The sequence below is a fragment of the Chitinophaga sp. 05T412 genome, assembly GCF_056396465.1.
Map to the genome: position 1 here is coordinate 115,344 of NZ_JBFTLN010000002.1, position 115,343 is coordinate 230,686.

Sequence of the window (115,343 nt, forward strand, 5' to 3'; positions counted from 1 at the left end):
TCCTTCAACGGCAATTTCTTCCAACGTTTCCAGACAGTCGGATACGAAAGCCGGACATACAATCAGCAACTTCTTCTTTCCTTCTGCAGGCAACGTTTCCAGCAAACCAGCCGTATATGGCTTCAGCCACTCTTCACGTCCCAGGCGCGACTGGAAAGAGATCCCCCATTTTTCACGGGGCAATCCCAGCTGTTCCGCTACCAGTTCAGTAGTCACCGTGATCTGATGACGATAACAGAAAGGAGAGGCAGCTGATTTCACATGACAACAATCAGCTACTTTCATACAATGCGCCCCGGTAGGATCTGCTTTACGCATATGCCTTTCCGGTAAGCCATGGTAGCTGAATAATACGTAATCATACTCCTGCTGGAGATATGGACGCATACTTTCACTCAATGCATTGATATAATCCGGCTCATCATAAAATGGCGGAATAGTAGATAACTTAAATTTATATTTCTTCTTACGGTAAATTTCCTGTGCATACTCCACTGCCGTTTCATAAGAAGACATGGCATAATGTGGATATAATGGCAACAACACGACTTCCTTCAAATCCGGATTTTGCTTCAGCAGGTTGCTGAAAGCTACTTCCGGGCTGGGATTACCATAACGCATGGCTATTTCCACGGGTATCTCCATATCATTCTGCACTGCCATCTGTAATTGTTTCGTCAATGCTACCAATGGAGACCCTTCTTCCCACCAGATAGAAGCATAGGCCTTCGCAGATTGTTCAGCGCGTTTCGGTACAATGATACCTTCTATCAATATCTTCCGGAATAACCATGGATAGTCGATCACACGCTTGTCCATCAGGAACTCTATCAGATAACGCTTTACATCCGGTACTGCCGTAGAATCAGGCGATCCAAGATTCATCAATATTATTCCAACATCAGATTTAGCTACCATTTCCTTTTATAAATTGGGGCAAAGCTAAGGAAAAAGCCGAAAGCAGAAAGCAGAAAGCAAAAAGCTATTGTTACGGATAACAAATTACAATATCCGCACTGGTCTTCGCTTCCATGGCTTTTTGCTTTCTGCTTTCTGCTTTCGGCTTCTTCCCTCCCCTTGTCATCCTATTGTAAAGATTAAAAACTGATAAAAATCATTTTTTCGTCGTACTGATTACCAGTAGTAGAAATGACACACTAATGACAGCCTAAACCCACTTGTTTGGAACGTATGAAAGTACTTTTGCAACCGGAAGCTTATACAATAACATGCAGGTCAGTCATTCAAAAGAAATAGCAAATTTTCATATCGTTGGCATCAACTATAAGAAAACAGACGCTGCTATCAGGGGATTATACGCCATCAATCCGGCACAATATGAACAACTCCTGGAGCATGCCAGGACGGTGCAACTAGACGATCTCTTTGTACTATCCACTTGTAACAGAACAGAAGTATATGGATTTGCTGCGAATCCCGGGCAGCTGATAGACTTGCTATGCAAGGAATCTAACGGTGACAGAAGCCAGCTCGAAGAATTAGCCTATGTCAAATCAGGAGAAGAAGCCGTCAGGCACTTATACCAGGTTGGCACCGGCCTCGATTCCCAGATCCTCGGCGATTATGAAATCATCGGCCAGATACGCAACGCCACCAAATTCGCCAAAACACAACAGTGTTTGGGCAGCTTCCTTGAAAGACTGGTGAACAGCGTATTACAGGTTTCCAAACTCATTAAAACAGAAACAGGACTCAGCAAAGGCACCGTGTCTGTGGCTTTCGCCACCGTCAGAATGCTCGAACGCATCTGCCCTGATATAAAAGATAAAAAAATTGTGTTGTTAGGTGTGGGCAAAATAGGCCGCAATACCTGCAAAAACATGATTGAATACCTGGGTGTAAAAGAAATCACCCTCATTAACCGCACCATGCAGGTAGCGGCAGATTTCGCCGATCAACACGGACTGAAATATGCTCCCTACGAAAACATGGTCAGCGAAATGCAGGCAGCTGATGTAATACTGGTAGCCTCCAATGCGCCACACCCAACCGTATTAACACATCACCTGTATCAGTCCTCTCCCAAACTCATCGTAGATCTCTCTATTCCATTTAACGTAGAAGCTGCCGTGGGCGACCTGCCGCATATTACCCTCGTAAACGTGGATGAATTGTCGAAGGTACAGGACGAAACCCTGCAAAACAGACTGGGCGAAGTGCCTAAGGCCATTGCCATCATTGACGAATACATGGAGGAATTCCTCTACTGGTATAAAATGCGCAAACATGCGGTAGTACTGAAAGCAGTAAAAGATAAACTGCATGAAATACATACCCGCGAAATACAACAACAGAAAAACGGAGGCCACTACAACATAGAAGATATAGAACTGGTATCCTCCCGCATTATACAGAAAATGATTAATCTCATGGCAGGTAAAGTACGCAAGGAAACGGATAAAAGTGACCAGTACATTGCTATGATCAACGATATTTTTGAGACCGGCGTTAACCAGGAATAAACCAATGGATAAAGTTATCAGGATAGGCACCAGAGAAAGCCAGCTGGCCTTATGGCAGGCAAACCAGGTAAATGATTTACTCACCGCACAAGGTTACCGCACCGAACTGGTGCCCATTAAAAGTGAAGGTGATATTGACCTCGTTACTCCCCTATACGAAATAGGCGTACAAGGTATCTTCACCAAAAGCCTGGACCTGGCGTTGCTCAATAACCGCATCGACATTGCTGTTCACTCCTTCAAAGACGTTCCTACACAATTACCGCTGCAAATTGTACATGGCGCCATCCTCAAACGTGGACCGGTAAAAGATTTGCTTGTATATAAAAACAATACTGATTTCCTGGAACAGGCGGACTATATCGCTAACATTGCCACCAGCAGCGTACGCCGCAAAGCGCAATGGCTCCGGAAATATCCACAGCATCAGCTACATAATCTCCGCGGCAACGTAAATACCCGCCTGCAAAAACTGGCGAATGAAAACTGGGACGGCGCCATCTTTGCTGTAGCCGGACTGGAAAGGATCAATGTACGCCCTGCTAATTCCCTTGACCTCGACTGGATGTTGCCAGCTCCTGCACAAGGCGCAGTAGTAGCCGTTTGCCGGGAAGATGATACTTTCTGCCGCGAGGCCTGCGCTGCATTTAACGATGCTCCCACCGCACTCGCCACACATATTGAACGCGAATTTTTACGTACCCTGATGGGCGGTTGCACCACCCCCATCAGTGCCTACGCTTACATAAAAGATAATACCGTACATTTCAGCGGGGAACTCTGCAGCCTCGATGGCAGCAGCTTCTTCAGCACTTCCAGAGAAGTCCCCCTTGATCAGGTACAACACCTGGGACAGGCTGCAGCGGAAGATATCATGGCGCAAGGCGGCGCCGAAATTGTAGCACAGATCAGAAATGTCAAATGATAAACACCGCATATTATGCACCAGACCACTGGCTGCCAGCTCTATTGCGGTAGCAGCCGAAAGTGGTTTGAGCATTGAGGTAAAAGACTTTATACAAATAAAGCCATTACTCAATGAGGCCCTTGTAGGCGAACATAATATGATGCAGGTATTTACACAGGACGCCGTACATGTATTCACCAGCGCTAATGCGGTAAAAACCCTGGCAGATTATTACTTCCATCAGGGCAGCACTTACTTCGTTATCAGCAATGCACAGGTTTGTTGCATTGCCGGTAACACCCGGAAACTGGTAGAAAAAGCATTCACCGACTGCCAGATACTGACAGAAGCCAGTTATGGCAAAGACCTGGCAACCGCTATTATTCAACGTGGAGATATCAAAGCCGTTAATTTTTTCTGTGGCAATCAACGCAGAGATGAATTACCAAACATGCTCAAAGCAGCCGGCATTATAGTCACAGAATATGTGATCTACGAAAATATCCCCACACCGGAAGTAACAGCAACAGATTATGACGGAATATTCTTTTTCAGCCCAAGCGCAGTCAAAAGCTATTTTTCCGCCAATACAATATCTCCCGAAACCGTATGCTTCGCTATTGGCCGTACCACGGCCACAGCGTTACAAGAGCATACTGACAACAGGATTATCATGAGCACCAGCACTTACGAAGAAAGCATGGTGCAAACAGCTATATTTTATTTTAACAACATTAACTGCTACGAATGAGCGCATTGAAGAACGACTTATTGCTGAAGGCCCTTAAAGGTGAAACCGTTTCCCGCACGCCCGTATGGATGATGCGTCAGGCTGGTCGCTATCTCCCGGACTATATTAAACTGCGTGATAAATACTCCTTTTTTGAGCGCTGCGAAAATCCGGAACTGGCCACAGAAATAACCGTGATGCCGGTGGATCAGGTGGGTGTAGATGCTGCCATTATTTTTTCTGATATCCTCGTAGTTCCACAAGCCATGGGCATGGAAGTACAACTGATAGAAAAAGTAGGCCCCTTACTCCCTGCTCCCATCAAATCTGCACAAGACCTGCAGCGTTTATGCGTTCCCGATGTACAGGAAAGATTACATTACGTATTTGACGCCCTGAAGCTCACCAAAAAAACACTGGATGGCCGTGTGCCCCTGATTGGCTTTGGTGGTGCTCCATGGACACTCCTCTGCTACATGGTACAAGGTAAAGGCTCCAAAACATTTGATGAAGCAAAAGCCTTCTGCTATCAGCAACCAGCCATCGCACACCAGCTGCTGCAAATGATTACTGATACCACCATTGCCTACCTGAAAGCACAGGTAGCTGCAGGCGCTGATACCGTACAGGTATTCGACTCCTGGGGTGGATTACTCAGTCCGCAGGATTTCGAAGTATTCTCTTTACAATATATCCGCCAGATCGTAGCAGCCACGAAAGACGTGTGCCCTACGATTGTATTCGCCAAAGGCGCCTGGTTTGCACTGGAAGACATGGCCGCTACCGGCGCTCATGGTCTGGGCATCGACTGGTGCATTAAACCGCATTTAGCGCGTCAGTTTGCCGGCGAAAACATCACCCTGCAGGGTAACTTCGATCCGGCTAAATTGCTGGCGCCGATCCCTGAAATTGAAAAGGCAGTAAAAGAAATGCTGAAAGGCTTTGGCAGACAACGTTACATCGCCAACCTCGGACATGGCATCTTACCGAATGTACCGGTAGATCACGCGAAAGCATTTGTGGAAACAGTTAAAGCACACGGATAAATACAGCTGTTAGCTATTAGCCGTTAGCTATTAGCTAAAAAATTAAACAACAAAACACACTAAACGCTAATCGCTAAATGCTAAAAGCTCAATTCATCACCTTCATCCACGGCCTGCAGGATCAAATCTGCGCCGCACTGGAAAAAGCAGATGGGAAAGCTACTTTCCGGGAAGACCGCTGGGAACGCCCCGGCGGCGGTGGTGGCAAATCACGTGTGATTGCCAACGGTAACGTATTTGAAAAAGGCGGCGTCAGCACCTCCATCGTGCATGGCGATTTGCCCGAAGTAATGGCACAACAATTTGGCGTTACCAACAGCAAATTTATGGCCTGCGGTATCTCCCTGGTCATCCACCCGCTGAATCCTTTTGTGCCTACTGTACACGCCAATTTCCGCTATTTCGAATTATATGAACAAGATGGAACGCTGAAAGACAGCTGGTTTGGTGGCGGCGCTGACCTCACCCCTTACTACCTGGAGGAAAAAGATGGTATTCATTTCCACCAGACTTTCAAAAATGCCTGCGATCCGTTCGGAACAGATCTCTATCCGAAATATAAAAAACACTGCGATGAATATTTTGTGAATAAACATCGCGACAATGAAGCCCGCGGCATAGGCGGTATATTCTACGACTACCTGCGCCCGGATGCCAATATCACTGCGGAAGAAAGACTGGCCTTCTCCAAAGCCAATGGAAACGCTTTCCTGGACGCCTATCTGCCTATCGTGGAAAAAACCAAACAACTGCCTTATACCGAAGCACACAGAAGCTGGCAGGCGTATAGACGTGGCCGTTATGTGGAGTTCAATCTTATCCACGACAGAGGCACCCTGTTTGGCTTAAAAACCAATGGACGTACAGAATCTATCCTGATGAGCCTACCGCCGGTAGCCCGCTGGGAATATGACTTCCATACCGTACCCGGTAGTCCGGAAGCACAGCTGCAGGAATTCCTGAAGCCACGCGACTGGATTAAGCCCACTATATAAAAACGATTAAATTTTTATAAAGATGATCAGAAGAAACAGAATTCTAAGAGTATCTCCCGCCATTCGCGCAATGGTAGCGGAAACAATAGTAAGGCCCAGCGATTTTATTGCACCGCTATTTATTACCGAAGGAGAAAATGTGAAGGAAGAGATCAGCTCTATGCCAGGTTATTTCAGGTATTCACTGGACCTTACTATTAAGGAAGCCAAAGAACTCTGGAGCCTGGGTATTAAAAGTGTGTTGCTGTTTGTAAAAGCACTGGATAGTGTGAAAGATAACAAAGGAACGGAAGCTGTTAACCCAGACGGATTAATGCAACGCGCCATCCGTGGCATCAAAGATGCCATTCCTGATATGGTAGTGATGACCGATGTTGCCCTGGACCCTTATTCTTCCTATGGTCATGATGGTATTGTAGAAGGCACTGAAATTGTGAACGATCGTACCGTGGAAGTACTGGCACGGATGAGCCTCAGCCATGCACAGGCCGGCGCTGACTTTGTCGCCCCCAGCGATATGATGGACGGCCGCATTCTCGCCATCCGCAACATCCTGGAAGAAAATGGTTTCGATAAAACAGGTATCATGGCTTACAGCGCCAAATATGCATCCTGTTTCTATGGCCCCTTCCGCGATGCACTCGATTCTGCTCCCGGATTCGGCGATAAAAAAACCTACCAGATGGACTACGCCAATTCCCGCGAAGCCATCAAGGAAACACTGATGGACATTGAAGAAGGCGCTGACATCGTTATGGTAAAACCAGCGATGGCCTACCTCGATATCATGCGCATCATTAAAGATCGTACTACCGTTCCCGTTAGTGCTTATCATGTGAGCGGAGAATATGCGATGATTAAAGCAGCAGCAGAAAGAGGCTGGCTCGATGAAAACAAAGCCATCCTGGAAACAATGACCAGCATGAAACGCGCAGGTGCTGACCTGATTGCCACCTACTTCGCAAAGGACGCGGTGCGACTGCTCAATGCATAATTTCCTATCTTGCAGAAAATATAAATCTCCAACAGATGTACAGCAAAAGTGAAATGTTATTCGGGAAAGCAAAGCAGGTAATTCCCGGCGGTGTTAATTCTCCCGTAAGAGCATTTAAAAGTGTAGGCGGCACACCCGTTTTTATGGAACGCGCAAAGGGCGCCTACATGTACGATGTAGATGGCAACAAATATATCGACTACATCAACTCCTGGGGACCAATGATCCTTGGCCATGCTTATGAGCCAGTGATTAAAGCCATCCAGGAATATGCTACCTACTCCACCTCTTTTGGTGCACCCACTGAACTGGAGATTAAAATTGCGGAACTGATCGTATCCATGGTACCTAACATCGACATGGTACGTATGGTGAATTCCGGTACAGAAGCCTGTATGACAGCCCTCAGGCTGGCAAGAGGTTACACCGGCCGTAACAAATTCATTAAATTTGAAGGCTGCTACCATGGTCACGCAGATGCGTTCCTGGTAAGCGCCGGCAGCGGCGTAGCTACGCTGGGCATTCAATCTGTTCCCGGTGTAACCGCTACCGTAGCAGAAGATACCCTCACAGCTCCCTACAATAACTTACCGGCAGTAGAACAACTGGTAGCTGAACATGGTGCTGAAATTGCCGCCATTATCATTGAACCCGTAGCGGGTAACATGGGCTGCATCCTGCCTCAGCCAGGCTTCCTGGAAGGACTGCGCAAAATCTGTGATGCCAACAACATCCTCCTCATATTTGATGAAGTAATGACTGGCTTCAGGTTGGCTCGTGGTGGTGCACAGGAATTACTGGGCATCAAAGCGGACCTCGTTACTTTCGGAAAAATTATTGGCGCCGGTATGCCGGTAGGTGCGGTAGCAGGCCCGAAAGAAATCATGGAAAACCTGGCCCCCGCCGGTAAAGTATACCAGGCAGGCACTTTGAGTGGTAACCCGATTGCCATGATTGCCGGATACACGCTGTTGCAAACACTCAACGATAATCCGATTATCTATCAACAACTGTCAGAAAAAGCCGATTACCTGGTAAACGGATTAAAAGAAGCCTTTGGTGCAGCAGGCATCGTACACAGCATTAACCAGATGGGATCTATGCTGAGTGCGCATTTCACTGAATATCCTATCGTGGATTTCTCTGCTGCCTCTGCTGCCAACAATGAATTATTTAAACGCTTCTTCCATGCTATGCTGGAACGTGGAGTATATCTGCCACCTTCTGCTTTTGAAAGCTGGTTCATGAGTAACGCACTCACTACTGAAGATCTCGACGCTACCATCGCCGCAGCTAAATCAGCGATGCAAGCCATCAAATAGTTAACAATTCAATCCTGTGCTGAGTGGAAACGGCTGTCTCTTTAAGAGACGGCCGTTTATTTTTATGCTTACCGGTCATCCAAAAATGTTTCCTTTACAATAAACTAACCAACAAATAAATTTAAAACGATTATTTTCGTGGTTGAATGAGCGAGCGCTTACACATATTAAAAAGATGGACAACCGTTTGTTTCCTGCTGTGCTTACAGCTGGTAACCGGCAGCATGCCTGTGTTTTCAGCACATCGCCATTTAATGCTGCGCGATATTGTTATCCAACAATCGCAGCAAAATCAGTTAGAAAATCTCATTTCTAAACTTCCGGTTCAACTGGAAGCTGATGATGACGGTACTGATGTATGGCAAATAACCAAACACCGGCGCAAAACCCGTTGGTATCTTTCCGCTACCGCGCCACAGGTAAGTACCGCCACCCGTATCGTATACCTCGACGCAGAAAATACTGCTCGCAGCATATATATTCCTGTTAATAAAACCGGAGAATACGAACGTCAGAAGTCCTTTCTGCCGGCGTACTACTCATTCCTCTTCCGGTTTACCCCCTTCTGAATACACCACCTTTTCTATTTTCATTTGTAATTTTTTTTAGGGAGATGCCTACCTTTTCTGCTACCATAGCGGAATTGCATCTTACTGTGTTGTATTCACATATTCCGGGAAAACCGGGATCAATATTTTATTGCTATGCGTCAATATACAGGGATCATTACATCGCTGATCGCCCTTTTTATGGCTGGTTGTGCCACCAAAGGAGAAAGTACTAATAAAGAAGACTTAAAAACACTGCCGGTTACTGTACTGGTGACCAAAGATACCATCCTGCACCGCTCCTATGTTACAGATATACAGGCGGTGCAAAACGTGGAAATACGTGCACGGGTAAACGGTTTCCTCGATAAAATATACATCGATGAAGGCCAGGAAGTAAAAAAAGGACAACTACTTTTTGGTATCAGTGATGCAGAATACCGTGCAGAACTAGCCAAAGCAAAAGCAGTACTGAGCAGCATGATCGCAGAAAGCAAAGCGGCCGCCCTGGAACTGGATCGGGTCACTATGCTGGTAGATAAAAAAGTAGTAGCCGCCTCCGAACTGGAAGTAGCCAAAGCCAAACTGGCAGCGGCGCAGGCTAAAATCGAGGAAGCCCGCTCCGCGGCAGACAATGCCGAAATGCGCCTGTCGTACACCAGCATCCGCGCTCCTTTCGACGGTATTATCGACCGTATTCCACTGAAAAAAGGAAGCCTCATCAGTGAAGGTTCCCTCCTTACTACGGTATCGGATACACGGGAAATATATGCCTACTTCAACGTATCAGAAACAGAATACCTTCAATACAATAAAGCACTGGCAAAAGGCGATAACAGCTATCGCCAGGTAGCACTTATACTGGCAGATGGCTCCGATTACCATCATGTAGGCCACATAGAAACCATAGAAGGCGAATTTGAAGAAAACACTGGTTCCATTGCCTTCCGGGCACGCTTCCCTAATCCATCTAAACTCCTGAAACATGGCGCCAGCGGTAAAGTACGGCTCACCACCGAAATGGATAGCGCCGTGATTATTCCGCAAAAAGCAGTATTCGAAATGCAGGACAAAAACTACGTATTCGTAGTTGATGCGGCAAACAAAGTGAAGATGAAAAACTTTGTTCCGGCTGCTCGCTTTGCACATTTCTACATCGTGAAATCCGGCTTACAAGCCGGCGAACGAATTGTTTGTGAAGGCGTACGCAACATCCGCGACGGCATTGAAATTGCCCCGCGCAGCCTGCCCATGGATAGTTTACTGACTTTATAATCACGTGCTTTTTAGCTGAAACCAAGGAACCAATGTTTGACACTTTTATAAAACGACCGGTGCTATCACTGGTCATATCGCTTATTATCACACTGGTAGGCTTATTGGCCCTGTTCACCCTGCCAGTTACACAATTCCCGGATATTGTGCCGCCCTCCGTAACGGTAACGGCTAAATATACCGGCGCCAACGCGGAAGTATCGGCCAAAGCCGTATCTACCCCGCTGGAAAGGGCTATCAACGGTGTACCCGGCATGACGTATATGTCGTCCGTATCCAGTAACGATGGTATCACCGTGATCCAGGTATTTTTCCAGGTAGGAACAGATCCCGATCAGGCTGCCGTAAACGTACAAAACAGGGTAGCCACCATTATTGATGAATTACCGGAAGAAGTAATTAAAGCCGGTGTGACAACAGAAAAAGAAGTAAACAGCATGCTACTCTACCTCAATATCATGAGTGAAGACACCACGCTGAATGAACAATTCATCTACAACTTTGCAGACATCAACGTACTGCAGGAACTGAAACGTATTGACGGCGTTGGGCGCGCAGAAATCATGGGCGCCAAGGAATACGCCATGCGCGTATGGCTGAAACCCGATCGTATGCTGGCTTACAACGTTTCCGCCGATGAAGTGATACAGTCCATCCGCAAACAAAATATTGAAGCCGCCCCCGGTAAAACCGGCGAAAGCTCCGATAAAAATCCGCTGATGCTACAGTACGTATTACGATACACCGGCAAATTTTTTGAACCGGAACAATACCAGCAAATTGTTCTCCGCGCCGGACAAGACGGGTCCGTACTCCACCTCAAAGACGTAGCCGATGTAGAGTTTGGCTCCCTCACCTATAGCATGGTATCGAAAACAGATGGCAAACCTTCTGCCTCTATCATGCTCAAACAACGCCCCGGTTCCAATGCCCGCGAAGTAATTAACAACGTGAAGGCCAAGATGGAAGAAATGAAAAATACTTCCTTCCCACCTGGCATGACTTTTAACTTTAACTACGACGTATCCCGCTTCCTCGATGCCTCTATTCATGAAGTAGTACGCACGCTGTTTGAAGCATTCCTGCTGGTATTCATCGTAGTATTTATATTCCTGCAGGATTTCCGCTCTACCATCATCCCTGCACTGGCTGTACCCGTCGCCTTGATTGGTACCCTCGCATTTATGCAGATGATGGGCTTCTCCATTAACTTGCTCACCCTCTTTGCCCTGGTACTGGCTATCGGTATTGTGGTAGATAATGCCATTGTAGTGGTGGAAGCGGTACACGTAAAAATGAGTGAAGAACATCTTCCTCCCATGGAAGCCACGCTGGCAGCCATGAAAGAGATCAGCGGCGCGCTGGTAGCCATCACGCTGGTCATGTCGGCGGTATTTATTCCGGTGGCATTTTTATCCGGCCCCGTAGGCGTATTCTACCGGCAGTTTTCACTCACGTTGGCCATCTCTATTGTTATTTCCGGTATCAACGCAGTAACGTTAACGCCTGCACTCTGTGCCATCATGCTGAAAGATACGCATGGTAAACCGCGCAAAAAGAGCCTACTGCAGCGGTTCTTCAACAGCTTCAACAAAGGCTACAACGCTACTGAAAATAAATACGCTAAACTGATCAGTTTCATCGCTGGTAGAAGATTGATAACACTGGCTTGTCTGGTATTTTTCTTCGCTGCTACCTGGGGCATCAGCGCCATCCTGCCTTCCGGCTTCATTCCTACAGAAGATCAGGGAATGATTTATGTGAACGTTACCACACCTCCCGGCGCTACCGTAGAGCGTACCGAAGAAGTGCTGGATCAGATACAGGTCATCGCCGCCAAACTGGGTGAAGTAGAATCCGTGTCTACACTGGCCGGCTACAGCCTTGTTAATGAAGTAGCGGGCGCCTCCTATGGCATGGGCATGGTAAACCTCAAAACCTGGGATCAGCGCAAAGCTTCTGTGCAGGATATCATCGAACAATTACAAAAACTCACCGCCGGCATTGCCGATGCCAGTATTGAATTTTTCCCGCCGCCCACCGTTCCCGGATTTGGTAACTCCAGTGGATTTGAATTGCGATTGCTGGATAAAAGCGGTAGTGGCGACTTACGCCAAACGGCTCAAATCACCAATCAATTCATTGATGCATTAAAAAGAAGACCAGAAATAGGAAGTGCTTTCACCAGCTTTGATGCCGAGTTTCCGCAATACCTCATTCACGTGGATCAGGCCATGGCGGCCAAAAAGGGCGTAAGCATAGAAAATGCGATGAGCAACCTGCAAACCTTAATGGGAAGCTTCTATGCATCTAACTTTATCCGCTTCGGACAAATGTATAAAGTAATGGTGCAGGCAGATCCGCACTACCGCACCAAACCCGATGACCTGCTACGCCTCTATGTAAAAAACGACCGGGGCGAAATGGTATCTTACTCCGACTTCGTAAAACTGGAACGCGTATACGGACCGGAACAATTGACCCGCTACAATATGTACACCGCCGCCATGATCAATGGTGACGCCAAACCGGGCTTCAGCAGCAGCCAGGCCATTGCAGCCGTACAGGAAGTAGCCGCCAAAGAACTACCCAGGGGCTATAGCTATGAGTGGAGTGGTATGACGAGAGAACAGATTCTTTCCGGCAACCAGGCGATTTATATTTTCATGATTGTTCTGGTTTTTGTGTACCTGTTGCTGGCAGCACAATACGAAAGTTTCCTGTTGCCGTTGCCGGTACTGTTGTCGTTGCCTGCAGGTATTTTCGGTGCATTCCTTTCCCTCAAATTACTGGGGCTGGAAAACAACATCTATGCGCAGGTAGCCCTCGTGATGCTGATCGGATTGCTGGGTAAAAATGCGATCCTCATCGTAGAGTTTGCGATCCTGAAAAATAAACATGGCGCTACCGTTTTGGCGGCGGCCAGGGAAGGCGCGGTTTCCCGCTTGCGTCCTATTCTCATGACCTCCTTTGCTTTTATTGCAGGATTGATTCCGCTTTGTATCGCCTCCGGTGCAGGCGCCATGGGCAACCGTTCMATTGGTACAGCCGCCGCGGGTGGTATGTTGATCGGTACCATTTTCGGGGTAATCATTATTCCCGGATTGTATGTACTGTTTGCTTCCATGATCCCTCAAAAAAAGGTCTCACTTAAAGATTACACCAATGAATAAACGTATTTATCAATATACATTATACGCATGCCTCGCCACTACAGCCATGGCGTGCAGTACCCAAAAGGAAGTGCAGCTACCGGAACGTATTACCGTTCCCGTTAGCTCCACTTCTGGTGGAGACACCCTTTCACTTCAACACTTTTCACAGGTATTCAGTGATCCGCATTTACGGGCGCTGATTGATACCGCACTGCATCGGAACTTCGACCTGTTGTCTGCCGCACAGCGGGTTACTACCGCGCAAGCCAATCTGATGATGGCAAAAAATGCGTGGTTGCCCACGCTCAACGTGGCCTTATCTGCCGGCGTAGATAAATATGCAGACTATACCCTTAACGGTGTAGGTAATTTCGATACCAATTTGTCGCCCAATATCAGCAAAGACCAGCGCATTCCGGGCCCTACCCCTGAATACTTCGCGGGACTGAGAAGCAGTTGGGAAATAGACCTCTGGGGCAAACTAAAAAGTCAGCGTCAGGCAGCGTATGCCCGCTTCCTGGGCAGCCAGCAGGGACGTCGCCTGCTCACCACGCAAATAGTGGCGGGAGTTTCCGGCCTCTACTATGAACTGGTGGCGATGGACAATGAACTGGCCATCATACAACGCAACATCAAACTGCAGGAAACAGCTGTTGCCACCGTGCATATTCAAAAAGACGGGGGACGCGCCACAGAGCTGGCGGTACAACAGTTTACGGCACAGCTGCTGAGTACACAGGCATTGGAATTTGGGGTAAAGCAGGAAATCGCCGCGCTGGAGAATCAACTCAATGCCTTACTGGGACGCCTGCCACAAGCCATTACACGCACTCATCCCAAAGCGTTGCAAACATTACCTGGTGCTATTCAGCAGGGCATCCCCGGACAGCTGTTGTTGCAACGCCCGGATGTACAACAGGCAGAACTGGCGTTACAGGCAGCTAAAGCCGACGTAAAAGCAGCAAGGGCGGCTTTCCTCCCTTCCTTCACCATTACGCCTTATGCGGGGTTCAATGCGTTTAAAGCAGGATTGCTGTTTCAATCACCCGGGTCAATAGCCTGGGGAGCTGCAGGAAGCCTGATGGCGCCTGTCTTCAATAAAAAACAGATAAAGGCACAATATAACATCAGCACTGCCAGTGCGTTTACAGCCTTCTATGATTATCAGCAGGCCATCGTAAATGGGTACCAGGAAATTGCGTCTGCACTGAATAAGGTGGATAACCAGCAACAGGCATTTGCGTTGAAAAATAAAGAAGTATTGGTATTGCAGGACGCCGTATCCACGGCTAACGTATTATTCACTACGGGATATGCCAACTATCTGGAAGTAATTACCGCACAAAAGAATGTACTGGAAGCTGAATTGGCATTAGTCACTACGCGCCGGAATGTGTACCAGGGAATGGTATCTCTGTACCGCGCACTGGGAGGGGGTTAATGCAGCAGATGTTGTCTTATCCAGGATTATACTGATTACACTGATTTTTGTTTTTTGGAAGATTTTTGATTTTTTTGGAAGATTTGAGCAAATTTATCTCACTATATCTTCCAAAATCAAAAAAATAAAAATCAGTGTAATCAGTATAATCCTGAACAAGACAATCACTCGCTTATTTCTTCTTATGGGAAAATATCCAGCTCATTAACCCCGGTTCTACAAAAACATTATCCCAGCTATTATGGCCTACGCCAGGATATTCTGTATATTTTTCTTCTGCTCCCAGGGCCTTCAGTTTCACATCATAGGCACGGGAAGCTTCGGTAGGTACTACTTTATCCTCTCCTCCATGGAAAATCCATACCGGCACTTTCTTCGCAAAGCGACGGGCTTCCGCCACATTACCGGCGCCACAGATAGGAAACGCTGCTGCAAATGTTTTAGGTCGGGTGCTGATCATATAAAAAGTTCCCATACCACCCAGCGATAAACCACCAATGTATACCCGTTTGGTATCCACTTTTCCGCTGGCCAACAAGCTATCCAGTAAGGAATTCAGCAAGGCAGTGGGTGGCGTAGGGCCTTCATTGAGGGGAAAATCGCGGCGGATAACTTTACCACTGGTGTCGCGGTCAAATTTCATGGGCGCCCAGATCTGATCCGGCGGACATTGCGGGAAAAGGACAAAAGCCGGGTAATTAGCGCGGATACTATCACGCAGGAACATATCGCCGCCATGCAGCAGCTGTGCGTTATTATCCGTGCCTCTTTCACCAGATCCATGCAGGAAAACAATCAGCGGATATTTTTTATTGGCGTCATAGTTTGCCGGTAACAGCAAACGATAGCGAAGCACATCACCTTTACGGCTAAACGTTTGATAAGTATACTGTGGAAGATCCTGTGCAGCCGCCACCATACCGGTCAGGAGCAGGCAGCCCAGGAGAAAGCTTTTCAGATAACGCATATTAGAATTTTGTAACTAATATACTACCGGAAAATCAGTATTTCAGTGTGAAGTGTTGTTTGATTTTAAAATCTTTCCTGAAAAATACCAACCCAATGAAAAACAGGTCAATGGTCATGGTCACCTGCGGGTGATCCTGAATGGTATGCCAGGCGGCTTCCATATCGGGTGTCCAGTGGATATCGTCAAATACAAAAACGGAATACTCATCTGCAAACTGCAGGCACTGTTCAAAATATGCCAGCGTTGGCTCCTTACGGTGGTTCCCGTCTATATATACCCAGTCGGGCAACTGCATTTTCTTTAATACATCTGGCAGCACCGTATCAAAGTTGCCGGTGATTTGCTCGATGTTCTTAATATGCAGGGCTTCAAAATTTTTAGCGGCGCGGGCAGCAATGTTAGGACAACCTTCAATAGTGTAAATGTGGGCATGTGGTGCCGCTTTAGCCATATAAGCCGTAGAAAGCCCCATAGAAGTCCCCAATTCAAGGATTCTGCCCGGTTGCAGGTATTGTATCAGCCGGTAGAATAACTGCCCGAATTTAGGCTGTTTGGCCGCATAACGGGTAATATCCCGGACACGGCGCTCATTACCGGCTGATATCAGGGAACCAGCACCCAGGTCGGTCACCTGGAGGGTTTCCTCACTATTCAGTAGTTGTTTGCGCAACTGTTCTATCTCCCTGAAAGCAGCATGCTGCTTTTTATCCAGTAATACATCTTCTATGAGTGCAAATACAAAAGGTGAATGCACGTCATGCCGATTGTCTGAAGTAAAATAATACTTCAAATACTTCCCCGCTAAATTATACTGTTGCGCTAAACCCACTGACTATCTTAATTTTAGTAAATCTTTCCTTTCATCAAACCCCACATATGCAAACGATGCTGCAGGGATACCCTTAATACACCCAGGCCATAAATGGCGCTGCGCTTGAAGTTGATACTGGAGGCCTCATCAAAATACTTAGTAGGACAAGTTACCTCTGCAATATCATATCCTTTCATAAATATCTGCGAAATCATCTCGTTATCGAACACAAAATCGTCATTATCAGCCATATAGTTGATATTACGCAACACTTCGGCAGAAAAAGTCCGGTAGCCGGTATGGTATTCACTCAGCTTCTGGCCAATCAGAATGTTCTGTGTCAATGTTAAGCAACGGTTAAATATGTACTTATACATCGGCATTCCACCCTTCAGTGCGCCTTTACCCAATATCCTGGAGCCAAATACCACCGGATACACATCATTGGCAATAATACTGCACATCGCCATAATCAGCTTAGGCGTGTACTGATAGTCGGGATGCAGCATCACTACGATATCTGCTCCCAGTTCCAGCGCCTTGTTGTAACAGGATTTCTGGTTCCCGCCATATCCCTTGTTGTTGTCATGACGGATCAGGTGTTTAATACCCAGTTGTCGCCCTACTTCCAGGGTTTCATCCTTACTGGCATCGTCCACCAGTACTACGTCATCAACTATTTCAAATGGAATTTCCCGGAATGTTTTTTCCAGCGTAAGCGCTGCGTTGTAGGCTGGTAATACAACCACAATCTTTTTGTTATTCAGCATGAAAGTGGATCAAATTTGGACGCAAAGGTAAGTCACCTGCCGATAATTCAAAATATATCATTGAAAACCATTATTTCACCACCTATCATGATTTAATTTTAACTGTTATTAATTATTTATCTTTGCCTGATGATGTTTTTGGCATCATATTTTCTTAAATTTTTGTTAACAAAAAGCAAAAACAACATGTTAAAACACCTACCAACGGAAATGAAGCATGCTAAACGCTTGACACACAAGCCCGATGAGTCATTACCGTTAGTACCTCTGGCCCTAAGATGCTTTGCTACAGGATGGATTAAGTTTATATCAGCACCTCTTGTTTTACTTTTTACTCTCCAGACTGCCTATGCACAGGACCCGGAACTGAAAGGAACCATCTCCCCTGTCATCAAAACCCAGGATACCACTATTCGTAAATTACTGGAAGAAGTGCAGCGGATTACAGATAATGACAAGCAGAATTCCAATGCTATACAAGCGCTGTTGCAGGGTAAGGACTTCGATAATATGACCAAATATGACCTGATCAAAAATAATATTATCAATGCCAGCGAAACCTACTATCTGCTGAACAAAAAAATAATAGATCTCAAGTCACGTACTACTACCAACAACCTGGATGTGTTCATTACTTCCCTCAACAACCCGGAAAGTAAAGCACTCGGATTTTCATTGAGTGACCGCATCGTGGAACTGGTAGAGAAAATCATACTCAAGAATAAAGGAGATAAAAGCGAGAAGAATTCTAAAATTGTTGAATCTACCAAGTCGATTATCAACAGTCCTATCTTCCAAAGCTTTACCTCTCTTACACCACCGCTGGCCATCGCCAATTCTGTGATGAACTTCCTGCATAGTGTGAGCGTAAATAACAAACAGATTAATCAGAAGTCGTTACAGGATTTCGAAAAAGAGCTCAACAAATATGTGGTATACTACACCGCATTAAATGATGCCAACCAGAAATTCGAATACGGCCTCAACTTCAACAAAGATCAGCTTAGCCTGCTGCAGGACAATTTGTTTGATCACCTGTCGTTCACCGCTACTTCCATGAAGTTTCCGGCGCCGCAAAAGGGCAACCAGAGCCTGAGCCAAACCATGAACGAATACTTCATTGACTTCAGGAAGGAAAAAGTGGTAGACTACTTCAATAAACTGGAAGAAAAATATTCCAAAGGCAAACGGATTGATTACGAATCCCTGCTTCGCGAAAACTCTTCCCTGAAAGAAGTAAACAATCAGCTGGAAGACCTCGTATTACAAACCAAACGATTCGAAAATCTGTACAACGAGTATTTCACCCTGCTGGATTCTTACTATACCAAAGTAAATAGTTCGCTGAAAATTGCACAGGACAACGGTTTGGCAGATAAAAGCATTATTGATACCAAACAAGGAGAATTCAGGAACCTGAAAACGGAAGCAGTAGGCGAAATACAAGCGTCTATCAACATCCGCGAACTGTATACCAATACCGAGAAAATCAAGTACAGATACAGAATATTCTAGGCGCCGAAAGCGCTGCTACGAGAAGCGAAAACGTAAAAGTGCTAAGGCTCTTTTACGTTTTCGCTTTTTGCTTTAAGCTTTCCTATAGATTTTATTGATACCTTTGCCTCATCAATTAGAGGAACATGACAACAGTTCAATTGGAGTATATTGTTGCGGTAGATACTTACAGAAGTTTTATCATGGCAGCGGAGAAGTGCTTTGTAACACAGCCAACACTCAGCATGCAGATACAAAAACTGGAGGATGAATTAGGTATTAAATTGTTTGATCGTAGCAAATTACCCGTAGTCCCTACGGAAATTGGCGTGTCTGTAGTAGCACAGGCGAGGATTATCATCAAGGAAAATGCACGTATCCGCGAAATCATTGCCGACCAGAAAAAAGAAGTACAGGGTAACCTGAAAGTAGGTATTATCMCTACCCTGGCACCTTACCTGCTTCCCCGCATTCTCACGGGATTTATGAAAAAATACCCGAAGGTAAGACTGGAAATCTGGGAGTATCCTACTGAACAGATTATGCAGCAGCTGAAACAGGAGCTGCTGGATTGCGGTTTGCTGGCCACTCCCCTTCATAATCCACACCTGGAAGAACATCCGCTGTTCTATGAGTCGTTTGTGGTATACACTTCCAAAAGCAGTCCCTTATTCGAGAAAAAAATAGTGAAGGCAGAAGAACTGGATATTAAAGATGTGTGGTTACTGAACGAAGGGCATTGCATGCGCAACCAGGTGCTGAATATCTGTAAGGATAAATTCACCATGGGAGATAACAAAAACCTGGAATACAATACCGGTAGTGTGGAAACGCTGAAAAGAATGGTAGACCTCAACGACGGCTATACTATTTTGCCTGAGCTGTCTTTACAGGACCTGACTACCCGCCAGTTGAATATGGTGCGCTATTTTAAGGCACCTGAACCGGTAAGGGAAATCAGCCTGGTTACCCATCGCCACTTCATTAAACAGGCGTTGATAGAGGCCTTTAAGAAGGAAATACTGTTGCATGTACCAGAGAAAATGAAGGCGCAGAAAAATAAGAAAGTTATAGAAATATTGGACGAGCATAAAGCGTAAAGCTGAAAGCATAAAGCTATTGAGGCGAATGATCAAAGCGAATTAATATCCGCAATGGTCATTCGCCTCAATAGCTTTATGCTTTCAGCTTTACGCTTTAGCCGGTGTATAATACTTCATTGCTTCCGGCATCAGTTGCTGCAGTTTTTGTACGCGGGTAGCATCGCTTGGGTGTGTACTCAAAAATTCAGGTGGCTTTTGTCCCTGGCTCATATTCGCCATACGGGTCCAGAAAGGAATAGACTCCTGTGGATTGTATCCGGCCATAGCCATGAATATTACGCCCAGGTGATCGGCTTCCAGCTCATTACCGCGGGAAAATGCCAGCATGCCTATATTACCGCCAACTCCAAAAGCCTGATTGAACAGGTTTACCGCAGTTGGGTTTTTGTTTAAGGCTACGGCGCCTGCTACTTGTATACCCTGTACTACCAATCCCTGACTCATACGCTCGTTCCCATGACGGGCAATAGCGTGCGCTATTTCGTGGCCCATTACGCAGGCAAGTGCAGTTTCATTCTGTGTAACCGGCAACAGACCAGTGTATACTACTACTTTACCACCAGGCATACACCAGGCGTTTACTTCTTTATTATCAACGAGATTGAATTCCCATTTGTAGTTGGCTACTTCACTTCCCGCATTGTTTTGGGTCATATACCTGGTAACAGCGGCAGCGATACGTTGTCCCACTCTTTTCACCATTTCAGCGTCTTTGCTGGTGGTTTGAGCGACTACTTTGTTGGAAGATAAAAATGATTGATATTCCTGCAGTGCCATTGACTGCATTGTGCTTTCCGGCAGGAGGTTCAATTGACTACGACCAGTGATGGGGACACGTGTACATGCCGCTAAAGCAAGGCTGGCAGTAAAGAACAAAACATACTTTTTCATGGGAGCATTCATTTAAAATTGCGTTAAACGCAAAAAGCAAAAAGCATGCACAAATTGTTGGCCATGGCTTTTTGCTTTTTACGTTTACTCTGTAACTATCAACTAGTTCTTATCTTTCTTATTCTTAAACAACGGTACTTTACTTTCCACTCCTTTCAACAACCGTGTAATATTTTTCTGGTGGGTTAATACCACCATCAGCGCTACTGCTATTGCAAAGATGCGATAAAATATCTCCGGTTCATTAAAAATGTACAAAATCAATATCGGGAAGGCGATACTGGCAATGATAGAACTCAGTGATACATATCTTGTTAAAAACAGGATCATTAAGAAAACACCTACACAGCATAACGCTACTAATGGCTGAATAGCCAGTACCAGACCAAACAAAGTGGCAATACCTTTACCACCTTTAAAATTTGCCCAAATAGGGAAAATATGGCCAACTACGGCTGCCAGACCAAGTCCTATCTGAAGATTCACCAGCTGTGTGAGGTTCGCCGGATCATGGTAATAAGGAGCCAGATAAGCTAAACGCACGGCTAACACACCTTTCAGCATGTCTACCACCATTACAAATGTACCGGCCTTAGGACCCAGTACCCTAAAAGTATTAGTAGCACCGGCATTGCCGCTACCATACTCCCTGATATCCATACCAAAAACGCCTTTACTTACCCAGACAGCTGTGGGAACAGATCCAATCAGATAAGCACAAATAAGCAATAAAATTTCTATCATCACTACAAGTTAGGAATGCTAAGATAACAAATTCTGTGTTAAAATAGTGACAATATTAGAAAAGATTGTAACACAAAAGTTGGATTATCAACACTTTTTATATGTAACTTTTAATCTATTATGATACAGGGACTGCAAATTGCAGGGCTAGCCAGTTATCCTTTTCTATTTTGCGCTCTTTTCTGAAACCCTGGGCCTCTGCCGCAGCTACAATAACGGTTTCATCAGTTGGTAAAATGCCACTCAACAATAATTTGCCTCCAGGTACAATCAGGCTGTGCATATCCCCCATAAACCGCAATAAGATGTTACAGTTGATATTCGCCAGCAATATATCATATTTTTCGGTAATAGCATCAAGTTGGTCCGCCTGCCAAACTTTTACTTTGTGCATCTGGTTGGCAGTGATGTTTTCTTCGGTGTTGTTCACCGCCCATTCATCATAGTCAATAGCATCTACAGTAGCGGCTCCCATCATCTCGGCCAAAATAGCTAAAATACCGGTACCCGTCCCAAAGTCKAATACTTTCTTCCCCGGAAAATTAATGTCCTGCATCAGCTTGATCATAGACGCAGTGGTGGCATGATGCCCTGTACCAAAGGCCATTTTGGGCGTAATCACTATTTCATAAGCAGGCGCTGGTGTAAACGGCGGATGAAAATCAGCACGGATACCACAAAAATCGTCTACCTGTACTGGCTCAAAATTGCTTTCCCACACCGCATTCCAGTTCACCGGCAAAATCGTTTCCTTCGTATAGGTGACCCCGTGCCCTCCCAGGATTTCCTGCAAGGCCGCCTCCTCAAAGTCAGCTTCCGGAATATAGGCAATCAAATGATCGGTCTGCTCTTCAAACCCTTCATAATTCAACTCCGATAACTGCGCAATCAACAGGTCGAACTGCTCCGCACCTGTACGCATTGTAATAGCAATATAAGACATAGCTCACAAAGGTAAGCAGAAAGCAGAAAGCAAAAAGCAGAAAGCTATTGCAGCGAATGACAATTGCGGATATATTTCGCTTTGATCAACCACTACAATAGCTTTCTGCTTTTTGCTTTCTGCTTTCTGCTTCTTATATTTGATTAATAAATAATATAAAATATCCTATGAAAGCACTATTCCTCCTGCTGGCCGGCGTGGTATTATCCCTGTCCGGTATGGCCCAGGTGATTAAAGTTCGCCAACCGCTGGAACCCATCGCCGACTCTATTATGTATCAGACCGAGAATGTAATATTGATTTTTGACCGCAGCCATCTCCGTGACTATATGGCTACCATGGATACCACACTCCGGAATGCCAGGTACAGTAATAAAGTATTCAACAGTGTACAGCTTTCCCGCCTCAATGCCATTGATATGGGTAATCACTTTCTGAAGGCCTATTGTTACCTGGAAGACAGCACCAACAAAGACTTCAACTACAGTACCGGCAAAATGAATATGCTATGGGCAGAAGATGGCGGCATTATGTTGCCCTATGTAGAAGAAATACTGCCTGACCTGCTCGCGGCCGGCTCACTGAGAGTAATTGACCGCATGACAAAGGCAGTGCAGCCCATCTACAAAATGATTGCAGAACCTATTCAGGGTAGTAACTACCGTGTATTCCGCATGAATAGTGGCAAAGAGATTTTCAGAGAAAGTACTTTCCGGGTAGAACAATTGACTAAGAGATAGCATAAAGCAAAAAAAAGAAAGCAGCCACCAAAGTGACTGCTTTCTTTTTTATTTAATTTCAGTTATCTGCTAGCTATAACAGTGCTTATTCAGCATCGAAAGTTGGCTCCTGTGGCTTGTCGTTACCGGAATTGTAATTTCCGCCACCACGGTTACCATCACGGTTGAAATCACGTCTGTCGCCTCTGTCGCCACCACCGCGTCTGTCATCACCGCCACGTCTGTCGTCACGGGGACCACGTCTGTCGCCACCACCACGTCTGTCGTCACGGAAATCACGTTCGCCACGCTCTTCACGTTCTGGTCTTTCCACATAACCTTCTGGTTTAGGCATCAGCACTTTGCGGCTCAGCTTAAACTTACCAGTTTTAGGATCGGTACCAGTCAGTTTCACTTTTACTTTCTCACCTTCTGTCAGTACACCTTCCATAGTTTCCAGGCGTTTCCAGGAAACTTCAGAGATGTGGAGCAAACCTTGTTTACCAGGCATGAACTCAACAAAAGCACCATAAGGCATGATGGATTTTACTACAGACTCATATACTTCCCCTACTTCAGGTACTGCAATGATGCCTTTAACCCATGCTACTGCTTTATCGAGACTTTCTTTCTGTGCAGAGAAGATGCTTACTTCACCGGTTTCACCCACTTCTTCGATGTTGATGGTAGTACCGGTTTCGCGTTGAATTTCCTGAATGATTTTACCACCGGGTCCGATTACAGCGCCGATAAATTCACGGTCGATGATAATTTTCTCCATGCGTGGTGCATGTGGTTTAGGTTCAGGACGGGCAGCAGGGAATGCTTCGTACATAGCTTCCACAATGTGTAAGCGACCTTTCTTAGCCTGAGCCAGTGCAGAGCGCATTACATCCATGCTTAAACCATCTACTTTAATGTCCATCTGGATACCAACAATACCATCGCGGGTACCAGTTACTTTAAAGTCCATATCACCCAGGTGATCTTCATCGCCCAGGATGTCGGTTAATACCGCCCATTTACCATCGGAAGCGCGGGAGATCAGACCCATTGCCACACCGGAAACGTGTTTAGGCAAAGGTACCCCTGCGTCCATCAGTGCCAGTGAACCAGCACATACGGTAGCCATGGAGGAAGAACCATTTGATTCGAGGATATCAGATACTACACGCACGGTGTAAGCGTAGTCGCTGCCTGGCATCATTTGCTTCAGGGAGCGCATCGCCAGGTTACCGTGTCCAACTTCACGACGGCCGGGACCGCGCATCATTTTCACTTCACCCGTAGAGAACGGAGGGAAATTGTAATGCAGGATGAATTTGGAGTAGTTAGAAACAGCTGCCGATTCGATCAGCAGTTCATCTTCCGGAGTACCCAGGGTAACAGTAGTCAGGGACTGTGTTTCACCACGGGTAAACAGGGCAGAACCGTGCGGAGAAGGCAGGATATCTGTTTCCATTGCCAGCGGACGAACCTGATCCAGTGCACGACCATCCAGACGAACGGATTCATCCAGGATCATGTTACGGATCACTTCTTTTTCCAGATCATGCAGGTATTCTTTTACCAGCGGTTGATCTTCTTCCGGCAATTCGCCCAGGTGTTCTTTCAGCTCAACGCCAATAGCTGCGAATGCATCACTGCGATCGTGCTTAGCGGAAGCAGATTTAGCTACCTGGTAAATTTTATCTTTAGCAAAAGCTTCTACTTTCGCTTTCAGTTCTTCGTTCTGGTGAGGTTGTGCGTATTCACGTTTGCCTTTCACACCTTTCAAATCACGCAGTTCTTCCTGCGCTTTTACCTGTACTTTGATGGCAGCGTGTGCAGCCTCAATAGCGTTGATCAGGTCTTCTTCCTGGCATTCTTTACTTTCACCTTCCACCATCATGATGTTCTTATCGGTAGCACCGATAATGAAGTCCATGTCAGCTTTCGCCAGTTCAGTACGGTTAGGGTTGATCACGAGTTTACCATCGATACGTGCAACACGTACTTCAGAAATAATTTCCTGGATGGGAACGTCGGAAACAGCCAATGCAGCTGAAGCAGCCAAACATGCGAGTGCATCTGGCATTACTTCAGGATCGGAAGATATCAGGGTAACAAGTACCTGTACTTCACATAAATAGTTGTCGGGGAACAGGGGGCGCAATGCGCGATCAATCAAACGGGAGATCAATACCTCAGAATCAGACAACCGGCCTTCACGCTTGAAAAAGGAACCGGGTATGCGGCCGGCAGACGCGAATTTTTCCTGATAATCAACTGTAAGGGGGAAGAATGACTGGCCTGGTTTGGGTTCTTTATTTGCTACCACAGTGGCCAGCAAAATTGCATTCCCTAAACGCACCGTAACCGCACCATCAGCCTGACGGGCCAACTTACCGGTTTCGATGGTCACCATACGACCGTCTCCTATATCGAACTTCACTGAAATAGGTGTCAGATTCATAATAAAGTGAGGATTAAAAATAAAGTTATCCTTTTTTGATCCCTAAGGAATAACAAAAGGTATACATACAAAAAAACTATTCCCAACCTAAAAAGTTGGGAATAGCGCTATAAATAAGTCGTGGTTATTTTCTGATACCTAACTTCTCGATGAGGGCACGATAGCCTGTGAGGTTGGTTTTAGATAAATAAGAGAGCAAACGCTTTCTCTGGCCAACCATTTTCATCAAACCGCGGTGGGTAGAAAAGTCCTTTTTGTTTTGTTTCAGGTGACCGGAAATGCTGTTGATACGCTCAGTCAGCAGAGCAATTTGTGCTTCCGAAGAGCCTGTATTTTTTTCGCTTCCACCAAATTCCTTAAAAATATTGRCTTTCTTTTCAACAGTTAAGTAAGACATCTTTAAAAATAATAAGTAATAATAATGTTTTTTGTCGCTATTTTTCCGGTGCAAAGGTAATTTAAAAAATAGGAATTACCAATTAACCCGAAATTAATAATAAATGAGTGATAATGAATATTTGTAACCTTTTCTCCTTCAACAACTCCTAAGAAGAAAAATTCACAGCAGCATTATCTGTTACATGCCCATTTTCAGTACGCAGTACTCTCGACGGGAATTTTTGTAATACAATATAATCATGTGTGGCCATTACTATGGCTGTTCCCTCCCGGCAAATACGGAATAATAACTGCATAATACCATCGGAAGTTTCCGGATCAAGATTACCCGTAGGCTCATCTGCCAGAATCAGCTTAGGCGAATTGAGCATGGCACGCGCTATATCTATACGCTGCTGCTCTCCACCTGAAAGCTCATAAGGCATTTTAAAACCCTTGGTACCTAATCCAACCTTCTCCAGTACATCGGCAATCTTAGTCTCCATTTCCTTCGGATCTTGCCAGCCAGTAGCCCGTAAAGCGAATTTTAAGTTATCGTGCACATTGCGGTCTGTCAATAACTGAAAATCCTGGAATACCACACCCAGATTTCGGCGAAGATACGGCACTTTTTTCCAATCCATCTTCTTCAAGTCGAAACCAACTACCTGCCCCGTACCATCATTTAATGGCAAATCACCATACAAAGTCTTTAGCAGACTGGATTTTCCTGTACCAGTCTTACCAATGAGATAAACAAATTCTCCCTTATTCACAGTGATATTCACATCTGATAAAATCAATGAATGCCCCTGGTATATGCTCGCGTTGGTTAATTGTATGATAGGTTGTTCAGGCGTCATGTCCTTGCTGTTTTTACATCTGTTGCGGGCAAAAATAACTAATTAAAAAATAACTCGTTGTGTTAATATGTCAAATATTCTCCGCAGGTATCCATCTCATAAAAACTAAAAAAATAGTTGTTAAACTAAATATTTAGTTTTAACTTAGAATTACAAACACCACTAGTTATGAAACAGCTTACCAAAGCCGAAGAGCAGATTATGCAGGCACTATGGGAAACAGGTCCCGCCTTCGTAAAAGATATAATTGAAGTAATGCCGGAACCCAAACCCCATTACAACACGGTATCTACCCTGATCAAAATCCTGATCGAAAAAGGATTTGCAGACTTCAAGGCCTATGGTAAATCACACCAATACTTTGCACTGGTCACCAAAGACGCCTATAGCCATAAAACCGTGAACAACATCGTAAAAGGATATTTTGATGGCTCTTTCAGTAATATGGTGTCTTTTTTTGTGAAAGAAAAGGAATTAAGCATCTCTGAATTAGAGAAACTGGTACAAAATATTAAAGACGCACAAAAACCCAAATCATGACAGTGCTGCTCACCTACCTCGCCAAAGTGATTGTATGCTCCGCTGTATTGTATGCATATTATTATATAGCGTTGCGTAATAACCGCTTCCACCAATGGAACCGCTATTACCTGGTACTGATCACCATCGTATCGCTGCTCACACCACTGCTGCAGATACCTTTGCCCGGCCCCGAAACACCGGAGCCCTCCACCGTACTTACTTATACTACCCGCATCATTACCCTGCGGGAATCAGTGATACCACCCGCCAATCCAGTCATCAACTCCGCCATGCTGATGAACACCGGATATATGCTGGTCATTGCATTACTAATTACCCGTATCCTGGTAAGCCTCGTGAAKATTAAAAAACTGATCAAACGCAGCCAGGTACAGCAGGTACCTCCCTACCACTTCGTGGAAAACAACGATATTAAAGCTCCCTTTTCTTTCTTTACCTATATATTCTGGGGCTCCAACACCTCGCTCAACAGCCCTGAAGGCCAACAAATCCTGAAACACGAGTTGGTACACCTGCAGGAAAAACACAGCACCGATAAGCTTTTTATGGAAATAGTGACAGCAATCTGCTGGATCAATCCCTTCTTTCACCTGATCAAACGGGAACTTGCCCTGGTACACGAATTCCTGGCCGATAAAAAAGCAGCCGGAGAAGAAGTAGCAGGCTACGCCCAAACCATTCTGCAGATGGCCTTTCAAAGCAAGCAATTCAGTTTTACGAACGATTTTTTCCATCCGCCAATAAAACGAAGAATCCTTATGCTGACACATTTTTACACGCCCCGGTTCAGTTACCTCAGACGTATACTGGTTCTGCCGCTGGCCGCATTCATTTTCTGTTCACTCGCTTTTGTGGCCGACAAGCACCCATCCGCCATTCGGGTGCTTGCCTCCACCAACAAGCATGAACCAGCAACACCGGAAGTTGCAGCTACCATACCACTGGGCGATACCACGCCTGTCAAAAAGGCCAAACCAGTTAACACCTCCAATGAAATATTCACGTTCGTAGAACAACCTCCGGTGTTCAAAGGTGGTGAAGACTCGCTGGCGAAGTTCCTGTCACACTACATCCGGTATCCCAAAACTGCCTACGAGAAAAATACTGCGGGAACAGTTTTCGTTCAGTTTGTAGTTGACAAAGATGGTACTATCAAAGACGTGAAAACAATAGGCGCCAAAAAAGGCAATGGCCTGGAAGAAGAAGCCATACGCGTGGTAAAGAGCATGCCTAAATGGACACCTGGTCGCCAAAACGGTAGAAACGTGGCCGTGCAGTTCAATTTACCTATACGTTTTCAACTGGAACCAGCCAAGGTACAATTCACGCTGCCCAATAGCAAGGAAGAAATATTCACCTTCGTAGATCAACCACCTACTTTCCCAGGCGGAGAAGAAGCACTGGCTAAATATCTCTCCCACAACATTCGCTACCCAAGAGCCGCCCAGGAACATAATACAAAGGGAACTGTGTTTGTACAATACGTTATCAACAATGATGGTACCGTCAACGACGTTAAAACAGTAGGTGCTCAAAAAGGTAACGGCCTGGAAGAAGAAGCTATCAGAGTAGTGAAAGAGATGCCCAGATGGACTCCAGGTAAACAGAATGGACGTGTAGTGGCCGTGCAATTTAATTTACCCATAAGATTTACAATTCAGGAATAATATTATAAGAACAAGCAACACTAAAAACAACAATCAATATGTCCCGGTTTCTACCGGGACTTTTTTATGGAATTACGTGCGGTATTCATCTATATAAAAAAGCAGTCCCCGTTAAAAGAGACTGCTTCTATTAAATGATTTATTGATTAATACACAAATGTACCTGCAGGCGCTATCACCGTTACTTTCTTCTCTGGTGCTGCTTCTACTCTACCAATAATTTGTGCATCGATATTAAAGCTTTTAGAAATAGCAATGATATCATCTGCAATTTCAGCAGGTACATACAGTTCCATTCTATGGCCCATGTTAAACACCTGGTACATTTCTTTCCATGGTGTACCGGATTGTTCCTGGATCAGTTTGAACAATGGAGGAACCGGGAACAGGTTATCTTTAATTACATGTAACTGCTCAATAAAATGCAGCACTTTGGTTTGTGCACCACCGCTGCAATGCACCATACCATGTATTTGCGGACGGAATTGCTCCAGCACTTTTTTAATCACCGGCGCGTAAGTACGGGTGGGAGATAATACCAACTTACCGGCATCTACTGCACCAAATCCTTCGATATCAATTTTATCAGTCAACGATTTTTTACCGCTGAACACCAGTTCAAAAGGAATATTCGGATCAAAGCTTTCCGGGAATTTTTCGGCCAACGCTTTGTTAAATACATCATGACGGGCGCTGGTCAAACCATTGCTACCCATACCGCCGTTGTATTCAGATTCGTAGGTGGCTTGTCCGTAAGAGGCCAATCCTACTACTACATCACCCGCCTGAATACGATCGTTAGAAATCACGTCGGATTTTTTCATGCGGCAGGTAACGGTAGAATCTACGATGATGGTACGCACCAGGTCACCCACATCAGCGGTTTCACCACCGGTAGAATAGATACTGATACCATGGCTGCGCAATTCCGCCAGAATTTCTTCTGTACCATTGATGATAGCAGCAATTACTTCGCCTGGCAACAGCTGTTTGTTACGGCCAATAGTGGACGATAACAGGATATTATCGGTGGCGCCTACGCAAAGCAGGTCGTCCATGTTCATGATAATCGCATCCTGGGCAATGCCTCTCCAGACACCCAGGTCACCGGTTTCTTTCCAATAAATGTAAGCCAGGGAGGATTTGGTACCAGCACCATCTGCGTGCATAATATTGCAATATTCCTCGTCGCCCCCTAAAATATCAGGGACTATTTTGCAGAATGCTTTAGGGAAAAGTCCCTTATCAATATTCTTAATGGCATTATGCACATCTTCCTTACCTGCTGAAACACCGCGCTTGGCGTAAATATTATTATCCACCGGGAAATAAATAAGTATGTAAATAAAAAATAAACTGAATAAAGATGCTCTTCAGGCTGCAAAAGTAACAGATTCCACGCAGAATGCCCGCCGAATGTGTTAGATTTGCACGGCGTTTTTGATAGTATTGAATTTTATGCAGGTTCACAGGGACTTAGACCACTTACCGGAATTTCGAAATGCTGTTATTACCATTGGCACTTTCGACGGCGTACATGCCGGCCATCGCTTCATTATCCAGCAACTGGAGCAGGCCGCCCGTGACTGTAACGGCGAAACCGTTATTGTTACTTTTGACCCGCATCCCCGGGAGGTATTGTTACCCAGCCCGAATAATATCCGGTTGCTCACCACTTTACCAGAAAAGATCGCCCTGCTGGAGCGCGCTGGTATTGATCACCTCGTGGTAGTACCCTTTACTAAATCGTTTTCTGAAATGCCTGCCCGCAGCTACCTGGAAGATTTTCTGGTGGCCCGTTTCCGTCCTCATACCATCATCATTGGCTATGACCACCGTTTTGGTCACAACCGGGAAGGCGGACTGGAGCTGCTGGAAGCAGAGCAACAACAATATGGCTTTACCCTGATTGAAATTCCGCAGCAGGTAGTACACGACCTCACTGTAAGCTCTACCAAAATCCGTAAAAGCCTGCAGGAAGGCCACATTAGCCTCGCCAACGAATTACTGAATTACACCTATTTCATGACCGGCACTGTGGTACATGGTGATAAGATGGGCCGTCAGCTGGGTTATCCCACCGCCAATCTTCACCTGAACGATGAAAGAAAGCTGATTCCTGCGGAAGGCATTTATGCGGTTCGTGTAGGGTTAAGCGGCCATAGCACGCTATTGCCGGCAGTGATGAGCATCGGCTTCCGTCCTACTTTTAACGGTACGGACCTTCGACTGGAAGTGCATCTTTTTGATTTTAATGAAGACTTGTACGGACAGGAACTAACAGTATACTTCGAATCATATATCCGCTCCAACCTGAAGTTTGATAACATTGATGCACTGATTGTGCAGATGGATAAGGATTCCGCGCAATCAAGAGAAATATTGGCGGGATTGGGTTAAAATTCTTCTCCCAGCAATTCTATTTTCTCTCTTTCTGGTTTCAACAAACGGCCACCAATAACCATTAAATAAATCCCGGCAGCCAATAGTAACACCACACCTGCCCAATAACCCAGTATACTGCCTTGATTATATGCGGCGTTGATATTGTCATCCAGTCGGGGTCTTGTCAGTACGCTGACTGTATCCAAAACTATCAGGATAAACCCTGTAACGATGCATAAAACAGCCAATAATTTCCGATTTAAGGGCGATAATGGCTTTTTACGGGCCAGTACTTTTGACTGCCTAACGCGCATGAACAAACGATAACCCCATCGCCCGAGTAAAAAAACAGATCCGAAAAGAACAACAAACGCGAATAGTCCTGCTATCAATTCTGGAATTCCCGCTAATTCTGTAAAGTAACCAGTGGTAATAACACTTATCCCACTTAGTGTAAAAATAAGGGCTGCGAGCATACACAAAAAGGCCAGGATAATCTTCAATACAGCATACAAACGTTGCATACGGATGATTTCAATGTTTGAAAAATCTAATGATGGTTGACTTAAAACTCTTCTCCAAACAATTCCACGGGCTGTTGTTTCTTTTGGGGCCGTTTCATTAAACGAATACCACCCCATAGGAATAAAATGATTATCACAATGTTGATGACCAGTTTTACAACTTCCTCTTTATGTGTAGGCAGAAGAATCCGGATCGGATTCACCGCTAGTTCATTTAACAACAATATCAATATAAAAATACTACCCAAAAAGAAGCATAAACATGCCAGTAGTACTTTGTACAGTTTTCTACCTTCCAATGACATAACAAGCAGTAATTAAATTATCTAGTAATAATTTCTCCTCCTTCACGCCAATGCCCTGATTGTGCAGATGGATAAGGATTCGGCGCAGGCAAGGGAAATATTGTCAAAAGAGATCTAGATCTGTTGTGCTGGTAATGCAGCTGTCTCTTTCACCGGTCTGCATAATTTATATCCACTTCTTAACAGTAACGCACTGCCAACAAGCATTACTGCCAGGGTACTCCAGAACTGTACCAGCAGATTATCACCTGGTTTCAGATGCTTGACTGCTACAGCAGGATCTTTGTCTATAGTTCCTAAAAATCCAATCATCAGCAAAGCGCCTGATATCAGGTATATGGCTGCCCATAATTTTCTGCCTATTGGCGATAGTGGCTTTTTACGTTTCAGATCTCCGGATGCCCTTACACGCATAAACAAACGGTAGCCAAACCGACACATGATGTAGGCCAGCCAGAAAAGGCCCAGTAACACCAGGCCGGCAAGCGTTTTTTCGCCTATCCCATGGAATTCTTTAAGATTGTTTGTGTAAAACATGAGATGAAAGATACTGATCACCAGGAACACCCCTGTTGTTACAGAAAAAAAGGAGATAATACACTTCAGTACAGCATAGAGTCTTTGCATGATAAATATTTATAATGCAATGATAGTATTTTAATTCATCACCTTGTACATCAATTCTTTCATGAGTTCTCCATCTTCTACCCCACTATCGTTAATGCCTATACTCCGTAGGTTATATTGATGTAACAGCAGGATCGCTTTTTCAGTGCCCTCCGGACCGTATTGTCTGGCAGCATTCATGTAGTCTTTTACAAAGAAGGGATGCACGCCCAGTGCGGCTGCTACTTCTTTCTCTGCGCCTTTTACGCTGAAGATGAGATTTACTTTCGCGAAGAAATTATAGAGGGCGGGCAGCGTCATTTGTATAGGAGCCGCTTTAGGGTTGGCGGCAAAGTAAGCGATGATCTTGAATACTTTGGCCGTGTTTTTTTGTCCAACGGCATTCTGCAATTCAAATACGTTGTATTCTTTACTGATACCCACATATTTCTCGATATCGCTTTCATCGATTTTCTTCTGGGCTGGCAAGTTTACGAGCAGCTTATCTATTTCGTTGGCGATACGGGAAAGGTCGTTGCCGATATGATCTACGAGCAGGATGGCCGCTTTTTGTGAGATGGCCAGTCCGCGGCTGCTCACATAAGATTCTGCCCAGGCAGGCAGTTGGTTATCATATAATTTTTTGGTAGACAGGAGTACGCCTTTGTCCTTAATGAGCTTCGCCATTTTGCTCCTGCCATCAATTTTGCCTTGTTTATGTGCTACCACAAATACAGTAGAAGACAGGGGGTTGTCGATATAGGCTTCCAGTTTAAGCAGGTCGCGCATGGCCTGTGCTTCTTTGAGCAGTACCACTTGTCGTTCTGCGAACATAGGATATCGGCGGCAGGCGTTGATAACGGTGCTCCAGTCGGTATCTTTCCCGTAAAGGACAGTGAGATTAAATCCTTTCTCGGCTTCTGGCAACAGTTCATGTTCGGCATAGCTGGTTACCTGGTCAATAAAAAAGTCTTCCTCACCTTCCAGCCAGTATAGCGACTTAAATTTCTGTTGTTTCCAATCCCTGATGATATCCTGATAATCCATGTATTAACTTTTAGCTATTGGCAGCTACTATTTTACAATAACGATGTCTTCCTGTTTAAGCACTGGCAGTCGTTTAAATTTCAGCATGAGCTGTGCAACTGCGAGTACATCTTTCTGGCAATAGGCGGCGATGCGTTCGAGATCTTTCTGTTCCCAGTATACGCTGGCTACCATGCTGCCGTCGATGTCGTCTTTAGGCGTTTCAATGCCCATTACGGCGGTCAGGAGTTTCAGGGAAATATAGTGTTTAAAGTCCCCGAAGCGCCACAGATGCAGGGTATCGAGCATGGGAACTTCCCAGGGTTTGAATCCGTGCAACTGTAATGGCTGGGGCAAAGATAATTGATGGATAACAGACCTCCTGCAAATAAAAGGAATATCAAATTCTTTGATATTATGTCCGGCGAACTGAAAGCGGGGGTGTTTCGCATAGAATTTATTAATTAATTCTAAAAAACCGCTGAGTACAACTGATTCATCATCATTATAAAACGATTTCAGCCGTAAAGTATGGCGATTATTTTCCAGGCTGAAGAAGCCTACGGAAATGCAGACAATTTTCCCGAATTCAGCGTAGATGCCGGCCCTGTCCGCGTATGTAGCATCCTCATTTCCGGAAACTGGCGCAGTTTTTGCAATTTTGTCACGCCAGAGCTGTTGCATATCATCAGATAATTGTTCCAACGCAGGAGCAGCCGGGGTTGTCTCTATGTCCAGCAGTAATAATTGATCTAACGCAATATTTGGAAGCACGATTGAAAAACTGTTTTATATCTATTTATAAAATATGAATAATATAACTACTTTTGAATGACGATTTTTAACCATATAACAATTAAACATAAAACTMACAACTATGACGGAGAACACATTTAATACCCCTGCGCCGGGATCACCCGGACCAGAAAAACCACGTAGCCGCAATGGTCTAATTTACGGTATTTTAATCGCAGCATTAGCTGGTACGTGGATATATATGTTATACGATAAAAACAAAACCAGCGACCAACTCGTACAAAAGAACACGCAGATAGATTCTATCTCTTCTTCACGTGACGCTTTACAACAAGAATATAATGCAGCCAATGCCCGTTTGGATGATCTGATTTCACAGAACACCCGCATGGATAGTCTTGTTAAAACAAAAGATAAGGAAATACAGGATATGAAAGCCAGGATCTCCAGCATCCTGAGCAACAAAAATGCTACACAGGCGCAACTGGCAGAAGCCCGTCGTTTGATTGAGCAACTGAAATCCAATATCGAAGGTTATCAGCAAACCATCGAGCGACTGGAAGGTGAGAAGATTGTATTGGCTGGTGAAAGAGATGTGGCGCGCAAAGAACGCGACTCTGTATCAACTGTAAAAGACAGCCTGAATAAGAAAGTGGACCTCGGATCTGTATTGCATGCCTCCAATATTAAGCTGCAGGCTATCCGTGTTAAGCACAATGGCAAAGAAGTTGAAACCAGCAAAGCAAAACGCGCGGATATGATGCGGGTAACCTTTGACCTGGACGACAACCGCATTGCTCCTTCCGGCGACAAAGAAATCTTTGTGGCGATCACTGCTCCGGATGGTGCTCCACTGGCTGTAGAAGCACTGGGTTCTGGTCGTTTCACACTGGAAGATGGTACAGAGAAATTATACACTGCCAAGAAAACCGTTGCCTATGTAACTGGTCAGAAACAAACTGTCCCTATGGATTGGAAACAAAATTCCGATTTCAAACCAGGTGACTACTCTGTTGAGATCTACCACAATGGTTACAAAATTGGCCAGGGTAAAGTGACCCTGAAGAAAGGTGGATTGTTTTAATAGTTATCAATAATTAGCTGTTAGCTAACAGCATAAAGCGAATGACCGGAGTTAGGATTCATATCTACTCCGGTCATTTGCTTTTTATAATATTTGCTTGAAATTTCCGTTTTACAGCTTCAGACCCTCATTTTTACGCTTTCTATCTTCTTTCCCTGATATTTTTTTCGCTTATCTAATTTGTTAATGATTAGTTATTGACAAAAAGATATATATAAAAATAAAATTAAATTAACGTTCTTTGCTAGCATAATTAAAGATAGCCGGAGGCCACTGTGTTCCCAGACCAATGCTTGAGAAGAAGAATGTGACAGGCAATTTATAATGCCCAATTAAAACCCGCTTTTACAGTTATGAAAACTGATTTCAGCCACTTATGGCATACTGAAGTCGCCGGTTTTGTATTGCTGTAAAAAAGGTAACAAAGTAATAGATTCTTCCCTCAAACCATCGTCTATTGGCGCAGCCTTTTGTTATTAATGGATTAGATAAGAAGCCCAATTAAAACTGAAGCATGGAAGACATGAGTAAAATAGTGTACGTTGTAGATGATGATGAAATTTTTCATTTCATTATCAAAAAAATGTTGGGGCAGCAAAGCAATGACCTGGTAGTTACCTCTTTCCTTTGCGCAGAAGAGGCGCTGGAGAAACTCTCAAGCATTCCACAGCCTACATTGCCCTCTCTTATTATTCTTGATATGAATATGCAACGGATGAACGGATGGGATTTTATTGAAGCGTACAGAGGATTAAAAACATCGCTCAAAAACGCCATCCCGATTATTATGTGTTCCTCCTCTGTAGATGTAAGGGATATGCAAAAAGTGCAGCATACACCGGAGCTGATGGCTTATATCACGAAGCCATTGGATAAAAATAAGCTCAAAGTAATTGAGGAATATTTGTAGGAGCGGAAAGGATAAAGCATAAAGCAAAAAGCTATTAAAGCGATTGACCAGAGCGGATCAGTAATTAAATACCCGCTCTGGTCAATCGCTTTAATAGCTTTTTGCTTTATACTTTGGCTTTTATGCTAATACAGCATTACCATACATTTCTTCACGCAATGCTTTCACACGCTCATCTGCCAGGTATTCATCAAAACTCATCAGTCGATCGATAATACCTTTAGGTGTTATTTCAATGATACGATTAGCTACTGATTGCATAAAGGTATGGTCATGTGTAGTAAACAGCACCACGCCTTTATAGTTAATCATGCTTTCGTTGAAAGACTGGATAGATTCCAGATCCAGGTGGTTGGTAGGCTCATCAAGTACCAGTACGTTAGGGTCCTGCAGCATCATGCGGCTGGTCATGCAACGTACTTTTTCTCCTCCGCTCAATACGGAAGTTTTCTTCATGATTTCATCTCCACCAAATAACATCTTACCCAGGAAACCACGCAGGAATGGCTCATCTACATCTGTAACATGCGCAGGCACATACTGACGTAACCAGTCCATCAGGTTCAGGTCTTTGTTGGTAAAGAAATTGGCGTTATCATTGGGCAGGTAAGCGCTGGTAACAGTGGTACCCCACTCAAATTTACCGCTGTCCGCCTGAGCTTCGTTGTTGATCACTTCGAAGAAAGTAGTGAGCGCCAGGTGGTCTTTAGACAGGAATGCAATCTTATCGTTTTTATTCACAGAGAAGGTTACATCTGTAAAGAGCTTGCGGCCATCTACCAGTTTTTCCAGTTTTTCTACGTTCAGGATCTGGTTACCTACTTCACGCTGTTGCTTGAAGATGATACCCGGATATTTACGGTTGGAAGGCTGGATATCTTCCACCACCAGTTTCTCCAAAGCTTTCTTACGGGAAGTAGCCTGTTTACTTTTGGAGGCGTTGGCACTGAATCGGGCGATAAAGTCCAGGAGGTCTTTACGCTTATCTTCCATTTTCTTGTTCTTATCGGCAATCTGACGGGCCATCAACTGAGATGATTCGTACCAGAAAGTATAGTTACCACTGAAGATCTGGATCTTGGCGCGATCCACATCAGCCACATGCGTACATACGGCATCCAGGAAGTGACGGTCATGCGATACTACAATCACGATGTTTTCATAATCAGCCAGGAAGTTTTCCAACCAGCCAATGGTTTCCACATCCAGATCATTCGTAGGCTCATCCAGTAACAGGATGTCCGGGTTACCAAACAGGGCCTGTGCCAGCAAAACACGCACCTTCAGGCTACCAGCAATATCCTTCATCAGGGTGCTTTGCAGCTCCTCTTTTACACCCAGATCGCTCAACAGTACCCCTGCATCGCTTTCTGCGGTATAACCGCCCATTTCACCATATTCTGCTTCCAGTTCGCCTGCACGCATACCATCTTCTTCGGTAAAATCTTCCTTAGCATAAATAGCATCTCTTTCGGCTGCTATCTGCCAAAGCTTCTTATTACCCATTAATACGGCATTCAGTACGGTAACCTCATCAAATCCAAAGTGATTCTGCGAGAGTACGCTCATGCGCTCACCCGGAGTGATTTCCACAGTACCTTTATTCGGTTCTATTTCACCGGACAATATCTTCAGAAAAGTAGACTTCCCTGCTCCATTGGCCCCAATCACACCATAACAGTTCCCTTTTGTGAAATTGAGGTTTACTTCGTCAAACAATACTCTCTTTCCAAAAGAGAGCGTTACGTTTTTAACACTGATCATGCTGGCTATGTAAATTTTGAAGCCGCAAAGATACAGATTTTATGCGTGCTTTCCAAGCAGACAGCGATCTTCATATAAGTATTAAAAAATATACTTAATCATCTTTTTAATACTTATTTATATATTTTTCATCTACCAACTAATCCTGATGCACGATTTGCCTCCCCACCCATACCTCTGCCGGAAACCAGATTCCCGGTCTTTCATTATTTCATCACATCCCGGCTTGATATGTATAACCTTTCTTGCCGTATCTTTAGCGCATAAAAATTAATACGCGATGACAGCATACAACCAGATATTCGAGAATAACCGGCAATGGATCGCTTCCAAATTAGCTACAGATCAGGAGTTCTTTGATAAAATGGCGGACTCGCAAAGCCCAGACTACCTTTATATTGGTTGTAGCGACAGCCGGGTACCCACCAACGAAATCATGGGCCTGGAAGCAGGTGAAGTATTTGTACACCGCAACATCGCGAACCTGGTACCTAATACCGACCTCAATGTCATGAGTGTGATCAATTACGCGGTAGTGCATCTGAAAGTAAAACACATTATTGTTTGCGGACACTACAACTGCGGTGGCGTGAAAGCCGCCATGCAGGCGCAAGACCTCGGTATCCTGAATCCATGGTTACGTAACATCCGCGATGTTTATCGTCTTCACATGGACGAACTCAATGCGATTTCAGATGAGCATGAACGTTATAACCGTCTGGTAGAGCTGAACACGCAGGAGCAATGTATCAATGTGATTAAAACAGCAGCGGTACAGAAAATGTATGTAGCTAACGGCTTCCCTACCGTACATGGCTGGGTATATGATCTGAAAAACGGCGTACTGAAAGATCTTCAAATAGATTTTGAAGGCGTACTGCACGAAATACAAAAAATTTATGACCTCACAGGTTCCGGCCTGATGCAAAAAGAAGGTGAATAACAATGGGTCCTATTGGCGTATTTGACTCCGGCTACGGCGGCTTAACCGTACTCAAGGAAATTATAAACGAGCTTCCGGAATACGACTATATTTATCTGGGAGACAATGCCCGTGCGCCCTATGGTAATCGTGGCTTTGATACCATTCACGCCTATACGCTGGAATGTGTACAAAAGCTATTTGACCTGGGTTGCCCGCTGGTGATCATTGCCTGCAACACCGCTTCTGCCAAGGCGCTCCGCACCATTCAACAAAAGGATTTACCACGCATTGCACCGGATAACCGTGTGTTGGGCGTTATACGTCCTACGTCAGAAATGGTAGGCACCCTTACGCAAACCGGAGAAGTAGGTATCCTGGCCACCAATGGCACGGTATCTTCCGAGTCTTATCCATTGGAAATTCATAAATTTTTTCCTCATGTAAAAACCTATCAGCTGGCCTGCCCGATGTGGGTACCGCTGATAGAAAATAATGAACATGAAAGTGACGGCGCCGACTACTTTGTAAAAGAATACCTGGATAAAATATTGTCGTTGTCTACTGACATCGATACACTGGTATTAGGTTGTACACACTATCCGCTATTGCTGAAAAAAATCAAACAGTATTTACCCGGAGGCATTAACTTATTGTCGCAGGGTAAAATCGTGGCGCATAGCCTGAAAGATTATCTCAAGCGTCATCCGGAAATGGTTAGCCGCCTGAGTAAGCAGCAGCAGCAACAGTTTTACACCACAGATGATCCGGCTATTTTTGATAAAATGGCGGAGATATTTTTTGGTAAAACAGTGAGTTCAAAAAAGATGCAAACTAAATAATAGGTTTTTGCTACATAAAACAAAGGCCGTCACGCATAACGTGACGGCCTTTGTTTTATGTAATTTTTTGTTCGTTTATTTTCCTTCCAGCTTCAGCAAAAATGCATATTCCAATGCTACCAGCTTCAATGATTTGAATCGTCCGGAAGCACCACCATGGCCGCCATCCATATTGGTTTGCAGCAATAGTAAGTTGTGATCCGTTTTTAATTCTCTCAATTTCGCCACCCATTTTGCCGGCTCAAAGTATTGCACCTGCGAATCATGCAAACCTGTAGTGACCAGCATATTCGGATAAGCTTTTGCCGTTACATTGTCGTAAGGTGAATAAGACTTCATATAGTCATAGGCATCCTTATTCTTAGGATTGCCCCATTCATCAAATTCACTGGTTGTTAACGGAATGCTTTCATCCAGCATGGTGGTAACTACATCTACAAACGGCACCTGCGCAATAATGCCATGAAACAGCTGCGGCGCCATATTAGCTACGGCACCTACCAGCAATCCACCAGCGCTGCCGCCCATTGCATATAGATGTGCAGAATCCGTATAATGAGATGCTACCAGGAAATTTCCACAGGAGATGAAATCGGTGAAGGTGTTTTTCTTCTTCATCATTTTTCCATCTTCATACCACTGCCGCCCCATTTCCTGTCCTCCGCGTATATGTGCGATGGCAAATGCAAAGCCACGATCCAGCAGACTTAGCATATTAGAACGGAAAGTACAGTTACTACTGATACCGTAAGAACCGTATCCATAGAGCAACAGCGGACCTTTCCCATTTTTCTCAAACGTTTTCTTATACACGATGGAAATGGGAATTTTTGTACCATCTGATGCGGTAGCAAACAATCGTTCTGATGTATAATCTTTTGGATCGTAGCCACCCAGCACTTCCTGTTGCCGCTTCAATTCACTTTTGCCTGTTTCCAGGTTGTAGTCGTATACGGAGTTAGGTGTGATCAGGGAAGTATAATTATAGCGCAACTCTCTACTATCCATTTCCGGATTCACGCTAACAGACGCATCGTAGGCTGGTTCTGAGAAAGGCAGGTATTTATCTGAATGGGTTTTATCATTGATCACCCGTATCATGGTCAGGCCACCTTTGCGTTCTTCCAGTACTGTGAAATCTTTAAACAGCGTTAGTCCTTCCAGCAATACATCCGGGCGGTTAGGAATCAGCTCTTTCCAATTCTGCCGAGAAGTCTTATCCAGTGAGGATTCCATCAAACGGAAGTTGAGTGCCTCCCAGTTGGTTAGGATATAAAATTTATCATCGCGGTGATCAACGAAATACAGCATGTTTTTTTCACGGGGCTGAAATACCCGGAATGCCTCATCAGGCTTTGTTGCATCGATGATACGGCTTTCGGAAGACAAAGTGCTTCCACTATTGATAACGATGTATTTGCCGGATTTTGTTTTGGAGAGGTCTACATCAAAAGTTTCATCTGTTTCATGAAACACTTCTTTGTCAGTGGGCGTACCTAATGTATGCCGCAACACACGGTCAGATCGCAGGGTAACTGTATCTTTACGTGTATAGAACAGGGTTTTGTTATCTCCGGCCCAAACGCTGGTGCCGTCTGTTTGACGGATAACGTCTGTCAGCGTTTCGTTTGTTTCCAGATTTTTAATGTGGATCACGTACTGTCTGCGACTTACCGTATCTAAACCGTAGGCCATTAACGTAGCATCCGGGCTGATAGTTACGCCAGTTACGTTACAATATTCATGTCCGGCAGCGAGGTCGTTTACATTGAGGGTCACCTGTTCGGCCGCTTCCAGGCTTCCTTTCTTACGACAGTAAACGGGGTATTCTTTACCTTCTTCAAAACGGGTATAATAATAGTAGCCATTTTTCAGATAGGGCACGCTCATATCGGTTTCTTTGATGCGTGATTTCATTTCATCAAAGAGTTTTTCCTGCAACTTTTTCTCCGGCGACATGATCGTGTCTACATACGCATTCTCTGCGTTGAGCCATGCCAGCACCTTCGGGTTTTCGCGGTCGTTCATCCAGTAATAGTTGTCGATGCGCTTATCACCATGGATACTGAATTCTTTGGCTATCTTTTCTGCAACAGGAGGTTTAATATCTGCCTGATCATTCATAGTATGCTTCTTTTCATTACAAGACAAAAGGACCGTTCCCAAAAGCAAAAATATATTACCCTGGAAGTTCTTTAACATAGGGAATAGTTTTAAATAGTATGGTAAAATGCAAACAGGTCTACAAATTACGAATTCTCTTTACACTATTTTCATGTTTACCGGGTCCCAGTTTATCAGTTTCTTGCTAAAATAGCTTTCGTTGGTCAACAATGCCGGACCAGCTGCGCGTAAGCCAAATATGGCATCTTCCACTACCGCTTTACCGGTACGCATAGATTCGAAGAAGTTGGCGAAGTGTTCTACCCTATCATCGTATCCTTTGGGCGCTGCATAAGCGCTGGAAGTTTCGATGGTGTTTCTTTTATCTGCCGGGTATTTGGCGTTATACTGCGCTACATAAGCGGCCTGTTGTGCTTTGGTAAAGGTGTTGAAGGTATCCCATCCACCGTAACCAGGCGCCTCGGGCAGTTTATGTTTCTTGATTTTAAAATCATTCCAACCCATTTCCAGCACTCCGTCGGTGCCAATGAGCCGGGTGTACTCGCCCCCACCGCTACCATCGGCGAAGTTAACGCGGAGGGTCATCTGGAAGGCAGGGTGTTGCTTTGTTTCCGGATAATCGAAAATAGCGACAACCGTATCGGGCACATCGCGGCCGTCTTTCCATTGCACCAGGTTACCGCTGGCGTAGATGGAAGTAGGGCCCAGGGAGCCGGTGATGAAATGCAGACCGGTAATCAAATGCACAAAGAGATCGCCGGGAATGCCGGTGCCATATGCCTGATAATTGCGCCAGCGGAAAAAGCGTACCGGGTCAAAAGGTAGTTTGGCGGTATCTTTCAGGAAGGTATCAAAGTCGATTGTAGCGGGAGAAGCATCTAAAGGAATAGAGTACTGCCAGGCGCCTAATGCACTGTGGCGATCCATCCTTGCCTCTACCACGTTTAGTTGTCCTATTTCGCCTGCCTGGTAGCGTTTACGGGCTTCTGCGAGCGCCACGCTGCTAACGCGCTGACTGCCTACCTGGAAAACGGCTTTGGTGCGTTGTTGTGCGGCAATCACCTTATGGCCTTCTTCAATCTGTTGTACCATGGGCTTTTCGCAGTATACCGCCTTACCAGCTTCCATGGCGTCAATAGCAATGGTGTCATGCCAGTGATCAGGAGTAGCTACAATGATAGCGTCTATATCTTTTCTTTTCAGCAGTTCGCGGTAATCGCGGGTGGTGTATATTTTAGGACCGTATACTTCTTTTACGCGGGCCAGGTGACCATCATACAAATCGGCGGCGCCCACCAATTCAACACCAGGCACTTTGAGGGCCGCGTCTACGTCGCCAAATCCCATAATACCCATTCCCACGCAGGCGATGCGTATTTTATCATTTGGAGAGATTCTTTTTTCCGGCTGCAGCAGTTGTACCTGTTCCGGTGTCTTTGCCATAGCCGCTAACTGGCCGATTCCCAGCAGTGCGGCKGTGCTACCAACGTGTTTTATAAATTTCCTACGAGATTCAGACATATGGTTTTATTTTAAAAGGGATTCATCGATCCCACATATTAGTTAAAAATTTTAAAAAGATAAATTTCAAAGGATAAGCGGAAAGTGCCAATAAAAAAAAGCCTTCCCGTTACCGGAAAGGCTTTTATAAAGAATAATACGACGACTATTATTTTTCGGAAGAAAAACCAGCGCCAATAAACTCGCGGTTGAGGCGGGCGATATTGGTGAGGGAAATTTCTTTAGGGCATTCTGCTTCGCAGGCKCCGGTGTTGGTACAGCTACCAAAACCTTCCTTATCCATTTGTGCCACCATGTTGAGTGCACGGGATTGTTTTTCAGGATGGCCTTGTGGTAACAGTGCCAGCTGAGATACTTTAGCAGAAACGAACAGCATAGCAGAAGAGTTTTTACAAGCTGCCACGCAGGCACCGCAACCGATACAGGCAGCAGCAGCAAATGCGAGATCAGCTTTGGTTTTATCTACCGGAATGCAGTTAGCATCCTGTGCGTTACCCGTATTCACGGAGATATAACCACCTGCTTCAATAATGCGGTCGAATGCGGATCTGTCTACTGTCAGATCTTTTACTACCGGGAAAGCACCGGCTCTCCAAGGTTCTACGGTAATAGTATCACCGTCTTTGAAAGCGCGCATGTGCAGCTGGCAGGTAGTAGTACCATCCCATGGACCGTGTGCACGGCCATTGATGTGCATGGAACACATACCACAGATACCTTCGCGGCAATCGTGATCAAAAGCGACTGGTTCTTTTCCTTCGTTGATCAGCTCTTCGTTCACCACGTCAAACATTTCCAGGAACGACATTTCAGAGGAAATGTTTTTAGCCTGTAAAGTTTCAAATCTACCCTGATCGTTTTTGTTTTTCTGCCTCCACACTTTTAATGTGAGGTTCATGTTATAATGTTCCATATACCTTGGACAATTATTTGATTTATAATCCTGGTCAGCTGTTACGCAGCCGGCCAATAACCATTATTTGTAGCTACGTTGTGTAGGTTTACATTCTTCGAATACCAGTGGTTCTTTGTGCAGTTCATACTTGCCTTCGCCTTTGTATTCCCATGCAGCCACATAGCTGAAGTTTGCGTCGTCACGTTGTGCTTCACCATCTTCTGTTTGTGATTCTTCACGGAAGTGACCACCGCAGGATTCGCGACGATTGAGTGCATCCATACACATTAATTCTCCCAGTTCCAGGAAGTCGGCCACACGACCGGCTTTTTCCAGTTCAGGGTTAAACTCGTTGGCTTCGCCTGGTACACGTACGTTGCTCCAGAATTCCGCACGCAGTGCTTTGATTTCTTCGATGGCTTCCAGCAATCCTTTTTCGTTACGCGCCATACCGCATTTCTCCCACATGATTTTTCCCAGTCTTTTATGGAAGAAATCAACAGATTTGGTGCCTTTGGTAGCGAAGAATTTGTTGATGGTATCTCTTACGTTCTTCTCTGCTTCCACGAAAGCAGGATGATCTGTAGGAATAGCTTTGGTACGGATTTCATCCGCCAGGTAGTTACCTACAGTGTAAGGAATAACGAAATAACCATCTGCCAGCCCTTGCATCAGTGCAGATGCACCTAAGCGGTTTGCACCGTGATCAGAGAAGTTAGCTTCTCCCAGAGAATATAATCCGGGAACGGTAGTACCGAGTTCATAATCTACCCAAAGGCCACCCATGGTATAGTGTACTGCAGGGTAGATACGCATTGGCTGTTCGTAAGGATTTTCACCGGTGATTTTGGCGTACATGTCGAACAGGTTACCATATTTCTCCGCTACTACTTCTTTACCCAGCTTAATGATTTCTTCTTTGGATACGTTGCCCATCTGACGTTTACCCACTTCCACTTTACCATAGCGTTCAATGGCAGCGGCGAAGTCGAGGAATACCGCCTGTTTGGAAGTACCTACGCCATAACCGGCATCACATCTTTCTTTTGCTGCACGGGACGCCACGTCACGGGGAACGAGGTTACCGAATGCAGGATATCTTCTTTCCAGGTAATAATCCCTTTCTTCTTCAGGAATATCGCTGGCTTTGCGGGTATCGTTTTGTTTCTTAGGTACCCAGATACGACCATCATTACGCAGTGATTCTGACATCAGGGTCAGCTTCGACTGGTGATCGCCGGAAACCGGGATACAGGTAGGGTGAATTTGTGTGTAGCAAGGGTTAGCGAAGTAAGCACCGTTTTTGGTAGCTTTCCAGGCTGCAGTTACGTTAGACCCCATTGCGTTGGTAGACAGGAAGAACACGTTACCATAACCACCACTGCAGATCAATACTGCATGGCCGAAATGACGCTCCAGTTCACCAGTGATGAGGTCACGGGCAATGATACCACGTGCTTTACCATCAATTTTCACGATGTCGAGCATTTCGTGGCGATTGTACATCGTCACGTTGCCCAATGCTACCTGGCGTTCCAGTGCGGAGTAAGCGCCAAGGAGCAACTGCTGACCGGTTTGGCCGGCAGCATAAAAAGTACGTTGTACCTGTGTACCACCGAAAGAGCGATTACTTAACAGTCCACCGTATTCACGTGCAAAAGGAACACCTTGTGCTACGCACTGATCTATAATATTACCACTCACTTCTGCTAAACGGTGTACGTTAGCTTCCCGTGCGCGGTAGTCACCACCTTTTACTGTGTCGTAGAACAAACGGAAAACGGAGTCACCATCGTTCTGATAATTCTTGGCCGCGTTGATACCACCCTGAGCAGCGATACTGTGTGCACGGCGCGGACTATCCTGAAAGCAGAATGCTTTTACTTTATATCCCAACTCGCCTAATGAAGCCGCTGCGGAAGCACCAGCCAAACCAGTACCAATGATAATCACTTCCAGATTGCGCTTATTGGCAGGGTTTACCAATTTACAATGTCCTTTGTAGTCTTCCCATTTGGAATTTAATGGTCCGGCAGGAATTTTTGCGTCAAACATATATCCTTACTTTACAGAATTATTTGAAATAGATGAGAACAGGAATGATGGCAAAACCAACAGGGATTGCTATTCCAAACAGCCAGACACCGATAAAGCTCAGTAAGCCGTTGTATTTCTTGTGATTTAAACCAAAGGTCTGGCAGGCACTTTTGAAGCCGTGGATCAGGTGGAAAGATAAACCGATCATACCTACAACATACAATGCAACCAACCAACCATGTTTGAAGGTGTCGTAAGATAAGGCATACAGATCCTTTAATGGTTCAACGCTTCCTTCGTAAGTGCGGGTAGGCATATTGCCGTAGTGGAATTGTCCCCAGAAATTAACGAGGTGGATAACGATGAAGATAAGGAGAATGCTTCCCATGATCGCCATCTGACGGCTGAACCAGGAAGATGTTTGATTACCCGCGTTCACGGCGTACTTCACCGGACGGGCAGCTCTGTTGCTGAATGTGAGCTGTAACGCAATAAATGCATGCAGTATGATCACAATTTTGAGCCCCCAGGCAATAAACTGAATCAGGCTGTTATGTCCCATGAACGCGGCATACGCGTTAAAGGCTTTACCCTCGTCGTTGTACAATAACTGGAAATTTCCCGCCAGATGTACGATTACGAAACTGCAAAGAAACAAGCCGGTAGCACCTACCAATAACTTCTTACCGATAGAGGTATTAAAGAACTGTGACCACTTCATAAGTAAAATTCTAAGCTTCCTAGTATAAAAAGATGATTGAAATGTCGGGCAAATTTAACGCAGGAAAAATAAAAAAAAATGATATTTATCAGGTTTTCATATGTATAAATATCTGACAAAATATATTATTAGCTGAAAATCAGGTTATTTAGAATGAATATCTTTCATTTTTTACTGAAAATTTAATATCATTCTAAGCGCTTCAGCATAATGTTATCCACCATGTTAAACAGATGCATAGGCTGATATGTTCGCCATTTATCATCTTCTAATAAATGTACATAATGATGTAACCTTGCTTTTTCGAACTCTTCCCGGGTTTGTATGGGCATATTCAGACTTACAATCCAGCCTCCGTCATCGCGGATATCTTCCCACCATTCTTCATAATAACAATCATCTGAAGAATGAAAATTCATCACATTTTCCGTAATAAGGATAAATTTCGTGATGCCTTGTGCAATCAGCGTATCGATGATATTGCGCTTCAGGGTCATGATATCATTGTCGATGGCATCATTCCATTCTCCCAATAATTCTATGATGGTGAAGTTGAACTGGTAATCCGTATACAGGATTTTCATGTACAGGTTGCGCGCACCAAATTCATCCCATTGTGGATGGATATAATAATTATATACGGAGTTGGAGTATTCAAATTCGCTGTACTCTCGTCCATAGAAAGGAGAATACTCATCTTCTTCTGCAGCGTACAAATGACGCCAGTTGTAATATGGCTCTATGTTATGCATACGTTGTTTATCAAGGACCAAAGGTCAGGTTAAATCATTTTTTTGCAAAATCATCCACCGCTTTTTTTACGCTGCCCGCTTTCAGCAGCAGCTCCTGTGCCTGTTGATAGTCGGTGAGTGATAACTGTTCCATCAGCATTTTCACGCCGCGGTCTACCAGTTTTTCGTTGCTGAGTTGCATGTTCACCATCTTATTATCTTCTACTCTACCCAGCTGAATCATCACAGCGGTGGACAGCATGTTCAATACCAGCTTCTGTGCAGTACCGCTTTTCAGGCGGGTGCTTCCTGTCACAAATTCCGGCCCTACCACTACTTCTACAGGGAAATCCGCGGCAGCAGATACCGGCGTATCCGGATTACAACTGATACTACCGGTAACAATACCATGGCGGCGACATTCGTCCAATGCGCCAATTACATAAGGCGTGGTACCGCTGGCAGCAATACCTACTACCACATCTTTATCGGTAATATTATATGCCTGTAAATCCACCCAGCCTTGTTGGCGGTCATCCTCCGCAAACTCCACGGCCTTGCGGATGGCCGAGTCGCCACCGGCGATTAATCCTACTACCAGGCCTTGTGGCACACCGAAAGTAGGCGGACATTCAGACGCATCTACCACGCCCAAACGACCGCTGGTACCAGCGCCCAGGTAAAACAGGCGTCCACCGGCCAACATTTTGTCGGCCACGGCAGTGACCAGTTTTTCTATTTGCGGAATTGCTTTTGCTACGGCCAACGGAACCGTCTGGTCTTCCTGGTTCATATTTACCAGCAGCTCATTTACACTCATTTTCTCCAGATGACGATAGTGAGATGTTTGTTCCGTTACTCTTATAAATGACATACTTTATTTTGTTGAAAATGATTAACGATGATACTCTACCAGGCCTTCCATAGGGGTGCGCAGCACTTTTCCCATGGGCAGCTCATACAACTCGCACAGCTCCTGGAGGATGTCGCGGAAATGCCAGGCAATGCCACCGGTAAAGTGCAGTGAAGTAGTCCAGCTCTCGCGGTATTTATAAATATGGTTAAAGAAGAAATCGTTCAGTCCATCTTCCAGGATGTTCTGGATCATGAAGTGTTCGCGGTTTTCTGAAAGGAACGTGGCAAATCCGGCCAGATAGCGGTTCGCTAACGGTTTGCGGTATACGTTTTCCAGTATTTCATCTTTGTTGGTATGGTACTTATATTCAAAGCGCGCCAACAGGTCTTCATCAAAGCTCTGATAGAGGTAATACTGCAGCACTTTCCGGCCCAGATAGGCCCCACTGCCCTCGTCGCCCAGTACGTAGCCCAGGCCAGGGTTATTTTTTACTATCTTCTCTCCATCATAATAACAGGAATTGGAGCCGGTACCTAAAATACTGGCAACGCCGGGCTCATGACCGCATAAGGAACGCGCCGCTCCCATCAGATCGTGCTGGACATCAGCCGCTGCATCTGGCCATACTGCTTTTATAGCATCGGACACCAGCTGAATGTTTTTAGGTTGCGACAAGCCGGTTCCGTAAAAATACACGGCATCCACATGGCTGCCGGCCGGCAACTGAGGCGCCAGTTCTGTATCCAGGATGGCTTTTATCTGTTCCAATGTTTGAAAAAAGGGACTTACGCCCTGTGTTTTCAACGTTAGTGGCTGATCTGCGCCGAGCACGCCCCATTCTGTCTTGGTAGATCCGCTGTCTGCTATCAACTTTATTCCAGCACCCATATCCGGTTATTTATGAAATTAAAGAATCCTAAAAGTTTGCACCTGATTTATGCTATTTTTGTCACAATTTAAACAAAAGGGTATCATATAAACAAATAGCCCCTTTGAACTTTAAATGATGATGATACATGTATGCGGCAGTTTGCTTTCCGCCAGGTGCCAATATTACATGGATAAAGATTGGTCATATAAATTAGCGGGATAATAATCTGATTATGTCTAACAGGAAGTTGAATGTTTTTTTACCTCTTCTCTTTGCAGTTGTATTAGCCCTGGGCATGTTCCTTGGTCACAAAATGCCGGGATCGAACAATGGAGGCGCCACTGTATTTTTTAACAAACCTAACCGGGGGCCCTTACAGGAAGTAATGGACCTGATCAAAGCTAAATATGTAGATTCTCTCAATACCGATGATTTACAACAGGAAGCTATCGAGGGTATCCTCGCTCATCTGGACCCGCACTCCATCTATATACCACCAGCAGAACTGCAACGGGTCAATGAAGATATGGAAGGCAATTTTCAGGGCATTGGCGTAGAATTCAACATCACCGCCGATACCGTGAATGTGATCAGCGTACTGAGTGGCGGCCMTTCTGAAAGCGCAGGCCTCCAAACCGGTGATAAAATTCTGAAAGTAAACGATAGCCTCATTGCCGGCAACAATATTACACCGGATAAAATCCGCAAATTACTGCGCGGTCCGGCGGGTTCCGTAGTGAACACGCTTATATTAAGACAACAAAAAGAGCTGAAAGTTCCCATCACCAGAGGCGTAATTCCTTTATACAGCGTAGATGCCAGCTACATGGCCGCTCCCGGAGTAGGCTATATCAAAATCAGCAAGTTTTCTGCTACCACCTACGATGAGTTTATGAAAGCCATCCGTGGACTGGAAAAACAAGGCATGAAGAAACTGGTGATCGACCTCAGACAAAATCCCGGCGGTTACCTCGATGCTGCTACCCGTATCGCAGATGAGCTGCTGGAAGATCAGAAACTGATTGTATACACCAAAGGTAAAGACTTCCCAAGAACCGACTATAAAACCAAACGCCCCGGCATGTTCGAAAGAGGCGCACTGGCTATCCTCACGGATGAAGGTTCAGCTTCTGCCAGCGAAATCCTCGCCGGCGCCGTACAGGACTGGGATCGCGGTACTATCATTGGTCGTCGTACCTTCGGTAAAGGCCTGGTACAGGAACAATATGACCTCGACAATGGCGGTGCATTACGCCTGACCGTTGCCCGTTATTATATTCCTTCCGGCAGAAGTATTCAGAAACCTTACGGTAAAGGCCTGGACTATGATGATGATATTGCAGAGCGCTACCATCATGGAGAAATGGTGAATAAAGACAGTATCAAAGTCACTGATACCGTTCCTTATAAAACAGCTGCCGGCCGTCGTGTATATGGTGGTGGCGGTATTACACCGGATATCTTCATGCCTTTTGATACTTCCCGCTTCACACCTACCCTCACGGCAATTTATACACGTAGTACTTTCAGCAACTTTGCCTACCAGTATTACACCAGCCACAAAGAAGTGTTTGGGCCTTACAAAGATCCTGCAACATTTGCCAAAAACTTCCAGACAACACCTGCGCTGATGGACGACTTTAAAGCCTATGCGAAGAAAGACAGCGTGCCTGGCCTGGATCATCTGAATCCAAAGGATGAAATGGAAATACGCAATCGCCTCAAAGCGATGCTGGCTCGTCAGCTGTTCAGAACAGAAGGCTACTATGAAGCCATCAATGCGGAAGATCCTGTAGTGAAGAAAGCACTGGAAGTAGTAGAGAAAGAGAAGAATTAAAGCACTTTGGGAAGACAGCATTCAAGTCATGCTGCCGGTTGCCACGATTATTATTTCAATGTTTTGATTAGTATTATAAATAGTTTGGGGAGATGAGAACAACGTTGTTGTTTCCATCTCCCCAAACTATTTCAGGAGCATAAAAAAAGCGAAAGGAGATGTAGTGTACATCTCCTTTCGCTTTTTATCTTTAAACTGATAGTTACTATTGATTTTTACGCTGCATCTTAGGTAATGACTGTACAATGAGGTCGTTCATTACATTCACCGCTTCATCGAGGTAAATATCTTTGGTTCTGATCTTCAGCCAGTCTTTATTACGGGCAATTTTAGAAGAATCGCCTCCAAATTTCTCCATATCAGATTTGATATTAATGATGTTCAGTTCTTTCACTTTATCGTTTACTGCATCATATTTTTTCAGGGCAGCGGTATTGGATTTTTGCTCTGACTTATACGTTTGCAGGTTCAGCGAATAAGTTTCCTGTTTTTCCAGTTTTTTCAGGGTGCTCAGATTTTCGTTGAGCAACTTGAAAGCCGGGCTGGCCGCCATTCTTTTCTCGCTGTTTCTTTTCAGTGACTCTGTGTTTACCGGATTATACCATGCATTAAAAGGAGCGCGTGGAATTTCATCATATGCCAGGGCATCTGAATCTTTACGTTCTGCTACTTCATAATAAGGATCTGGTAATACGATATCAGAAGCCACGCCTTTCAGCTGAGTAGAACCGCCGTTAGCGCGATAGAATTTCTGTTGGGTCAGTTTCAGGGCGCCGAGGCTACCACCATCTTTCACCGGATAGAAGTCGTCCAGGTTGAAGAGGCGCTGAACAGTACCTTTACCGAAAGTTTGGGTGCTACCGATGATCACGGCACGTTTGTAATCCTGCATAGCTGCAGCCATGATTTCAGATGCGGAGGCGCTGTATTCATTTACCATGATCGCCAGCGGACCTTCGTACTGTACATTTTTATCACGATCACGTAATACAACTGCTTCGCCGCCTCTGGAGCGAACCTGTACTACAGGACCTTCCGGAATAAACAGGCCAGCCATTTGTACTACATCCTGCAGGGAACCACCACCGTTAAAGCGGAGATCCAGGATAATACCTTCTACTTTTTCTGCTTTCAGTTTTGCTACTTCTTTTGCTACGTCTTCTGCGCTGCGGGCGCCGTTACGGTCGTTGAAGTCGGCATAAAACTCAGGCAGGTAGATGTAACCGATTTTATGTTGTCCGTTGATAATAGCGGATTTTGCGAAAGTTTCTTCTGTTACAATTTCATCCCGGATGATGGTGATATCTTTTGTAGTACCATCAACGCTTCTTACGGTGAGTTTAACAGGCGTACCTTTTTTACCACGAATCAGTTTCACGGCGTCTTCTACCGGGTATCCGGTAATGTCTACCGATTCGGCGTTGCCTTGTGCTACTTTCTGGATAACATCGTTCGCTTTTAACTGGCCTTGTTTCCAGCTGGGGCTACCGGTTACGATGCTTACCACGCGGATTTTATCGCCTTCTTCCTTCAGTTGTGCACCGATACCAAAGAATTTACCGGCCATTTGTTCTTCGAACGCACGTTTTTCATCAGGCGGGAAGTAGTCGGTATGTGGGTCCATAGTAGTGGTAATGGCATTTACATACAGGTTGAAGCGATCGTTATCATTTTGTCTGTTTTTCAGACGTTCAAAATAGCGATCATACAGTTGTTTTACTTTTACGCGGGCTTCTGCTTCGAGTTCGGTGTCAGTTTTCACTTTCACGCTGTCTTTCCCTTTATCTTTCTCGCGCATTTCCTGCAGGTCGGTCAGTTTTTCCAGCGTGCGGTATTTCAACACTTTGCGCCAGGCTTCTTTCCTTGCATTTTCGTCTGCCGGGTAGTCAACTTTATCGGGATCGAGGGTTACTTTCTCATCCACGGTGAAGTCAAACGGTTTAGCCAGAATTTCCGGATAAATGGTAGCGGCTTCTGCTACCCGTTGTTTGATGAGGGTGTTGATACTGCGGAAGCAGTCGATCGGTGCTCCTTTCAGTTCATCATCAATGTGGGTGGATAAGGGCATTAATTTGTCCACATCAGTTTTCAGGAAAAATTTCTTTTCCGTGTCCAGGCTGCGCAGGTATTTATTAAAAACTTCGGTGGAGAATTTGTCGTCGATGGCTTTCGGCTGGTAATGTCCTTCTTTCAGCATTTGTCCCACCAGGTTCATGATCACCTCATAACGACCCGGAGGGTCTTCGTTATGGCCCAGCTTATTAAAAGCTAACACGCCTGCGGAGATGCTCAGCAGCACTACCGGTATAATCACTTTCAGTCTCATATGTATCTCAATTGAACGTAAACGTTATCAAATCAAATATAAAATAAAATCACCCTTTGGGGGTGTAATTTATTCCTTTTAACAAAAAATTGGGCCAAACGGGTGCTGGGAGAGATATGCGGCGGAAAATAAATGTATTTCCGCTACCCTGCGCGTTTGTACGGTACCCGTTATATAACGGTCAAAACAGTTAGAATGTTGGCCAGACTACTCTTTCACCAGTTTGTAGACGGCTCCATGGAAGCCATCATTTCCGGAGGTGCTGGTGAGGGCATATAGTTCCCCTTGTTCATCTTCTCCCCAGCTGAGTAGCTGCATATTCCCGTTGGGAAGGCCTGATAACTGCAGCGGCGTGCGTTCCCATTGATTTCCTTTTGATTCCAGTACAAAAGCTTTTCCATTGTAATCTCCGAAAACGTACAACCCTTGCAGGGAAGGAATAGCGGCGCCACGATACACATAGCCACCGGTGATACTTATCCCCAGATCGTGGTTGTATTCGTGGATAGGTGCAATGAACTGTGACTTATCGGTACCGGCAGGAACGTTATAGTCGTGATACCCTTCCAGTACGCGCCAGCCATAATTCCCTCCCTTGACGATGATATCCACTTCTTCATACTTATCTTGTCCTACATCTCCTGCAAAAAGGAGCTTACTTTTCCGGTCGAAAGAAAAGCGCCATGGGTTGCGGAGGCCATAGGCCCATATTTCCGGGCGTGCATCGGGATGGTTGACAAAAGGATTATCTGTGGGGATGGAGTAAGGTGTACCATCGACATTTATTCTTAATATTTTACCCAGCAGGGAGCGCAGGTCCTGACCGTTGCCGGTGGTGCCATGTTTATCTCCTCCTCCACCGCCGTCACCCAGTCCGATGTAGAGATAACCATCGGGGCCAAATTGCAGCTGGCCGCCATTGTGATTGGATTCGGGTTCATCTATCTCCAGTAATATGCGGCGGGAGGCCGGATCAGCGATGTTGGGATTGCCGGCGGCTGCGGTAAACTCCACCAGGCGACTGGTATGGTTAAATCCTTTTTTAGTGGTAGGCGCGCTATAGTACACATAAAATTTATGGTTGCTCCGGAACTCAGGATGGAAGGCCATTCCCAGCAGTCCTCTTTCATCATAACCGGGATTTATACTCACCATATCCTGGCTGACATCCAGGAAAGGGGTGGGCACCGTTTTGTTTTGCTGCACGATCCACACTTTCCCTTCTTTCTGACAAAAAAATAACCTGCCGGAACCATCACCAGGTACTGCCATGTTTACGGGAGATAAGAACCTATCTGTTACCAGCTGTAGCTTCGCTTTACGGACCGGGGCTGCTGGTTCCTGTTTGGCGTCGCTACCTGTACAGGCGGCCAACAGCAAGAGTGCGGGCAATAAATATTTCATGATGCTGCAGTATTGATGCAGACTAAAGATAGCTATTAGCTTTTAGCTATTTTGTATCTTCGCACAAAACTCATCAGGTTGGACACAACGGCACCGAAAAAGAACGACCCATACGCTTCGCTACGCTTTCCGGAATTCAATTATTACCTTATAATCCGCTTTGCGCTTGTATTTGCGCTGGCCATGCAGTTTGCGATTATTGAGTGGAAAGTATATGAAATTTCCAAAGATCCTTTCTCATTGGGATTAATTGGTTTGTCGGAGGTTATTCCGGCGGTATTATTGTCGCCATTTGCAGGGCATTTGGTGGACAAGAGAGAGAAACGGGGCATGTTGCTCAAATGTGTGATTGCCTATATTTTTATCAGTTCGGGATTATTTCTACTTACCTGGGATCAGGCAGTGGCGGGCATTTCCAAACATTGGGTATTGAACCTGATTTATCTGCTGGTATTCCTGGGGGGTATTGTGAGGGCGTTTACCAGTCCATCCAATTTTACATTAATGTCTTTGCTGGTACCACGTGAATTATACGCCAACGCCTCTACGTGGAGTAGTTCGGCGTGGCAGGTAGGCGGGGTGCTGGGTCCTGCTTTGGGAGGTTTATTTATTCACTGGTTCGGGGTCCACTGGTCCATGTTGATTGTGGTATTCATATTTCTGGCGCCTTTATATAGTTTGTTGAACATCAAGCCCAAGCCTATCTACTACAAATCGAGGGGCGAAAGTTTTGTGACGGGATTAACTGAGGGGATGCGGTTTGTATGGAAAACCAAGGTGGTATTGAATGCGATGGCACTGGATATGTTTGCAGTGTTGTTTGGCGGCGCCGTAGCTATGTTACCGGCATTTGCCACTGATGTGCTGCATGTGGGGTCATTGGGCTATGGCCTATTGCGGTCTGCTCCGGCGGTAGGCGCTTTGATCACCATGTTTATACTGGCACATAAACCGTTGGTGCATAAACCCGGCATTAAGCTACTGGCGGCGATTTTTGGCTTCGGACTCACGATTATATGCTTTGGTTTATCTACTCATTTTTATCTGTCCATCTTTGTTTTGCTGATCAGTGGAGCATTGGACGGTATTAGCGTGATTATACGTCAAACGATTCTGCAACTGAAAACGCCGGACGATATGCGTGGCCGGGTGGCGGCAGTGAGCTCTATGTTTGTAGGTTCTTCCAATGAGCTGGGGGCGTTTGAGAGCGGCTTTATGGCCAGGGCTATTGGTTTGGTGCCTTCTGTAGTATTTGGGGGCTGTGTGACATTGGGCGTGGTGATTACCACTTATGTGATTTCGCCAGCCATGCGGAAATTGGATTTGAAGCCATAGCGAAAATCATAAAGCTATTGAGGCGAATGACCTTTGCGGATATTAATTCGCTTAGATCATTCGCCTCAATAGTTTTATGATTTCTGTTTTTTTATAATTTCATGGCTTCTTTCAAGCGTTCCAGCACATAGTACACTGCGGGGCAGGTGGTACTGTTTTCGTAGGTGATAGTTGGGCGTTTGAAGAAGTCGTAGCTATCTGTGTAGGGATAGTTGGCGCAGTCGCCGGGGCGGGCATCATAGATGCTGCAGTAGTTATCGGCGCCAAGGAATGGGCAGGGCGTGAATTTCAGCACATAGTCCTCATCTTTATCGATACGGAGGTAGGTGTCTTTGAAGTCGCCTTCTTTCATGCCCAGGTGTTTGGATATGCGCCGGATATCGGGACCGGTAAAGCGGGGGCTGATAGTTTTACAGCAGTTGCCACATTCGAGGCAGTCGATTTTACTGAATGCTTCGTCATGCAGTTCTGGTAACAGTTTCTCTACCCCTTTACCACGGCGGGTTTGTAGTTTGGCGAGGAACTGTTTGTTTGCCTTTTGCTTATCCTGGGCTTTTTGTTGCCAGTCTTCTAATATTTTGCTCATTTGCTGCAAAGATAGGTATTTCGTACTTGGACAAAAGTATGACATATACGGCTCTTCTCTATTCCTCATTTATCACTGTTTTACCCCGCCAGCATTGATTGTTTGGCTGTTCTTTAAAATCTGCATAGCTTTGCGCATTCTATTTCAAATTACCTGCTTACATCATGAATCTTTTTGATATTCAACAAAATGAATTCGTGCACCGTCATATAGGGCCGAATGAAGCGGAGACCAACCAGATGCTCGAAACCATTGGGGCCTCCAACCTGGACCAGCTGATTAGCAAAACCGTTCCGGGCACGATCCGCATGCAACAGCCGTTGGCTATTCCTGCTGCGATGAGTGAAAGTGATTACCTCCGCCACCTGAAGGACGTTTCACTGAAAAACAAGGTTTACCGTAATTATATCGGACAAGGTTACTTCGATACCATTACACCGAGTGTTATTCTGCGCAACGTATTTGAGAATCCAGGATGGTATACCCAGTACACGCCTTACCAGGCGGAGATTTCTCAGGGACGTCTGGAAAGCCTGCTGAACTACCAGACCATGGTAGCTGACCTGACAGGTTTGCCAATTGCCAACGCCTCCCTGCTGGATGAAGCGACTGCTGCGGCAGAAGCGATGACCATGTTCTTCAATGCGTTGAATAAAGATCATGACCATGTAACCAGACCTAAATTCTTTGTGGACAATAACGTATATCCACAAACGGTGGACGTTATTTACACCCGTGCTACACCGCTGCATATTGAGGTAGTAGTGGGTGACTACAAAACTGCCACTTTCGATGAATCTTACTTTGGTGCGCTGATCCAGTACCCTGATAACGTAGGTGCTGCTGCTGATTACCGTACTTTCATAGACAACGTACATGCGGTAGGTGCATTTGTAGGTATGGCAACAGACCTGCTGGCACTGACCCTGCTGACCTCTCCGGGTGAAATGGGCGCTGATGCTGCCTTTGGCTCTGCGCAACGCTTTGGCGTTCCGTTGGGCTTTGGTGGTCCACACGCTGCTTTCTTCTCTGTAAAAGATGAGTTCAAACGTTCTATCCCAGGCCGTATCATTGGTGTGAGCATTGACGCCAATGGTGGTCGTGCACTGCGTATGGCGCTGCAAACACGTGAGCAGCATATCAAACGTGAAAAAGCTACTTCCAATATCTGTACTGCACAAGCATTGCTGGCTAACATGGCCGCCATGTACGCAGTATACCATGGTCCGGAAGGCCTGAAAAATATTGCTACCCGCGTTGCCCTGCTGACCAACACCCTGGCCGGCAAGCTGAAAGCGAAAGGACTGAAACTGGCAGCTGATACCTTCTTTGACACCATCGTGGTGGAAAATGTGGATATTAAAGCTGCCGCCGAAGCTGCAGGTATTAACTTCCGCTATTTCGCCAATGGTAACGTGGGTATCTCCCTGGATGAAACCGTTACGCTGACAGATATCAATGATATCCTGCACGTATTCGGCGCAGGTAACACCGATGCAGTGGAAGTATCTAACGGTACTACCGGTATTGCAGCGGATTTACAGCGTACTTCTCCTTACCTGCAAAACATCGTGTTTAACAGTCATCACAGTGAATCACTGATGATGCGTTATCTGAAGATGCTGGAAAATAAGGATTTATCGCTCAACACTTCCATGATCTCCCTGGGTTCCTGCACCATGAAACTGAATGCAGCTACCGAGATGATTCCATTAAGCTGGGCACACTGGAGCAAAATGCATCCTTTTGCACCTAAAAACCAGGTAGGTGGCTATTTACAGATGGCTGGCGAACTGAGTGAATACCTGAGCAAAATTACTGGTTTTGATTCCTGCAGCCTGCAACCTAACAGTGGCGCTCAGGGCGAATATGCCGGCTTGCTGGTGATTCGTGAATACCAGAAAAGCATTGGCCAGGATCACCGTAACATCATACTGATCCCTATCAGTGCGCACGGTACCAACCCTGCATCTGCTGTAATGGCGGGTTACAAGGTAGTGATTGTAAAAGCACTGGAAAACGGTTATATCGATGTAGAAGATCTGAAAGCTAAGGCTGCTACTTATAGCAAAGACCTGGCTGGTATCATGATCACCTACCCATCTACATACGGAGTGTATGAAGAAAGTGTGAAAGAGATCTGTGCTACCATCCACGAACATGGCGGACAGGTATATATGGACGGCGCCAACATGAACGCACAGGTAGGCTTAACCGCACCTGGTTTGATTGGAGCAGACGTATGTCACCTGAACCTGCACAAAACCTTCGCTATTCCTCACGGTGGCGGTGGTCCCGGCATGGGCCCTATCTGCGTAGCCAAACACCTGACACCATTCCTGCCAGGCCACGTTGCGCTGAATGATGGCAAACCATCGAACGCTGTATCTGCAGCACCATTCGGTTCTGCCAGCATCCTGCTCATCTCTTACGCTTACATCCGTATGCTCGGATTCAATGGCGTAAAAGCTGCTTCTGAATTCGCCATCCTGAATGCCAACTACATGAAGGCAAGACTGGAAAAAGCATATGATATTCTGTACACCGGTGTTAACGGCACTTGCGCACACGAATTCATTGTAGACCTCCGTCCGTTTAAAGCATCTGGCGGTATTGAAGCGGAAGATGTAGCAAAACGTTTGATGGACTACGGTTTCCATGCTCCTACCATGAGCTTCCCGGTACCAGGCACTATCATGATTGAGCCTACCGAGAGTGAAGATAAAGGTGAACTGGATCGTTTCTGCGATGCGTTACTGGCTATCCGTGCTGAAATTGCAGCAGTAGAACAAGGCGCTGTAGATAAACAAAACAACGTACTGAAAAATGCGCCACATACCCAGGCGGTGATCACTGCTGACGAATGGACCCGTCCATACAGCCGCCAGCAGGCAGCATTCCCACTGGAATATGTGAAAGCAAATAAATTCTGGCCTTCTGTAAGCCGTATCAACAATACGTTCGGTGACAGAAATCTGATTTGTACCTGCGAACCCGCAAGTGCATATGAGGAGGCAACAGTGTAAGCAGTTATAAGGCATAAAAAAAAAAGCGGAGCGCATGTTATATGCGCTCCGCTTTTTTTATAGGTAGATGATGATATTATTTAACGACTGGGGGCCAGTATTCCTTCCAATACTTCCAGTTTACCATCGATCGGTTGTGTGATATCGAGGCCCAGTAGTTTTGCTACTAACGGGTACACATGTACGTTTTCGAAAGTGGCGATGCGGGCATTGGCTTTGAAAGCGGGTCCCCAGGCCATGAATATAGCATTCATGTGGGTGAGGTTATTATCGTAGCCATGATGTCCGGGGTGCATTTTTTTACCGTTGGTATTGAAAGCGTAGTTGGCTTCTGCGAGCAGGATAATGTCACCGATGCGGTTATATACATCTTCCTGGCCATAATGCCATCTTTCCGGCGTTTCATTTTTCAGGTAAGCGGTATAATGATTTTCGTGTGTTTTGAGGTAGTCATAAGCGGCTTTAATTTCTGTTTCATTTTTACCGTATAACATTACCTTTTCCATACCGGGCATTATTTTCAGCGGCTGTAGTTCAGGCGCATCAGGGATTTTGAGGACATTTACCGTATCTACGGCGAGCATACCATGATCAGATACCACGATGAAATTTACGGGCAGGTGCAGTTGATTTACGGCGGCCACCATTTTGCCGATGGCAGCATCTACAAATTGTACGGCACTGCGTACACTGTCGGAATCCGGACCGTATTTATGTCCCATGTGATCTACTTCCGGGAAGTAGAAAGTGATGAGGTGAGGTCGTTGGTCTTCCGGCAGCTGCAGCCAGTTTGCCACTTGTTGAATGCGCTGATCAATGCCTGTTTTTTCCTGATATTTAAAAGAATAGGTGGGTCTTATATTTTGTATGGCGCTTTCGGAGCCTACCCAGAAGTAGCTGGCACTGAGCATTTGTTGTTTCTCCGCGAGTACCCATAATGGTACACCATTGTACCAGGTGCCATCTTCTACGGCATCGCGGTTACCTACTTTGTATATGGCGTCGCGTTTGCGGTCGTAAAAGAGATTATCTACCAGGCCATGGTGGGCAGGATATAAGCCAGTGGCGAGTGAGTAGTGGTTAGGAAAAGTAAGCGAGGGGAAAGATGGTTGCATAGCGGTAGCGCGTACCCCAGCTCCGGATAACTGCAGCAGTTGAGTGGCGTTATATTTTTCTGCGTAATCATAGCGAAATCCATCGATGGAAATCATGATAACATAAGGCCTGGTTTGCTGTGTGGCGCTGTTTTTCCGTCCTTCTACAATTAGTTGGGCCGTGTCCTGTGCGTAGTTGTTGATACTGATCAAAAGCAGGGCGGCGGCGAATAAAAAAATCCTTTTCACGATTGTTGTTTTATGATACAATGGGGTAGAAAAACAGATGACGGGTTATAATAAGTTGGGCAAATTAGCTAACTATTTTCACTCTGCGCGACATAAATAAATTATGAATACGTTAATAAGTACGGAGAAATAAACGCTCGCGGAGGTATCCATCTCCCTAAATATGTAATAATATTTTAACACATATTATCCCAAAACTGCCACAAACAAGCAAAATGATAATCACTGAACAAAAATTTATATATATAATATTAATTAATTAATTGTTTATCTTTATATTAGCCTACTGAAAAACCATACAATAACTATGTCCGACTACACCTTTATTACTACTGAAGAACACTTTTTACTACAGGATGCGCTGAAGAGAAACAAGCAACAGTTGACCAAATTTGCCCTTATTGGTTTTGGGTTATTGCTGGTAGCAGCCATCATCCCGCAAATCTATTTGTATACACACAACACAATGGGTGATGCAGATGATTCGCTCCTGTCGTTCAAGAACCTTTGGTTCTGGATATGGTTGTTATCTTTTGTGATAGCGCTCGTATTTGCCCTGATTAAAGTAACAGACATCCGTTACTGGGCGATTAAAAAGGACCTTACTTCATTACAGAAAGGTACCCTGCAGGCGCCTATGGAAGCGGTTTACCTGGAAAACAATGATTCACAAACCAACATTATGATCCTGCTGGAGAATAAGAAAAAACGTTTGTTCTACTGGATGCGTGGTGCATTGGAAGGTTATCGTGCCGGGCAGGAAGTAGAAATTACGTATGCCCGTTATTCCCGTGTAATTATCAGCATTAATAAGAAATAATTGATCGCTTTTTTAAGTGCCGGGTCCTGTGCGTTGGTATACTAACGTACAGGACTATTTTATTTTGGTAAAATTCTGTCTGTATTCAATCACCTATATATTCCTAACTAAGCAATGAAAATATCCCACATCGTGGTACTTGCCGCTTCATTAATGGCAATGGCCTGTAGCAAAAAAAACGACAACACCGAAACACCTCCTGTACCAGAAAAGGTAAAAGATAAATACCTGCTGAAAGGGATTACCCAATGGGCCGATTATGGCGGTGATACGATCCGGCTTCGCTATTCATACAATAGTAAAAATCAATTAATTGAGGTTTCGCAATACTACGGAGAACAGGCTTACCAAATACCCGGATTTAATAGTCGTACTACATTAAAATACAATGATGCAGGAAAAGTAGGAGAAATAAGACACCTATACCTTGCAAAAAATAAGCCTGAATATGTGGCCTATGTGGACGCGCTGGTATGGGATACGAAAAAAGTGACCTTATCCACCACTGATTACTTAACGGACCCCAAGGGCGTACCCGTTGCGTATGTTACCTCCTATAATTTAAATGCAAACGGACAAGCTTCGCTAATAACCGGGTATGATTATATCACCCTGGACTATCAGAAAAATGATCTGCTGAAGTTTTCTCAAAATATGAATATTGCGCCCAAACCTCCCAGAGAGGAACGTTTAAATCATGTTGAAAATACATTTGAGTACGACTCAACGGCCAATCCATTTTATCAACTATTCTTAGAAATGCCATTTTTCCAGGACCGTTTTTGTTTATCATTTGAAACTTATGATATCATCACCAGTGAGCACAACGCCAAAAGAGCAACAGAGACTCGTTACTATATAGACGGACCAAACCCTACCAAAAATTTCAAAATAACTAACGACTGTGACGCAACCACTGGTCTTCTTAAGTTGAAAACACTGGAAGGACATGGACCCAGCAATAACATCTATCAGATTTACACCAAATACGATTATGTAAAAGTGCCTTAGCCAGTAACTTTCTACCTATAAAAAAGATAACAAACCTATGTTTACATTCAAAAAAGCTACTGCGCTGAAATGCATAGCAGTAGCAACATTCCTGGCAATGGCTGGCTGTGGCAAAAATGATAATAACGTTACACCGGAACCGGAAACACCGAAAGACAGATACCTGATAAAAACGGTGGTGTATGTACCTATTATGGATAGTCTCGACTTTCAATACAACAACAAATATCAATTAACGCGCATCAGAGTCAGCATTGGAAACCAGGCGGGAAGTATCGGGAATAAGATGATGACCTATGATAATAACGGACGACTTACGTATACCGTGGAATCCCGCACAGACAGTCTCATACCAGTTGTTTACGACTCTACTGTATGGCTTGGAAACAACGCCACATTTTATAGAAGATATCTGACCAAGGCTGCAACTGCCAACGATACCTCCAGGTATGAATACAACAGTGCCGGACAACCAATTTCTATGATTCGTCCGCTTCGTTCCGAGGAATACATCTACCAGAATGGAGACCTTATGGAGCTCAGAACAACTACCTCATATGGCACTCCCGTTAAATTAATAACAACTTACGAATATGACACCATGCCTAATCCGTTCTATGAAATGTATCTGAACAATACATATGTTAATTTACATTCAGTCACCAGCCCCTACCCCATATTACCCAGTAAACACAACGTTACCAAAATAACCACCAACCGCAGTGCTAACGGAGGGCCGTTTTATTCGTTTGTAGAATTATATGAAAATAAATATAATCCTACTACTCACTTGCTGGAAGAACAAATTCATAAATCCATAACTTCTCCCGGTGATACCGCCCGATCCACTACTGTGTTCACCTATATAAAGATGCAGTAACTACTCCGGCAAATCATATATCGCAAAAGCCCTTATTCTTCTGATACAGAAAGAATAAGGGCTTTATTATAACAGATACACTACTTCGCTTTGATATAACTGAAAGTACTGGTGGTCGTATATTGATACCCATCAGAATAGGTCTCGGTCTTTTCCTGCTCAGATACCAATCCTGTTACCGGGTCAACCTTATAACGAATATCTGTACGGGATTTGGGGCCTATGATTTTAGTCGCGTTATGCTCACTAAACGAGCAATAACTACTTATATAGAATGTTATGTCATAAAAAAATGGGTTCTGAACGAACACCTGGTAAAACGGATTCAGCTTATCATTATACTCATAAGTGGTGAGTGTTTCTTTTCCCGTCCTATCTATAGTAATCAGCTTAGAAATGTCTTTATTTTGATATTCATATTTCTCCAGGTAATCCAATGCCAGGTTATCAAAGTAATTGATTTGCCCGTTTCCATTTAAACGAGTGGTTACAATAGGAACAATGGCAGTATTATCCACATGAATACCATATGACAGCATTTCGGAAGCAGAAGTCCATTTGAGTGAATCAATGAACACTAAGTTTTCCGGCTTATACAAAGCAGGATAAACATACTGTTCTGCCCTGATTACTTTTCCTGCGTMGTTATAACGGAAGCGGCTGTGGCTGTACAGAAAGTAGGCCGCGGCTCCTTCACCAACATAACTATCCGTTACCTGATTTTTATCATTGTAAACGAACCGTACGCTATCTTTTCCTTTACCAGCATCATAACGAACACTAACAGTACTAAGCAGATAATTATCCTTCGGCGTTACCACCGGAGGAACAACTATTGGGGGCGTTGTTGTTGGGGGTTCCAGGCTCTTTTCCTGTTTACAGGAAGCCACTATCAGTATCAGCAGGAGGAATAAACAAATTCGTTTCATTGTTGGCGGTTAAGGGATTATTAGCAGGTAAAGATAACCCAATTTTATTGCTATTCATCTCCCTCATAATCTTCATCTTGATAACTTTCGAACACGTTCGTTTCCTTATTTAATCGCTAATTTTGATTCCTGATTGTTCTATAACCTATTCTCTATGCTGTATGCAAAAAAAAGCGTGCTGTACTACGCTACCGTATTGTCATTGATGTTGGCCCCTGCCTGTCAGTGTAAAAAAGACACCACCCAGCCTTCCAAACCGGAAGAAATTCCCAAAGACAGCCGCCTGGTAACCTCCATCCGGATCAACAATGTGCCCAAAGACAGCCTGGTATATAATGATCAGCAACAGGTGACAGAAAGATGGGATTACAGTACTTACAAACGCCAGTGGCAAAACTATACCACCTATACCTATAACGGGGGCGGCTATGTTACCATGGCCAAATATTATAATGAAAATGATAACACCAGCAAAAGCCTTAGCCAGAAAGACTCGGTAGTATGGCAAGCCAGTAAGTTATTCATCTATACTACAAAGTATCGGGAAATGGGAACTGTTGTTGCTACCCGCGATACCACTACGCTGGCCCTTAACAGCAACAATCAGTTAACACTACTGGGCACCAAAGATACCCTCAGTTTCCTTCCCTATCTTAACAATAAATTTGTACTTTATATAGATTACCAATATACGGGCAACAATATCCGCAGCTTCAACTTCATGTCTTACAACATCATGATTGGGAATGCCGCCAGCGAAGCGATATACAAGGATAACTTCGAGATGCAATACAATCAAACCCGTAATCCACTTTACAAACTGGTAGCCAAAAATCCGATATTATTCCGCACCCTTATCGGCGAAAATTTCCCCGGCACCAGCAACCAATACTTTCCTTTCCTGGGCAGCGAACGTTATGTGACAAACATAAAATACCAATCAGAAGCTATTCCGCTGACCAATGTACCAGTTACCTATAAAATGGTGGACACCACTAACTATGCACAAACACAAACCTTCACAGGATTGAATATGGTGATTAGTTATGGCTATAAAAATGTAAAACTGAATTAAGTAATTTTATGAAAACTATAAAAGTACTGTACATCATCGCCATCCTGGGAATACTGGGAAGTATGGCATGTAAGAAAAAAGATAACATAACCCCGGAACCAGAACTTATACTGGGCCCAGGAGAGCACCTGTTACGATCCATCTATATTAATAAAACGATGACGGATAGCTTTGCCTATAATTCCAAACAACAAATTATCACGTACGTTACCCCCCACTATCGTTTCCACATAGCATATGATGAACATGACCTACCTAAAAGCGTTGAGACTTATCAAAAAAAAGATAACAATTGGAATTTGATGTTGAAGAGTCAAATCTCGTTCAGCAACCAGGAAATAACATCATATGGGGCAGGCATAGATTCCATCACCAATGGCAGTAAATTATTTATGACGGATACCATCCATATGCTGCTTGATAACAAAGGAAGAGTAATACAATCTATAGATAGCGAGCTTATAATTATCGGCACCTTACGACTTCGATTTATAGATACTTACAAGAAGACTTATGTCAATGACCAGCTGGCAACTGTAGAACTGAAGTCCCTTGCATATGAAAAAAACCAATACCCCACCGCTGGAGAAAAATCTTTTGTACTGGAAGACTCCAGATATGATTGCGACTATGAAAATGTTCCAGGAACATTGGCTGCTATTCGCCAATCAAATCCTTACCTGGAAGATATATTGCTACCGTTTCTTCATCCACTATCAATCTCGTTCCTCAGGGGGAAAATCCAGTCAAAACTCAAACACTTCAGTAATGCTAGCGATGTTGTAGGATCTAACTACACAAGTGAAGCCACCTTTACGGATACCTATTATCCTAATACCCCGTATGTGAAATCCAGAAAGACTACATTACTATCAGGTACTCTTACCAGAGACCAAACCAGCACTTTCACCAGTCAATTCTATTATACTCCGTTACCATAGCAACGTATCTCATTTGTACATGTAGAATATCCAAAAATTTACTGATTTTTGTATGCAGCCAATCTGCATTCAAAAATCAGTAAATCATTATCATCATGACCCTCGCTCAATTTCAGGAATATTGCCTTTCTCTTCCCGGTGTCACTGAAGAATTTCCTTTCGGAGATCAAACCCTGGTATATAAAGTAAGCGGTAAAGTATTTGCCCTCAGCGGCATAGAAGATTTCCAGGCCATCAATCTGAAATGTGATCCGGAAGAAGCCGTAGAGCTGCGTGAACGCTATGAAGGCGTTATTCCTGGCTATCACATGAACAAGAAACACTGGAATACGGTGGATGTACACTCCGGTATCTCCAACAAACTGATACTGGAATGGATTAAAAATTCTTACAACCTGGTAGTGGCCAGTTTACCTAAAAAAGAGCGGGAAAAGCTGGGGCAATAACCGTTCCCCACATAACCTGACAGCCATCCATATTTTTTTTATTACTTTGCCCCAATCTAAATCTTAAATAAACCGTTTATGAGAAAATGGCTGCTACTGGCCTGCACCGCGCTATTCCTGATACCCGCTGCGGTTAAAGCTATTAATCAGGACTCCCTTTGGATGTACGAACACTACACCAAAAAAGAAGTATATATCCCCATGCGGGATGGGGTAAAATTATTTACGGCTGTTTACCTGCCTAAGGATCAATCAGAGAAACATCCCATTCTGATGACGCGCACGCCGTATTCCTGCGCTCCTTATGGCGAAAATAATTTCCGTCCGTATTACAAAACGTACTACAACAACTATATGAAAGAAGGTTATATCCTGGTAACACAGGATGTAAGAGGTACCTGGATGAGTGAAGGCAAGTTTGTAAATGTGCGTCCTTTTAATCCCTCCAAGAAGGGCAAAACAGAAATCGATGAAGCCAGCGATACTTACGACACCATCGACTGGTTGGTGAAAAACCTTGCGGGCAACAACGGTAATGTAGGGGTACTGGGAACTTCCTATCCTGGCTTCTACTCTACCATGGCATCCCTGAGCAACCACCCTGCGCTAAAAGCGGTGAGCCCACAGGCGCCTGTGACCGATTGGTTTATAGGAGATGACTTTCATCACAACGGTGCGTTCTTTATTTCCGACGCGTTTTCTTTCTACACTGTTTTCGATCAGCCACATCCAAAACCTACTACTGTAGGTCCTAAAGGCATCGACTACTATACGCATGATAACTATAAATATTACCTGGAAACCGGCGCGCTGCCTAACTTCTCCAAAATTATCGGCGATAGCGTTGCCTTCTGGCACGAGATGTATGCACATCCTACTTACGATAGCTGGTGGAAAGCCCGCAACGTGCGTAACTTCCTCCAAAACGTAAAACCAGCGATGCTGGTAGTTGGTGGCCTATTTGATGCAGAAGACTGCTTCGGCGCCTGGAACACTTATAAAGCCATCGAAGAAAAAAGCCCCACTACCAATAACCGCATCGTAATGGGACCATGGTATCATGGCCAGTGGGGATCTAACGATGGCACCCATCTGGGCAATGTACGCTTCGGTAGCAATACCGCTGAATACTATACCAGCAACATCGAAATTCCTTTCTTCAACTATTACCTGAAAGGCAAAGGACAAGCACCTGCCATTGCAGAAGCCACCATCTTCTTCACCGGTGAAAATAAATGGAAACAATTACCTAAATGGCCTCCGGCAGATATGACGCCAACACCTGTCTACCTGCAGGATAACAGCAAACTGAACTTCACCAAACCGGCCGGCAGCAACAACTTCAGCGAATATGTGAGCGACCCTGCCAAACCGGTTCCATATACCGAAGATGTACATTTCAACCGCACAATCAGCTACATGACCGACGATCAGCGCTTTGCCGCCCGCAGACCTGATGTAGCGGTATTTGAAAGTGACGTACTCACCAGCGATATCACCCTGGCAGGTCCGGTGGTGGCCGATCTGATCGCCAGCACCAGTACTACCGATGCTGACTTCATTGTAAAAGTGATTGATGTATTCCCGGATGATTTTAAATATGAAGAAGATGCCAGCAGCGAACATCGTCGTATACCTTCTGCTACCTACCCCATGGGCGGCTACCAGATGCTGGTACGTGGAGAAATTATGCGCGGCAAATTCCGCAATAGCTTCGAAAAGCCGGAAGCATTTGTTCCTGATCAACCCACTAACGTGAAATTCACCTTGCCGGATGTGGCGCATACTTTCCAGAAAGGCCACCGCATTATGATACAGGTGCAAAGTAGCTGGTTCCCACTGGCCGACCGCAATCCGCAACAGTTCATGGATATTTACAAAGCCACTGATAAAGACTTCAAAAAGGCCACTATCCGCATCTATCACGATGCGCAACACCCTTCCAGTGTGATATTGCCTGTTGTAAAATAAAAACGCTCCTGGCGCCCCTTAACGGCGGGCGCCAGTTTTTTACCAGCGCATCTTTCCGCCCCCTCCCCATTCAATCCAATCAGACGCTCCGCCGTCCAGGGTTTTCAATGCAATTTGTGCAAATCCGTAGCGACCAATATTATAGCGCAAAGCCACCCGCATAAAGTAATTTCCTTTTTCATCATTACGTCTCCAGGCATAAGAACCCAATTGCGCCCTTATTTCAAAGTCCTTTATATGCAGGGCATAACCTGCGTGAAAGCCCATCAGCATTTTATCGGTGGTACGTACAACGGGGTACATCTTATGATAAGTCCAACCCAGTGAGCCGTCATAAAATCCGTCGAGCCCGGCGCCAATGCTGCTCATATGCGAAAGCCGGCGATTGTAGTCCAGTATGAGAGAAGCCGTACCATAAAAGGCATTCACATGTTCATCGCTAGACGTTTGTACTACGCCGAAAGCCGCGGTAGCACTCACTTCATTATAACGTTGCTGTGGAGGTATAGGCGCATGAACAAATGTAGGACGTCGTGGGGCCGTATACGTAGGATCAATCTGCTGGACTACAATACTACGGATCACATTGTAGTGAAAGCGTACACCAAGGTGGAGCCCGGCCATATTCAATCCCAGATTAGGTGTATGGGTACGACCGTTGGAGAAGTGAGTCAGGTCTATGCCATATAGAAAATCAAAAGCATCAGACAGTTTCAGTACCCCTGTGGCGCCCAGATTAAAGTATACATCGACTTTGGAGCCAATAGCATCATTCAACGGGTTGCTGCTGGAATCGTAGGGATTAAGGTCGTAAGTAAGGCCCAGGGAGAGTCCCAGTTCAAAATAGTTTCTCTTCCGCCGGTGAAACGGCGCATAGAAAAAACCGTACACGCCACTGGGATTCCCCAGAATAGTGGGATTACCGATATTTCCGGTATAAAAACCAATACCATAACTGGGGTAATTAAATACCCGTTGCCAGGCTTTTTCGCCGGTAGATTGCCATCCCATCCGCAGTTCCACCGACGTATATCCATCATCCAGTGCCTTTTTCAGCTCTTCACCGGTGTACAAATGTGTACCTGTGTGGAGTTTCAACTCAATATATTTATGCCTGCCGAGGTTAGGGTTCAACCTGGCGCGCTTCCACAGATCAGTGGTATCCTGTGCTGACAAACATCTCCCGAAAAATAATAATAACAGAAACAGGGCATATGGCTTCATAACAATGGGAAAAACAAGAAATATGACGGAATGTTCAATACCATAAAAGGCCAGCCTGCTAAAATATTTTATTGATTAACTTGCAGGCAGCAATAAAACCCTTATTTTAAATAATATTACTGACAACAACGCTTTTATGTACAAGAAATACCTGTTCATCGGTGCGCTGGGATGTTTGTCTACACAAGCTTTCAGTCAAACCAAACCTACACCTAAGCCAGCAGCTAAACCGGCTGTAAAAACTGCCGCGAAAGCATCGGTACTGAAAAATCGACTGGATTCCGTGAGCTATGGTATTGGCGCCAACATCGCCGACAACCTGAAAGCCCAGGGAATTGATAATATCAATCCTACTGTATTAGCCAAAGCCATACAGGACGCACTAAAGAATCAAACTTTATTACTGTCAAAAGAACAATGTGATATGAGCATAAGTAATTATCTGCAGCAGTTAAAATCTGAGAAATCTGCCAAGAATCGTGAAGCAGGGCTGAAGTTCCTCGCTGAAAACAAAACAAAACCAGGCGTGGTAACCCTCCCTGACGGTTTACAATACCAAATCCTGAAAGCAGGAGATGGCCCTAAACCAACTGTTAACGACAAAGTAAAAACACATTACCACGGTACTTTAATTGATGGTACAGTGTTCGATAGTTCAGTAGACAGAGGTCAGCCTATCTCCTTCCCGGTAGGTGGTGTGATCAAAGGCTGGACAGAAGCCCTGCAATTAATGCCTGTAGGCTCTAAATGGCGTCTTTTCATTCCATCTGAGCTGGCGTATGGCGATCGTGGTGCAGGTCCGAAAATCGGCCCGGGTAGCACGCTGGTGTTTGATGTGGAGTTGCTGGCGATAGAGCAGTAAATGATACCTCACTATAAAAAGAAAGGCCGGAAAATATTTTCCGGCCTTTCTTTTTTATAGCTATATCGATCCAACGGTTATCCTTTCCAAACGCGTGGTCTGCGTTGCTCCAGCAGCATAAAATCTGCCAGCACCATGGCTGTTACCGCTTCCAGTACCACGGGTACGCGAAGCGCAATACACAAATCATGACGACCTTTCACGCTGAACGTTTCTACTTCCCCGCTTTTAATGTTCAGGGTTTGTTGTTCTTTCGGCGTGCTGGAAGTAGGTTTCACCGCAATACGGAATACCAGTGGATTGCCATTGGTGATACCACCTACTACGCCACCGGCGTGATTGGTAGCGGTTTTACCTGTTTTATCCAGGATAGCATCGTTGTGCTCCAGTCCTTTCATTTTGGCGGCAGCAAAGCCAGCGCCAAATTCAACGCCTTTCACGGCAGGAATAGCAAATACGGCATGTGCCAGCGCTGATTCCAGGGAATCAAAGAAGGGTTCGCCTAATCCGATAGGCAGCCCGTCTACCACGCATTCCACGATACCACCTACAGAGTCTTTCGCCGCAATAGCTGCTTCCAGGCCTTCTTCCGCGTTAGCGTAGCCGCCTACTTCTGTGATAGTAGCATTTACCTGGATATCGTTGCCTAAAATTTTCTTGGCAATAACACCGGCCGCTACGAGGTTGAGCGTGAGCCTGCCGCTGAAATGTCCGCCACCACGATAATCTTCGAAGCCACCGAATTTCTCTGTGGCTACAAAATCTGCATGGCCTGGACGCGGGAACTCCCGTAGTTTATCATAATCGGCGCTGCGGGTATTGTTATTTTCAAACAAAATGGTCACGGGTGCGCCGGTAGCATGATCATTAAACACACCGGACTTAATGAAGGGCAAATCTTCCTCCTTGCGGGGCGTAGTGCCTCTGGAGCCGCCTTTACGGCGTTCGAGATCTGCCAGAAAATCTTCCTGTTTTAAAGGCAATCCGGCAGGAATGCCATCTATATTTACGCCAACACTGGCGCCATGTGATTCTCCAAAAACAGTGACCCTGAATAATCTGCCAAAACTGTTCACACGCTGATAATTTAAAGTGAAAAAACAGCCGTTTGTTGTTAGCTTTTGTGAGATGTCAAACGCTAACAACCAACAACTATACGCTTACCGCAACTTTGCCACCTAACAAGGCCAGGTGGTCATAAAATTCCGGATAAGATTTATTGATGGCTTCTGCATTATCGATGGTCACCGGACCATCTGCCGTGAGCGCAGCCACTGCGCAGGCCATCGCGATGCGGTGATCATTATGCGAATGCACGTGGGCGCCTTTAATACCAGTACCACCGTGTACCAGCATGAGATCGCCCTGCAGGTCTATTTTAATACCCATCTTACCAAATTCCTCCTGTAAAGTTAACCCACGGTCACTTTCTTTATGTGCCAGGCGGCTTACTCCTTTTATTTTCGTAGTGCCGTTGCAGTTAGCAGCCAGCGCTACCAGCGGAGGGAACAGGTCGGGGCAATCTGTTGCATCTATTTCAAATGGCTGGAGTCCACCTTTTTCTATGTTCACGGTGAAGACACCGGACATGAGGTGGGCGCCTGCTTTTTCCAGCGCTTCCAGTATCGCTTTATCTGACTGTGCAGAGGCGACATTCAGGTGCTGTACTTCTGCTTTACCGGCTACCGCTGCGGCTACCAGCAGAAATGCTGCGCCACTCCAGTCGCCTTCTACGGTATAGTCTACCGCTTTATACGCCTGTTTATTACCGAAATGGAATGTTTCGAAATTCTTTTCTGTTACCTGAACACCAAAATGTGCCATCAGTTGCAGGGTTAACGCAATGTATGGTTTGCTTTTCAGGTCTGTTACTGTGATCGTCACGTTTTCAGCGGTGGCGCCATATGCCATGAGCAAACCGGTGAGAAACTGGGAACTCAGTGATCCATCAATGGTAATATCTTTAGGCTGTAACGGGCCCTGGATATGCAGGGGCAGCTTACCGCCCTGTGTGGAGCATTTTACATCCAGTTGAGGTAGTACCTGCTCGAAGAAATCCATCGGACGGGTAGTTAAGCTTCCATGCCCTTCAATGGTGATGGGCAGGGAAGACAACGCCGCAATAGGCGTAAACATACGAATACCCAGGCCTGATTCACCGCAATTGATTTCATCATAAAACGGCGCTACACCGTTGCTGGTGATTTCAAAGTAATCGCATTCCCGTTTGATTTTAGCACCCAGATTTTCGGCTACTTCCAGTGCTGCCAGACAGTCATTACTGAGGCCCGGATTACGGATGATGGTTGTTCCCTTTGCCAGCAAAGCTGCTGCCACAGCGCGTTGCATAGCGCTTTTGGAAGGATTGGCCGTAACGGTACCGGTAATGGTAGCTGGTGATACAGTAACTTGCATATATATTTCGTCCGCCTTTAATTTGATTAGAAAAAATTTTACAACTCCTGCAGTAACAATTTCAGTTCTGCAATGGGTACGGGCATGGTGGTAGCTTTACCTATTTCCTCCAGCAGCACAAAATGAATCACATCTTTCTCGCGTTTTTTATCCAGTTTAAAGATATCAAACACAGCGTCTTTATCTGATGTAAAAGCTACTGGCAGTTGATAGTCGCTGATCAGTTTTATCAATCGCACGGTAGCAGAGGAAGACAGGTTCATCAACTTTTCCGAAAAGCGGGTAGCTGCTACCATACCAATCGCTACGGCTTTACCATGTGCGATGTGTTCCAGCTTTTCTACCGCATGGCCAAGGGTATGACCGAAGTTCAGCCAGCGACGGGGACCCGTTTCCAGCTCATCTTCCAGCACAACCTTCGTTTTTGCGGCTACTGATTTTTCCACCAGGTATTCTAATACTGCCACATCACGGGCCAATGCTTTCTCTTTATTTTGCTCCAGGAACTCAAATAATTCCGCATCCATGATGCAGGCATATTTAATAATTTCCGCAAAGCCGTTATGCCATTCTTCTGCCGGCATGGTGAGTGGTAAGGTATAGTCGAACAGAATAAACTGTGGCTGGCGGATAATACCCAGCAGGTTTTTATGTTTACCATGACTTACCCCATTCTTGCCGCCAATAGAGGCATCTACCTGTGCCAGCAAAGTAGTGGGTACAAATCCAAAAGGAATTCCGCGCATGTAAATGCTGGCCGCAAATCCGGCTACATCCGTCATCATACCGCCACCAATGCCTACCAGCGTGGTTTTGCGGTCGGCTTCATAAGCAGTGAGACCATCAATGATTGTTTCAATGGTGGCCATATTTTTCCCCTCTTCGCCGGCGGGTATCACAATTTTTTTCCAGTCGTGCAAATGATGACCGTGATGTCGTTCCACATTTTCATCTATTACCAATACGGCCCTGTTACGATCTACATGATTGCCCAGCTGCAGCAGGCTTTCTCCTAAGAAATAGGTAGTTTCCTGTTGTGCAAACTGGTGGAGTTGTTTGAGCATTTAGCTGATAGCTTTTAGAAAGATATGTGGATAGTAGCTGTTAGTCATTTTAGTAAATGACTAACAGCTGTTTTACTATTTTTCTTCGTTCATCACTTTGTTCTGGCGGTTGATGGATTCCAGGTGAACAGCATCGAAATATTTCAGGATGAATTCTTTCGTGAGGCCCAGTTTCTCACCTTTTGCGATGTTGCGCTCCAGGATTTCGTTCCAGCGGTTTGTTTGCAGGATGGTGATGTTGTTTTCTTTCTTGTAGGTACCAATTTTCTCTGCAATTTTCATACGGTTGCCGAGTAACAACATAATTTCATCATCTACCTGGTTGATTTGCGCACGCAGTTTTTCCAGGGCAGAGTTGAAATCTTTTTTATCGGTATGTTCTMTTCTCCAAACGATACCATCGAGCAGTTCCGCCAGTTTCTCCGGAGTCACCTGTTGTTTGGCATCGCTCCATGCGTTGTCCGGATCTACGTGTGTTTCCAGCATCAGACCATCGTAATCGAGGTCAATCGCTTCCTGGGAAACTTCCTGTAAGATATCGCGGCGGCCGGAGATATGTGAAGGATCGCAGATCATTGGCAGTTCAGGCATACGGCGTTTCAGCTCAATAGCCAGGTGCCACATCGGCGCATTACGGTATTGAGTATTGCCATAGCTGGAAAATCCACGGTGAATTAAACCTACTTTGTTGATACCGGCTTTCTGAATTCTTTCTACGGCACCGATCCACAGCTCGAGATCCGGATTGATAGGATTCTTAATTAAAACGGTAGTATCAACACCTTTCAGTGCATCGGCTACTTCCTGTACAGAGAAAGGGTTTACTGTGGTACGTGCACCTACCCACAAAATATCTACACCAAAATGCAGCGCATCTTCTACCTGTTTAGCAGTAGCTACTTCTACCGCCAGTGGCAAACCGGTGATTTCGCGGGCTTTCTGCAACCATGCAAGGCCTTTGGTACCGATACCTTCAAAGGAACCGGGACGGGTACGGGGTTTCCAGATACCAGCGCGTAACACGTCTACTTTACCAGTTTTTTGCAGGGCCAATGCGGTGGCTAATACCTGCTCTTCGGTTTCTGCACTGCAGGGTCCGGAAATGATCAACGGCTTTTTATCGGAAGACGGATCGGAGAATTTGGTTTTAGATAAAATCTGTTCCATTGTCTGTACCATAGTATTGAAGTTAAGTAGATTATCAGAATTAAAGTTATTTCAGGATCTTCCTGATTTTATTGGATTTTTGAATCAGTTTATAAAAGGTATCGTAGTCTTCTGCTTCGAGTAATGCTTTCATTTGCTGTAGCTGACTGATATGTTCATCCAGTACATCCAGCACATTATTACGATTATGTTTGAAGATAGGCACCCACATATCAGGCGAGCTTTTCGCCAGCCGCACGGTAGATTCGAAACCACCGCTGGCCAGTTCAAAGATGCGGCCCGACTCTTTCTCTTTTTTCAACACCGTTAATGCCAGTGCAAAGGAGGTGATGTGCGAGATGTGAGATACATAAGCGGTGTGCAGATCATGTTCTTCCGCATTCATATATACGGTGCGCATTTGCAGTTGGTCTACCATATTTTCCACTACTTCCAGGGCATCTTCGTCGCTGTTTTTCACGTCGCATAATACCATGGTTTTGTTTACGAACAGGTTGCGCACGGCTGCATCAGGGCCGGAATACTCGGTGCCGGCCATCGGATGGGCAGCTACGAAGCGACCTCTGTTAGGATGACCGGCAACGAGTTGCAATATTTTTTCTTTGGTAGAACCTACGTCCATAATTACCTGACCAGGGCGCGCCTGATCCATGATACCAGGCAATGCCTGTAATACGCCATCCACGGGGATAGCCAGTATTACCAGGTCGGAGCGCAGCATGGCTGCTTCCAGGGTAGCGCCTTCATCGATGATGTGAAGGTCCAGTGCACGTTGCAGGTGCTCCTGGCTATGGTCTACCCCGATCACCCGCTCTGCCACGCCTTTTTCTTTCAGCGTAATGGCGAGTGAACCTCCTATTAAACCCGTACCTATTATTGTTACGATCATTGTATGCTTGTTTTGATGCGTGCTATCGCTTCTTCGAATACTTTTTCATCCTGGCAAAGACTTACCCTGATATATCCGTTACCATTGCTGCCGAATATGCCTCCGGGAGTAATGAATACACGGGCTTTTTGCAGGATCTCATCTGTTAACGTATAGCCGTTATCGATAGTAGCCGGAATTTTCGCCCATACGAACATACCTACCTGGTTTTTATCGTAGGTGCATTCCAGCAGGTCCAGCAACTGGAATACTTTTTCACGGCGGCCGCGATAAATTTTGTTCAGGTCATCGTACCACTCTTTCCCCAGCTGCAACGCCTTTACAGCAGCCATTTGCATAGGCTGGAACATACCAGAATCCATATTGGATTTGAAACGTAATACTTCGCTGATCCATTCGGCTTTACCAACGAGCATGCCTATACGCCAACCGGCCATATTAGATGATTTGCTGAGGGAGTTTAACTCCAGCACTACGTCTTTGGCGCCTTCAAACTGCAACAGGCTTTCCGGTTGTTCATTTAAAATGAAGCTGTACGGATTGTCGTGGCAGATGAGGATGTTATGTTGTTTCGCAAAAGCAATCAGCTTTGCGGCGAATTCCTTATTTACTTTAGCGCCGGTAGGCATATGCGGATAGTTCACCCACATCAGTTTTACACGGCTCAGGTCTCTTTTTGCCAGAGCGTCCAGATCAGGTAACCAGTCATTTGCTTCGATAAGGTCGTAATCCACTACAGTAGCGCCACTCAGGTTTACTGCGGAGCGGTAGGTAGGATAACCCGGATTAGGGATGAGTGCTTCATCGCCTTCTTGCAGGTAGGTCATGCAAATGTGCATAATCCCTTCTTTGGAACCTATCAGCGGCAGTACTTCTGTATCCGGGTTCAGGGTTACGTTGTAGTAGCGCTGATACCATTCTGCCATTGCCTTACGCAGGGCGGGAATCCCTTTATAGCCCTGGTAGTTGTGGGTATTAGGCAAAGCAGCATTTTCGTTCAATGCAGCCACCACAGAAGGATGCGGAGGTAAATCAGGACTACCGATACCGAGGTTAATGACCCGGGTACCTGTTTGATTCATTTCCTCTATTTCTCTGAGTTTTTTGGAGAAGTAGTATTCTTCTGTGCCTTGTAATCTTTTAGCAACCTGTATCTGCATAAAACTGATTAATGTGTTTTTCCTTTTTTATAAATACCCAATACTTTCAGGTGTTCGGTCAATGGCGCTATTTTTTCGAGTGCTTTTTCAAAGTGAGCGGCGTTGTCGAATTCCATATCGGCATGGAAGTAATAGTTCCATTCTTTTGCCGGGATAGGAAAGGATTGCAGTTTAGAGAGATTGATACCTGCTACTGCTATCTGTGTCAGCACTTTGGCGAGGCTTCCTCTGTCGTGGCTGGTTTGAAAATATACCGATGCTTTGTTGGCATCTTCCGCGGTAGCTACCGGGGTACGGGATACGGCAAGGAAGCGGGTATAGTTATTTTTATTGGTATGAATATTTGGCGCGATGATATCCAGTTCGAAAATTTCGGCTGCCAGTTTACCGGCGATAGCGGCGGTACTTTTCAGTTTCTTTTGTCTTACGTGTCTGGCGCTGAGGGCGGTATCTTCTGTTTCTACCAGCTTGATATGCGGGTATTTTTCCAGGAAGTCCATGCACTGTAATAATGCCATCGGATGGGAATGCACCTCGCGGAGGTCTTCCATTGTTTGGCCGGGTAATACCATCAGGTGTTGATTAATCTGGAGGTAGATTTCGCCGGTGATGTGCAGGCCGGAATTTTTGATGAGGGTATAGTTAGGTAAGATGCTGCCAGCGATAGAATTTTCGATGGCCATGATACCTGCATCCACATCGGGTTGCTGTTTTGCTTTTTTAACCAGTTCTGCAAAGGAGCCACAGCACTCTATTTCGATTTTTTTACCGAAATATTCCTGGGCTGCAACCTGGTGAAAACATCCTTCAAACCCTTGTATGGCAATTTTCATGTGTGTGATTGATTTTATTTATTTATAGTTGCTGTAGCAACTAGCTATTAAAAACAAAAAGGGTCCCAGTCTGGGACCCTTTTTGCGTTGTTACTTTTATAGTAAGTATGTTATTGCAAACGAGTCCCCTGCTTCTTCGCATAAAAGAAGTAAGAGAAGTAATAAAAAAATGAATTGCCTAAAGCTGGCTGTAACATATACCTACGGTTTATTAATGTCATTAAAAAAGGCCTTCCGGTTTCGGAAGGCCTTTTTGTAGTATCTTTTATTTTACACAAACGACCTTCCTATTTCTGGTACCAGAAATAATAAAAGCCAAAAAATCCGAAGTTCGTTTGTTGTGTCATGTGCTTGTTTGTATACTCTTTTTGAGAGTAGGACAAAAATACGGCACGATTTTAATTATCCAAGGGGTAATATCAAAAAATATACTTTTTTCAACAACAAGTATCATTTTTTGAATAACTTTCAATAAAATTAGCATTATGAATCTAACAGGCACAAAAAAACCGTCCAAGCTAAGCCGGGACGGTTATTTATAAAACCTAAAGTTGAATTAGTGTTTTGCAGCAGCTGAATCGATAGTTTTAGCAGCAGAATCAACAGTTGCTTTAGCAGCGTTAGCTACTGAATCAACAGTAGAAGTTGCAACTTTAGCAGCTGAATCGATAGTAGAAGCAGCAGCAGTAGCTGTTGAATCACCTTCTGGTTTAGCACCACCACCGCAAGCAACTGCGAAAATACCGAAAGACAGAGCTAAGAAACCGATTTTAATTACGTTCTTCATGTTACAATTATTTAAGTTGTTTTTTGAATGATTTAACCTTTATACCAGGGTAACCCAAAAGGTAACCCAACTTTTAAAAATATTTTTTTTCGGTACTTTGGGTTACCAAATGCCTAATAACTGTATTAAGAGTGAAGCAAAATCAAGACATAACAAGAGATAGGGAATTATTGCTGGGACTGGCAAAAGGTGAGGATAAGTCACTGGAAATCATCTATTCAGAGAATTTTCCAGTGGTTTTAAGGATGATCCTTCAGCATAATGGCTCAGAAGATGACGCCAAAGATGTATTCCAGGAGGCTATTATAGTCTTATATGAAAAGGTGCAAAAGAACGACTTTACCCTAAGCAGCAGGCTAAAAACCTTCCTTTATTCGGTTTGCCGCCATCTGTGGCTCAAGAAAGTTCAACGTACTTACGGACTATATAGTTTGTCTCCCGAGCTGGAAGAAGTAATTCCGGCTACCGAGGAACTGGAAGAGCATTATGCAAAGGACCAGGAATTCAGGATTATGGAAGGGGCAATGGGCAGCATCGGCCAACCCTGTCAAACCATCCTGGAAGATTATTATCTGCATAAAAAATCTATGCAGGAAATAGCAGAGAAGTTTGGATATACCAACGCCGAAAATGCCAAAAACCAGAAATATAAGTGCCTGATGCGTTTGAAGAAGTTATTTTTTGATCAATACAACACATCTATATAAGAAGAAAGCAGCCATGAAAGAGGACATGATCTTATTACGTGACATTGAGCGTTACCTGGAAGGGGAAATGAGCGAACAGGAAAAAACTGCTTTCGACGAATTACGCCGTACCAACCCGCTGATTAACCGGCAGGTAGAAGAACACCAGCTGTTCCTCCAACACCTGGGTAATTATGGTCAGCGTCAAAACTTACAAGCCAAACTGGAAAAGATACACCAGCAACTGGATATGCCAACCCTCCGCAAACAGGCGCAGGACGACAACCAGGCAGCCAAACGGTTATCTATCCGTCGCAGAACAATCACCAACCTGGCCGCAGCCGCCTGTATTGCACTGGTAACCTCTCTTTCTACCATTGCTGTGATACAAAATGTAGCCCGCAACAAGTCCACTGCACAATATGAAGATGTAAGAAGGGTGCTGAATAATATTCAACGCTCCCAGAATGCACTCATTAATGATATGAACAGCAAAAGCAAAGCACCGTTAAATCCCGGCACCTATGGTGGTACTGGTTTTGCGGTATCCGGTAATGGTTACATTGTGACCAACTATCATGTAGTAGCCGGCGCCGATTCTGTGTATGTTCAAAATAATAAAGGTGAAGCGTTTAAGGCTGTCAGCGTATTTGAAGATATTTCCAGTGACCTGGCCGTATTAAAAATTGCCGACTCCACCTTTAAAAGCCAGCCACTCCCCTACGCGTTGAAACCACAGAACGTGAAACTGGGCGAAGAAGTATTCACCATGGGCTTCCCCCGCGATGAAATTGTTTATGGCAGAGGTTATATCAGCGCCAAAACAGGCTTCAATGGCGATACCACGGCTTACCAGGTATCTATCCCGGTAAACCCAGGCAACAGCGGCGCTCCACTGCTAGATAGCAAAGGCGATGTAGTAGGTATCGTGACCGGCAAACAAACTACCTCCGATGGTATTGCTTTCGCAGTGAAATCAGCGCACCTGAAACACCTGCTGGATGAAATGCCGAAAGACAAACAAATCCGGAAAGACCTGGGCCATAAAAGCCACCTGGATGGTATGAACCGGGTAGATCAGATTAAGAAACTGGAAGACTTTGTATATATGGTGAAGGTCTATAATTGAAATAGCCGTTAGCTTATAGCTTATAGCAAAAATGCCGCTACGTGTAACGCGTAGCGGCATTTTTGCTATAAGCTAATGACTGAAAGCTAGTGGCTTTTAGCCTTCCAGGCTTTGTATTTATCAGTGATCCAGTAAAGCAGATCATTATTAGCAATGGTACGCATAGTGTTATAATCCGGATAATTATCCCGCATAAACAGGTGCAGGGAGTCGCCGGTAAGGCCGGTTACCTTGTTTACTAACAACGGAGTAAAGCGGGAGTCGATGTATTTCTCTTTTTCCATCTTCTCATAGTTTTCCTTAAACTGTCGTTTTTGCTTTTCCTTTTTAGAGAAACGGGTGATAGGGCTGATCACAATCCCAGCCCCCTGTGGTGTATTTCCGCCTGCCAGTGGTTTGTTAGGCTGATCAAGAATATAGCCGTACAGATTGCGTCTTTCAATCGAATCTTTCTGGTAAGGGCTATACTGGGAGGTGATTTCCACTCCTTTCAGAAATTTCCCTGCAGGTATCATAACCACATTGGAAGTTTGTGTACCTGCGCTTTCCCTAACAATTACGGTATCCGGTACATAGCCCACAAATGTAATCACGATACGGTCGTTGTGGTTACCCGTAATTTTATAATAGCCGCCCTGATCAGAGAGGGAACGTTTGCCATTATTCAAATTGCTAACTGTGGCATAGGGTAATACCAATTTATTACTGTCTGAAATCATCCCGGTAACCGTTACCTGAGCGCTCACTCCGGATGCGAATGCCATACTGAAAATACAGCCCAATGCTATAATGCGTAATAAAACCTTCATATAAAGTGTAATAAATTTAACTGTTGAATCCCTTCCTCTCCTTTACAAACAGATCAATATAGACATTGTTCATATCTGTATTTGAAGTTACAAATTAAACGAAATGCCGGCGTGTTAAAAAAACAAAATCCTTCCGCTAACGGAAGGATTTTGTTTTTTGCATATCCCTTATGTTCTTATCAGGCAGATTTCAGTAAGCTGATTACTTCGTCGCGGGTTTTTCCCAGCTTCTGTTGAAGCTTCCCGATCAACTTATCTTCCTGCCCTTCTTCATACAACAGATCATCGTCGGTCAGATCAGCATACTTTTGCTTGAGGGTGCCTTTTAATTCGTTCCACTTTCCCTTGAGTTGTAACTTGTCCATCATTTTCAATTTAAGGTGAAATAATCTGGTTACGTACAACCGGGGAAAGCCAACAACTATGCCATGCGGTTGGCTACCTACAGTGATACCTTGATACGGGTATCAAAAACACGGCTTTCTCCTGCAGCCAGCTGAACCAGTCCAAGTCCGTTGTTAAAGGCATCCGGCGCACCGCTGAGGTTCTCTACCGCGATGCTGTTTCGGTGCGGTGGAATATATATTTGCAGGATCGGATAGTTGTTGCCAGGATAAAAAGCGATGTTGATATTTTTCTTCGGATCGTGGATGTTGGCAAGCGGTTGTGATTGGCTTTGATCCAGGATAAAAGAATTATCCAATTCCACTCCCTTGAGCAGTTTACCTCCAGTAAACTCCGTATATGGGAGCAGGTTACCAGTAGGCAGTAATTTTTCATTGAACTCCACTATCTGTTTGGAAGCAAAGGTCAATTCCAGCTCGTCTACCGGGGTACCCGTGCTAAAATAGGGATGCCAGCCATCCATTACCGGAATAGTGGTACCACTCTGGTTGATAATGGTAGTACTGAGTTGCAGTTCATTGCCGGCATGCAGGGTAAACGTAGCCACACAGTCGTAGGCAAAGGGATAGCCTGCGTCGTCTGTTGCTTTAAAATGATGCGTCAGGGTCACGGAAGCCTGTTGATCATCCGCCGTTTGTGCGGTGATGGTAAAAGGCGCATCATATAAGAGGCCATGGATGGCGTTGCCCGGTGCAATTGTTTTTTGAATCTCAAGAGAAGCGCCTTCCCAGGTATATTTTGCATCCTTAATGCGACAAGCATAAGGACTCAGTTTTACGCTTTTGAAACTGCTGCGGAGATTTGCTTCGAGGTCAGCCAAATCCTGGTAGCTATCGATCAGGTTAATGGTTTCCTGTTGACGCTTTACTTTGAAAGCATGCAACAATGCGCCGAAAGCGGGAATGATTTCTATCTGTGTACCTGTTGCCAGATCCTGGAGCGCGACGATATCAAATCCTGCCTCTTTAAAAGAATGGATGCCAAATTTCATTGTTCAATATTTATAATTCCAGACAAAATAATAAATTTTTAGTGAGATAGGAGATTAAACTGTCTTCTCTAATGCTGCAAAAAACAACAGGCATCTGCCGGGTTAAGACAGATGCCTGCGTGGATATCGTTTATACTACTTAATTGTTGTTCGTAATCCGTTTAGCCAGCTACCATATACATCGCGGTATTGTGTTTGCAGGGCGGTATCGGGTTCTATCACGGACAGGCATTCCATACCGCGGAAGGCATCTTCAGAGCTAACGTAGCCCGCTCCTATAGCGGCTCCGCGTGCAGCTCCCTGGGCGCCATCCGTATTATATAATTCGATGACTACGTTGGCGGTGTTAGCGAAAGCTTCGCGGAACAGGGGGCTGAGGAACATGTTAGCATGCCCGGCCCTTACACGGTGAATGTTCAGGTCCATTTCCGCCATGATATCCATTCCGTAGTTAAGTCCGAATACAATGCCCTCCTGTACGGCCCGCATCATGTGCGCGCGCTGATGGCGGTTGAAATTCAGGTGACTAACGGAGGCGCCTATACTCTTGTTTTCCAGGATACGTTCGGCACCGTTGCCAAAAGGAAATACCTGCAGGCCATCTGCACCAATAGGCGCCTGAGCGGCCAGGGCATTCATTTCCGGATAGGTAATATCGCCTACCAGGTTCTTCAGCCAGCTATTGGCAATACCCGTACCGTTCAAACACATCAGCACCCCGTTTCTCGTATGTGCGTGGTCGTTATTCACATGTACAAAAGCGTTGACGCGGCTCTGACGATCGAAACTGTTTTTATCGTGCACCGCGTACACTACACCGGAAGTACCTGCGGTAGTAGCTGCTTCGCCGGGTTGCAGTACATTCAGTGAAAATGCGTTGTTCGGCTGATCGCCTGCACGATAGGTCACTGGTGTGCCGGGAGCCAGTTTAAGTAACGCAGCAGCGGCAGCTGTTAATTGTCCTTGTACGCCGAAAGTGGGCACAATGGCCGATAACAGCGCTTCATCAATGTTGTAATGTTTCAGTAATGCCTGTGATACTCCATTTTCCGCGAAGTCCCAGAAGGTGCCTTCAGAAAGACCGGAGATAGTAGTGCAGGTCTCACCCGTTAATTTCATGGCAATGAAATCCCCGGGTAACATTACTTTATGAATACGTTCGTAAATGTGCGGTTCGTTTTCCTGTATCCAGCGCAGTTTTGAAGCAGTGAAGTTACCAGGGGAATTGAGCAAATGCGAAAGACAATATTGTTCGCCGAGTGCTTTAAAAGCGGCGTTGCCGATATCCACTGCGCGGCTGTCGCACCAGATAATAGCCGGCCTTAATACCTGCTGGTGTTTATCTACGCATACCAGCCCATGCATCTGATAAGCGATACCGATGCCTTTGATTTGTTCCGGAGCAACAGGAAAGCGGTTTAATAAAATGCCCGTAGCATTAATAATTTCCTGCCACCAGTTTTCCGGTTGTTGCTCGGCCCAGCTGGCGTGTGGCACTTCTATGGCCATCTCTTTTTCAGGGCAGGTGGCGGTGGCCACACAGGCGCCGGTATCGGCATTCAGCAGCGCTGCCTTGATAGAGGACGACCCAATATCATAACCTATAAAGTACATAACGTGAAAAATTAACCATCATCAAAAAAGCAGTTGTCCCGTCCCCGTTATATGGCGGGGCGGGACAACTGTAATATATTGCTATTACCAGAACACAGTATACAAAGCAATCAGTATACCTATAATGAGCAAAGCGCCCACCATGAAGCCGGTAGTAGGTTTAAACATAGTGCTGTCGATGGCCAGTCCTTTTGGATTGTTGACGCTGGACTTATCGCTCAGGGTAATGATCACCATACCGATTACGCAAATCACAAACACCAGTCCCATACGATCAATGAACGCCATTTCCCATAAACCGCTATCTGGATTCAACGCCGAAAATCCAATCTGGTGCAGCGGCTCCAGGTTGATCCATGCTGGCATGAATTTCAGGAAGAAGGATAACAGCAAACCACCGATCATGGCGAACATGGCGGCACTGGAAGTAGTACGTTTCCAGAAAAATCCAAGTGCAAACATGGCGAATACACCCGGAGATACGAAGCCGGTATATTCCTGGATGAACTGGAATCCGCCTTTTTTATCGATACCCAGGAAGTTGGAAATCACAATGGCAATAATCATGGTTACTACCACTACMATGCGTCCTACGCTCACGATCTTCTTTTCGTCAGCTTCTTTGTTGTATATCTTCTTATAAATATCTAAAGAAAAAATGGTAGAAATACTGTTGGCTTTACCTGCCAGGGAAGCTACTACTGCAGCTGTTAAGGCAGCAAAGGCCAATCCTTTCAGGCCGATCGGCAGCAGATTCAGTAACACCGGATATGCATTGTCTGCATTCAGGGAACCTCCTTTCATCATAGATTGTGCAAAATCGCCGTGGTTCTGGGAATACAGCACATAAGCCGCAATACCAGGTAATACCACAATCACCGGCATCAGCAGTTTCAGGAAACCGGCGAAGAGCAGACCACTGCGGGCAGTCTTCAAATCCGCGCCCAGTGCACGTTGTGTGATATATTGGTTACAACCCCAGTAGTTCAGGTTTACAATCCACATACCGCCCACCAATACACTCAATCCCGGCAGATCCAGGTACTTGGGGTTTTCTTTGTGCAGGATCATGTGGAAATGTTCACTGGCATGTTGTGTCATCAGGGAGAAGCCTTTCAATACGCCGGTAGTTCCGAAATGCTCAGACACCAGTTGCAATGCAAGGTACGTAGTAGCCAATCCACCCAGGATAAGGAAAAACACCTGGATCACGTCTGTATAACCGATCACCTTCATACCACCCAGTGTAATGAGAATAGCGAAGAAGGCCAACGCCACCATACATACGTAGAAGTTGATTCCGGAGATGGTAGATACCGCCAGGGCGCCGAGATACAGGATGGAAGTGAGGTTTACCACCACATATAACAACAGCCAGAACACGGCCATAATGGTACTTACCGTTTGATTATACCTTCGCTCCAGAAACTGCGGCATGGTATAAATCTTATTTTTCAGGTAAATAGGCAGAAAGAATACTGCCACCACAATCAACGTAGCAGCCGCCATCCATTCATAGGTGGAAATAGCCAATCCTATGTTGAAGCCGTTTCCGGACATCCCAATAAATTGCTCGGCAGAAATATTGGAAGCGATCAGCGAAGCACCAATTGCCCACCAGGTAAGCGACCCTTCCGCCAGGAAGAAGTCTTTCGAGTCCGTGGTCGCCTTCTTTTTCTTGCGATAAATATAGTAGCCGTAGCCTGCCACTATTACAAAATATACCAGGAATACCAGGTAGTCAAAGATGTGTAAGGATTTTGTTTGCATAACGTTCAAACGTGGTTATAAAAATTTTGGCGGATCAATATACGAATAAATGTAAAAAATACGCTTACAATGTTTTTTTTTAATGAAAAGTAGTCTGCCGGTGGATCGGCCGATAAAACTATTCATTTAAAATTCCTATCATAGCTCATTTATTAAAATGAAACAATTAATACCCCTTACAGATACAAAAGGTACCTGTATACATGCTTAAAAAAATGAGTTTCAGCTGGGTTTCCTTTCTTTATAAGGTGGGAACGGTCAACTGAATGCCTGCTAATCGTGGAATAAAAAATTAAATATAGAAAAGAGAAATCTGGGAAGCAAGCTCTTTTTTTGGCTGCAGCCATTCAGCAGCTGATATTAGCTGTTCAGGGCCATTCTGGCAATTTTATCGCCAATCATGGAACCAATGGCTACTCCCATGCCGCCCATGCGCACACCTACCACTACATTATCTGAATGCATTTTCACCAGGGGTTGTTTGGTTTTACCGAAAGCCATGATGCCCGTCCACCGGTCGGCAATGGCCACTTCCCGGCCCGGCAGGATGGTGGTACGTAACAGCACCTCCAACTCATGCTGGATACGGTCGTTGAATTGAAAGGCGGTGGAGGTTTCCCCGGTAAAGTCCAGCTGACGCCCACCGCCCAGCAGCACACGGCCATCCAGCTCCCGGAAATAATAATATCCTTCTTCCAGATGAAAGACACCTTTAAACGGCAAATCCTTCACTGGCTCCGTGATCAGCACCTGGCCGCGTCCTGGTGTTACCTCTTCTTCCGGTAACAGCTGCCGGGTAAAGGCATTGGTACAAATCAATACTTTGCGGGCGGAGAATACCAGGTCTTCTTTCAGGGTATGATGGGGTACTATCACGTTAACCCCTGTATGAAAATCAGCGATGCTGCTGACCGGACAACCGGTTTTTATTTCCACCCCGCTGTTGATGGCTTTGTCTATCAAGGCGCGCATCATTTTTCCGGTATGCAGTTCCCCTTCAAAATTATTACGGACCAGGGCTTTGATGTACCGGGGCTCAAAACCAAAAGCTGACAGTTGCTGATCTGCCCGGGTAAATGCGGGCTGGCCTTCAAACAGGTTGCCCAGGATATCATTGACCTCGCGTAACTGCTGCAGCGCCCACTCCTGGCGGGTACCGATTAATTCGAAGCTGCCATTTTCCCGGTATCCGATCTGGTCATCTCCCAAACGCTTTCTCAACAAACGCAAACCGGATAAACGCAAGTCTACCAGGTTTAAAACATCTTCCACCGGCATCGTTTGCAAATCAGCCAGGATTTCCGTCAAACTGCCAATACAGGCGAAGCCGGCATTTTTGGTGCTGGCCCCGGTAGGTAATACTTCCCTTTCCAGGACCATGACCCGGCTTTGCGGCGCCCGTTCTTTCAGGCTGATGGCGGCCGACAGTCCTACGATACCACTACCAATGATGATATAATCGTATTGCAGGAGACTTTGTTTTTCCCAATAACTGAGCATAGCTGTAATTTACACCGTTCCCACTGATCCACCATCTACCCTGAACACCGCTCCAGTGATAAAAGCTGCCTGGTCAGAAGCGAGGAAGGCAACAATTCCGCCGGTTTCTTCGGGCAGGCCGGGTCTTCCCAATACCTGGTAAGGGCGGTTCTCCTTCAGGAAGTACCGGGCCGCTTCCGCAGTAGATATACCTCTTTCTTTGGCAATGCCCTCCAGCATGTCATCCACCAATGGTGTTCTGATAAAAGCCGGCGATACCGTATTCACCAGTATGTTATCCTTACCATAATTCTGCGACAACGTTTTGGAATAGTTATTCAACGCGGCTTTGGTGGCATTATAATGTCCCATGTTGGGATCGGGCTGTTCCGCATTTTCTGAGGAGATGTTGATAATCCTTCCCCCACCTTGCTTTTTCAGGTGAGGAATCACCAGGTTGGTAAGGGCTACCACACCGAAGAAGTTGACTTCAAATATCTGTCGCCATTGCGCCAGGCTAATGGTGTCCAGCGGACCGAAGGTATCAATCCCACCAGCGTTGTTGATGAGAATATCTATGTGTCCGTACTGTTGAATGGTGGTATTGACTAATTGTTGCAGGTCGGCTTCTTTGGTCATATCAGCCACGACAGCCAGTACTTCTTTGCCGTCTAAGCGGAACATAGCAGCGGTATCTTCCAGTTCATCTGCGTTACGGGCGGTGATGACCACGGTGGCATTTTCTTTCAGCAACGCCGCAGCAATGCCTTTTCCGATGCCTTTACTACCACCGGTAACGATGGCTACCTTTCCTTTTAAGTTAAGATCCATGATTGTATGATTTGATACTAAAAATAAAAGATACGTTTCGGGGATGGACAGTATAAGTTATTGAAAAAACGGTAAAAAGATGGGAGGGGGCCGTGAACTTATCGTCAATTGTACAAATTACGTAGCTTCGGGTCCTAAAAATTTACACCATGATTGCAACAAAAGCTTATGCTGTGCAGGATGCTGCTTCACCGCTGGGTCCATGGAACTTTGAACGCAGGGAACCAGGTCCGCACGATGTACAGATTGAAATTTTATATTGCGGTGTATGCCATTCCGATATACACCAGGTACGGGATGAATGGGGTGGCTCTATTTACCCAATGGTACCCGGCCATGAAATAGTAGGACGCATTACCAAAGTAGGCGATCATGTAACCCGTTTCAAAGTGGGCGATCTGGCCGGCATTGGTTGTTTTGTAGATTCCTGCCGGATATGTGATCCTTGCAAAGCCGGCGAAGAACAATACTGTGTAACCGGTGGCGCCAGCACGTATAACGGGTATGAAATGGATCGTAAAACGCCTACCTATGGTGGCTATTCCACGCAAATTGTTACCGATGAAAAATACACCCTGAAAGTTTCTGATAAATTACCATTGGAAGGAGTAGCACCGTTGTTATGCGCCGGTATTACCACTTACTCTCCCCTGCGCCACTGGAAAGTAGGCAAGGGACACAAAGTAGGCGTAGTTGGTTTGGGTGGTTTGGGACATATGGCCGTGAAGCTGGCTGCCTCTATGGGTGCAGAAGTGACGATGCTAAGCACGTCTCCTTCCAAAGAAGCAGATGCGAAAAGACTGGGTGCACATCATTTTGCACTGATGACAGATAAAGAACAGGTAAAAAAACTGCGGAACAAGTTTGACTTTATTATCAACACTATCTCCGCACCACATGACTATACTACTTATCTGAATTTACTGAACCTGGATGGCGTGATGATTTGTTTGGGCGTTCCGCCAGAACCTTCTGCTGTACCTGCTTTCAACCTGATCATGGGACGCAGGAGTATTGCCGGATCTTTAATTGGTGGTATCCGCGAAACACAGGAAATGCTGGATTATTGCGCAGAACATAATATTACCAGTGATGTGGAAGTGATTGATATAAAAGATATCAACACAGCGTATGAAAGAATGCTGAAGGGAGATGTGAAATATAGATTCGTGATCGATATTGCATCTTTGAAGAAATAGCAGAAAGCAGAAAGCAAAAAGCTATTGTAGCGAGTACTTATTGCGGATATTTATTCGCTTTAATTACTCGCTACAATAGCTTTTTGCTTTCTGCTTTCTGCTCTACACCAGGTATCCGAAGAGTGTATCATTTTTATTCAGTTCCGTTACCTGGAAATTATATTTTTTGAAATTGGCCATTAGTTTGTCGTAATCCTCTTTGTACTTCAGTTCTATTCCTACCAATGCGGGTCCTATTTCCTTATTATGTTTTTGTATGTATTCAAAGCGGGTAATATCATCGTTAGGACCGAGAATATGATTCAGGAATTCCTTCAGCGCACCCGGGCGTTGGGCAAAGCGTACAATAAAGTAGTGCTTAAGGCCTTCGTAGAGCAGGGAGCGTTCTTTTATTTCCTGCATGCGGTCAATATCGTTGTTGCTGCCGCTGATCACACACACTACTTTCTTTCCTTTTATTTCTTCTGCGAAGTCGTCCAGTGCAGCGATAGAGAGGGCGCCGGCGGGTTCTACCACGATAGCGTCTTCATTATATAACTGAAGGATGGTAGAGCATACTTTTCCTTCCGGTACGAGGTGCATTTTTTCCAGCACGTCTTTACAGATATCGTAGTTGAGGGTACCTACTCTTTTCACGGCGGCGCCGTCTACAAATCGTTCAATTTCGTCGAGGGTAACGGGGGCGCCGTTTTCCAGGGCACGGAGCATGGAGGGTGCGCCTTCAGGTTCTACGCCAATGATGTGGGTTTTAGGGCTATAGGTTTTAAAGTAAGTGCCCAGGCCTGCTGCCAGTCCGCCGCCACCAACGGGTACAAAAAGGTAGTCGATGCCGGTTTGATCTTCCAGAATTTCCACGGCTACGGTACCTTGTCCTTCAATAATTTTCGGATTATCGAATGGCGGAATGAAAGTCATGCCACTGGTTTTGGTGAAAGCCTGTGCTTCTGCGGAGCAGTCGTCGAAAGTATCTCCTACGAGGCGAATTTCGATGTTATCACCGCCGAACATATTTACCTGGTTAACTTTTTGTTTCGGTGTAATCACGGGCATAAATACCACACCTTTGATGTTCATGGCTTTGCAGGCATAGGCGAAGCCTTGTGCGTGGTTACCGGCGCTGGCGCAGGTAACACCTTTAGCGAGGATATCGGCGGGCAGGCTGCTGATCAGGTTATAAGCGCCTCTTAATTTATAAGAGCGTACAATCTGCATGTCCTCTCTTTTCAGATATACATCACAGTTATAGCGCCGGGAAAGGTTGGCACTATACATAAGCGGGGTGCGCGTGACCACCGGCTTCAGCTTCACTGCGGCGTCGAGGATATTCAGTGAATTGACACTACTCATTACTTCAGACATAAAATGTAATTAATACAAATGGCAAAGCATCTTCGGCATTATCGAAATCATGGAACCTGTACTCAGTATCAGAAAGAAAAGTAATCTTCTGCACTAAATACCAGCACCAATAATTTCAATAATTCGAAAATGCTTTGCCATTGTAATTTATAATATTAGCTATTACGCGTTGTTAGGACGCAGCTTACGTACAGCCRCACCTGCCTGCCACATTTCGCTTTCGCGCAGTTCTTTCAGTTCTTCGTTCAGCTTTTCGCGATAGTCAGCGGTGCTGTTGGAAGCGATAGAACGAGCAGCTTCTTTACCTGCAGCTACGCTGGCGTACAGTTCATCAAATACAGGCTGAGTAGCTGTTTTGAACTTCTTCCACCAGTCGAGCGCACCGCGCTGAGCAGTAGTAGAGCAGTTAGCATACATCCAGTCCATACCGTTTTCTGCTACCAGTGGCATGAGAGATTGCGTCAGTTCTTCTACTGTTTCGTTGAACGCTTCAGAAGGAGAGTGACCATTTTTGCGCAGTGTTTCGTACTGAGCAGCGAAGATACCCTGGATACAGCCCATCAGTGAACCACGTTCGCCGGTCAGATCGGAGAATACTTCTTTTTTGAAATCTGTTTCGAACAGGTAACCGGAACCAACGCCGATACCCAGTGCTACTACGCGTTCTTTAGCGCGGCCGGTAGCGTCCTGGAAGATAGCGAAGCTGGAGTTCAGACCCTGACCAGCCAGGAACAGGCGACGCAGAGAAGTACCGGAACCTTTTGGAGCTACCAGGATTACGTCTACATCAGCTGGAGGAATGATACCAGTTTGATCTTTATAGGTGATACCGAAACCATGGGAGAAGTATAATGCTTTACCAGGAGTCAGGTGTTGCTTTAAGGTAGGCCACAGGGTGATTTGACCAGCATCAGATAACAGGAACTGGATGATAGTACCTTTCTGAGCGGCTTCTTCGATATCGAATAAAGTTTCACCAGGAACCCAGCCATCAGCTACTGCTTTATCCCAGGTTTTAGAGTTTTTACGTTGACCTACAATAACGTTAAAGCCATTGTCTTTCAGGTTCAGTGCCTGACCAGGACCTTGAACGCCGTAGCCGATTACTGCAATCACTTCGTTCTTCAGCACTTCCCTTGCTTTTTCCATAGGGAATTCTTCTCTGGTTACTACTTGTTCGAGTACCCCTCCAAAATTGATGGTTGCCATGTGTAGTTTTTTTTAGCTGTTAGCTATTAGCGGTTAGCTACTAGCTGAGGATTGATTGAATGAATAATGATTATAATTTATGCTGTTTGCATCTCGCGTGCTACCTGTTAGTGAATGCTTTCGGCTTTCTCTTTGGCGCTATCGGCTTGCTGCAGTTCTTTCAGGTGTTCGTGGAAACGGCGACTCCATTTCACAATGGCGACGCGTCCACTCTTTGAATACTCGATCAAACCATATGGTTCCAGTTTCTTGATGAAAGCGGTTAATTCTTCCTGGTGACCGGTTTTTTCAATGACAAAATAATCGGCGGTGATGGTCAGAATGCGCGCGTTATTTTCGCGGATCAGTCTTTCTATATCACCAGTATGTAAAGCTTTGGTAGAGATCTTATACAAAGCCAGTTCCTGGTACACCACTTCTTCCTCCTCGTGAACGAAGGCGCGGTGTATTTCGATGAGTCTTTCTATCTGGCCTACTACTTTATCCAGTTTCTCACGTGTAGACATCACCGTTATGATGAATTTATATACGCCAGGGATTTCTGTTTCAGCAGTGGTTAAACTGGTGATATTGATGCCCCGTCGGGTAAATATAATGGTGATACGGTTGGTTATACCTATACGATCTTCCGTATATACCGTTACTGTATATTCTTTTTGCATATACCTGTTGTGAATTACAAATGATCAATATGAATCCTTCCTGCGGGGAACTACTCTAACCGGATGCTGCTTACTGGTGCACCAGCAGGTACCATAGGGAATACGTTATCTTCTTTTTCCACTACTACTTCCAGCAGATAAGCACCTTTGTGTGCCAGCATTTCGTCGATTGCGGCAGCTAAATTTTCCCTTGCAGTTACTTTTTGACCGGGGATATAAAATCCTTTGGCAATCTGTACAAAGTCGGGATTGACCATTTCAGTAGAGGAATAGCGTTTGTCGAAAAACAGTTGCTGCCATTGTCTTACCATTCCCAGGAAGTTGTTATTCAKGATCACTATTTTCACACCGATCTGTGACTGGTGAATAGTGCCCAGTTCCTGTAAGGTCATCTGGAAGCAACCATCGCCGATGATGGCTACCACTTCTTTTTCAGGTGTACCTGTTTTGGCGCCCATGGCCGCTGGCAGGGAGAAGCCCATGGTACCCATACCACCGGAGGTGATGTTGGTATTTGGGTTCTTGAAGCGGTAGTAGCGGGAAGCCACCATTTGGTGCTGACCTACATCTGTTACCAGTACTGCTTCGCGGTTGGTTTTTTCTGAGATGAGGCGGATTACTTCTGCCATTTTCAGTTCACCTTCGGTTGGATATAGTTCTGCGTGTTGAACTTTATCGTATTCCTTTTTATCGGCATCGCGGAATTCCTGGAGCCATGCGGTGTGATCTGCCTGGTTTACCTGTGGCAGGATAGCCGTCAGTGCTTCTTTTGCATCTGCGTGTACAGGTACATCCGCTTTAATGATTTTATGAATTTCAGCGGCATCGATTTCGATGTGGATGACTTTGGCGTTAGGCACATAGCTTCCTACATCACCGGTTACGCGGTCGTCGAAGCGCATTCCTACAGCAATTACTACATCGGCTTCACCGGTGAGCATATTAGGACCGTAGTTACCGTGCATACCCAGCAAACCTACATACAGCGGGTGATCAACCGGTACCGCAGAAAGGCCCAGCAGGGTAGATCCCACAGGGATCTGTGCTTTTTCTGCCAGTGCAATCAATTCTTTTTCTGCGCCGGATAATAATACACCATGACCACAGAGAATGAATGGTTTCTTTGCGTTGTTGATCAGCGCAGCTGCTTCCGTAACTGCTTCCTGATCTAATTCAGGAACAGGGCGGTAGCTACGGATATACTCACATTTCTTGTAAGCATATTCAAATTCGCCGAATTGTGCATTCTTGGTAATATCTACCAATACCGGGCCTGGCCGGCCGCTACGGGCGATATAAAATGCTTTGGCCATGGCCGCAGGAATATCTTCTGCACGGGTTACCTGTATATTCCATTTAGTGATAGGCATGGTGATACCAATCACGTCTGTTTCCTGAAAGGCGTCTGTACCCAGTAAGGCAGCGGCCACCTGGCCGGTTACGCATACCATAGGAGTACTATCCATGTAGGCATCTGCCAAACCAGTTACCAGGTTGGTAGCGCCGGGACCAGAAGTTGCAAAAGCTACTCCTACTCTACCGGAACTGCGCGCATATCCCTGAGCAGCGTGTGTAGCACCCTGCTCATGACGGACGAGTATATGAYGAACCTGATCCTGGAAATCGTAGAGGGCATCATAAATAGGCATGATCGCCCCGCCGGGATAGCCGAAGATAGTGTCTACTCCCTCTTCAATAAGGGAGCGGATCACGGCTTCAGATCCTGTAATCACAGGCTTTGCAGTTAACTGCTTATCTGCTATCTCAGGCTTCATCTGTAACACATCCTTCTGCTGCATTTTTTACAAGTTTTGCGTACTTAAATAGGATTCCATTAGTTGCTTTCAATGCAGGCTGTATCCACTGTGCTCTGCGGGCTGCCAGCTCTTCATCACTGATCTCTACATTGATATAATTTCTGGTGGCATCTATTTCGATGATATCGTCGTCTTTTACGAGGGCGATATTACCACCTTCAAAAGCTTCGGGGGTGATATGACCTACTACAAATCCGTGGGTACCACCGGAGAAGCGGCCGTCGGTGATCAGTGCCACGCTTTTTCCTAATCCCACGCCCATGATGGCGCTGGTAGGTTTCAGCATTTCAGGCATACCGGGTGCACCTTTAGGGCCTACCTGGCGGATAACCACCACATCACCGGATTTCACTTTACCGGAAGTGATGCCGGCAATCAGTTCAAATTCGCCGTCAAATACGCGGGCAGGGCCTTTGAAGCGCTCCCCTTCTTTACCGGTGATTTTAGCAACAGAACCTTCTGTAGCGAGGTTACCGTACAGGATTTGTATGTGAGCGGTTTGTTTCAGTGGGTTTTCGAGTGGCACAATGATGTCTTGTGTATCGAAATCGATGTCTGCCACTTCTTCCAGGTTTTCTGCAATTGTTTTACCGGTAACGGTCATGCAGTGGCCATGTATATAACCTTTCTTCAGGAGGTATTTCATCACTAATGGAACGCCGCCGATGTTGTGCAGGTCTTCCATCAGGTATTTACCACTTGGTTTGAGGTCGGCGATCAGCGGTGTTTTGTCGCTGATACGTTGGAAATCTTCCAGTTTGACAGGAACGCCAACTGATTTTGCGATGGCGATGAAATGCAGTACTGCATTGGTGCTGCCACCTAAAGCCATGATGATGGTGAGTGCATTTTCGAATGCCTCTTTCGTCATGATGTCTCTTGGTTTAATATCTTTTTCGAGGAGCAGGCGGATGTATTGGCCTGCAGCGAGGCATTCTTCCCTTTTTTCCTTGCTCAACGCGGGGTTAGAGGAACTGTAGGGCAGGCTCATACCGAGTGCTTCGATAGCGGAAGACATGGTATTAGCGGTATACATACCCCCACAGGCACCTGCACCAGGGCAGGAATTTTGAACGATGCCTTTAAAGTCGCCTTCATCCAGTGTGCCGGCCATTTTCTGACCGAGTGCTTCAAATGCTGAGATGATGTTGAGATCCTGGCCTTTGTATTTTCCGGGTGCGATAGTTCCGCCGTATACCATGATAGACGGGCGATTGAGGCGCCCCATGGCCATCAGTGAACCGGGCATATTTTTATCGCAGCCTGGTACGGTAATGAGCGCGTCGTAATATTGTGCGCCGGCTACTGTTTCAATGGAATCAGCAATCAGATCACGGCTAACGAGCGAATAACGCATACCTGGGGTACCGTTGCTCATACCATCACTGACCCCAATGGTATGGAAAATAAGTCCGACCAGATCATTTGCCCAGACGCCTTTTTTCACGTCCTGTGCCAGATCATTCAGGTGCATATTGCAGGTGTTACCATCGTAGCCCATGCTGACGATGCCTACCTGTGCTTTTTTCAGGTCTTCCTCAGTCAATCCAATACCGTACAACTGCGCTTGTGCAGCGGGTTGTGTAGGATCTTGCGTGATCGTTTTGCTATACTTATTTAATTCCATTGCTTGTAGTTATTACCGGAGTTTACCATTTGTTTATAGTAACCCTATTTTAAAACTTCGCTACTAAATTACCGGGTCGTGTCTTGATATTCAAACCAACAATTTCCAATTTACCGGTCTTCAAATCTGCGGTTTCAGCGACCAAACCCTTGATGGGAAAGGATTGTAAGTTTTTCGATTTACAGTCTTCAAAGGGAGCTGAAGGTGAAAGCAGTTGGCTATTATACGACAGACTGTTGATTTGGGAAGGCAGTGGGTGGAGCAAAAAGCTATTGTATCGTTTGCGTGTTGTCGGCGCTGCCGCTGCAATAGCTTTTTGCTGCTCTTACTGCTGTATGCTTACGCTAATTGCGCTTCGCGTTGAAATTCTTTCTCCAATACTCTGGCTTTGTATGCCTGTTGCAGCAGTTTGCCGAGAGATTGCGCCCATGGCTTACCAAAAGACTGACCATCGAGAGAGTCGAGGCCGATGACTTCCGCAGCAGTACCGCAGAAGAATGCAGCTTCAGCTTCTTTGAGTTCAGCGATGGTGAATAATTTTTCTTCCAGTGGGATATTCAGTTCGTGGCAAAGTTCGATAACAGTGGCGCGGGTGATGCCTGGGAGGATGTTACCGGCAGGAGGAGTATAGATTTTGCCGTCTTTTTCAAAGAAGATGTTAGCACCAGGGCCTTCTGCAACGTAACCATTCATATCCAGCAGCAGTGCTTCATCGTATCCTTTTTCTTTTGCTTCCTGCGAGGCCAGTATGGAGTTTACATAAAGACCAGCTGATTTGGATTCTATCTTGAACGCTTTTGGATTTGGGCGTTCGTAAGAGGAAGTCATTACGCGTAACAGCTTTTCTCCCAGGTAAGCTCCCCATTCCCATGCGCAGATCAGGATTTGAGATTCTGATGCAGCTTTCAGCGTCATGTTAGGCGGACAGAAAACCAGGGGTCTGATGTAGGCTTCTTCCATGTTGTTCATCTCCAGTATTTTGTAACAGGCAGCGATCAGGGCTTCGTTATCAAATTTGTACGGGATGTGGATCAGTTCACAAGAGCGCTGCAGGCGATCAAAGTGTTCTTTTGCTTTAAAGATTTTTACTTCACCGTTGGCTGTTTTGTAGGCACGGATGCCTTCAAATACGGCATAACCGTAGTGGAGTGACTGGCCATACAGGTCAGTGCTTGCTGCGTTTGCTTTGGTGAACTCACCGTTGATGTAAAGAAAGGTGTTGTCGTTGTAATAGCTATACATAAAATTGAAATTATACAAGGAATATACAGTCCAAAAAAAAGCCTTCCTCTTTGCGGAGGAAGGCGTTATATTTTGTGATTATATGCACGTTTACCTATCCTCCATACTGGTGGCTAATAATGACAACGACGATAATCACGACCTTCGTGATAGCCCAATTGAGCTGAGGTACGATGTGATTAAGTTTTATGTTGTCTTTATTTACCCACATGGGAGGACGTATTTTCTTTAGTGTTTCTACAAAAGTATCTGTGAAAAAAATAAAAAACAATAACCTCCCCAATATTTCGTGAAAAATTAATCACATTAAGTGTTTTTGAAAATATTTAAAAAAAGAAGTCAATAGTTAAGGTATTTCTAAACAAATCAACAGATCCTTATAAATTAATCTACTGATTTTGTGTACAAAAGACGCGGATCTGACACTTTCCGGAGGAGATGCGATGATATTGCAGGGGATAGCCGGCGCATAAAAATAGCTTACATTGACTATAAATTACTAAACACATCGTTATGAAACCTATTCTCTTATTGCTGGGGTTGGGACTATTTCTCCATAGTGCAGCCCAGCAAGCCCCACCCAGATTGCCTTCCAGCCTCCTGCAATTTTTTGCCGGTAAATGGAAGGGAGCGGGCACCTTTGCCAATGGTAAACCCATAGCGGCCACTGCTACATTTACGTTATCGCTGGACAGTAGCTGGTTGCAATATGAGCATGTGGATGTACCGCCCAACGTATATAAGGCGCATTCGTTATGGGGAGCGGGAAATGATGGTAGCTTGCTGGCATACATCTTCGATAACTTTGGCGGGCACCGGCAATTCGCTGGTCGCTATACTTCCAGCGATGCCGTGGTATTGGTGAGTACACAGCTGTACCCGGGCAATAAAAAAATGTATCAGCAATTTATTTACCAGAAGTTGTCGGCGGCCAGTTTTAAAATGATGTATGTGGTTAGTATGGACAGCGTACAATGGCAGATGGGTGACACCCTGATATTTCACCGCGCCGGTTAGATTTTTGATGCAGAACAGGCAAAAAAATCCCGGTGCAGGAAGCACCGGGATCAAAATGATTTCATTTCATTTACTGTTCACGTTCTAAAAATGATTTCATTTACTGTTCACTTGTTACGCTTACCAGCAGGCATTTATCGATGATTTCCTGCAGTACCGTTTCTTTTTCCATCAACCGTTGTAAAAGTACCAATTGGTTTTTAGCGCGGTCGTAATTGTGGGTCGGATACTTGATGGGATAGTATACATCACCGTTTAAGTAGTCGGTGAGGAATCTGATTCCCTGCATGTAGATCATGAACTTCCCGGCAAAGAACAGTTGTTCTTTTTCTACTTTGGTTAAAGTACCGCCAATCTCTGCGAGATACCCCTGCATCAGGGCTTCGTAGTATTCATCGCGGATAACGATCTGGCTGAAATCTTTTTCTTCTTCAGAAACGGGGCAAACATAGGTACGTACCATGTCACCGAGGTCTGAGATGATTTTTCCGGGCATCAGGGTATCCAGGTCGCAAACACATATACCTTCATAAGTATCCTTGTTGAGCAATACGTTATTGATTTTGGTATCGTGGTGCATCAGATGGTCCCTGAATTCGGGATTTGTTTTCAGTTGTTCATACGTTACAGCGATGTCAGAATAGCGGAGGAATTCTTCAATCATCTCTTCTGCTGCAGCTTTCCTGTCTTCCTTTGCTGTACGGATGGCATCCTGGAAGGCGCTATACCGTAAGGTCAGGTTGTGAAAGTTTGGAATAGAAGCTTTAAACGGCTTCAGGTCAATTCCCGAAAGGTAACTGGCAAGGCGGCCAAACTGTCTGGCTGCTTCATATGCCTGCTTTGGGTTGTCGGCCTGATCTACCGTTACGGAATCCGCAATAAAGGGGATCATTCTCCAGTATTCATTGTCAATTACAAAGAGCTCTTCCCCGTTAACCGTGGGGATCGGCGTAATAAACAGATAGCCGGGATGATGTGCTGCCAGATAATCTGCTGCCATTCTTTGGTTGGCGGCGATTACACCTGGCTCCTTAAACACGTTTACATTGATTTTTTGTAAAACGTATCTACTGCCGTCCTGCTTTTTTTCCAGCAAAAAAGTGTTGTTGATGTGTCCTGATCCAAATTTTCGGACATTTAATCCTTCAGGCTCAAGTCCGAAAGCCTGAAGGATCTTCGTGTTTGGTTTTATTTCCATAAATTGTCTGGATATTCTCCATTGGCAACCAGCGCTAAAAGGCTGGCCTGCACGCCAGGTGCATCTTCTTTGTAAGTAACGCCAAACCATTTAGCGCTGGTAGGCAGTACTTTTACTTCTCCTTTACCACGGCGGATAAATTCATCAGCTACAATCGGAATAAAGAATTCAGATTTAGGGTTGCTGAGGTTTTTATCCAGGAATTCGTTGAAAAGGGTTTGACTCAGGTCAAATACGCTCGGATGGAATCCCCAGAAGTTCATAGATACCGGTGTATTAGCAGACAACGGATGTTTGCTGCCATCGGCTTCTTCATAAACGATCTGACCATTTTCCGGGTATATTTTTGTTCTTTCGTTGATGGCTGACAGGTTACCTGCTGCATTCACTTCACATACGCCGCGGGATACAGAACCGTGTTCACTTACGGTTTTGCCCAGTTCATAGCCTACCACGCTGTAAACATCTGGTTGGCAGCCGTTTTTCAGGAACTCCGCCATTTTCACAAAAGAATCGGTACCATAGAAGTCATCCGCGTTAATAACCGCAAATGGCTCATTGATAGCATTTTTAGCGCAAAGGATGGCATGAGCGGTACCCCATGGCTTGGTCCTGTCGGCAGGAACCGCATGGTCACCTACAAATGCATTCATTTCCTGGTATACATAATCAACAGCCACGCGGCCTTTGAGCTTAGGTTCAAAGATTTCTTTGAACTCCGCTGCAAAATTTTCGCGGATGATGAACACTATTTTTCCAAAACCGGCGCTGATAGCGTCGTAAATAGAGTAATCAATGATAGTTTCACCGCTGGGGCCAAATTCCTGGATTTGCTTTAAACTGCCATAACGACTGGCCATACCGGCCGCCAAAATCAATAAAGTCGGTTGCATTTTGTTGATATTAGTTTTATAGTTTTCAATTATCTACGAAAAATATCGGCGTTAAATTTAATCATTAAAACTATTTTCACGCTTTCTTTTTATGGAGAATACCTTTTTTAAAGATTAATTAAACAGAACAATGAAGAGATTTTTAGTGTTGGGAGCCTTTGCTACGCTGTTTTCTACAAACGGACATGCGCAACAGAAAACGAATCCGGAAGACATTAGCAAAAAAATGCAATGGTTTGCTGATGCCAAACTGGGCATATTTATCCACTGGGGCATTTATTCTGTCAATGGGATCGATGAATCCTGGTCATTCCACAACAAAAAAATATCCTATCCTGATTACATGCAGCAGCTGAAAGGCTTTACTGCAAGTAATTATGATCCACAAGCCTGGGCCGATCTGATTAAGGAGTCCGGCGCCCGCTATGCGGTAATGACCACCAAACACCACGACGGCGTGGCATTGTGGAACAGCAAATTAGGTAAACTGAATGTTGCTACAAGTACACCGGCTAAAAGAGACGTACTGACACCGTTCTACGCAGCTTTGCGGCGCGATAGCATCAAATGTGGTGCCTATTTTTCCCTGATAGACTGGAGCCATAAAGATTATCCGCAGTTTTTGAAAGATAGCAACCGCTATGAGCTCAAAGCACAACCGGAAAGATGGCAGCGCTTCCAGAAATTCTATGAGGGCCAGATGGCCGAAGTGATGAACCAGTTTAACCCCGATCTGTGGTGGTTTGACGGCGACTGGGAACACTCTGCCGACGAATGGGAAGCAAAAAAAATGCGGACCATGCTCACCACGCATAATCCCAACACCATTATCAACGGACGTTTACAGGGTTATGGCGATTACGAAACACCTGAACAAAACTTCCCGGTATCCCGTCCAAAGTTCCATTGGTGGGAGCTTTGCATGACCATCAACAACAACTGGGGATGGCAGCCACAGGATAACAACTGGAAAACACCGTTCGAAATCATTACCATCTTCGTAGATGCAGTAAGCAATGGCGGCAACCTCCTCCTCGACATCGGTCCTAAAGCAGATGGTACCATCCCTGCAGAAGAAGTAACGATGCTGAAAGAACTGGGCGCCTGGAACCAACGCAATGGAGAAGCCGTTTTCAATACCGTAGCCGGTATCCCACAGGGGCACTTCTATGGTCCTACTACCCTTTCCAAAGATTCTACTACCCTGTACCTGTTCCTCCCAGCTAAAACCAGCGGCCAGGTAATGGTAAAAGGGCTGACCAATAAAATTGAAAGCATTACCATGTTAGGCAGCGGACAACAACTGCAACACAAGGTAGTGGGCAAAATTTCCTGGAGTGCCGTACCTGGACTGGTATTCATTGATGTACCCGCCACCGGACAAGATAAATATATCACCGTACTGAAACTGAAACTGGACAAGCCTGTAAAGCTGTACAGAGGCCAGGGTGGCTTTTTAACGAATGAATAATGCGTTACGATTCCATTACTCTTGATTCGTTTCATACCGCATGGCTGCCTGATTCCATTCAGGCAGCCATGCTGCGTTTGGATAAGATACATCCGGCAATATCCGGTAACAAATGGTTTAAGCTAAAGGAAAACATCAAGGTGGCCGTGGCTCAAGGCTACCATGGCCTGTTGACATACGGTGGCGCCTACTCTAATCATATTGCCGCTACCGCCATGGCTTGTAAAGAAGCAGGGTTGGCCGCTGTAGGGATTATCAGAGGAGAAGAAAATAGTGCCCGGCTGAATCATACGCTTCAAACAGCCGCCGACCTTGGCATGAAACTATTATTCGTTACCCGCGAAGATTACCGTGACCCAGCATTAAAAACACAATGGGCCACCCAATATCCGCAATACCTGGCCGTGCCGGAAGGCGGACACAACGCCCTGGGCACCAAAGGCTGTGAAGAAATATTATCCATCTTCCCTACAACCCACTTTACACATATACTCTGCGCGGCAGGCACCGGTACTACACTGGCAGGCCTGATCAACAGCGCCCTACCACATCAGCAGGTAACAGGCATCCCTGTTTTAAAAGGCGCTCAATACCTTGAGCAGGAAGTACGCGACCTGTTACAGCCTGGTAATACTACACATTGGGAGTTATTGCATGATCATCACGGCGGTGGTTATGCTAAACAATCCCCTGCACTTATAGATTTTATCAATACTTTTTATGCCAATACTGGCATTCCTACAGATATCATTTACACCGGTAAATTGATGATGGCCTTCCGTGAGCTGGTGCAGCAGGGCTATTTCCCACCCAACAGCCAGGTGTTGCTAATACATACCGGTGGCCTGCAAGGCAATCTTTCACTACCCCCCGGCGTTCTATCCTTTTAAAAACTGTTCATTATATTTGAACGGTAGTGTATTTTTGCCAACTTAAAGAGCTCAGGGAATAATCAGTATGAAGCAAATAGTGCGTATAACTTTTGTTATTGGAATGTTTTTATTGACCGCATTTACAGGCCGGGCCCAGGAATATACTCCTCCCGTACTGCCTAACTTCGCGGCCTCCATTAAAACCGGCAAAATACAGCTGGACTGGATTTCCGGCTTTACACAGGTAAAGGAAATTGGTATACAGCGGTCGCTCGATAGCGTATTGAACTTCAATACCATTGGCTATGCCAGCTATCCTACACAAACAAGAAATGCCTACCTGGACAATAAACCATTGCCTGGTAGCAACTATTACCGCCTGTTTATTTTATTCACCAATGGCCGGTTTATGTACAGTAAAACGGTACTGGCCCTGTCTGACAGCACTATCCGTGCTGACCAGAAACTGCAATACGCCGATATTAAAGATGCCGCCAGAGGCCTCAGAGGCAAAGAGCAGGAAAACAAAGAACCCGAAAGAGTGGTGTGGCATCCATCTAACTATATTTATACTACCGCCGACGGTAACGTGAATATTAAATTGCCGGAAGCGCCACAGAAGAAATATGCGGTCAAATTCTACGAATCCAACGGTACTTTCCTTTTCGATATTGAACAGGTAAAGGCGCCTTTCCTGATTTTAGAGAAAGCTATTTTCATGCATGCCGGCTGGTTTAACTTTGAAATATTCGAAGACGGTAAACTGAAAGAGAAATGGAATTTGTTTATTCCATTGAATTATAAAATGTAGCAGAAGGCATAAAGCCGAAAGCATAAAGCTATTAAAGCGAATGATCAGCGCTTATGAGTAATTCAAATACTCGTGCTGATCATTCGCTTTAATAGCTTTATGCTTTCGGCTTTTATATCATTTCCGCTTCAAACACTTCTCCGAAGTGCTTGCTCAGACGGGCTTTTACTTCTTCTATATTTACTTCGCCACCCAATTCGCGGTTAAGTGATGCCACCTGTTTATCCGCAATACCACAAGCGATGATGTTATTGAAATAATCCATCAGCGTGTTTACATTCAGTGCAAAGCCATGCATGGTTACCCAACGGCTGCAACGTACGCCCATCGCACATATTTTACGTGCCTTCCCTGGTTGATCCGGGTCCAGCCATACGCCGGTTTCTCCTTTGGAACGATCACCAGTTACGCCGTAATCCGCCAGGGTGCGGATAATTACCTCCTCCAGACAACGCAGGTATTTCCCGATATCCGTGAAGAAATTTTCCAGGTCAATAATAGGATATCCCACTACCTGACCAGGACCATGAAATGTAATATCACCGCCCCTATTGGTAGGCACAAAGCCAATGCCCTGCTCCTTCAGCTGTTCTTCAGAGATCAGCAGATTTTCCAAATGCCCGCTTTTACCAAGTGTATATACCGGCGGATGTTCACAAAACAACAGGTAGTTAGTAGTAGGCTTAGGGGTTTGATCCGCCGCACGGGACTTCAACTGCACATTTTCCTTCAACAACTGCTCCTGGTAATCCCAGGCTGCCTGGTAATCAATTACGCCGAGGTCTTTTACTACAATCTGTTGCCTTACTTTTTCCATGGTCATTACTAGTCTTTTCAGCTGCGCAAAGGTACGCGAATTCGCCGTGATACAGAACATTTGCGCAGATGACTGCTAACTGGCAACTAAACTTTACCTTTGCAAAAAATTATATTAATGGCTGAAGAATTGCTGGAACTGGAAGATGAGCTGGATAACGGTGATGGCAGTGAGGAAATATATGAGAAAATCAATATGGTGGTTGACAAAGGTCAGGAACCCATCCGTATTGATAAATTCCTTACGGCCCGCATAGAAGGCGCCACCCGCAACAAGATACAGCAAGCCCTGGATGGTGAAATGGTGATTGTGAATGATAAGCCTGTAAAGGCCAATTACAAGATCAAACCATTGGACAAGATTGTTGTGTTTTCCAACCGGAACCCGGAGAGTACGGACATTATTCCACAAGAGCTACCGCTGAATATTGTATTTGAAGATGAGGACATCATGGTCATCGACAAGCCCGCCGGCCTGGTAGTACATCCTGGTTGTGGTAACCGCGATGGCACCCTGGTGAATGGTTTGGCGTGGTACCTGGGCGATAAAACCCAACCCATTGAGCCGGAAATACCAAGGTTTGGACTGGTACACCGTATTGATAAAAATACCAGTGGCCTGCTGGTGATAGCCAAATCACCCAAAGCCATGAATGATCTGGCTAAACAGTTCTTTGATCACACGGTACATCGTCGTTATATCGCGCTGGTATGGGGCGATTTTGAAGAAGAAGAAGGCACCGTAGTAGCCCATGTAGGCCGCCATCAGCGCCTGCGCAAAATCATGGATGCCTACCCTGATGGTGAATATGGTAAAGAAGCGATTACCCATTATCGTGTACTGGAACGCTTTAACTACGTAACCCTGGTAGAATGCCGCCTGGAAACCGGCCGCACCCACCAGATCCGCGTACATATGCAACATATTGGCCATTCCCTCTTTAACGATGAAACCTATGGTGGTAACCGCATTGTAAAAGGAACGGTGTATACCAAATACAAACAGTTTGTTGATAACTGTTTTGATATCATGCCCCGTCATGCTCTGCATGCGCAACAGCTGGGCTTCATACATCCCCGCACCCGCGAGCAGATGTATTTTGAAAGCACCATGCCTGCTGATTTTACCAACGTACTGGAAAAATGGAAAAGATATATTGCAGCAAGGCCCTTGAAAGAAGAGGACCCTACATGATATTCATGTTATTAAAAAGGCGTCAGCAGCGGGTTCCCCGGGCTGACGCCTTTTAATTTCAAGCAGTTAGTGTTACACGCCGAACTACTTCAAATAATTCTGCTTTATTATTATAAATATTCTACATACTTTAAGTTATCTTAGCGGCAATTACCATGTCAATACATGAGAAGCCATCTACCGAAATCCTTTCGTATCCTATATCTTTTACCAGTATTACTGGTAGGCTGCCTGTTCGCCAACACCGCCTCCGCACAAGGAAAAACACCTTTTACGGTATCTTCCACCTGTGTAAACGATACTTCGTTTTTCCAGATTACCAATCCTGCAGGCATTGATTCTGTAAAATGGTTTTTTGGTGATCCGCTATCTGCTGATAAAGACTCGTCCAAAAGCATCCGTGGTGCGTATCATATCTACCATACTATCGGCACTTATGCTGATACGCTGATCGCCTGGCGCGGTGGCGTACCAGACACGACTATACAATCCACCACGATTGTAACCCCGGTTATTTTTGATCTGGGGCCACAGGACATCACCTTGTGTGAAGGGTCTACCATGACATTGAATGCACCCGTTATACCCGGCGCCACCTACCTCTGGCAGGATGGGTCAACCGGCAGCAGTATCCTCGTTGATACTTCCGCTACCTACAAAGTAAAAATCAACGGCTGCCCTAATCCGGATTCCGTCAACGTATTTTATACGCCCATTCCCAAAATAGACCTGGGCAAGGATCTTATTTTATGCACAGGAGAGCACATTGCTTTAGATGCTACCGCTCAAAACTGTACCTACAAGTGGAATACTGGTAATACATCGCCCACACAGGACGTTACTACTTCCGGCACCTATCATGTAGATGTGTTTCCAAAAGGTTGCCCCGCTATGTCAGATGAGGTAACTATCACCTTTACCGGCAGCCCCTATCCTTTTTCATTAGGGCCCGATACGTTATTGTGTCCGGGTGAAAGCATCCGGATTGCACCCAAAATCCCGGAAGCCACCAAATGGGAATGGAGCACCGGCGCCACCACACCGGCAGTGACCATTACCTCCACCACCAACCTCTGGGCGCTAGTAGAAATCAATCATACGTGCAGTGTAGTAGATACTATTTTCATCAACTACAACCGGCTTAAGAAGCTCAACCTGGGCAATGATACGACCATCTGTAAAGGCAACTTTCTGGTGCTGACCGCCGACTTTGGCAATGGCACCTACCGCTGGCAGGATGGCTCAGATCAGGCCACCTATTATGTTACCAAGCCGGGATATTATTATGTAGATGCAAAAATTGGCCGCTGCGAATCCACCGATAGTATTTCCGTTTCTTTTGATGACACGCTGCGGGTAAACCTCGGACCGGATACCCTGTTATGCAGAAATGAAGTGTACATACTACGGGCCACCGGTGCAGGTGGCGGCAATTACAAATGGCAGGACAGCACCAGCACACCGATGTATACTGTTACCAGGCCCGGTTTGTATGCCATAGTGGCCTATAATAGCTGTGGCAAAACGGCTGATTCAGTAGTAGTAAGATATCATGATTGTGCTTGTCAGCTTTATTTCCCTACCGCCTTTACGCCCAATGGTGATGGCAGAAATGATTATTTCCGGCCTATATACCGGTGTCCCATATACGATTATACCATCAGTATCTATAACCGCTGGGGAGAACGGGTGTTTTACACCACAGATCCACAGGTAGGCTGGACGGGGCGTGTGAATGGCAAATTAGCCGATGTGGCCACTTATGTATGGATTGTAGATTACAAAGAAATGGAAACAAAAATACCGGTGCATAAGACCGGTACCATTACGTTAATCAACTAAAACACTTATTGCGGTGATGTAAAATTGAGGAATTTTGCCACAAAAACGGCTGTTTCTCTTTTTTTGAAGKGTACATTCCAGGTACCGTTATAAGTAACCAGGGAAGGGATCAGCAGCCCGTTGAACTTCGTCATCTGTACATTCATCTTCACATTGAAGTCAAACAGCATTGTTTTATAAGACAGGGCATATTTACGGCCGACTATTTCAAAGTTGTCTTTATTAAACCAGGTGATGAGTTCGTCGATCACCACATCCGCTCTATCGATACGACTCAACCCCGGCTTGGCTTTCGCTGTAAATACATAACAAGGAGTTCCATCTACGTAGGTTTCTGCAGAAATAGAGAAGTCATAGAAGCGCATTACCTCATAGCTGAAGATGGCTACTTTTTGTCCTACGATAGGTACGCCACGTACTGGTTTGCCTGGATTAAAGATCAGTTGTTTCAGTTGCGCTTTATGCCGGGCGAGACTGCCACCGGAGCGTTCCGGGGTTTCACCGGCATCGTCTGCACACACCGTTCCTTTTACGAAAAACAGATTCGCATATAATTCAGCGGTGTAGTAATTGTAATTGCCTTTACGGGTGTAGAAGTCGCCGGTTATTTTTTCATTGGCCACTTTCATGGTCATGCATTTCCCTTTTACTTCCTGGTGGGTTTCATTATAAAGGGAAGCTTGTATAGCGGCTTGTTTATCCAGTACGCGGATATCATTGATGGCATCGAAGCCTACTACATGGAGATTTTTAAATGCACGATAGAATGTAGTATCATCTTCTACTCTTTTGATAAAGCTATTAACGTCAAAGCCTATACGCTTGGCAGCAACAATCACCTCATCCAGGTTTACCGTCATTCCTTTGTAACGGGCGGTATCCTGGGCGGTCAGTTGCAGGAAGGTTAATCCAAAAAGCACTACGGTTCCGACTATACTTTTCCAAATATGTGACATGGGTGCAATTTAGGAAAAAGTTCCAGCATTGCATGGAAGCTGAAAGCATAAAGCCGAAAGCAAAAAGCGATTGTAGCGAAGATAAAAGCGGCTATTTTAATAGTATCGCTTAGATATTCGCTACAATCGCTTTTTGCTTTCGGCTTTATGCTTTCAGCTCTTTATCAGCTCTTCAAAAATCATCCGGGAATTTTCCCAGCCACATACATTTGTTCCATAGTTGGAGATACGGCACCACCTTTTTTCTCCAGGGTAACGGCAAACATTTGTGCTTTACCGGTAACTTTCATTTTCTGGAGGAGACTGGCAGTATCACCCATTTCGAACACACCCATATCAACTGGTTTGCCATCTACGATAGCCCACAGTTGGTACTGTTTGTCGGCGGTTGGTTCTGGCAGTTTATTCACCTTCAGATACACCTGCTGACTGGATGGGTTCCAGAATACAGTGGCTAATGCTTCAGGGAACGCTTTGGTACCTGGCATTGGCACTTTCAATACTTTAGGGTCCTGGATAATTTCCATAGACTCCTGCATTTGTTCTAAACGGGTTTTGTACAAGTTGCTCTTGGACAAAATGGAGTTCTGAGATAATAGCAAAGATTCATACTTGTCTTTGTACTCTCTGAATAGTTGGTACCGGTTAAAGAACACATAATTTAGAACGAGGCTGCCGATCAACAATACGGCGGCCACGGAGGCAATCCATTTCCAGGATAGGCTTTTAGTTTCTTGCATGGACACTACTTTTGATGGTTGCAGGTCTTGATCGGGAGTCAATGCTTCCTCCTGCAGATTGGGTTCATTATTGATTTTGGAGAATAAACTTGTTTTAATATCCGCTTGCGGATCTATTCCCTGCATCTCAATATACGCTTCCATAGTACGGCGATAGGCTTCTACCTGTGCCTTCACTTCCGGGAATTGTGCCATAGCGGCTTCCAGCTCGCGTACCTCTTCTTCGGTAGCAACGCCTGCCATATAAAGCTCAATGATTCCGGACGATATGAAATGTTGTGAGTCCACTTTTGCAAAAAAAATTTACTTGTTCAAAATGTTTCTTAATTGAATAATAGCATTACGCATTCTTGTTTTTACGGTACCCAATGGGATTTCCAGTACCCGGGATATTTCTTCCTGGGTACAGCCTTTGTAATAAGCCAGATCAATAAGGGTACGCTGCTCTTTAGTTAGCTTTTCCAATACTCTGGAAAAACCGATATAGTCGGTAGATAGATGAACGGATAAAGGTCCGTTGAGAGCATGTACGTTGTCTGTTATATTTTGGATTCTCTGTTCCAGTTTATGAGATTTGGAACGGAGTATATCGATGGCGGTATTACGGGCAATATTGAGCATCCAGGTAAAAAGCCGGCCTTTTGCTTCATCGTATTGATCAAGGTGGCGCCAGATTTTCAGGAACACGTCCTGCAATACATCCCCGGCAGCACTGTCGTTGTTCAGTACTTTTACGATTACGCCGTACAATGCGGGCGAATATTGATCGTATAAGTAACTGAATACCTTCTGGTCGCGGGTTCTCAGGCCCTGCACCAGCTCAGCTTCTGTATATATCGGAGCGTATTCCAAAACGAACCAGGTATGATTTAATGGTGTTTAATAATGAAATTGATTTCAACACACAACAAAACGGAACATGTTCTACATGACGTCAGCCTTCCAGGATACCTCTTAAAAACGTTCTATATGTCTTCTAGTAATTAATGGGGCTTATAATATAAGCAATATAATGATTCTTAACGCGAAAATTCTACTGCACTACCGATTTCAATTCGTCACTTTGGCAGACATGCAAACCTGACTCATAGTAGGTTCGATACTACCGCCTTTTTGTTCCAGTGTAATGGCAAAGCCCTGTGCTACCGCCACCGCTTTCATGTGCTGTAGTTGTTGCTCCAGTGCTGCACCGGTATCAAAAACACCGGCATCTATCAATTTCTTATTGACGATGGCCCATAGTTGAAATTGTTTACCAGCTGGTGGCAGGGGCATTATCTTTGCCTGCAGATACACCGCCTGTGTTTGAGCGTTCCAGCCTACAGACACGGATTTACCAGCATATGTGCCACCACCTTGTAATTGGGTCCATTTAAAATCAGGGTTACTCAAGGGGTCCGGCTCTATGGGAACAGGGGTTGTTTCCTTAGCGCTGGTGAGTGACTGATGTTCTTTTGCAGCCTCCAGTTTTTCTTTGGTGGCTACTAATGATTTATAACGACTCTTGTAATCTGTGGATTTCTGGAAGAAAAAGAAATTMATGACAACACTACCTATCAGCAACACTACAATGGCTGCTGTCAGGTATTTCCATATGCGGTCCGATGATGATTTCGGGGCTGGCAGGTGTTTTATAGGTGTTTCTTTTTCTGTATCAGGTTTTTTTTTACCTACTACTTTTTTGCCATTGTGTTTTGAACCGTTAACAGGTGAGCGTAGTTCTTCCGGCAACAGGCTATTACCTTCTTCCGTGTTTTCATGGCGGATGATTTCTGTTAACCGGTTCTTAATGCCCGTAGGAGGAGCCACGGCGTAGAGTTGTACAAACCGCTCCTTATCCTGCTGCAGCGAATCCAATGCTGCTTTTACATCAGGATATTGAGAGACAAGTTTTTCCACCTCGCCCTGCTCCGTTTCTGGTAACATACCAAATACGTAGCTTTCAAGAATTCCTGATGATATGTAGCGTTGTACATCCACTGTGCTGTAATTACAATTGTTTTAAGAGTGTTMTCAATTGTATAATGGCATTGCGCATGCGAGTTTTCACAGTGCCCAATGGTATTTCAAGGGACTTGGCGATTTCTTCCTGGGTATGCCCCTTGAAATAAGCCATATCTATAATAATACGTTGATCTTTTTGCAAACGTTCAATCACTTTGCTGAGGCCAAGATGATCTACGGACAAATGTACGGCCAATTGTGGTTCATACATCAGTGCTACGCTGTTAACATCCTGTACCCGTTGATCCAATTTGTGATTTTTTGAGCGGAGACTATCAATAGCGGTATTACGTGTTATATTGAGCATCCAGGTAAACAACCGTCCTTTTGAGGCATCGTAACGGTCTATATTACGCCATATTTTTACGAAAACTTCCTGTAATACGTCTCCTGCTGCGGCTTCCTCTCCTACTACTTTGAGGGCTACTCCATATAGTGCGGGTGAGTAATGGTCATACAAATAAGTAAATACCTTTTCATCCCTGGCCAAAAGGCCCTGAATCAATTCAACTTCAGTGTATGTTAAGGTCGCTCCCAAGTTTGAGGATATGGAGGTTATACTTTATGATACCAAAATAACAGGTTTTCTTTACATTACAAAATTATTTCCTATTTAGGGAAGGTCATTTTGTAATCTACCCTGATTTTACCTTTAGTAATATCGTCGAGTTTACTTTTCAACATTCTGCGCTTCAGCGGCTTGAGATGATCGATAAATAAGACCCCGTCGATGTGATCATATTCATGCAGAATCACGCGGGCAGTCACACCTGTAAAAGTTCTTTCATGCGGGGTAAAGTTCTCGTCCACATAACTAAGTGTAACAGTTTCTGCGCGGTTTACATCTTCCCTTACCTTTGGAATGCTCAGGCAGCCTTCATTATAGGCCCAGTCTTTCCCACCGGTTTCTACGATATGTGCATTGATAAAAACGCCTTTCACGCCCTCGTCACCAGGGTAGTCGTTTTTCTCCTCTTCTTCCAGATTTTCTATAATTTGTTTGCTATCTACTACAAACAGGCGAATAGCTTTATTAACCTGCGGAGCAGCAATGCCCACGCCGTTTGAACCATACATGGTTTCCCACATATTAGCAATGAATTCCTTCAGGTTTGGATATTCTGGTGTGATATCTTCCGCTACTTTTCTCAAAACCGGGTGCCCGTAAGCAACTATTGGCAAAATCATGTTCAAATATTGGTTTAATCCGCAAAGATAAATATTTTAAGCTTCTTTGCGCTGCGTAAGCTGCTTGATTATACTGATTTTTTCTTATATTTTATTTTGCAGATACTCCTGTAATATAATCGTAGCACTGATTTCATCAATCAGGGCTTTATTACGGCGGTCCTTTTTCTTCAGGCCACTATCGATCATGGTCTGGAAAGCCATTTTGGAAGTAAAGCGCTCATCTACTTTTACCACCGGGATATCCGGGAAATTCTTTTTAATAATCCGGATACATTCTATCACCAGTGGCGTAGCATCTGTAGCGTTACCATCGAGGTTTTTAGGCTCTCCGATCACAATCGTTTCCACGGGTTCCGCGGCAAAATATTTTTTGAGGAAAGGAATCAGTTCGTGCGTAGGAATGGTGGTCAGCCCACTCGCAATCAATTGCATCGGATCTGTTACGGCCAGTCCTGTTCTTTTTTTTCCGTAATCAATGGCCATTAAACGAGGCATGAGAAAGCTTTTAGCTGTTAGCAGTTAGCTTTTAGTCGTTAGCATTATCTGTTAATTATTCCTAACAGCTAAAAGCTAATGGCTAAACGCTTATATAAAAATGAGCATATCAGCAATGGTAAACACCGCGAATACTACGCTGGCAATACCATTGGTGGTCATAAACATAATGTTGACCTTACTGAGGTCGTCCGGTTTTACCAGCAGATGCTGAGATACCAGCATCACCACAAACACCGCAGCACCTATCCAGAACAGCCAGTGGAAACCGCCGGTAAGGCCAATAGTTACCACCAGGGCTGCCGCTATTACGTGTAGCAGCTCTGAAAAACGAAGTGCACCGGAAAGTCCCAGCCAGGCCGGAATAGAGTTCAGTTGTTGCGACTTATCAAAATCTTCATCCTGTAAGGAATAAATAATATCAAATCCGGATACCCAGCACAGCACCAATACAGATACCAGCACCGGCAATACGGCAAACTGGCCGGTTACCGCCAGATAAGCACCGATGGGCGCCAATGATAGCCCAACGCCCAGTACCAGGTGGCAAAAGGC

General features: G+C 45.2%; 103 protein-coding genes (2 of these 103 cut by a window edge). 41 read left to right on the forward strand and 62 right to left on the reverse strand.

The features are described from left to right. Positions 1-918: the 5' portion of a ferrochelatase gene (gene hemH / locus AC1DFM_RS03995; protein WP_477075430.1), read on the reverse strand. Its footprint begins 129 nt before the window's first position; 918 of the gene's 1,047 nt are visible here — the first part of the coding sequence; it begins with the start codon at positions 916-918; its stop codon lies off the left edge, out of view. Positions 919-1,229: 311 nt separating this feature from the next. On the opposite strand from hemH, the gene hemA reads away from it, so the two are divergent. The 11 genes from hemA (at position 1,230) to AC1DFM_RS04050 (ending at position 14,896) form a co-directional block, all read left to right on the forward strand. Continuing rightward, positions 1,230-2,483, forward strand: coding sequence for a glutamyl-tRNA reductase (hemA, locus tag AC1DFM_RS04000; RefSeq protein ID WP_477075431.1), 1,254 nt, complete (start codon positions 1,230-1,232; stop codon positions 2,481-2,483). A 4-nt stretch (positions 2,484-2,487) separates the two neighbouring features. Next, entirely contained in the window at positions 2,488-3,408 is a 921-nt protein-coding gene (gene hemC, locus AC1DFM_RS04005) for a hydroxymethylbilane synthase (protein WP_477075432.1), read from the forward strand. Continuing rightward, positions 3,398-4,141 (forward strand): uroporphyrinogen-III synthase, encoded by a 744-nt coding sequence (locus AC1DFM_RS04010; RefSeq protein ID WP_477075433.1) that lies wholly within the window; start codon positions 3,398-3,400, stop codon positions 4,139-4,141. The genes hemC and AC1DFM_RS04010 overlap by 11 nt, the downstream gene beginning before the upstream one ends. Next, positions 4,138-5,166: a uroporphyrinogen decarboxylase gene (gene hemE / locus AC1DFM_RS04015; protein ID WP_477075434.1), complete on the forward strand. Its 1,029-nt coding sequence runs from the start codon at positions 4,138-4,140 to the stop codon at positions 5,164-5,166. The genes AC1DFM_RS04010 and hemE overlap by 4 nt, the downstream gene beginning before the upstream one ends. 77 nt (positions 5,167-5,243) lie before the next feature. Next, positions 5,244-6,161 (forward strand): oxygen-dependent coproporphyrinogen oxidase, encoded by a 918-nt coding sequence (gene hemF / locus AC1DFM_RS04020; RefSeq protein WP_477075435.1) that lies wholly within the window; start codon positions 5,244-5,246, stop codon positions 6,159-6,161. Between the two features lie 22 nt (positions 6,162-6,183). Further along, positions 6,184-7,155: a porphobilinogen synthase gene (gene hemB, locus AC1DFM_RS04025; protein ID WP_477075436.1), complete on the forward strand. Its 972-nt coding sequence runs from the start codon at positions 6,184-6,186 to the stop codon at positions 7,153-7,155. 35 nt (positions 7,156-7,190) lie between these two features. Continuing rightward, complete coding sequence (hemL, locus tag AC1DFM_RS04030) at positions 7,191-8,477, forward strand: glutamate-1-semialdehyde 2,1-aminomutase (protein WP_477075437.1); 1,287 nt, start codon at positions 7,191-7,193, stop codon at positions 8,475-8,477. A 146-nt stretch (positions 8,478-8,623) separates the two neighbouring features. Further along, a complete protein-coding gene (locus AC1DFM_RS04035; RefSeq protein WP_477075438.1) occupies positions 8,624-9,046 on the forward strand; it encodes a hypothetical protein in 423 nt (140 codons plus the stop codon). A 135-nt stretch (positions 9,047-9,181) separates the two neighbouring features. Then, a complete protein-coding gene (locus AC1DFM_RS04040; protein WP_477075439.1) occupies positions 9,182-10,300 on the forward strand; it encodes an efflux RND transporter periplasmic adaptor subunit in 1,119 nt (372 codons plus the stop codon). A gap of 32 nt (positions 10,301-10,332) precedes the next feature. Further along, on the forward strand, positions 10,333-13,473 hold the full coding sequence (locus AC1DFM_RS04045; RefSeq protein WP_477075440.1) for an efflux RND transporter permease subunit: 3,141 nt from the start codon (positions 10,333-10,335) through the stop codon (positions 13,471-13,473). Next, positions 13,466-14,896, forward strand: a complete 1,431-nt coding sequence (locus tag AC1DFM_RS04050; RefSeq protein ID WP_477075441.1) for a TolC family protein — start codon at positions 13,466-13,468, stop codon at positions 14,894-14,896. Before AC1DFM_RS04045 ends, AC1DFM_RS04050 begins: the two co-directional genes overlap by 8 nt. A gap of 172 nt (positions 14,897-15,068) precedes the next feature. Here the strand turns inward: AC1DFM_RS04050 and AC1DFM_RS04055 are convergent, their stop codons facing one another. From AC1DFM_RS04055 to AC1DFM_RS04065, 3 genes are all read right to left on the reverse strand, one after another. Then, positions 15,069-15,863: a carboxylesterase family protein gene (locus tag AC1DFM_RS04055; RefSeq protein ID WP_477075442.1), complete on the reverse strand. Its 795-nt coding sequence runs from the start codon at positions 15,861-15,863 to the stop codon at positions 15,069-15,071. A gap of 34 nt (positions 15,864-15,897) precedes the next feature. Further along, complete coding sequence (locus tag AC1DFM_RS04060) at positions 15,898-16,620, reverse strand: O-methyltransferase (protein WP_477075443.1); 723 nt, start codon at positions 16,618-16,620, stop codon at positions 15,898-15,900. Positions 16,621-16,709: 89 nt separating this feature from the next. After that, the gene (locus tag AC1DFM_RS04065) at positions 16,710-17,447 is read right to left on the reverse strand and encodes a glycosyltransferase family 2 protein (protein WP_477075444.1); all 738 of its coding nucleotides are present in this window, start codon (positions 17,445-17,447) and stop codon (positions 16,710-16,712) included. Between the two features lie 186 nt (positions 17,448-17,633). Here AC1DFM_RS04065 and AC1DFM_RS04070 point away from each other — a divergent pair, with 186 nt between their 5' ends. Continuing rightward, positions 17,634-18,962 (forward strand): hypothetical protein, encoded by a 1,329-nt coding sequence (locus AC1DFM_RS04070; RefSeq protein ID WP_477075445.1) that lies wholly within the window; start codon positions 17,634-17,636, stop codon positions 18,960-18,962. A 125-nt stretch (positions 18,963-19,087) separates the two neighbouring features. Then, positions 19,088-20,041: a LysR substrate-binding domain-containing protein gene (locus AC1DFM_RS04075; protein WP_477075446.1), complete on the forward strand. Its 954-nt coding sequence runs from the start codon at positions 19,088-19,090 to the stop codon at positions 20,039-20,041. 90 nt (positions 20,042-20,131) lie between these two features. Here the strand turns inward: AC1DFM_RS04075 and AC1DFM_RS04080 are convergent, their stop codons facing one another. The 3 genes from AC1DFM_RS04080 to prmA form a co-directional block, all read right to left on the reverse strand. Further along, the gene (locus AC1DFM_RS04080) at positions 20,132-20,935 is read right to left on the reverse strand and encodes a M48 family metallopeptidase (protein WP_477075447.1); all 804 of its coding nucleotides are present in this window, start codon (positions 20,933-20,935) and stop codon (positions 20,132-20,134) included. Positions 20,936-21,037: 102 nt separating this feature from the next. Further along, positions 21,038-21,679: a glycerol-3-phosphate 1-O-acyltransferase PlsY gene (gene plsY, locus AC1DFM_RS04085; RefSeq protein WP_477075448.1), complete on the reverse strand. Its 642-nt coding sequence runs from the start codon at positions 21,677-21,679 to the stop codon at positions 21,038-21,040. Positions 21,680-21,797: 118 nt separating this feature from the next. Beyond that, on the reverse strand, positions 21,798-22,622 hold the full coding sequence (gene prmA, locus AC1DFM_RS04090; RefSeq protein ID WP_477075449.1) for a 50S ribosomal protein L11 methyltransferase: 825 nt from the start codon (positions 22,620-22,622) through the stop codon (positions 21,798-21,800). A gap of 167 nt (positions 22,623-22,789) precedes the next feature. Between prmA and AC1DFM_RS04095 the strand changes: the two genes are divergently transcribed. Next, positions 22,790-23,362: a hypothetical protein gene (locus tag AC1DFM_RS04095; RefSeq protein WP_477075450.1), complete on the forward strand. Its 573-nt coding sequence runs from the start codon at positions 22,790-22,792 to the stop codon at positions 23,360-23,362. 85 nt (positions 23,363-23,447) lie between these two features. Here AC1DFM_RS04095 and AC1DFM_RS04100 read toward each other — a convergent pair whose 3' ends face one another. From AC1DFM_RS04100 to AC1DFM_RS04110, 3 genes are all read right to left on the reverse strand, one after another. Then, complete coding sequence (locus AC1DFM_RS04100) at positions 23,448-25,796, reverse strand: polyribonucleotide nucleotidyltransferase (protein WP_477075451.1); 2,349 nt, start codon at positions 25,794-25,796, stop codon at positions 23,448-23,450. Between the two features lie 124 nt (positions 25,797-25,920). Then, positions 25,921-26,193, reverse strand: a complete 273-nt coding sequence (gene rpsO, locus AC1DFM_RS04105; RefSeq protein ID WP_477075452.1) for a 30S ribosomal protein S15 — start codon at positions 26,191-26,193, stop codon at positions 25,921-25,923. A 148-nt stretch (positions 26,194-26,341) separates the two neighbouring features. Further along, positions 26,342-27,037: a cell division ATP-binding protein FtsE gene (locus AC1DFM_RS04110; RefSeq protein WP_477075453.1), complete on the reverse strand. Its 696-nt coding sequence runs from the start codon at positions 27,035-27,037 to the stop codon at positions 26,342-26,344. Between the two features lie 168 nt (positions 27,038-27,205). Here AC1DFM_RS04110 and AC1DFM_RS04115 point away from each other — a divergent pair, with 168 nt between their 5' ends. Both AC1DFM_RS04115 and AC1DFM_RS04120 read left to right on the forward strand, forming a co-directional pair. Further along, on the forward strand, positions 27,206-27,577 hold the full coding sequence (locus tag AC1DFM_RS04115; RefSeq protein ID WP_477075454.1) for a BlaI/MecI/CopY family transcriptional regulator: 372 nt from the start codon (positions 27,206-27,208) through the stop codon (positions 27,575-27,577). Next, positions 27,574-29,247 carry a TonB family protein gene (locus AC1DFM_RS04120; protein WP_477075455.1) on the forward strand — a complete coding sequence of 558 codons (1,674 nt, stop codon included), beginning with the start codon at positions 27,574-27,576 and terminating at the stop codon, positions 29,245-29,247. The genes AC1DFM_RS04115 and AC1DFM_RS04120 overlap by 4 nt, the downstream gene beginning before the upstream one ends. Before the next feature lie 146 nt (positions 29,248-29,393). Here AC1DFM_RS04120 and AC1DFM_RS04125 read toward each other — a convergent pair whose 3' ends face one another. Continuing rightward, on the reverse strand, positions 29,394-30,569 hold the full coding sequence (locus tag AC1DFM_RS04125) for an AIR synthase related protein (protein WP_477075456.1): 1,176 nt from the start codon (positions 30,567-30,569) through the stop codon (positions 29,394-29,396). A 136-nt stretch (positions 30,570-30,705) separates the two neighbouring features. Between AC1DFM_RS04125 and AC1DFM_RS04130 the strand changes: the two genes are divergently transcribed. After that, positions 30,706-31,647, forward strand: coding sequence for a bifunctional riboflavin kinase/FAD synthetase (locus AC1DFM_RS04130; protein WP_477075457.1), 942 nt, complete (start codon positions 30,706-30,708; stop codon positions 31,645-31,647). Here the strand turns inward: AC1DFM_RS04130 and AC1DFM_RS04135 are convergent. From AC1DFM_RS04135 to AC1DFM_RS04150, 4 genes are all read right to left on the reverse strand, one after another. Then, positions 31,644-32,273, reverse strand: a complete 630-nt coding sequence (locus AC1DFM_RS04135) for a hypothetical protein (RefSeq protein ID WP_477075458.1) — start codon at positions 32,271-32,273, stop codon at positions 31,644-31,646. The genes AC1DFM_RS04130 and AC1DFM_RS04135 overlap by 4 nt on opposite strands. Before the next feature lie 302 nt (positions 32,274-32,575). Next, the gene (locus AC1DFM_RS04140; RefSeq protein WP_477075459.1) at positions 32,576-33,088 is read right to left on the reverse strand and encodes a hypothetical protein; all 513 of its coding nucleotides are present in this window, start codon (positions 33,086-33,088) and stop codon (positions 32,576-32,578) included. A gap of 30 nt (positions 33,089-33,118) precedes the next feature. Next, positions 33,119-34,114 (reverse strand): DNA polymerase III subunit delta, encoded by a 996-nt coding sequence (holA, locus tag AC1DFM_RS04145; protein ID WP_477075460.1) that lies wholly within the window; start codon positions 34,112-34,114, stop codon positions 33,119-33,121. A gap of 27 nt (positions 34,115-34,141) precedes the next feature. After that, on the reverse strand, positions 34,142-34,867 hold the full coding sequence (locus AC1DFM_RS04150; RefSeq protein WP_477075461.1) for a ribonuclease H-like domain-containing protein: 726 nt from the start codon (positions 34,865-34,867) through the stop codon (positions 34,142-34,144). 103 nt (positions 34,868-34,970) lie between these two features. Here AC1DFM_RS04150 and AC1DFM_RS04155 point away from each other — a divergent pair, with 103 nt between their 5' ends. Both AC1DFM_RS04155 and AC1DFM_RS04160 read left to right on the forward strand, forming a co-directional pair. Continuing rightward, a complete protein-coding gene (locus AC1DFM_RS04155; protein WP_477075462.1) occupies positions 34,971-35,933 on the forward strand; it encodes a zinc ribbon domain-containing protein in 963 nt (320 codons plus the stop codon). Positions 35,934-36,447: 514 nt separating this feature from the next. Beyond that, complete coding sequence (locus AC1DFM_RS04160) at positions 36,448-36,843, forward strand: response regulator (RefSeq protein ID WP_477075463.1); 396 nt, start codon at positions 36,448-36,450, stop codon at positions 36,841-36,843. A 120-nt stretch (positions 36,844-36,963) separates the two neighbouring features. Here AC1DFM_RS04160 and AC1DFM_RS04165 read toward each other — a convergent pair whose 3' ends face one another. Continuing rightward, a complete protein-coding gene (locus tag AC1DFM_RS04165) occupies positions 36,964-38,607 on the reverse strand; it encodes an ABC-F family ATP-binding cassette domain-containing protein (protein ID WP_477075464.1) in 1,644 nt (547 codons plus the stop codon). A gap of 280 nt (positions 38,608-38,887) precedes the next feature. Between AC1DFM_RS04165 and AC1DFM_RS04170 the strand changes: the two genes are divergently transcribed. Beyond that, entirely contained in the window at positions 38,888-39,550 is a 663-nt protein-coding gene (locus AC1DFM_RS04170; RefSeq protein ID WP_477075465.1) for a carbonic anhydrase, read from the forward strand. A gap of 2 nt (positions 39,551-39,552) precedes the next feature. After that, positions 39,553-40,371 (forward strand): glutamate racemase, encoded by an 819-nt coding sequence (gene murI / locus AC1DFM_RS04175; protein WP_477075466.1) that lies wholly within the window; start codon positions 39,553-39,555, stop codon positions 40,369-40,371. 75 nt (positions 40,372-40,446) lie between these two features. On the opposite strand, the gene AC1DFM_RS04180 is transcribed toward murI, so the two are convergent. The 8 genes from AC1DFM_RS04180 to AC1DFM_RS04215 form a co-directional block, all read right to left on the reverse strand. Continuing rightward, complete coding sequence (locus tag AC1DFM_RS04180; RefSeq protein ID WP_477075467.1) at positions 40,447-42,495, reverse strand: S9 family peptidase; 2,049 nt, start codon at positions 42,493-42,495, stop codon at positions 40,447-40,449. 138 nt (positions 42,496-42,633) lie between these two features. Beyond that, complete coding sequence (locus AC1DFM_RS04185; protein WP_477075468.1) at positions 42,634-44,016, reverse strand: Gfo/Idh/MocA family protein; 1,383 nt, start codon at positions 44,014-44,016, stop codon at positions 42,634-42,636. A 148-nt stretch (positions 44,017-44,164) separates the two neighbouring features. After that, positions 44,165-44,929, reverse strand: a complete 765-nt coding sequence (locus tag AC1DFM_RS04190; RefSeq protein ID WP_477075469.1) for a succinate dehydrogenase/fumarate reductase iron-sulfur subunit — start codon at positions 44,927-44,929, stop codon at positions 44,165-44,167. Positions 44,930-44,992: 63 nt separating this feature from the next. Continuing rightward, positions 44,993-46,966 (reverse strand): fumarate reductase/succinate dehydrogenase flavoprotein subunit, encoded by a 1,974-nt coding sequence (locus AC1DFM_RS04195; protein ID WP_477075470.1) that lies wholly within the window; start codon positions 46,964-46,966, stop codon positions 44,993-44,995. Positions 46,967-46,985: 19 nt separating this feature from the next. After that, entirely contained in the window at positions 46,986-47,669 is a 684-nt protein-coding gene (locus tag AC1DFM_RS04200) for a succinate dehydrogenase cytochrome b subunit (RefSeq protein WP_477075471.1), read from the reverse strand. 188 nt (positions 47,670-47,857) lie between these two features. After that, on the reverse strand, positions 47,858-48,421 hold the full coding sequence (locus AC1DFM_RS04205) for a hypothetical protein (protein ID WP_477075472.1): 564 nt from the start codon (positions 48,419-48,421) through the stop codon (positions 47,858-47,860). A gap of 34 nt (positions 48,422-48,455) precedes the next feature. Further along, positions 48,456-49,274 carry an N-acetylmuramic acid 6-phosphate etherase gene (gene murQ, locus AC1DFM_RS04210; RefSeq protein ID WP_477075473.1) on the reverse strand — a complete coding sequence of 273 codons (819 nt, stop codon included), beginning with the start codon at positions 49,272-49,274 and terminating at the stop codon, positions 48,456-48,458. Between the two features lie 21 nt (positions 49,275-49,295). Beyond that, on the reverse strand, positions 49,296-50,144 hold the full coding sequence (locus tag AC1DFM_RS04215) for an N-acetylglucosamine kinase (protein ID WP_477075474.1): 849 nt from the start codon (positions 50,142-50,144) through the stop codon (positions 49,296-49,298). A 215-nt stretch (positions 50,145-50,359) separates the two neighbouring features. On the opposite strand from AC1DFM_RS04215, the gene AC1DFM_RS04220 reads away from it, so the two are divergent. Next, on the forward strand, positions 50,360-51,964 hold the full coding sequence (locus AC1DFM_RS04220) for a S41 family peptidase (protein WP_477075475.1): 1,605 nt from the start codon (positions 50,360-50,362) through the stop codon (positions 51,962-51,964). Positions 51,965-52,169: 205 nt separating this feature from the next. Here AC1DFM_RS04220 and AC1DFM_RS04225 read toward each other — a convergent pair whose 3' ends face one another. Both AC1DFM_RS04225 and AC1DFM_RS04230 read right to left on the reverse strand, forming a co-directional pair. Next, entirely contained in the window at positions 52,170-54,290 is a 2,121-nt protein-coding gene (locus AC1DFM_RS04225) for a carboxy terminal-processing peptidase (RefSeq protein WP_477075476.1), read from the reverse strand. A 207-nt stretch (positions 54,291-54,497) separates the two neighbouring features. After that, positions 54,498-55,694: a PQQ-dependent sugar dehydrogenase gene (locus AC1DFM_RS04230; protein WP_477075477.1), complete on the reverse strand. Its 1,197-nt coding sequence runs from the start codon at positions 55,692-55,694 to the stop codon at positions 54,498-54,500. Between the two features lie 78 nt (positions 55,695-55,772). On the opposite strand from AC1DFM_RS04230, the gene AC1DFM_RS04235 reads away from it, so the two are divergent. Continuing rightward, complete coding sequence (locus AC1DFM_RS04235; RefSeq protein ID WP_477075478.1) at positions 55,773-57,029, forward strand: MFS transporter; 1,257 nt, start codon at positions 55,773-55,775, stop codon at positions 57,027-57,029. Between the two features lie 91 nt (positions 57,030-57,120). On the opposite strand, the gene AC1DFM_RS04240 is transcribed toward AC1DFM_RS04235, so the two are convergent. Continuing rightward, positions 57,121-57,615, reverse strand: a complete 495-nt coding sequence (locus tag AC1DFM_RS04240; protein WP_477075479.1) for a YkgJ family cysteine cluster protein — start codon at positions 57,613-57,615, stop codon at positions 57,121-57,123. Between the two features lie 164 nt (positions 57,616-57,779). On the opposite strand from AC1DFM_RS04240, the gene gcvP reads away from it, so the two are divergent. Continuing rightward, positions 57,780-60,641, forward strand: a complete 2,862-nt coding sequence (gene gcvP / locus AC1DFM_RS04245) for an aminomethyl-transferring glycine dehydrogenase (RefSeq protein WP_477075480.1) — start codon at positions 57,780-57,782, stop codon at positions 60,639-60,641. A gap of 80 nt (positions 60,642-60,721) precedes the next feature. On the opposite strand, the gene AC1DFM_RS04250 is transcribed toward gcvP, so the two are convergent. Then, complete coding sequence (locus tag AC1DFM_RS04250; protein ID WP_477075481.1) at positions 60,722-61,984, reverse strand: alkaline phosphatase family protein; 1,263 nt, start codon at positions 61,982-61,984, stop codon at positions 60,722-60,724. A gap of 307 nt (positions 61,985-62,291) precedes the next feature. Between AC1DFM_RS04250 and AC1DFM_RS04255 the strand changes: the two genes are divergently transcribed. The 3 genes from AC1DFM_RS04255 (at position 62,292) to AC1DFM_RS04265 (ending at position 64,695) form a co-directional block, all read left to right on the forward strand. Further along, a complete protein-coding gene (locus tag AC1DFM_RS04255) occupies positions 62,292-62,804 on the forward strand; it encodes a hypothetical protein (protein WP_477075482.1) in 513 nt (170 codons plus the stop codon). Between the two features lie 114 nt (positions 62,805-62,918). Further along, the gene (locus tag AC1DFM_RS04260; RefSeq protein ID WP_477075483.1) at positions 62,919-63,815 is read left to right on the forward strand and encodes a hypothetical protein; all 897 of its coding nucleotides are present in this window, start codon (positions 62,919-62,921) and stop codon (positions 63,813-63,815) included. A 37-nt stretch (positions 63,816-63,852) separates the two neighbouring features. Next, positions 63,853-64,695 carry a hypothetical protein gene (locus AC1DFM_RS04265; protein ID WP_477075484.1) on the forward strand — a complete coding sequence of 281 codons (843 nt, stop codon included), beginning with the start codon at positions 63,853-63,855 and terminating at the stop codon, positions 64,693-64,695. Between the two features lie 80 nt (positions 64,696-64,775). Here the strand turns inward: AC1DFM_RS04265 and AC1DFM_RS04270 are convergent, their stop codons facing one another. After that, complete coding sequence (locus tag AC1DFM_RS04270) at positions 64,776-65,624, reverse strand: hypothetical protein (RefSeq protein ID WP_477075485.1); 849 nt, start codon at positions 65,622-65,624, stop codon at positions 64,776-64,778. A gap of 154 nt (positions 65,625-65,778) precedes the next feature. Here AC1DFM_RS04270 and AC1DFM_RS04275 point away from each other — a divergent pair, with 154 nt between their 5' ends. The 4 genes from AC1DFM_RS04275 to AC1DFM_RS04290 all read left to right on the forward strand — a co-directional run bounded on the left by AC1DFM_RS04275 (position 65,779) and on the right by AC1DFM_RS04290 (position 70,057). Further along, positions 65,779-66,699, forward strand: coding sequence for a hypothetical protein (locus AC1DFM_RS04275; protein WP_477075486.1), 921 nt, complete (start codon positions 65,779-65,781; stop codon positions 66,697-66,699). Positions 66,700-66,707: 8 nt separating this feature from the next. Then, positions 66,708-67,640, forward strand: a complete 933-nt coding sequence (locus AC1DFM_RS04280) for a hypothetical protein (protein WP_477075487.1) — start codon at positions 66,708-66,710, stop codon at positions 67,638-67,640. A 95-nt stretch (positions 67,641-67,735) separates the two neighbouring features. Further along, a complete protein-coding gene (locus AC1DFM_RS04285; RefSeq protein ID WP_477075488.1) occupies positions 67,736-68,086 on the forward strand; it encodes an MmcQ/YjbR family DNA-binding protein in 351 nt (116 codons plus the stop codon). Positions 68,087-68,164: 78 nt separating this feature from the next. After that, entirely contained in the window at positions 68,165-70,057 is a 1,893-nt protein-coding gene (locus tag AC1DFM_RS04290) for a CocE/NonD family hydrolase (RefSeq protein ID WP_477075489.1), read from the forward strand. A 39-nt stretch (positions 70,058-70,096) separates the two neighbouring features. Here the strand turns inward: AC1DFM_RS04290 and AC1DFM_RS04295 are convergent, their stop codons facing one another. Next, on the reverse strand, positions 70,097-71,281 hold the full coding sequence (locus tag AC1DFM_RS04295; RefSeq protein WP_477075490.1) for an acyloxyacyl hydrolase: 1,185 nt from the start codon (positions 71,279-71,281) through the stop codon (positions 70,097-70,099). A gap of 136 nt (positions 71,282-71,417) precedes the next feature. Between AC1DFM_RS04295 and AC1DFM_RS04300 the strand changes: the two genes are divergently transcribed. Beyond that, positions 71,418-72,143 (forward strand): FKBP-type peptidyl-prolyl cis-trans isomerase, encoded by a 726-nt coding sequence (locus tag AC1DFM_RS04300; protein WP_477075491.1) that lies wholly within the window; start codon positions 71,418-71,420, stop codon positions 72,141-72,143. Between the two features lie 77 nt (positions 72,144-72,220). On the opposite strand, the gene AC1DFM_RS04305 is transcribed toward AC1DFM_RS04300, so the two are convergent. From AC1DFM_RS04305 to AC1DFM_RS04340, 8 genes are all read right to left on the reverse strand, one after another. Then, on the reverse strand, positions 72,221-73,219 hold the full coding sequence (locus AC1DFM_RS04305) for a chorismate synthase (RefSeq protein WP_477075492.1): 999 nt from the start codon (positions 73,217-73,219) through the stop codon (positions 72,221-72,223). A gap of 76 nt (positions 73,220-73,295) precedes the next feature. Then, complete coding sequence (gene aroA / locus AC1DFM_RS04310; protein ID WP_477075493.1) at positions 73,296-74,558, reverse strand: 3-phosphoshikimate 1-carboxyvinyltransferase; 1,263 nt, start codon at positions 74,556-74,558, stop codon at positions 73,296-73,298. Between the two features lie 38 nt (positions 74,559-74,596). Then, a complete protein-coding gene (aroB, locus tag AC1DFM_RS04315) occupies positions 74,597-75,622 on the reverse strand; it encodes a 3-dehydroquinate synthase (RefSeq protein ID WP_477075494.1) in 1,026 nt (341 codons plus the stop codon). A gap of 75 nt (positions 75,623-75,697) precedes the next feature. Next, entirely contained in the window at positions 75,698-76,801 is a 1,104-nt protein-coding gene (locus AC1DFM_RS04320) for a chorismate mutase (protein ID WP_477075495.1), read from the reverse strand. A gap of 34 nt (positions 76,802-76,835) precedes the next feature. Continuing rightward, on the reverse strand, positions 76,836-77,678 hold the full coding sequence (locus AC1DFM_RS04325; protein WP_477075496.1) for a prephenate dehydrogenase: 843 nt from the start codon (positions 77,676-77,678) through the stop codon (positions 76,836-76,838). After that, entirely contained in the window at positions 77,675-78,838 is a 1,164-nt protein-coding gene (locus AC1DFM_RS04330) for a pyridoxal phosphate-dependent aminotransferase (protein WP_477075497.1), read from the reverse strand. Before AC1DFM_RS04330 ends, AC1DFM_RS04325 begins: the two co-directional genes overlap by 4 nt. Before the next feature lie 8 nt (positions 78,839-78,846). Continuing rightward, positions 78,847-79,671: a prephenate dehydratase gene (locus AC1DFM_RS04335; RefSeq protein WP_477075498.1), complete on the reverse strand. Its 825-nt coding sequence runs from the start codon at positions 79,669-79,671 to the stop codon at positions 78,847-78,849. 556 nt (positions 79,672-80,227) lie between these two features. Then, positions 80,228-80,458, reverse strand: a complete 231-nt coding sequence (locus tag AC1DFM_RS04340) for a hypothetical protein (protein WP_477075499.1) — start codon at positions 80,456-80,458, stop codon at positions 80,228-80,230. A 131-nt stretch (positions 80,459-80,589) separates the two neighbouring features. On the opposite strand from AC1DFM_RS04340, the gene AC1DFM_RS04345 reads away from it, so the two are divergent. Together AC1DFM_RS04345 and AC1DFM_RS04350 are read left to right on the forward strand one after the other, a co-directional pair. Continuing rightward, entirely contained in the window at positions 80,590-81,165 is a 576-nt protein-coding gene (locus tag AC1DFM_RS04345) for an RNA polymerase sigma factor (protein ID WP_477075500.1), read from the forward strand. After that, positions 81,140-82,273, forward strand: coding sequence for a S1C family serine protease (locus tag AC1DFM_RS04350; protein ID WP_477075501.1), 1,134 nt, complete (start codon positions 81,140-81,142; stop codon positions 82,271-82,273). Before AC1DFM_RS04345 ends, AC1DFM_RS04350 begins: the two co-directional genes overlap by 26 nt. Positions 82,274-82,359: 86 nt before the next feature. Here AC1DFM_RS04350 and AC1DFM_RS04355 read toward each other — a convergent pair whose 3' ends face one another. The 7 genes from AC1DFM_RS04355 to AC1DFM_RS04385 all read right to left on the reverse strand — a co-directional run bounded on the left by AC1DFM_RS04355 (position 82,360) and on the right by AC1DFM_RS04385 (position 90,172). Beyond that, the gene (locus AC1DFM_RS04355) at positions 82,360-83,082 is read right to left on the reverse strand and encodes a peptidase associated/transthyretin-like domain-containing protein (RefSeq protein ID WP_477075502.1); all 723 of its coding nucleotides are present in this window, start codon (positions 83,080-83,082) and stop codon (positions 82,360-82,362) included. 179 nt (positions 83,083-83,261) lie between these two features. Then, positions 83,262-83,447: a CsbD family protein gene (locus tag AC1DFM_RS04360; protein ID WP_477075503.1), complete on the reverse strand. Its 186-nt coding sequence runs from the start codon at positions 83,445-83,447 to the stop codon at positions 83,262-83,264. Between the two features lie 77 nt (positions 83,448-83,524). Then, a complete protein-coding gene (locus tag AC1DFM_RS04365) occupies positions 83,525-84,478 on the reverse strand; it encodes an aldose epimerase family protein (protein ID WP_477075504.1) in 954 nt (317 codons plus the stop codon). Positions 84,479-84,613: 135 nt separating this feature from the next. After that, positions 84,614-86,092 (reverse strand): xylulokinase, encoded by a 1,479-nt coding sequence (locus AC1DFM_RS04370; RefSeq protein WP_477075505.1) that lies wholly within the window; start codon positions 86,090-86,092, stop codon positions 84,614-84,616. Between the two features lie 84 nt (positions 86,093-86,176). Then, positions 86,177-87,862 carry a sodium/sugar symporter gene (locus tag AC1DFM_RS04375; protein WP_477075506.1) on the reverse strand — a complete coding sequence of 562 codons (1,686 nt, stop codon included), beginning with the start codon at positions 87,860-87,862 and terminating at the stop codon, positions 86,177-86,179. Between the two features lie 360 nt (positions 87,863-88,222). Further along, positions 88,223-89,362, reverse strand: a complete 1,140-nt coding sequence (locus AC1DFM_RS04380; RefSeq protein WP_477075507.1) for an NAD(P)/FAD-dependent oxidoreductase — start codon at positions 89,360-89,362, stop codon at positions 88,223-88,225. Between the two features lie 9 nt (positions 89,363-89,371). Further along, the gene (locus tag AC1DFM_RS04385; RefSeq protein ID WP_477075508.1) at positions 89,372-90,172 is read right to left on the reverse strand and encodes an SDR family NAD(P)-dependent oxidoreductase; all 801 of its coding nucleotides are present in this window, start codon (positions 90,170-90,172) and stop codon (positions 89,372-89,374) included. Positions 90,173-90,321: 149 nt separating this feature from the next. Between AC1DFM_RS04385 and AC1DFM_RS04390 the strand changes: the two genes are divergently transcribed. Beyond that, positions 90,322-91,371 (forward strand): NAD(P)-dependent alcohol dehydrogenase, encoded by a 1,050-nt coding sequence (locus AC1DFM_RS04390; RefSeq protein WP_477075509.1) that lies wholly within the window; start codon positions 90,322-90,324, stop codon positions 91,369-91,371. A gap of 102 nt (positions 91,372-91,473) precedes the next feature. Here AC1DFM_RS04390 and ilvA read toward each other — a convergent pair whose 3' ends face one another. The 6 genes from ilvA to AC1DFM_RS04420 all read right to left on the reverse strand — a co-directional run bounded on the left by ilvA (position 91,474) and on the right by AC1DFM_RS04420 (position 99,287). Continuing rightward, positions 91,474-92,730, reverse strand: a complete 1,257-nt coding sequence (ilvA, locus tag AC1DFM_RS04395) for a threonine ammonia-lyase IlvA (protein ID WP_477075510.1) — start codon at positions 92,728-92,730, stop codon at positions 91,474-91,476. A gap of 162 nt (positions 92,731-92,892) precedes the next feature. Next, positions 92,893-93,939, reverse strand: a complete 1,047-nt coding sequence (gene ilvC, locus AC1DFM_RS04400) for a ketol-acid reductoisomerase (RefSeq protein ID WP_477075511.1) — start codon at positions 93,937-93,939, stop codon at positions 92,893-92,895. 107 nt (positions 93,940-94,046) lie between these two features. After that, positions 94,047-94,601: an acetolactate synthase small subunit gene (gene ilvN, locus AC1DFM_RS04405; RefSeq protein ID WP_477075512.1), complete on the reverse strand. Its 555-nt coding sequence runs from the start codon at positions 94,599-94,601 to the stop codon at positions 94,047-94,049. A 50-nt stretch (positions 94,602-94,651) separates the two neighbouring features. After that, positions 94,652-96,400, reverse strand: coding sequence for a biosynthetic-type acetolactate synthase large subunit (ilvB, locus tag AC1DFM_RS04410; protein ID WP_477075513.1), 1,749 nt, complete (start codon positions 96,398-96,400; stop codon positions 94,652-94,654). Then, complete coding sequence (gene ilvD, locus AC1DFM_RS04415) at positions 96,366-98,045, reverse strand: dihydroxy-acid dehydratase (RefSeq protein WP_477075514.1); 1,680 nt, start codon at positions 98,043-98,045, stop codon at positions 96,366-96,368. Before ilvD ends, ilvB begins: the two co-directional genes overlap by 35 nt. 339 nt (positions 98,046-98,384) lie before the next feature. Then, complete coding sequence (locus AC1DFM_RS04420; protein WP_477075515.1) at positions 98,385-99,287, reverse strand: branched-chain amino acid transaminase; 903 nt, start codon at positions 99,285-99,287, stop codon at positions 98,385-98,387. 513 nt (positions 99,288-99,800) lie between these two features. On the opposite strand from AC1DFM_RS04420, the gene AC1DFM_RS04425 reads away from it, so the two are divergent. Continuing rightward, complete coding sequence (locus AC1DFM_RS04425) at positions 99,801-100,304, forward strand: hypothetical protein (protein ID WP_477075516.1); 504 nt, start codon at positions 99,801-99,803, stop codon at positions 100,302-100,304. Between the two features lie 100 nt (positions 100,305-100,404). Here the strand turns inward: AC1DFM_RS04425 and AC1DFM_RS04430 are convergent, their stop codons facing one another. Together AC1DFM_RS04430 and AC1DFM_RS04435 are read right to left on the reverse strand one after the other, a co-directional pair. Next, on the reverse strand, positions 100,405-101,502 hold the full coding sequence (locus AC1DFM_RS04430; RefSeq protein WP_477075517.1) for a phosphotransferase enzyme family protein: 1,098 nt from the start codon (positions 101,500-101,502) through the stop codon (positions 100,405-100,407). Continuing rightward, on the reverse strand, positions 101,493-102,395 hold the full coding sequence (locus AC1DFM_RS04435; RefSeq protein ID WP_477075518.1) for a sugar phosphate nucleotidyltransferase: 903 nt from the start codon (positions 102,393-102,395) through the stop codon (positions 101,493-101,495). Before AC1DFM_RS04435 ends, AC1DFM_RS04430 begins: the two co-directional genes overlap by 10 nt. A 130-nt stretch (positions 102,396-102,525) precedes the next feature. Between AC1DFM_RS04435 and AC1DFM_RS04440 the strand changes: the two genes are divergently transcribed. From AC1DFM_RS04440 to AC1DFM_RS04450, 3 genes are all read left to right on the forward strand, one after another. Further along, on the forward strand, positions 102,526-103,866 hold the full coding sequence (locus AC1DFM_RS04440) for an alpha-L-fucosidase (protein WP_477075519.1): 1,341 nt from the start codon (positions 102,526-102,528) through the stop codon (positions 103,864-103,866). Continuing rightward, on the forward strand, positions 103,866-104,756 hold the full coding sequence (locus AC1DFM_RS04445) for a 1-aminocyclopropane-1-carboxylate deaminase/D-cysteine desulfhydrase (protein WP_477075520.1): 891 nt from the start codon (positions 103,866-103,868) through the stop codon (positions 104,754-104,756). The genes AC1DFM_RS04440 and AC1DFM_RS04445 overlap by 1 nt, the downstream gene beginning before the upstream one ends. 103 nt (positions 104,757-104,859) lie before the next feature. Further along, the gene (locus AC1DFM_RS04450; protein ID WP_477075521.1) at positions 104,860-105,549 is read left to right on the forward strand and encodes a hypothetical protein; all 690 of its coding nucleotides are present in this window, start codon (positions 104,860-104,862) and stop codon (positions 105,547-105,549) included. Positions 105,550-105,661: 112 nt separating this feature from the next. Here AC1DFM_RS04450 and lipB read toward each other — a convergent pair whose 3' ends face one another. After that, entirely contained in the window at positions 105,662-106,366 is a 705-nt protein-coding gene (gene lipB, locus AC1DFM_RS04455) for a lipoyl(octanoyl) transferase LipB (RefSeq protein WP_477075522.1), read from the reverse strand. Positions 106,367-106,483: 117 nt separating this feature from the next. Here lipB and AC1DFM_RS04460 point away from each other — a divergent pair, with 117 nt between their 5' ends. Then, entirely contained in the window at positions 106,484-107,560 is a 1,077-nt protein-coding gene (locus tag AC1DFM_RS04460) for an RluA family pseudouridine synthase (protein ID WP_477075523.1), read from the forward strand. 165 nt (positions 107,561-107,725) lie between these two features. Next, the gene (locus AC1DFM_RS04465; RefSeq protein ID WP_477075524.1) at positions 107,726-109,402 is read left to right on the forward strand and encodes a gliding motility-associated C-terminal domain-containing protein; all 1,677 of its coding nucleotides are present in this window, start codon (positions 107,726-107,728) and stop codon (positions 109,400-109,402) included. 5 nt (positions 109,403-109,407) lie between these two features. Here the strand turns inward: AC1DFM_RS04465 and AC1DFM_RS04470 are convergent, their stop codons facing one another. The 8 genes from AC1DFM_RS04470 to AC1DFM_RS04505 all read right to left on the reverse strand — a co-directional run. After that, positions 109,408-110,358 carry a hypothetical protein gene (locus AC1DFM_RS04470; protein WP_477075525.1) on the reverse strand — a complete coding sequence of 317 codons (951 nt, stop codon included), beginning with the start codon at positions 110,356-110,358 and terminating at the stop codon, positions 109,408-109,410. A 179-nt stretch (positions 110,359-110,537) separates the two neighbouring features. Beyond that, a complete protein-coding gene (locus AC1DFM_RS04475; RefSeq protein ID WP_477075526.1) occupies positions 110,538-111,341 on the reverse strand; it encodes an anti-sigma factor in 804 nt (267 codons plus the stop codon). 60 nt (positions 111,342-111,401) lie between these two features. Further along, positions 111,402-111,950 carry an RNA polymerase sigma factor gene (locus AC1DFM_RS04480; RefSeq protein ID WP_477075527.1) on the reverse strand — a complete coding sequence of 183 codons (549 nt, stop codon included), beginning with the start codon at positions 111,948-111,950 and terminating at the stop codon, positions 111,402-111,404. Between the two features lie 198 nt (positions 111,951-112,148). Further along, a complete protein-coding gene (locus AC1DFM_RS04485) occupies positions 112,149-113,024 on the reverse strand; it encodes an anti-sigma factor domain-containing protein (protein ID WP_477075528.1) in 876 nt (291 codons plus the stop codon). A 64-nt stretch (positions 113,025-113,088) separates the two neighbouring features. Further along, on the reverse strand, positions 113,089-113,562 hold the full coding sequence (locus AC1DFM_RS04490) for an RNA polymerase sigma factor (protein ID WP_477075529.1): 474 nt from the start codon (positions 113,560-113,562) through the stop codon (positions 113,089-113,091). 149 nt (positions 113,563-113,711) lie between these two features. Beyond that, positions 113,712-114,290: a peptide deformylase gene (gene def / locus AC1DFM_RS04495; RefSeq protein WP_477075530.1), complete on the reverse strand. Its 579-nt coding sequence runs from the start codon at positions 114,288-114,290 to the stop codon at positions 113,712-113,714. An 84-nt stretch (positions 114,291-114,374) separates the two neighbouring features. Then, positions 114,375-114,788: a Holliday junction resolvase RuvX gene (gene ruvX / locus AC1DFM_RS04500; protein WP_477075531.1), complete on the reverse strand. Its 414-nt coding sequence runs from the start codon at positions 114,786-114,788 to the stop codon at positions 114,375-114,377. Between the two features lie 90 nt (positions 114,789-114,878). Next, positions 114,879-115,343 carry the 3' portion of a UbiA-like polyprenyltransferase gene (locus tag AC1DFM_RS04505; RefSeq protein ID WP_477075532.1) on the reverse strand. Its footprint extends 402 nt past the window's final position, so only the last 465 of its 867 coding nucleotides appear in the window; its start codon lies beyond the right edge, outside the window — the gene reads right to left on this strand; its stop codon occupies positions 114,879-114,881.

What these genes read in the sequence shown, in the direction of transcription:
- AC1DFM_RS04195 (WP_477075470.1), bottom strand. Translation starts at nt 46,966, where the DNA reads ATGTTTGACGCAAAAATTCCTGCCGGACCATTAAATTCCAAATGGGAA.
- AC1DFM_RS04340 (WP_477075499.1), bottom strand. Translation starts at nt 80,458, where the DNA reads ATGAAGAACGTAATTAAAATCGGTTTCTTAGCTCTGTCTTTCGGTATT.
- AC1DFM_RS04425 (WP_477075516.1), top strand. Translation starts at nt 99,801, where the DNA reads ATGAAACCTATTCTCTTATTGCTGGGGTTGGGACTATTTCTCCATAGT.
- AC1DFM_RS04255 (WP_477075482.1), top strand. Translation starts at nt 62,292, where the DNA reads ATGTCCGACTACACCTTTATTACTACTGAAGAACACTTTTTACTACAG.
- AC1DFM_RS04300 (WP_477075491.1), top strand. Translation starts at nt 71,418, where the DNA reads ATGTACAAGAAATACCTGTTCATCGGTGCGCTGGGATGTTTGTCTACA.
- AC1DFM_RS04225 (WP_477075476.1), bottom strand. Translation starts at nt 54,290, where the DNA reads ATGAGACTGAAAGTGATTATACCGGTAGTGCTGCTGAGCATCTCCGCA.
- AC1DFM_RS04460 (WP_477075523.1), top strand. Translation starts at nt 106,484, where the DNA reads ATGGCTGAAGAATTGCTGGAACTGGAAGATGAGCTGGATAACGGTGAT.
- AC1DFM_RS04385 (WP_477075508.1), bottom strand. Translation starts at nt 90,172, where the DNA reads ATGGATCTTAACTTAAAAGGAAAGGTAGCCATCGTTACCGGTGGTAGT.
- AC1DFM_RS04230 (WP_477075477.1), bottom strand. Translation starts at nt 55,694, where the DNA reads ATGAAATATTTATTGCCCGCACTCTTGCTGTTGGCCGCCTGTACAGGT.
- AC1DFM_RS04135 (WP_477075458.1), bottom strand. Translation starts at nt 32,273, where the DNA reads ATGGGGTGGTATTCGTTTAATGAAACGGCCCCAAAAGAAACAACAGCC.
- AC1DFM_RS04170 (WP_477075465.1), top strand. Translation starts at nt 38,888, where the DNA reads ATGACAGCATACAACCAGATATTCGAGAATAACCGGCAATGGATCGCT.
- AC1DFM_RS04450 (WP_477075521.1), top strand. Translation starts at nt 104,860, where the DNA reads ATGTTTTTATTGACCGCATTTACAGGCCGGGCCCAGGAATATACTCCT.
- AC1DFM_RS04275 (WP_477075486.1), top strand. Translation starts at nt 65,779, where the DNA reads ATGCTGTATGCAAAAAAAAGCGTGCTGTACTACGCTACCGTATTGTCA.
- AC1DFM_RS04260 (WP_477075483.1), top strand. Translation starts at nt 62,919, where the DNA reads ATGAAAATATCCCACATCGTGGTACTTGCCGCTTCATTAATGGCAATG.
- AC1DFM_RS04180 (WP_477075467.1), bottom strand. Translation starts at nt 42,495, where the DNA reads ATGAATGATCAGGCAGATATTAAACCTCCTGTTGCAGAAAAGATAGCC.
- AC1DFM_RS04390 (WP_477075509.1), top strand. Translation starts at nt 90,322, where the DNA reads ATGATTGCAACAAAAGCTTATGCTGTGCAGGATGCTGCTTCACCGCTG.
- AC1DFM_RS04215 (WP_477075474.1), bottom strand. Translation starts at nt 50,144, where the DNA reads ATGGGTGCTGGAATAAAGTTGATAGCAGACAGCGGATCTACCAAGACA.
- def (WP_477075530.1), bottom strand. Translation starts at nt 114,290, where the DNA reads ATGATTTTGCCAATAGTTGCTTACGGGCACCCGGTTTTGAGAAAAGTA.
- AC1DFM_RS04130 (WP_477075457.1), top strand. Translation starts at nt 30,706, where the DNA reads ATGCAGGTTCACAGGGACTTAGACCACTTACCGGAATTTCGAAATGCT.
- lipB (WP_477075522.1), bottom strand. Translation starts at nt 106,366, where the DNA reads ATGGAAAAAGTAAGGCAACAGATTGTAGTAAAAGACCTCGGCGTAATT.
- AC1DFM_RS04365 (WP_477075504.1), bottom strand. Translation starts at nt 84,478, where the DNA reads ATGAAATTTGGCATCCATTCTTTTAAAGAGGCAGGATTTGATATCGTC.
- AC1DFM_RS04070 (WP_477075445.1), top strand. Translation starts at nt 17,634, where the DNA reads ATGTTAAAACACCTACCAACGGAAATGAAGCATGCTAAACGCTTGACA.
- AC1DFM_RS04280 (WP_477075487.1), top strand. Translation starts at nt 66,708, where the DNA reads ATGAAAACTATAAAAGTACTGTACATCATCGCCATCCTGGGAATACTG.
- AC1DFM_RS04065 (WP_477075444.1), bottom strand. Translation starts at nt 17,447, where the DNA reads ATGCTGAATAACAAAAAGATTGTGGTTGTATTACCAGCCTACAACGCA.
- AC1DFM_RS04445 (WP_477075520.1), top strand. Translation starts at nt 103,866, where the DNA reads ATGCGTTACGATTCCATTACTCTTGATTCGTTTCATACCGCATGGCTG.
- hemB (WP_477075436.1), top strand. Translation starts at nt 6,184, where the DNA reads ATGATCAGAAGAAACAGAATTCTAAGAGTATCTCCCGCCATTCGCGCA.
- gcvP (WP_477075480.1), top strand. Translation starts at nt 57,780, where the DNA reads ATGAATCTTTTTGATATTCAACAAAATGAATTCGTGCACCGTCATATA.
- AC1DFM_RS04040 (WP_477075439.1), top strand. Translation starts at nt 9,182, where the DNA reads ATGCGTCAATATACAGGGATCATTACATCGCTGATCGCCCTTTTTATG.
- ilvN (WP_477075512.1), bottom strand. Translation starts at nt 94,601, where the DNA reads ATGCAAAAAGAATATACAGTAACGGTATATACGGAAGATCGTATAGGT.
- AC1DFM_RS04165 (WP_477075464.1), bottom strand. Translation starts at nt 38,607, where the DNA reads ATGATCAGTGTTAAAAACGTAACGCTCTCTTTTGGAAAGAGAGTATTG.
- AC1DFM_RS04360 (WP_477075503.1), bottom strand. Translation starts at nt 83,447, where the DNA reads ATGGACAAGTTACAACTCAAGGGAAAGTGGAACGAATTAAAAGGCACC.
- plsY (WP_477075448.1), bottom strand. Translation starts at nt 21,679, where the DNA reads ATGATAGAAATTTTATTGCTTATTTGTGCTTATCTGATTGGATCTGTT.
- AC1DFM_RS04010 (WP_477075433.1), top strand. Translation starts at nt 3,398, where the DNA reads ATGTCAAATGATAAACACCGCATATTATGCACCAGACCACTGGCTGCC.
- AC1DFM_RS04110 (WP_477075453.1), bottom strand. Translation starts at nt 27,037, where the DNA reads ATGACGCCTGAACAACCTATCATACAATTAACCAACGCGAGCATATAC.
- AC1DFM_RS04055 (WP_477075442.1), bottom strand. Translation starts at nt 15,863, where the DNA reads ATGCGTTATCTGAAAAGCTTTCTCCTGGGCTGCCTGCTCCTGACCGGT.
- AC1DFM_RS04380 (WP_477075507.1), bottom strand. Translation starts at nt 89,362, where the DNA reads ATGCTCAGTTATTGGGAAAAACAAAGTCTCCTGCAATACGATTATATC.
- AC1DFM_RS04420 (WP_477075515.1), bottom strand. Translation starts at nt 99,287, where the DNA reads ATGTATAGCTATTACAACGACAACACCTTTCTTTACATCAACGGTGAG.
- hemF (WP_477075435.1), top strand. Translation starts at nt 5,244, where the DNA reads ATGCTAAAAGCTCAATTCATCACCTTCATCCACGGCCTGCAGGATCAA.
- hemL (WP_477075437.1), top strand. Translation starts at nt 7,191, where the DNA reads ATGTACAGCAAAAGTGAAATGTTATTCGGGAAAGCAAAGCAGGTAATT.
- AC1DFM_RS04440 (WP_477075519.1), top strand. Translation starts at nt 102,526, where the DNA reads ATGAAGAGATTTTTAGTGTTGGGAGCCTTTGCTACGCTGTTTTCTACA.
- AC1DFM_RS04335 (WP_477075498.1), bottom strand. Translation starts at nt 79,671, where the DNA reads ATGAAAATTGCCATACAAGGGTTTGAAGGATGTTTTCACCAGGTTGCA.
- AC1DFM_RS04430 (WP_477075517.1), bottom strand. Translation starts at nt 101,502, where the DNA reads ATGGAAATAAAACCAAACACGAAGATCCTTCAGGCTTTCGGACTTGAG.
- AC1DFM_RS04200 (WP_477075471.1), bottom strand. Translation starts at nt 47,669, where the DNA reads ATGAAGTGGTCACAGTTCTTTAATACCTCTATCGGTAAGAAGTTATTG.
- AC1DFM_RS04285 (WP_477075488.1), top strand. Translation starts at nt 67,736, where the DNA reads ATGACCCTCGCTCAATTTCAGGAATATTGCCTTTCTCTTCCCGGTGTC.
- AC1DFM_RS04290 (WP_477075489.1), top strand. Translation starts at nt 68,165, where the DNA reads ATGAGAAAATGGCTGCTACTGGCCTGCACCGCGCTATTCCTGATACCC.
- hemA (WP_477075431.1), top strand. Translation starts at nt 1,230, where the DNA reads ATGCAGGTCAGTCATTCAAAAGAAATAGCAAATTTTCATATCGTTGGC.
- holA (WP_477075460.1), bottom strand. Translation starts at nt 34,114, where the DNA reads ATGGATTATCAGGATATCATCAGGGATTGGAAACAACAGAAATTTAAG.
- AC1DFM_RS04095 (WP_477075450.1), top strand. Translation starts at nt 22,790, where the DNA reads ATGAAAGCACTATTCCTCCTGCTGGCCGGCGTGGTATTATCCCTGTCC.
- AC1DFM_RS04240 (WP_477075479.1), bottom strand. Translation starts at nt 57,615, where the DNA reads ATGAGCAAAATATTAGAAGACTGGCAACAAAAAGCCCAGGATAAGCAA.
- AC1DFM_RS04160 (WP_477075463.1), top strand. Translation starts at nt 36,448, where the DNA reads ATGGAAGACATGAGTAAAATAGTGTACGTTGTAGATGATGATGAAATT.
- AC1DFM_RS04265 (WP_477075484.1), top strand. Translation starts at nt 63,853, where the DNA reads ATGTTTACATTCAAAAAAGCTACTGCGCTGAAATGCATAGCAGTAGCA.
- hemC (WP_477075432.1), top strand. Translation starts at nt 2,488, where the DNA reads ATGGATAAAGTTATCAGGATAGGCACCAGAGAAAGCCAGCTGGCCTTA.
- ruvX (WP_477075531.1), bottom strand. Translation starts at nt 114,788, where the DNA reads ATGCCTCGTTTAATGGCCATTGATTACGGAAAAAAAAGAACAGGACTG.
- murQ (WP_477075473.1), bottom strand. Translation starts at nt 49,274, where the DNA reads ATGTCATTTATAAGAGTAACGGAACAAACATCTCACTATCGTCATCTG.
- hemE (WP_477075434.1), top strand. Translation starts at nt 4,138, where the DNA reads ATGAGCGCATTGAAGAACGACTTATTGCTGAAGGCCCTTAAAGGTGAA.
- AC1DFM_RS04035 (WP_477075438.1), top strand. Translation starts at nt 8,624, where the DNA reads ATGAGCGAGCGCTTACACATATTAAAAAGATGGACAACCGTTTGTTTC.
- AC1DFM_RS04330 (WP_477075497.1), bottom strand. Translation starts at nt 78,838, where the DNA reads ATGCAGATACAGGTTGCTAAAAGATTACAAGGCACAGAAGAATACTAC.
- AC1DFM_RS04295 (WP_477075490.1), bottom strand. Translation starts at nt 71,281, where the DNA reads ATGAAGCCATATGCCCTGTTTCTGTTATTATTATTTTTCGGGAGATGT.
- ilvD (WP_477075514.1), bottom strand. Translation starts at nt 98,045, where the DNA reads ATGGAATTAAATAAGTATAGCAAAACGATCACGCAAGATCCTACACAA.
- AC1DFM_RS04140 (WP_477075459.1), bottom strand. Translation starts at nt 33,088, where the DNA reads ATGCAAAGACTCTATGCTGTACTGAAGTGTATTATCTCCTTTTTTTCT.
- ilvA (WP_477075510.1), bottom strand. Translation starts at nt 92,730, where the DNA reads ATGTCTGAAGTAATGAGTAGTGTCAATTCACTGAATATCCTCGACGCC.
- murI (WP_477075466.1), top strand. Translation starts at nt 39,553, where the DNA reads ATGGGTCCTATTGGCGTATTTGACTCCGGCTACGGCGGCTTAACCGTA.
- AC1DFM_RS04325 (WP_477075496.1), bottom strand. Translation starts at nt 77,678, where the DNA reads ATGATCGTAACAATAATAGGTACGGGTTTAATAGGAGGTTCACTCGCC.
- AC1DFM_RS04370 (WP_477075505.1), bottom strand. Translation starts at nt 86,092, where the DNA reads ATGTACTTTATAGGTTATGATATTGGGTCGTCCTCTATCAAGGCAGCG.
- AC1DFM_RS04100 (WP_477075451.1), bottom strand. Translation starts at nt 25,796, where the DNA reads ATGAATCTGACACCTATTTCAGTGAAGTTCGATATAGGAGACGGTCGT.
- AC1DFM_RS04050 (WP_477075441.1), top strand. Translation starts at nt 13,466, where the DNA reads ATGAATAAACGTATTTATCAATATACATTATACGCATGCCTCGCCACT.
- AC1DFM_RS04435 (WP_477075518.1), bottom strand. Translation starts at nt 102,395, where the DNA reads ATGCAACCGACTTTATTGATTTTGGCGGCCGGTATGGCCAGTCGTTAT.
- aroA (WP_477075493.1), bottom strand. Translation starts at nt 74,558, where the DNA reads ATGCAAGTTACTGTATCACCAGCTACCATTACCGGTACCGTTACGGCC.
- AC1DFM_RS04080 (WP_477075447.1), bottom strand. Translation starts at nt 20,935, where the DNA reads ATGAAAAAGTATGTTTTGTTCTTTACTGCCAGCCTTGCTTTAGCGGCA.
- AC1DFM_RS04465 (WP_477075524.1), top strand. Translation starts at nt 107,726, where the DNA reads ATGAGAAGCCATCTACCGAAATCCTTTCGTATCCTATATCTTTTACCA.
- AC1DFM_RS04475 (WP_477075526.1), bottom strand. Translation starts at nt 111,341, where the DNA reads ATGGCAGGCGTTGCTACCGAAGAAGAGGTACGCGAGCTGGAAGCCGCT.
- AC1DFM_RS04205 (WP_477075472.1), bottom strand. Translation starts at nt 48,421, where the DNA reads ATGCATAACATAGAGCCATATTACAACTGGCGTCATTTGTACGCTGCA.
- aroB (WP_477075494.1), bottom strand. Translation starts at nt 75,622, where the DNA reads ATGCTCAAACAACTCCACCAGTTTGCACAACAGGAAACTACCTATTTC.
- AC1DFM_RS04155 (WP_477075462.1), top strand. Translation starts at nt 34,971, where the DNA reads ATGACGGAGAACACATTTAATACCCCTGCGCCGGGATCACCCGGACCA.
- AC1DFM_RS04115 (WP_477075454.1), top strand. Translation starts at nt 27,206, where the DNA reads ATGAAACAGCTTACCAAAGCCGAAGAGCAGATTATGCAGGCACTATGG.
- AC1DFM_RS04355 (WP_477075502.1), bottom strand. Translation starts at nt 83,082, where the DNA reads ATGAAGGTTTTATTACGCATTATAGCATTGGGCTGTATTTTCAGTATG.